The following is a 115,343-nucleotide window of genomic DNA, read 5'->3' as shown; positions in this document are numbered from 1 at the left end:
TGATCGTCGTCGCGGGCCGGGTAGCACTGCTGACACTGGAACATTTGCCGGTGCCGCTCCAGGCGCTGCAGCCATAGACCTTGCTCTGCGGCGCGTAGCCGCTCCGGCGAAATCCTTGCAGGCGCTCGGCATCGTCCCAGCGGTACTGATCCAGCACGACACTGCGCGAGACACCATTGGTCACCACGCCCATCACGCGGGTGATGTACATCATCCCCAGCTGGTTGACGTTCAGCGGCGGGGCGCTGGCCATCAGCGCATTGATCGTGTCCTGGCTGCTGTCGTTCAGATCCACCCCGCTGCGCGACAGGATGTTCGCGCCTTCGCGCGCGATATTGGTGATGATGATATTGGCTTGCAAAGCGCGCGCGCCGTCGATGGCGCACAGCAGCAGGACCACCAGCATTGGCAGCAGCAGGGCAAGCTCGACGGCGGCAACGCCACGCTGGCGTCGGCCCGGACGGATGGCAGCAAACGACATGGGCAGCATCAGAAATACTCGTTTCGCATGGTGGCGCCGACGGCGAAGCTGTTCTTGCCGCCGGTGAAGAATGTCGAGAGCAGCGGCGTTGTCACCGGCCAGGCGCAATCAAGCTGCAGCACCACCATTTCGCCTGCGCCGCCAAACATGGCGTTGCTGTAGCTGGTGCTCGCGTAGCTCTTGCCATTGACCGACACGATGCAGTTCGTACGTTCGTACATGCCAAGCGAGTTGTCGCGGATCTTCGCGATCACGCTCGCGTAGCGCTGCTGGGTGCTGGTCCCGCCGTCGTTTACGCGGCCGGTAATGGCAAAGCGCGCGCCTTCACGCACCGCATACTGCATGGTCAGCGTGGCGAAGAACATCATGCTCATTTCGATCATCCCCACGAGGACCAGCATGAGCACGGGCGCGATGATGGCCATCTCGACGAGTGTGGCGCCAGATTGACGCTGGGGTCTCTTAAACAACATATTCGGGCAACTGTGAGAGTGTGCGTTGGTCGTATGCGATAAACTGCAGGGATTCTACAGGGCAATAATCACCCTCTGTAACCGTTTTAGCGAGGAGTCAGCGCGTTTGTCGGCGCGCAACAACATGAGTTGGTACCCCGATATCCGTCGTTTGATCGTCGCCGCACTGCGCACGCCCGGCGCCGCCGCGCCATCGGCCGCGGCACCTGAAGCAGAAGCCTGGATGGTGTTCGGCATGCGCGTGCTGCTGTCGATCTCGGCACTGCTGACCCTGTACATCGGACCTGGTGGCGTCGTCGCATCCAGCCCGTGGACCTGGCTCGTATTCGCCGGCTACGTGCTGCACAGCCTGACACTGCTGGTGATCGCCAGCTACCGGGCCGGTTTCTGGCACGGCCCCAACATCTACTGGATCGACATCATCTGGTATGGGGTGATCGTTCTTGTTACCGGCGGGGGCGCCAGTCCGTTCTTCTCGTTCTTCCTGTTTGCGATCCTGGCCACGTCATTCCGCCACGGGTTCGATGCCGGCGCCAGGCTCACGCTGGGTGCGGTCGCCATCGTGACCCTGTCGGTGATGCTGGTACAGGGCTTCCAGTCGTTTCACATCCTGCTGCTGCGCGCCACGTTCATGCTCGCACTGGGCTACATGATCGCCTTCTGGGGTGGCCTGTCCGTTGACCAGCGCCGCCGGCTCGCGTTGCTGCGCGACGTCAGCCGCCTGTCCAACCCACGCTTCGGCGTGCAGCATACGCTCGATTCGCTGATGGACAAGATCCTGCGCTACTACGGCGCCAGCACCTGCACCTTGCTGATGCAAGATAGCCACCAGCGCTGGATCCTCAATACGGCCCATCATCCCCGGGCTGGCCGCGCGATCAGCCGCAGCCGGCCCGACGCCGCCGATGTGCAACCGCTGCTGGCCCTGGGGACGGGGGCGATCCTGTACCGCGGCCCCGGCGCCGGCTTGCTGCGCCTGCTGCTGGGCGGTGTGTGCGCGGTACGCCTGGCCACCGGGGAAAAAGAGTGGTGCAAGACGGACAGGGACGCCTGCAGCCACGTGGCCGACCTGCTCGATACCGACAGTTTCGTCAGTGCGTCGCTGCCGCTGCGCAAAGGCAGTGGGCGCATCTTCGTCACCGGAGCGCGCCTGCGCCGTAGTGATGCCACGTTCCTCAAGCACATCGTGCAGCAGGCGTTTCCGGTCATCGAAACCATCGACCTGCTCGACCGGCTGGCGTCCGAAGCGGCGTTTCGCGAACGCCAGACCATTGCGCGCGACCTGCACGACAGCACGATCCAGCCATATATCGGCCTGCGCCACGCGGTGGCCGCGATCCGCAACAGCGCCGGTGAAGACAGCGCGGTCGCACCTGAACTCGACCGCCTGCTGGCGATGTGCTCGGACGTGATCGGCGACATGCGCGACTTCGCCCAGCGTTTTCGCAGCGGGCGCCAGGAAGAACCCGAACTGCTGGTGGCGCTGCGGCGCCAGTTGCGCCAGGTGCAAACTTTCTACGGCCTGGACGTGATGCTCGAGGTGCAAGGCGAGGGCGTCGGCAATGACCGTATGGCAGCCGAGGTGTTCCAGATCGTCACCGAAGGCATCAGCAATATCTGCAAGCACACGCGGGCGCGCACGGCCGGCGTCGTGATCGAGGACGCCGCCGGCCAGCTGGCCATCGATATCTTCAACCCGGTGTCCGATGGCGCTCCCGCGCCCAAACCTTTCGTGCCGCGCTCGATCGCCGAGCGCGTGGCCGCAGTGGGCGGCACGCTCGACGTCGAGGCCGACGGGCGCCAGACGCTGCTGCGCGTCCGCATCCCGGTCTGACCCGCACCGACATAACGTAATGGAGAAACCATGACCATCCGCATCCTGCTCGTGGATGACCACAAGACCATGCTGTGGGGTCTCGAGCGCCTGATCCAGGCCGAAGGCCCGTCGTTCACACTGGTGGGCAGCGCCAGCGATGGCATGGAGGCGACCGCCCTGTGCGCTGCACTCCACCCGGACATCGTGCTGCTCGACCTCGACCTCAAAGGCAGCAGTTCCATCGACTTTCTGCCGGCGCTGGTGGCCAATGGCAGTACGCGCGTCGTGATCCTGAGCGCGAACCGCGACCAGGGCACGCTGGCCGCTGCCGTGAAAGCCGGTGCGCGCGGCGTGGTCAGCAAGGAAGCGCCAACCGAGGACGTGCTGCTGGCTGTGCGCAAGGTGCACGGGGGCGAGCTGTGGCTCGACCAGTCGCTGATGCAGGCGCTGCTGGGCCAACTGGTCGCGCCGGCGCCCAAGGCCGACCCGGAGGCCGAACGCATCGGCACACTGACGGCGCGCGAGCGTGACGTCATCGGCATGATCGTGCAGGGCAAGGGCGCCCTGAACAAGGAACTGGCCGAACGCGCGTTCATCTCGGAGCGCACGCTGCGCAACCATCTCACCACCATCTATCAGAAGCTGGACGTGGCCAACCGCCTCGAGTTGTACGTCTACGCCACCAGGCACGGCCTCTCCTGAGGCATCACCCTTTCTCTCCGTCGGAATGTGCCGCAGGGCGACCCAGGACAAATGTACCGGGTTGCCACGGCGCAACGTACCTTTCAAAAAGGTAGTTTTGACGGATGGCAACAAAGTCGGGGGTCCGTAAGATTCTACTCATGCGCTGCGTATCGTTACATGCGGTACGGCGGCAAGCGAACAGGAGCGAACGGTGCACGACAGCGAAGACAACCCGGAACAGCAGTATGAAAGCAGCAGCAATCCGGCCATGTCGTATGTCGTTCTCTCGGTTCTGCTCGCAGTCGTCTGCTTCATTGCGGCAATGGCTGCATGGACGAGCGCATAAAGCCAATCGACTCAGCCTTATAGACCCTTGAAAGGATCCACCATGAATTTCATTAAAAACCTGATCAAAGAAGAAGACGGCGTCACCGCCATCGAATACGCACTGATCGCGTCGCTGATCGCCGGCGTCATCATTGCAGCAGTTACCACGCTGGGTGGCAGTATCAGCACGATCTTCAAGGACCTGACCACACGCATCAAGACGCCAGCAGCGTAATTGAACAGAGCACGGCCCGCCTCAAGCGGTCCTCATCCGGCGCGGATTGTCCGACGCCGGATTTTTTTTACCCGGAGTATGTCCTTGACGATCTTGCCACTGATGATGCTTTGTTTGCTACTTGGCGCCGCCGTGTGGCATGACGTGAAGGCGCGCCGCATCCCGAATGCCGTCGTTTTCCCCGGTATGCTGGTGGCGTTCGTGCTGCACACCACGCTGCCGGCCGGGCCGGGCCTGTTCGGTACGCCGATGGGCGGCCTGGGGCTGTTGTCGTCATTGGGCGGCTTCGGGTTGGGACTGGCGATCCTGCTGCCGATGTACGCGCTGCGCCTGATGGGCGCCGGCGACGTCAAGCTGCTGGCCATGGTGGGCGCTTTTGTCGGCGCCGGCCAGATCATCACGGTCGGCCTGGTCACGCTGGTCGCGGGCGGCGTGCTCGCGCTGGCATTTGCGGCCTGGCAGGGCAGTCTGCGCCGCCTGGTCGCCAACACATACCACATGGCGCTGCACACGACGTTCTCGGCGCTGGCCGGCGTCATCGCCACGCCAACAGTACCACCGGAAGCAGCCAGTGGCCGCCTGCCATATGCGATCGCGATTGCGGTTGCCACCGTCGGCTGCGTGCTGTGGCTGCGCGTGCATGGGGAGCTGCCGCTGTGAGCCAGACCCTGCTGGCAAGCGCGAACGCCCCGGCCGATGCCAGGGCGCCGCGCACAGTCGACGAGACCGGCCTACCGTTCCTGTTCCTGGCCGAATTGCTGGGCAAGATTCTGTTCCAGCGCGGCCAACTGCGCCTGGCCGAACTGGCCGCGCACACCAAACTCAATGTCAGCGTCATCGATCCATTGATCGCGTTCCTGCGCAGCGAAAAACTGTGCGAAGTCGCGCGCATCGGCAACAGCGGCACCGACGCCGACCTGTGCTACATCCTCACCGAGGCCGGCCGCGCGCGTGCCCACGCCGCACTGGGCCGCAATGCCTACGCCGGTCCGGCGCCCGTCACGCTGGCCGCCTACGTGGCCCAGGTCGCGGCGCACAGCGTGGCCAATATGCAGGTAACGCGTGGCGCAATGGCCGCCACCTTCGATGGTGTCGTCGTCAACCCGGTCGTGCTCGACCAGATCGGCGCCGGCATGAATTCGGGCCGTGCGCTGTTCCTGCACGGCGCGGCCGGCAGCGGCAAGACCTATCTCGCAGAGCGCCTGCGCGACCTGCTGGTTGGCACGATCGCCGTGCCGCACGCGCTGATGGTCGATGGCGAAGTGATTCCGTTCTTCGACAACGTGCAGCACTGCGTGACCGAAGCGGCGGTGACGGAAGCGCCTGGCCTGGACCGCGGCAGCGCGCCAGACCTGCGCTGGATCCGCGGCGTGCGCCGTCCCGCCGCGCTGGCCGGCGGCGAACTGACGCTCGACATGCTCGACCTGCGGTTCGATCCGCACACCCGCCTGTACCAGGCGCCGCCGCACCTCAAGTCGAACAACGGCATCTTCATCATCGACGACCTGGGCCGTCAGCGCTGCACCCCGGAAGCCCTGATGAACCGCTGGATCGTGCCGATGGACCGCAATGTCGATTACCTGACGCTGCACACGGGCCACACATTCCAGGTGCCGTTCGACGTGATCATCGTGTTCTCGTCGAATTTCGTGCCGCAGCGCCTGTCGGATGGCGCCTTCCTGCGCCGCCTCGGCTACAAGATCGAAGTGCCGGCCGCGTCAACCGACGAATACGCGCGCCTGTTCCACCAGGCATGCGACAGCGTCGGCGTGGCGTTCGACGCCGCTTCGTTCGACTACCTGCTGGCCTGCCACCGCGAGCGCGGCGTGCCATTGCTGGCCTGCTACCCGCGCGACCTGATGCGCCAGCTGCGCGACCTGGCGCGCTACGAAGACCGCGCGCCGGAACTGTCGCGCCGCACCCTGGACTGGGCCTGGGATAACTATTTTGCCGCGGGCGCCCCAGGCCGGCCCGCATCACAAGAACGCCGCGAACGCGGCACGACGGAGTATGAGCATGCGTAATTCGAGAGCGATCCTGATCATCGGCGTGGCACTGCTGCTGGCGCTGGGCGCCGTGGTACTGGCAGCCAAGTGGATGGGCGAGCAGGGCCCGGCCGGCACCCGTGTGGTGGTGGCCGCAGCCGACATCGGGCAGGGCGCGCGCATCCTGCCGGCCAGCCTGCAACTGGCCGACTGGCCCGCCGGCGCGTTGCCGCCCGGCGCGATCACCGACATGAAGCTGCTCGAAGGGCGCATCGCCCGCGGCGACATCGCCCGCGGCGAGCCGGTACTCGAATCGAAACTGGCGCCGGCCGGCACGCTGGGCGGCCTGTCGGCGGTGGTGGCCAGCGGCAAGCGCGCCATGACGGTGCGCGTCAACGACGTCGTCGGCGTCGCCGGCTTTGCACTGCCAGGCAACTATGTCGACATCCTCGTCAACCTGGCCCCGAGCAACAGCGACCTGGCGCAGAACGCCGGCTCGATTTCGAAGATCGTACTCGAGCGCATCCTGGTGCTGGCCGTGGCGCAGGAATCGGCCGTCGACGACAGCAAGCCGCGTGTCGTCAATGCCGTCACGCTGGAGCTGACCCCGGATCAAGTCGAAAAGCTCGACCTGGCGCGCTCGATCGGCTCCCTGTCGCTGGTACTGCGCAACCAGGTCGAAGCGCAACCGGCCAATACCACCGGCGCCACGCGCGAATCGGTACTCGGCCTGCCGGCAGTGACGGCAAAGGCACCAGCGCCGGTGGTCGAGCCGGCGCCGCGCACCCCATCTCCTGCACCACGTCAGCCAAGCGCGCCGCGCGACGGTGTCCTGGTGATCCGCGGCCTGGACGCCGCTTCGCAAAGCTTTTGATTGAAGAATCCGTCATGACCACATTGACTCATAAAACCCTGCTGGCCTGCGCCGTTGCGTTGACGCTGGATGCCCATGCGGCCCCCGCCAGCAAGGCCGCCGCCGTCGACACGAGCGCCGCAGCGGCCGACTGCATCGACCTGCGCGGCGGTGCCAATGGGCGGCTCCAGGTGATGCGCGGCAAATCCGTTCTCAAGCGTTTCTGCACACCGGCCGGTGCGGTCATGGTGGGCGACCCGAAAGTGGCCAACGTCGTGGTCCCCGGCGCGAGCGAAGTCGTGATCGTCGCGCGCAGTGTCGGCAGCACCAACCTGATCGTGTCCGGCCGCGACAAACGCTCGACCGTGATCGACCTGGACGTGGCGATCGATACGTCGGCGCTGCGCGCGCAGTTCGACGCGCTGTTCCCGCTCGAGCGCGATATCCGCATCGGCGCCAGCGGCAACGCCGTGGTGTTGTCGGGGATGGTCAGCGATGTCGGCGTGGCCAGCGCTCTGGTGGATCTGGCCACGGCATTCCAGGAAAGCGCCGCGCCCGCCGCTGGCGGCCAGGCCGACAGCGGCGCCGGCAGCCCGTCGCCATTGTCCGTCGGCGCGCCTGCATCGGCACCAGCCGCGGGTTCTGGCGGCGCCGCGAAAGTCTTGAACATGCTGTCGATCGCCGCGCCCCAGCAGGTCATGCTGGAAGTGAAGATCGCCGAGATTTCGAAGTCGCTCGTCGACCAGCTGGGCGCCAAGGCAGGTTTTTCAAAGACCAACGGCAACTGGACCTATGCCGCCGTATCGAGCCTGCTCAGTGGCGGCGCCGGCGCCGTCAGCGCCGTGGGCACCGGCATCAAGGAACTCACCATCGACGGCGAAAAGCGCGACGGTCTGGTCAAGATCCTGGCCGAGCCGAACGTCATGGCCATCAGCGGGCAGGAGGCGAGTTTTCTTGCCGGCGGCAAGATCTTCATCCCGGTCGCGCAGAATTCGTCCGGCGGCGCGGGCCTGATCACGCTCGAGGAAAAAGAGTATGGCGTGGCGGTGAAATTCACGCCGACCGTGCTGGCGGGCGGGCGCATCAACCTGCGCGTGGCGCCGGAAGTGTCGGAACTCAATCGCGAAGGCATCGGCATCACCACGCCCGGTTCAAGCAACAGCGCGACCGCGATCCTGCCATCGTTTACGACGCGGCGCGCGGCAACCACGGTGCAGCTGCAGGATGGCCAGAGCTTCGCCATCGGTGGCCTGATCCGCAATAACGTGACTAGCACCATCAAGCGCTTCCCGTTCCTGGGCGACGTCCCGGTGCTCGGTACTTTGTTCCGCAGCAGCGACTTCCAGAATGACCGCACCGAACTGGTGTTCATCGTGACGCCGCGCCTGGCCAAGCCGATGCAGTCGCAGCCCGCATTGCCGACCGACGAATACGTGCAGCCGACCCGCGCCGAATTCCTGCTTGGCGGCCAGCTCGAAGGCCGCGCCGCCCCTGCCGCACAAGAGAAATGATCATGAAGACGACCATCACCGCCATCCTCGCGGCATCCTCGACGCTCCTGCTGGGCGGCTGCGCGACCCAAACCCCCGCCGGCACCGGTCACACCGTGCGGAGCATCATGGCCAGCCAGGTCATCGCGCCCCAGGCCACGCCGGCCGCACCGGGCAGCGATGCCCGCGCCGCGATCCTCGGCTACAAGAATTACCAGGGCTCGTTCGCCGCGCCCGCGCCGCAGGTCGAGATCACGCTGTTCGGCGGGAACAAGTAAGAGGCCATCATGAAAATTGCAGTCCTTTCGCGCGACGAGCGCCACCTGATCGAGCTGTCGCGCCAGTTGCGCGCGCGCCCGGGCAGCGACGAAGTCGACATGATCGCCGGCACCCCGGCGCGCCTGTCGACGATGAGCGACGACGCCATCCCCGACCTGCTGGTGGTCGACCAGCCGCGCGCCGACGAGGGTGACCTCGACCAGCTCGAGCGGCTCGGCCACCTGTTCCCGCGCATGGCGTTCATCGTGCTGTCGGGCGACCTGTCGCAGGACTTTTTGCTGCGCGCGATGCGCGCGGGCGTGCGCGAAGTGCTGCCGGCCACGCCCGGCGCCGCTGAACTGGCCAAGGCCGTCGACCACATCGCCGAGAAATTCGGCAGCCAGGGCGCGGCGCAGGGCAGGGTACTGGCCTTCATCTCGTGCAAGGGCGGCAGCGGCGCGACCTTCCTGGCCACGAACTTGGCGTATGCCTTGTCGGCCGGCGGCACCAAACGCGTGGCGATGATCGACATGAATCTGCAGTTCGGCGATGCGTCGCTGTTTGTTTCGGACAGCAAGCCGCTGGCCACGCTGTCGGATGTGGCGACCCAGATCCACCGGCTCGACCCGTCGTTTTTGTCGTCGAGCATGGTGGCTGTGACGCCGAACTTCAGCGTGCTGGCTGCACCGTCCGATCCGGCCCATGCCAGCGACGTCAAGCCCGAGCACATTGACGCGATCATCAAGCTGGCGCGCCGCCAGTACGATTTCATCGTGCTCGACGTCGCGCGCAGCCTGGATCCGGTGACGATCCGCGCGCTGGACCATGCTGACACCATCTACCCGGTGCTGCAAACGACGCTGCCGTACATTCGCGACGGCAAGCGCCTGCTCGACGTGTTCCGCAACCTCGAATACGGCAACGACAAGGTCGAAATCGTGGTGAACCGCCACGACAACAACAGCGACATCAAGCTCAAGGACCTCGAGCAGGCGTTCGACACGACGCACCTGCACACGATGCCGAACCACTACGACGCGGCGGCCAAATCGGTCAACCAGGGCGTGCCGATCACGCGCCTGGCGCCCGAGAGCCCGCTGAGCGCGGCCTTGATGACGATGGCGCGCAGCCAGACGGGCGAGGCGGCGCCGCAGGCGGCGGCCGGCGTGATGGCACGGCTGTTCAAGCGCCGCAGAACTGACGTATGACCCGTGAACTGGTCAAGGAGTCCAACGACATGAACATGATCCCTACCGCTTCGCTGCGCGAACGCCTCGGCAGCGCAGCACTTGGCAGCAGCACGACGCCAAACGCGCCCACGCGCGTGACTACGGGCGCTCCGGCGCCGCGCGCCGCCGCCGTGCGCGGCGGGCCGATCGACAACCGCGCGTATCACCAGCTCAAGGCCCGCATCCACGAAGCGCTGCTCGACCGCATCGACCTGGAAAGCATGCAGCGCCTGAACGGCGACCAGATCCGGCAAGAGCTGCGCCTGCTGGTCGAGCGCCTGCTCGAAGAAGAGATGGTCGTCATCAATGACGCCGAGCGCAAGATGCTCACGCGCGACATCCAGAACGAGATGCTGGGCTTTGGCCCGCTCGAGCCGCTGCTGGAAGACCCGACCGTCTCGGACATCCTGGTCAATACGCACAAGCAGGTCTACGTCGAACGGCGCGGCAAGCTTGAACTGACCGACGTGACCTTCACCGATGAAGCCCACCTGATGAAGATCATCGACAAGATCGTCTCGCGCGTGGGCCGCCGCATCGACGAATCGAGCCCGATGGTCGATGCGCGCCTGCCGGACGGCTCGCGCGTGAATGCGATCATCCCGCCGCTGGCGATCGATGGCGCCGTGATGTCGATCCGGCGCTTTTCGGCCGATCCGCTGCGCCTGGCCGACCTCGTGGCGTACGGCAGCATGACGGCCGACATGGCCGAAGTGCTGCAGGGCCTGGGCAAGGCCAAGGTCAATATCGTGATCTCGGGCGGCACGGGTTCGGGCAAGACGACGATGCTCAATGTGATCTCGGGCTTCATCAACCACAACGAGCGCATCGTGACGGTCGAAGACGCGGCCGAACTGCAACTGCAGCAGCCGCACGTGGTGCGCCTGGAAACGCGCCCTGCGAACATCGAAGGCAAGGGTGAAGTGACCCAGCGCGCGCTGGTCAAGAACGCGCTGCGCATGCGCCCCGACCGCATCATCCTGGGCGAGGTGCGCGGCGAAGAAGCGATGGACATGCTGGGCGCGATGAACACCGGCCACGAAGGCTCGATGGCGACCCTGCACGCCAACACGCCGCGCGAAGCGCTCACGCGCCTGGAAAACATGATCAGCATGGCGGCGCCAAACCTGCCGCCAAAGGCCATGCGCCAGCAGATCGCGTCGGCCGTGGGCGTCGTCGTGCAGGTCTCGCGCCTGACCGACGGCAAGCGCAAGGTGCTGTCGATCACGGAAGTGACGGGCATGGAGGGCGACGTCATCACGATGCAGGAGATCTTCACGTTCCGCCAGACCGGTGTAGCGGACGACGGCACGGTGCTGGGCCAATCCACCGCCACCGGCGTGCGGCCGCACTTTGCCGAGCGCCTGCGCACGTTCGGCGTGAACCTGGCGCCGCACATCTTCGAGCCGCGTTAGGACCCCTGGCATGGATACCACCTTCCTCCTGTTCATCCTGCTGCTGTTCGTCGCCGTCCTGCTGCTGGTATGGGGCGTGTACACGGCCTGGCAGGCGAACAACAACCCGGAAGCCGAGCGCATCGCGCGCCGGCTGCGCAGCGTGATCGGGCGCGAGACGCGCGAACTCGATGTCACCATCGTCAAGGAACGGCGCCTGTCCGACAATCCGGAGCTCGAGCCGCTGCTGGGGCGCCTTCCCGGCGTGTACCGGCTGGACCGCATGCTGCTGCAGGCAGGCAGTGCGCAGAAGGTGGCGTCGCTGCTGGCCGTGTGCGCAGCGTGTGCGTTCGGCGGCCTCGTGGCGGCGTTGCTGCTGCGCCTGCCGTTGCCGGGCCTCCTGGCCTGCATGCTCGTTGCCGGCTGGCTGCCGCTGCTGCGCCTGACGCGGGCGCGCGACGCGCGTATGGTGCGCTTCGAGCGCCAGCTGCCTGAGGCGCTCGACATGATGAGCCGCGCGATGCGCGCCGGCCATGCGTTTCCGACGGCGCTGAAACTGGTGGCCGACGAAGTGGCCGCGCCGCTGGGTGAAGAATTCAAGACCGCATTCGATGAAGTCAATTTCGGCGTCTCGATGGGCGACGCGCTGAACAACCTGGCGCAGCGCGTGCCGAGCATGGATCTGCAGTACTTCGTCGTGGCGGTGCTGATCCAGCGCGAGAGCGGCGGCAACCTGACCGAATTGCTGACGTCGATCTCCAGCATCATCCGCGATCGCCACAAGCTGGCAGGCCAGGTGCGCGTGTTGTCGGCCGAGGGCCGCATCTCCGCCTGGGTGCTGTGCCTGCTGCCGTTTGGCGCCGGCGGCATGATGGCGCTGGCCAATCCCGAGACGATGGGCGTGCTGGTGAACGACCCGGTCGGGCGCCAGCTGAGCGGCGCTGCGCTGGGGATGATGGGCTTTGGCTTGCTGGCGATCCGCAAGATCGTCCGCATCCGGATGTAACGACAGGACGACACGATGACGATGGCAAATATTCTCATGCTGGCAGCGATGTTCCTGCTGGTGTTCGGCATCGCGGTGATCGCCTTGCTGCTGCTGACGCGCGATCCCGTCAAGGCGCGCCTGGTGGCGCTGGACGAACGCGATGTGCCCAGGACCCGCCGCGGCGATGGCTGGCGCGAGCGCCTGGCAGATTTCGCCGAGCCGCTGGCCAGGCTGTCGGTGCCGGCCGACGGCTGGGAATCCTCACCCTTGCGGCTGCGCTTCATCAATGCCGGCTGGCGCGCGCCGTCAGCCCCCGGGCTGTACCACGCCGGTAAATCCGTGCTGACGCTCGGTCTGCCGCTGGTAACCTGGATCGCGCTGCCGCACCATGCCAACCGGCCACTGGCGCTGACCTTCCTGTTGCTCGTGGGCGCGGCCAGCATCGGCTACTACTTGCCGGACTTCCTCCTCAAGCGCCGCGTCGCCAATCGCCAGCGCGACATCTTCGAGGGCTTTCCCGACGCGCTCGACCTGATGACGGTCTGCGTCGAAGCAGGCCTGGCGATGGACGCGGCGCTGGCGCGCGTGGGCAGCGAGATCGGCCTGAAAAGCCCGGTGCTGGCCGACGAACTGCAACTGGTGACGCTGGAACTGCGCGCCGGCAGCGCCAAGGAAAAAGCGCTGCGCAACCTGGCGCTGCGCACCGGCGTGGAAGACGTCGATGCGCTCGTCAAGATGCTGATCCAGGCCGAGCGCTTTGGCACCAGCGTCGGCACCGCGCTGCGGGTGCAATCGGAACAACTGCGCACGCGGCGCCGGCAACTGGTGGAAGAAAAGGCGGCGCAGATTGCGACCAAGCTGTTGTTTCCATTGATCTTCTGCATTTTTCCGGCGTTGCTGGTCGTGCTGCTGGGACCGGCCGTCATCCAGATTTTCCGCGCGATGAGCCCGGTTGGGGGCAGCTGACGAAGTCTTCCAAAGCAGGATAGTGACGGATGGGCATATGCATGCCGAACCGACCATGTTTGAGGTTGAAAGTACATGCGCGGACTACGCGCTAATTCGTTACTATTGGCCGATGATGTTGGCCGTGTGCAACACATTCAACGAGTACATGTGCGATGATGTTTCTTTTGGGCATCCTTATCGCCGGTCGTTCCATCCACTCGCAGGGCGCCTACCTCTCTCACATCTCTCCGGATAATCGTTGATGAAAAACTTAAAAATAGGCACGCGCCTGGCGTTCAGCTATGCGGCCGTATTGCTCCTCATGGCAATCGTGATCGTCATTACCCTCGGTCGCATGGGTGACATGAACGATGCGACCGATCGCGTGGTCAATACCAGCATGAAGAACCAGCGTAACGTGGCCGAGTGGTCCAAGATCATTGAAGTTAATACCACGCTGATGGAAATGGCGTACCGCACCGTCGAGCCTGACCAGGTCAAGATCATCACCGACCGCATCGCAGCGGGATCCGTTCGCTCTTCCGCATTGCAGGATGAGATCAAGGCTGGCTTGCGGAACCCCAAGTCGCAGGCACAGTTCCAGGAGGTCGTGACCGCCCGGACGCCGTATCTGGACGCACGCAAGGCGCTGCTCGATGCCAAGGCCGCCGGAGACGCCGACGGTGCGCGGCTTATCTTCGAGACCCGGATGAAGCCGACCAGCCTTGCCTACCTTGAATCGATCGACAAGCTTGCGGTTGCGCAGCGCAAATCGGCGGAAAAATTCGTGGCCGATGCGGCCGATGCCTATGCGACGGCGCGCACGACGCTGATTGGCCTGGGCAGTCTGGCTATTGTGCTTGGCGTCATCTTCGGCATCTTCATCACCCGTTCGATCGTGCGGCCGATTCAGGATGCGGTGGACGTTGCCGACCGCGTGTCGTCGGGCGACCTGAGCAGCCAGTTCACCGTCACGACCCGCGATGAAACCGGCCAGTTGATGGCAGCACTGCAAAAGATGAACGACAACCTGCTCGGGATCGTCAGCCAGGTGCGCGCCGGCACCGAAACGATCGCCACCGCATCAGCAGAAATCGCCGCGGGCAACCTGGACCTGTCGCGCCGCACCGAACAACAGGCCGGCTCGCTGGAAGAAACGGCTTCGTCGATGGAAGAACTCACGTCCACCGTGCGCCAGAATGCCGATAACGCCCGCCGCGCCAACACGATGGCCTCCGAAGCCGCCAGCATTGCCGGGCAGGGCGGCGCCGTGATTGCGCAAGTGGTCGGCACGATGAGCGAAATCAATGCGTCGTCGCGCAAGATCGTCGACATCACCAGTGTCATCGACAGCATCGCGTTCCAGACCAATATCCTGGCCCTGAACGCCGCCGTGGAAGCGGCGCGTGCGGGTGAACAGGGCCGCGGCTTTGCCGTCGTTGCCAGCGAAGTGCGCAACCTGGCGCACCGCTCCGCGGCAGCGGCCAAGGAAATCAAGAGCCTGATCGACGACTCGGTGCAAAAGGTCGAAGCGGGCACCAGCCTGGTGGACAGCGCGGGCACCACGATGACCAATATCGTGCAGAGCATTTCCCTCGTGACCGGCATCATGAGCGAGATCTCGCATGCCAGCGACGAGCAGAGCGCGGGCATCGAGCAGGTCAACGCCGCCATCACCGAGATGGACCAGGCAACGCAACAGAACGCTGCGCTGGTCGAGCAGGCTGCCGCGGCCGCCGGCTCGATGCAGCAGCAGGCTGCGCATCTGGCCGACGTGGTCAGCGTGTTCAAGACCGGTGGCAGCACGCTCGCCGCCCACCCTGCACCTGCACCTGCACGCAGCCAGGAGGCGCCAGTTGGACGCCTTGCGTTGGCTGGCGCCTGAGACGGCCTGGACGCAGTGGAATGAAGGTGTCGGCATGACGCCGGCACCAGTTGGCTTCCTGTTGTCGATCAAATATTGAATGCCCGAGATAGTTGATTTGTGAATGACGACTATCATGGATCGCAATTTGATTTCTATCTGATAGAGCGCATACTAGCTTCATACCAGATCAAACACACAGGAAGAAAACCATGACCACCTTGTCCCTTCGCCCATCGTTCGCTGCCCAACTGGCCGCCGTGTTCAGCACCGCATTCGAGTTCGTGCGTGAAGTCAAGGCAGCGCCAACCGCCGCAACCCGCACCACCGGCAGCGCCGACGTCTGGGCGCTGTACCGCATGACCCGCGGCGCCGATGCCGTCTCGCCAGCTATTGCCCGTCGCCTGGCAGCGCACGCCAAGTCGAACTGATTCCCTGGTCGGGCGCTTGCCCAACCCATGTCCAACGCCCCGCACGATGCGGGGCGTTTGTCGTATACAGGCTGCCTGCACGTCAACCTCCCACATGCCCGGTAGTCGCTCTCCTACGTTGTGCAAATGTTGCAACCTCGATAATGTCGATTGAGACTTTGATAGCGGTGCTCTTTCCGCATTTGCACCATGAACAATCAGAACATGCCGCTCGACGGCGAATTTAGCGAGCTGGATAACGGGTGGCCTGCATCCTATGCATGGGCCATCGAACAAATGCCTTGCCCCGCATATTGCTGCTCCCCTGATGGCACGCTCGTGCACGCCAATGCTGCAGCAAAGCGGATATGGGGCGATGCCTGCCCGCAGCTGGAAGACATGCAGTGGGATGGATTCGAGACGCTTCGGTCCCTGGATGGCGCGTTGCTGGACAAGGCGGCAAGTCCGGCGGCGCAGGCAGCCGCCGGGGCATCGCCGTGTCCTACTGAACTGCTTGCCGTGTGCCGTGATGGCCAGCCACGTCGCATCGTCGTGCATGCCAAGCCGGTATTTCACGCGCATGGCACGGTCGTGGGCGCCTTGTGCTGCCTGACCGACATCAGCGAACAACGCCGGCTGCAGGAACGGGAGCGCGACGCTGCCCATGCCCGCGAAGAATTCCTGAGCATGCTCGCGCACGAACTGCGCAACCCGCTGGCGCCGATCATGAGTATCGCGGGCCTTTTGCAGCGTGCCAACAAGGACCCGGTGGTGGCAAAGATGGCCGGCGTCGTCCAGCGCCAAACCAGGCAGCTCGCGCGATTCATTGCCGATCTGCTGGACGCGTCACGTGTAGATTGTGTCCACGCGCTGCCGGTCGAGCCACGCAGTTGCACAAAGCATGAGATCGTGCACCTGTCGCTCGACGCGGTGGAAACACTGGTGCGCTCACGCAACCAGCGTTTGATTGTCGAAGTCGACAATCCCGACGCCGAATTGCGCTGCGATCCGGAGCGGGTGGCGCAGGCACTGGGTAACGTGCTGTGCAATGCCAGCGCTTTCACGCCGGACGGCGAGGAAATCTGCCTGCGGGTCTATATCGAGGGCAACGTGCTGCGCGCCGAGGTCATCGACTGTGGCGCAGGCATCGCGGCGGAAGACTTGCAGCACATTTTCGAGCCGTTCGAGCGCCGTGCGCTGGCGCCAGGCCGCGCGCCCGTCGGTGCGGGCCTGGGCTTGACGATTGCCAAGGGCGTGTGCGAAGCCCATGGCGGATCGATTTTCGTGCGCAGCGCAGGGCCGGGGAGGGGCACCACCGTGTCGATGGCCTTGCCGGTTGCCGTCTGCGCTGCCTGACATTCTGGCCGGGGATATTCCCCGGCTTGAGTGGCGTCAAATGTGGTCAGGTCAGACCTGGCCGCCGGCGCGGCGCGCGCGGTGCCGTTCCAGCAGCCAGGCCACGATGCCAGGCACCAGCGACAGCACGATGATGCCCATGATGACGGCAGTCAGGTTGTCGTTGACCCACTTGATATTGCCAAAAATGTAGCCGGCGACCGTCAGCGACACGACCCACAAGGTCCCGCCAGCAACGTTGTACGCGAGGAAGGTGGCATAGCGCATGCTGCCGAGCGCCGCCACGAACGGTGCGAGCGTACGGACAATCGGCACATAACGGGCCAGCACGATGGTCTTGGGGCCATGGCGCTCGAAGAAACGCTCGGTGTGCGCGATGTGCTCGGCCTTGATCAGGCGGAACCGGTAGCCGCGCTTCACACGTTCACGAAACGCACTGCCAATGGCAAAGTTGAGGATATCGCCGGTCACCGCAGCGACGATCAGCAGCGGGATCAGCATTTCCAGTGACAGCATGCCTTTGGCAGCCAGCGCGCCGGTGACGAACAGCAGCGAGTCGCCGGGCAGGAACGGCATCACGACCACGCCCGTCTCGACGAAGATCACGGCAAACAGCAGTACGTAGACGAGCAACTGGTATTCGGCGGCCAGTACGGCGAGGTGGCGGTCCAGGTGAAGGAACCAGTCGAGCAGGGTAGTCAGCATGGGATTTCTCTGTGAATCAGGTTGCGGCAGGACCCCGGCGGGCGTCATGCCGGCCGGGGCAAAGCGCGTATCTTACCTTTACTGTTGCCTTCGCTGTTACTCTTCCTGGAACTCGTCCGCGCGGCAGAACAGATCCCACGCTGCAATGAACAGGGCGGCAATCACCGGCCCGATCACGAAACCGTTCAGGCCGAACAGCGCCATGCCGCCCAATGTGGAGAGCAGGATCACGTAGTCGGGCAGCTTGGTGTCCTTGCCGACCAGGATCGGGCGCAGGATATTGTCGACCAGACCGATGACCAGAACGCCATACGCGGCCAGCACCACGCCCTGCCAGATCGCGCCCGTCACCAGGAAATAGATCGCCACCGGCCCCCAGACCAGTGCCGCGCCGATGGCCGGCAGCAGCGACAGGAACGCCATCACCACGCCCCACAGCAGCGGGCCGGACACGTCCAGCATCCAGAAGATCAGGCCGCCCAATGCGCCTTGGGCAATCGCCACGAGCACATTGCCTTTGACCGTGGCACGAATGACCGTCGTGAAGTTCTGGAACAGGCGGCTCTTGTATTCGACGCTCAGTGGCACGGCGCGCTGGATGCGCGCTGCCAGGATGCGGCCGTCGCGCAGCAGGAAGAACAGCAGGTACAGCATGATCGTCATGCTGACGACGAAGTCGAGCGTGTTGCGCCCGATATTGAGTGCATAGGTGGCCGCTGCCTGGCTGATCTGCGCGGCAAATTCGGTGATCTTGGTCTGCAGCGAGGCCAGGTTGGTCAATTCGAAGCGTTCGAGAATCGAAATAGCCCAGTTCGGCAAAGCGCGCATCACGACCTCGAAGTAGTGGGCGAAATCGATCTGCCCGCTGCTGACCATCGTATAAATACCGGCGACCTGATCGACCAGCGACGCCGTGATCATGGCCAGCGGCAGCAGCACCATCAACACGATGACCAGCAGCGAGAGCAGGGCGGCGACGGTCGGCTTGCCCTTGGTTGCCCGCAGCAATTTCGATTGCAACGGCGCGAAAATGATGGCGAACACGACGCCCCAGAACACGGCGCCGGAGTACGGCAGCAGAATCCAGAGAAAAGCGATGGTGACGATCGTCAGCAGGAGCAGAAAGGAATTCTGCGGAAGGGTAAATTGCTTCATTGGCTGCGTTTGCGAAAAGGTTAATGTTTCTGGATGATAAACCATGACGTGCAAAGCGCCCGGTGCGTTCGTGTAATGACGCGGGCCGGTGTGCCACGTATGCAACTTGCATGCTGCATAAGACCGGTGTGGCTTAATGACTACAAAGTCAGTTCAATCGTGCGGGTTGGCAAACTAACATCTTGCGATAATTAATTGTTGCCGCGTCGAGACACAGTCTGGCGGGCACTTCTATCAATTGATTATCCGGAGAACGTATGTCCCGTCCTGCCCCACGCACTGCTGCCCCGTCCGTCCACACCCCCCTCGTCCGCGCAATCAAGGGCGCCATTCTGCTGGGCGCCGCCGCAGCAGGCATGGCGCAGGCACAGCAGTCGCCAGCGCTCGACCGCGTCAGCGTCTCGGCCGGCGCGTTCTACGCCGAGCCTGAAATCCACCTGGGCGGCGACACCCGCTATGGCCGTATCGACACCCCGGACGAAGAAATCGATGACGTCACGCTGCCACGCGTGAAAGCCGAAGTCCTGATCGGCGACAGCCACGGTATTTCGTTCGATTACTTCCGCTTCGACGAAGGCTATGGCGCCGACCTGAACGGCGACACCGTGTATGAAGGCCGTCCGGTCAGCGGTTCGATCCGCGCCGACGCCAACCTGCGCATCGAACTGGCGCGCCTGTCGTACAAAATGTGGTTCGGCAAGGAAAAGAACGTCTTCGGCGTTGGCCTGGGCGCGGCCCACCTGCGCGCCAAGATTTCCGGTTCGGCCACGGCCAACGTCAGCGCGAGCGCGCCAGTGGAAAACTACTCGTGGAGCGGTTCGGCGTCGGCCAGCGAAAGCGTCTGGGCCCCGACCGTCGAACTGGCATGGCGCCATGCCCTGAACGACCAGGTCCGTTTCTACGCGGAAGCCTCGGGTGTGAAGAAGAACGGCGGCAACGTCGAAGGCCATATCTATAACGGCGCAGTCGGCGTCGAATACTTCCCGCACAAGAATATTGGCCTGGTGCTGGACTACGGCATCCAGAAAATCGACCTGCACCGCAATGGCGAGCGCACCGCCGACATCGACCTCAAGCTGACCGGCCCATCGGCCTACGTCAAGGTCCGCTTCTGATCGGGGCTGCGTTCACGTTGGAACTGCACGTTCAGTTGCTCTCGGTCATAATACCTGGTGTGAAAGCACTGGTGTAAGGGGAGTGGGTGAAAACGGATCAACTGGTCGCGTGTCATGACTGTGGCAGCCTGTATCACTGGCGGCCACTGGCCGCCTGCGAGCGTGCCAGCTGCCACCGCTGCCAGCACGAGTTGTACCGCTGGCATAAGGGCAGCCCGGCGCGCCAGGCCGAGGTCCTCGCTGCGCTGACGCTGGGCGCCGTGTTTGTGTTTTTGCTGGCGCAGTGGTTCCCCATCGTCACGCTCGAGATGGGTGGCATGCTGTCGGGCGCCACGCTGTACCAGGCAGTGGCCGTGTTGTGGGGGGCGGGCGACCAGGTCATCGCGGCCATGGTCTTCTTTTGCGCCATCATCTTTCCCGGCATCGAGCTCGGTTCCCTGTTTTATGTGGCGCTCGGCCTGACCCGGGGCGTGCGCGTTCCCGGTTTTAACCTCGTGCTGCGCACCGTGCAGGGCGCACGCCACTGGGCAATGACCGAGGTGCTGATGATCGGCATCCTGATCACCGTGATCAAGATGACCAGCCTGGCCCGCGTGGAGCCGCATCCTGCGCTGTTTGCCTTTGGCGTGCTCACGATCCTGTGCGCGCTCGTCATGCGCTATGAACCGAAAGCGCTGTGGGCGCTGGCCGACCGGCTGGCGCCGCTGCGCAAATCCGACCCCGCACGCCAGACCACCACGATTGCCGAAGCCGATTCGGTGCTGGTCTCGTGCAGCGCTTGCGGCCTCGTGAATCACACCTGCCCGTCGCGCGACGGCACTGATCGCTGCGCCCGCTGCAGCGCCGCGCTGCATCGCCGGATTCCCAACAGTGTCGGCTGGACCTGGGCCATGCTCGTGGCCGCCACGCTGCTCTATATTCCTGCCAATATGCTGCCCGTGATGTACACCCGCTCGATCGGCGGCACGGAAGGCGACACGATCATGAGCGGCGTCGTGCTGTTCTGGAACACCGGGTCGAAGGGCCTGGCCATCATCATTTTCATTGCCAGCATCGTGGTGCCGGTCTCGAAGCTTGCCGCCCTCGCATGGCTGAATGCCACCGCCCAGGCGCGCTCGCGCACGGCGCCGATGGCGCGCACGCGCGCGTATCGCGCCATTGAATTCGTCGGCCGCTGGTCGATGCTGGATATTTTCGTGGTTGCCCTGACCGTCGCGCTGGTGCGCTTCGATGCGCTGGTGGTGATCACGGCCGGACCGGGCGCGATCGCGTTTGGCTGCGTGGTGATCGTGACGATGGTCGCGTCCCACCAGTTCGACCCGCGCCTGATCTGGGACCCTATTGAATCGAACGGAGAACCCCATGTCTGAACCGGACAGCGCGCACGCACCTGCCAACCCGCCGACCCCGCCGGAACCACCCGTGGGGCCATCGGCGCCACTGGCCGCTTCACCCGCCGTCGACCGCCCCAGCCGCTGGCTGCCATCGCTGATCTGGATGATTCCCGTGCTCGCGGCGCTGATCGGCGCCTGGCAGGTGGTCAGCTGGGTCACCAACAAAGGGTCCACCGTCTACGTGTATTTCTCCAGCGGCGAAGGACTCGAGGCGGGCCAGACCAAGGTCAAGTACAAGGACGTCGACATCGGCCGCGTCGTCTCGGTCACGCTGGGCGAGGACGGCAACCGCGTCGTTGCCAAGATCGAGATGGCCAAGGAGGCCGACCGCTTCACCGCCATCGATTCGCGCTTCTGGGTCGTGCGGCCGCAGATTGGCGCCAGCGGCGTCTCGGGCCTGGGCACGCTGCTGTCCGGTCCCTACATCGGCGCGGCGCCCGGCGTGAAGGAAGACACGACCAACAGTTTCACCGGCCTGGAAACGGCGCCGCCGATTCCGATCGGCTTGAAGGGCCGCGAATACAAGCTGCATGCCGAGACGCTCGGCTCGGTGGCGCCCGGTTCGCCCGTGTATTTCAAGCGCGTGCGCGTGGGCCAGGTGGCGTCGGTGGCGCTGGACAAGGCCGGGCAGGGCATCGATATGTCGGTGTTCGTCGAACAACCCTACATCGGCCTCGTCGGTCCGGACACGCGCTGGTGGCACGCCAGCGGCGTCGACCTGCGGCTCGATGCGAGCGGCCTGAAACTCAATACCCAATCGCTGGCGGCGCTGGCCACCGGCGGTATCGCTTTTGAATCGGCCGATGGCCGCAAGCCGGTGGCCCCCGCGCCGGTCGGCACGCGCTTCCTGCTGTCCGAAGACCGCAGCGCTGCGCTGCGCCCGCCCGACGGGCCGGCAGTCACGGCCATGCTGTACTTCGACCAGTCGCTGCGCGGGCTGTCGCCGGGCGCCGTCGTCGATTTCCGCGGCGTGGCGCTGGGTGAGGTGCGCGCCGTGGGCATCGAGTTCGATCGCGAACGCCAGAAGTTCACGATGCCGATCACGGTCGACCTGTACCCGGGCCGCCTGGGCAAAGGCTTCATGGCGGCGATGGAACGCCAAGACGGCGGCCAGCGCGCGCTGACCGCGATGGTGGGCCGCGGCCTGCGCGCGCAGCTGCGCAATGGCAATTTGCTGACGGGCCAGCTGTATATCGCGCTGGACTTCTTCCCCAATGCACGCAAGGCCACGATTGCCGAACAGGGCGAGTTCCTGGTGTTGCCGACGGTGCCTGGCCAGCTCGATGAGCTGCAAAGCCAGATCTCGCGCATTGCGGGCAAACTCGACAAGATTCCATTCGACGAGATCGGTGTAAACCTGAACCGCACGCTGGTGCAGGCCAATGCGACGCTGGCACGGATCGATGGCAAGGTGCTGCCCGAGATGCAGCAGACGCTCAATGCCGCCAAGGCCACCTTCGCCAGCGCCGAAAGCGTACTGGCGCAGGATGCGCCGCTGCAGTCCGACCTGCGCAAGGCGCTGCAGTCGGTGACCGACACGATGGCCAAGATCGACGCACTGGCCGATTACCTCGAACGCAATCCGCAGTCGCTCATTCGCGGCAAACCTCAGGAGAAAAAAGAATGACGCTGTTTATCCAGGCGCGCCGCGCATTGACCGGCGCGGTGCTGGCGGTCCCGCTGCTGCTGGCCGGCTGCTCCAGCACGCCGACCGACCAGTTCTATACGCTCAGCGGCGGCGCCGCCACGGTCGTGCCGCCGGCGGCGGCCAGCGCACCGCTGTTCTTCGAGATGCGGCCCGTCACGATTCCCGCGCAGGTACGCCGTCCGCAAATGATGGTGGCGGGCGAGGCCGGCAAGATCGAGCTGATGGAGCACCATCGCTGGGCCGGTCCGCTGGCCGATGAAATCACCACCGGGCTGTCACTGGGGATCGCGGCCAATCTGGGTGGTGTGGACGTGTACCGCAACCCGGCGCCGGCCGGCAGCACGCTGTATCGCATCGGCGCGAACATCCAGCGTTTCGAATCGAAGGAGGGCGGCTACGCCCTGATCGACGCGGTCTGGAACGTGCGCAAGGTCGATGGCGGCTCGGTGCAGACCTGCCGCAGCGTGTTCCAGGAAAACGTGGGGCCGGGCTACGAGGCACTGGTGGCCGGGCACCGCGCCGCGCTGGCCAAGCTCGCTGCGGCGATCTCGGCCGGCGTGCGCAGCCAGGTTGCCGGCGGCACGCTGGCCTGCGTGAACAACCCATAGCGCAACAGCGGGCACGCCCGCGTCACGCATCTCCTGCTGGCTTACTTTTTCGGTGTCAGCATCAGGAGCTTGCCGCGCGGACCGTCCTCCAGCAGCCATACTGCGCCGTCCGGCCCGGTGCGAACGGCGCGGATGCGTTCGCCCATGTCCCAATGGTCGACCTTCTTCGCGTTCTCGCCGTCGAGGGCGATGCGGTCCAGCGACTTGCCCGACAGGCCAGTGATGAAGAGGGAACTTTTCCACTTGGGGAACAGGTCCGCATCGTAGTAGGCGAGGCCGCCTGGTGAAATGGCCGGATCCCAGGACACTTTCGGGGCTTCGAAGCCGTCGCCAGGCTTGTGGTCGGGAATGTCCCGGCCGTCATAGTGGCTGCCATTCGATGCTTTCGGCCAGCCGTAGTTGAGGCCTGGCTTGATCAGGTTGACCTCGTCGCCATGGCGCGGTCCCATCTCCATTTCCCACAAGCGCCCCTGCCGGTCGAAGGCCACGCCCAGCAGATTGCGGTGGCCATACGACCAGACGGCTGCATGGAAGCCCTTCGCCGCGAGCGGGTTGCCAGCAGCTGGCGTGCCGTCGAGGTTCAGGCGCAGCACCTTGCCGAGCGTCGACTTCGGGTCTTGCGCCGGGTCGAACAGCTGGCGGTCGCCACTAGTAAAGAACAGGTACTTGCCATCCGGCGAGAAGCCGATACGGCCCGAATAATGCCCGCCAGTCGATGCATCCTGGCCGCGGAAAATGACCTTCGTATTCTTGAGTACGCCGGCTGCCTGATCCAGTGCGGCGGTGGCGAGCATGACCCTGGTGTCGGCGCCGCTACCCGCTTCGGAGTAGCTAAAGTAGAGCGTCTTGCTGGCCGCGAAGTCGGGGGCGGGCACGATGTCCATGAGCGCGCCCTGGCCCTTGCTGCTGACGGTGGGTGTGCCGGACACGGTCCGCTTTGTGCCGGTTGCAGGGTCGAACAGGATCATCGTCCCTTCCTTCTGCGTCACCAGCACCTTGCCGTCAGGCAGAAATGCCATGGCCCATGGGTTGTTGAATGTGCCGACCGGCTTGACTTCGAAAGGCAGGCCGCCGGTCGCTGTTGCGCTGGCCTGCGCGTTTGCGGCCGTCGGGGCGGCGAACGCGAGCAGGGTGAGCGAGAAAGTGGTGGCAAGGCCGAGCATGCTTGAATTCATGTTTTCCGGATCTCCATTCGGGGATTGATGCCAGGTTGTCGTGGCGGTGCGCACCCGTCGCCCATGCGCGTGAAACCTGCGCCGGCGCCGTGGTGCAACGGCGCGACAGGAAGTGTAGAGCAAAACGCTCATTGCAGACGCTGCGCTGGTAACCATGTTCGCTGTGGCAGTTAAAGGTATCTTTGTCACTCCTTTGAACGAGGTTGTTTCACTTATGAATGTACACTCACGAGTCCTCTTGTACCGCGCATCAGCAATGAGCACAAACAGATTGGCACATTCCCTTTTGACCGGCTTCCGTCAAACCTTCTTTTTCCGCCCTCGTAAACTGGTATCCTGCGCTCGACAGCCACACACCGCCCAATGCAGTCACTGAATTCATGTCAAACGCCAACCTGCAAAGCATTGCTGATTACGTCATGCCGTCTTTTCCGGCACGCGCCTCCGATCTCGGATTCCTTTTTGGCACTCGTCACGGTGTGCCGGAATTTTGCGAGGCGGCACATGAGCTCTGGCGGAACGGCATGTTTAGCCGCCTCTTGATTTCTGGTGGACGCACCAGATCAATGCCTTTGGCAGAGGCAGAGGTAATCGGTGAGCGACTAATCGCTCTCGGGATACCGGAAAATATCCTCATACTGGAAACTGAAGCAGTCAACACCGGAGAGAACGTACGGTTTGGTCGAGCCAAGGTAGCTGAGGTGATGGACGTTGCTGCGATTCAAAGTATCGTTGTAATTGGAAAAATATGCTCGACCCGGCGCTACTTGATGACTCTGCAGAGGCATTGGCCGGGTTTGAGCTTATCTGTCTGCCCAATTAATTATTTTGGTATTCCGGCTGAACGCTGGCACGAGAATGAGGAGTTTCACGCCCGCGTAATTGGCGAATTTAAAAAAATTCCTCTTTATTTAGAAAAAGGTTTTCTTGAAGAGATAAACGGGTGCCTGGTAAACCCGCTGTCGGCTATCGACTGAAGAAGCCTGGGCCGGTTGCGGCCCTTCAACACAGTTGCGTTCAGCGCCACAACGGTGCCGGCTGGAAATGGTCGACATCTTGTACGATTGGTAACCTTGCCAGGTTTTAAGGGATGATTTTCTTTTGTCTCAGCTGGTGCAGTGCTGTTTGAATCCAGCGCTCATTATCCGATGGCTCGAGGAAGCCTGCGCGACGGATTTTTCCCATATCGGAAATGACGTCGAATTCGCAATTGAAAATAAAGTCACCGAACCCCCAGCTGACCAGCTTCTGGAACGCGGGCCCCTGCAGGGCATGGCGCGTGACCAGTTTTTCCCATTCGCCTGCAAGCGACGGCATCTGTCGCGCCAGCGACATCGGTTGCGGCGCTGACACTTCCATACCGAAGTTGTCAGCCACGTGCTGCCAGATGCGTTCCCAGCGAAATGGTTCCCCAACGAGATTGAACGCCTCATTGCGCGCCGCTGGCGCCAGCGCCGCCCACAGGCTTGCACGCGCCAGCCAGCTTGCATCCGTGACTTGTGCCAGTACATCACGATAGGTCACCGATGTGCCTGGAAAGCGTAGCGGCAAGCTGCGTGCCTGGCTCAGGGCGGCATACACCGCCATCGTGACGGTGATATTCATCGGATTGCCGGCCGTACTGCCAACGACCACGTCCGGGCGCAATATGGACCAGTCGAAGCCATCGCGTTCAGCGCGGCTACATAGCAAGTCTTCCTGGGCATAATAGAAATTAGGGCCAAGATAGCGCGGGTCGTTTTCGTAAAATGGCGCGTGAACCTTGCCAAGGTGGACCCCGTACACCTTGGCACCCTGGTAGAGCACTACCCGCTGTAGTGGTGCGCCTGCTGCCTTGAGGCCATCGAGAAGATTTTCCAGCATAGCCAGGTTGACGACTTCCTCTCGACCCAGGTCAGGCTGAGGCGCCAGTGCGGCATAGAATACATGAGTCGTGTCACTGGCATCACGCAGGGCCGCAGCAGTGGCGGCGGCGTCGTGCAAATCGGCATCGATCGTCGCGACACCCTGTACTTCGGTGCGTCGCAAGGCCCGCGCCGCCCAGTCAGGATGGGCAGCTAATGTTTCTACCAGTGCATTGCCGATAATTCCGCTCGCGCCGACAACCAAAGCGACATTTCCATAATTCATGCTTCATTCCTTATGTGCTGATCACGCTCTGATATGGATTGGGGTTTGCCAGTGATAGCCGCACATATCCATCGTGATCTGTCATTGCTATCACATCTCTGGATGTTTTTTATTTTACCAGCATGCCAAAACGCCAGTGTTCGATACGCCGGTTGTTTACTGGCTTCAGCGTCGATGGTGGCTCGCGGACGTTCCATTCCAAATATCACCGCAAGCTGACAAAGTTTTGTAAGGACAATCTTACATACGTACTGCAGCACTTCTGATAGGTTTTATCGGCTTTGGTTCGCATAATGTTCTAAATGGATTCACTAGGTTCGCTCATGTAGCAACTCAATAAAGGACTTATGTGATGGCCAAAGAATTAGACGATTTCGCCATCGTTACGCACGGGGGTGCAGGCGAGCCGCTGGAATTCGCGGACGGTTGCGAGGCCGCTGCCAGGCGCGGCCGCGAGTGCATGCTCGAAACCGGCGACGCTCTTGTGGCGGCGATTGCTGCGGTAGTCGTCCTCGAAGAAGACGAACGCTTCAACGCAGGCACCGGTGCTGTGCTGTGCGTGGACGGCACCACCATCGAGATGGACGCGTCCGTCATGGATACACGCGGTCGTCTTGCTGCCATTGCCGGCGTGCGTGACGTGCGCAATCCTGTCTTGCTGGCACGCGCGGTAGCTGACACGCCGCACGTTTTCCTGATTGGTGAAGGCGCTGACCGTTTAGCCCGCGCGCTAGGACACGAGAGAGCGCAGCCGATTCGCAACAGTCAGTACGAGAAGCACGCCAGGCTCCTGAGCCAACTTGCTGGTTCCGAGCTAGTGATGCCAGGCATTGAGAACCGGATGTTTGAGCAATTCTGGAACTACAAGACGCCTTTGGTGCTGCCGTCTAGCCAATCGCACGATACCGTGGGCGCAGTGGTACGTGGTCCCGATGGGCACTTCGCCGTCGCCGGGTCGACCGGCGGCTCGGCCCCTTCGCTCCTTGGCCGCGTTGGCGACACGGCCCTTGTCGGTAGCGGCTTTTATGCGGGGCCCTTGGGTGCAATAGCTGCCACTGGGGTGGGTGAGCACATCATACGTCACATGCTTGCACGCACGGTTTACGGCTGGATCGAGCAGGGCATGCCACTGCAGGACGCCCTTCAGCGTGGTATTGACTTGATCGATAAGGGTGTTGATACAGGTTTAATCGCAGTAACCAAAACGGAAGCGGCATCCTGCAGCAATACGCATATGCCAGTTGGGAAAATCTGCAATACAAAAGATTCGTAGTGCAACCAGAATTCAGCGGCTAATCCCCGGTCTTTATAGCACGCTGAAACAGAAGTTAACTGGCAAGGGCCGAGATCAGGAAAGCGGGGACGGGTGACACGGCGTGCGTCGCTCGTTGACGTCTTTGAGGGCAATTGCCAGCGCGATGCGGCGAACGACCCGTTCAATGAATCGAAGCCGGTGCCAGGCAGCGCGTAGCCGTCGTAGCAATCGCGTTCGGTGCGCACGTCCGTGTCAAGGCGCAGGCGCTCGTTTGCCTCCCCTGGCGATCTCCTGAACGAGTCAGCCGGCCACGACTTCCAGCCTGGAGACGGCCTGGGAAGCCATCATGCGCTCGAGCAGATCGGACAGCGCCATTGGCCGGCAGAACAGGTAGCCTTGCATGCAGGGGCCGCCATGCTCGGTCAGGAAATGCGCCTGTTCGGCGGTTTCGATACCTTCGGCAACGACGCGCAGCTTCAGATGGTCCGCCATGGCGAGGATCGATTGCACGATCGCTGTGCCATTGATGTCATGCGGCATATCGCGCATAAAACTCTTGTCGATTTTAAGCTCATACAGCGGCATGCGCCGCAGATACGCCAGGTTCGAGTAACCGGTGCCGAAATCATCGATTGAAAAGCGAATGCCGAACTGGGCCAGTTCGTCCATGCGCGCAATCGTCAGGTCCAGGTCATCGACCAGCAGGCCTTCGGTCACTTCGAAAATCAGCTGCTGTGGCGGCACACCAGAGGCGCCGATGATCGCCTTGACTTGTGACACGAACTCCGGCTCGCGGAACTGGCGCGGGCTGATGTTGATCGACAGTGGCAGTGCGTGGCCCACCCGGTCGAGCTCGCACCAGGTCAGACAGGCCTGGCGCAACACCCAGGCGCCGAGCGCCACGATCTGACCGGATGCTTCGGCCACCGGGATGAACACGTCCGGGGCTACCTGCGCACCGTCCGCCCGGCGCCAGCGCAGCAGGGCCTCGGCCCCGATGGGCGTGCCATCATGGTCCACCTGTAGTTGCAAATGTAATGCCAGCTCATCATTGACGATGGCATTGGCGAGGTCGCGCTCAAGGATCAACTTGTTCTCGGCTTCGGCCAGCATGCCCGGCTCGAACAGCGCCACGCCATTGCGGCCGCAGTCCTTGGCGTGATACATCGCCGTGTCCGCTTCGCGCAGCAGATCCGGCACCGTATGGCCTGGCCTCGTTGGCAGGGCGATACCAATGCTGCCAGTGAGTTGATACAACTGCCCGTCGATGAGGACGCCTTCGGTCATGGCCTCGCGTACCCTGCCGGCAAGCGCCAGCGCGGCATTAGTCGTGCTCTTGGCCCCGCAGTCCAGATGTTCGGCAAGCACGACGAATTCGTCACCGCCAAGGCGCGCCACTGTATCCTTGGGATGCACGGCACGCGACAGGCATGCGGCGATATGGCGCAGAACGGCATCGCCGGTCGCATGGCCGCGGGCGTCATTGACATGCTTGAAGTTGTCCAGGTCGATGTAGAGTACCGCGCCCATGTTGTCGCCCGCATGCGTACGCGCCACCATCAGGTCAAGCCGTTCCATCAGCAGCCGCCGGTTCGGTAAACCGGTCAGCACGTCGAAGAATGCCAGCTGGTGGATCGCTTCGGCCGAGCGGCGCCGTTCGGTGATGTCCCGTCCCACGGCGACCCAGTGGGTGACCTCCCGGCTTTGATTGGCGAACGGCACCATCTCCACTTCGATCCAGCACGGTTCGCCGAACTTGGTGTAGTGGAGGAGTTCAGCCGCGACCGGCTCCTGCCGGGCCATTGCCAGCGCGATCTTGTCGACGACCGCCGCTTCCGAATCGCGACCGTGCAGTATGCGCATGCTGCGCCCGATGATTTCATCAGAACGGTAACCACTGCGGCGCTCGAACGCTGCGTTGGCAAAAATGACAGGGTGTTTCGGGCTTCCCTCGGGGGCCACCCTGGCGATCAACACCATATCGTTCAGTCCGGCCAGTGCGGCGGAGGTCAGGCGCAAATCGTCGTTCGAGGCGCTCAAGGCAGCCTGCCGTTCGGCCAGGGCTTCGGCCACGAAGCGCTGGCCGTCCAGCGATGCGGACAATCCCTTCAATAACTTGCCGCATGTGAGTGTGATGAATGCGCCGACGCAGGCATAGTTCAATGTAAAGATCGCAACGGTGCCGAACGAATTGGCATCGGCGTTGTCTATCGGAAAGTGGCTGTAGCCTGTAAGGCCAAGCACCATCATGGATCCCGCACCAAGTGCCACCATGACCAGCCCTGCGCGCACGCCCAATAGAATGACCGCCATCACCGGTGCCGCCAGCAGATATAACAAGCCCAGGGTTCCGACCGTCATCATCGTGCATACCGCCGCGCTGAACAGCATGACCAGGTAATTAAGAACACGCCACTTGTAGTCGAGCGTTTTGATGCGGCAGATGACAAGTATCCAGGCCAATGCGGCTGCATCCATCAATGCAACGACTGGCACGCCACGGTAGACGGCCAGCCCCGCGCTGGGCACCACGCCGATGATCGCCAGTACGCGCAAGGTCGACATCAGGGAGGCAAAAATACGGACGCGCCATTGGGCGATATCGGCGAGATCGGTCATGAAGAAGTGAGAATCAAAGAAATTGTTCTTTGATCATCTTTATTGTGCAAGGGAAATATTTTATCACTTTACGCTAAGTTGAACCTGACGCTGCCAGTTGTCGTGCGCTGGAGACACCCCGGTGTTTAAGGAGACCGTATGGTCGCGCAGAGCACGACGATCAGCTACAAACCTGGTATCCGTTGTTTTGGGGCAACTATAATTTTTTATGTGCACCGCATGAGGCTATGCCCAGAATTCTTGCTTACACTGACGTCTGTACTGACTCGGCAATGTGGTCATCACGCCAGTCTGCCTGGCACTGATCGGACTGTGACCCTGTCAAGAATACACAGGGTCGACCCTCTGCATTCCATGCACTGGAACATGCGTGCCCATCGAACCGTTGACATTAACCAGCAGAACCCCTTCGAGGCAAAAAATGAACGCATTCAAGAACTTAAGAATCGGCACGCAACTGATGCTGGGATTTGGCCTGATCACTGCTCTGATGTTGTTACTTGGTTCGTTGGCCATCGTCGGCCTGATGTCGATTCACACTGCCACGCAGAAGCTGCACCGCGTCAATGAGGAGCACCTCAAACCGCTATACATCGCGCGCGAAGCACTGGCGCAGACCGGGCTGGCAGCGCGCAATGCCTATGTCTTCACCAGCGAGACGCAGGCGAGGAACGAGCTCGACCTGGTCGATCAGCAAAAGAAGGTGTATCTGGGCGCACTCGAGGGCATGACGCCGGCATTTGCCGGCGATACCCAATTCGACAAGGTGCGCACAGGATTGCTGGCGATGGCCGCTGCACTGGAAAAGCCACGCAAGTTTCGCGAGGCAGGCCAGATGGAGGCGTTCGGGAAATTCCTGGTCGAAGAGTGCAGCCCGCTGCGCCAGCAGATCGTGAAGGACATCGCGGTATTGGTCGCCAGTGCCGAGCGGGAGCTGGCAAACGCTGACGCGTCCGCCGAACAGGCTGAAGCTGCCGCCCGTAAATGGGTGATCGGGCTGACCCTGACCGCGTTCGTGTTCAGCGTCGTGATATCGACCGCCATCAAACGCCTGCTGCTCAAACAGCTGGGTGGCGAGCCTGCTTATACTGCGCAGATTGCCAACCTGATCGCCTCGGGGGACCTCGCCACGAATGTGGATGTTCGCAGCGGTGACAATACGAGCCTGCTGTTTTCGGTGAAAACCATGCGCGACAGCCTCGCGTCCATTGTCGGCAAGGTGCGCCATGGAACCGATGCGATTGCCAGTGCCTCGTCGGAAATCGCTCAGGGCAGCGGCGATCTGGCCGCACGCACCGAGGTGCAGGCGTCTTCGCTGGAACGCATCGCATCTGCCATGGAAGAGCTGACCACGACCGTCCAGCAAAACGCGAACAATGCACGGCAGGCCAACACGTTCGCGCAGTCGGCGTCCTCGGTCTCGCAGGAAGGCGGCGCGGTCATGCTTCAGGTGACGGATACGATGGCGTCGATCAATGCGTCATCGAAGCGCATCGTCGACATCATTTCGGTCATCGACGGCATCGCGTTCCAGACGAATATCCTGGCGCTCAATGCAGCGGTAGAAGCAGCCCGGGCAGGCGAACAGGGGCGCGGGTTTGCCGTCGTGGCCAGTGAAGTGCGCAACCTGGCGCAGCGTTCGGCAAGCGCTGCCAAGGAAATCAAGGTGTTGATCGAAGACTCGGTGGGCAAGGTGGACACGGGCTCCGAGCTCGTGCAGCGCGCAGGCAGCACCATGCAGACCCTGATGGAAAGCGTGCAGCGCGTGACCGAAATCATGGGCGACATTTCGATTGCCAGCGCCGAGCAGAGTGTCGGCCTGGGCGAAGTGAGCAACGCAATCGGCGAAATGGATGGCATGACCCAGCAGAACACCGCGCTCGTTGAAGAAGCCTCGGCCGCCTCGCAGGAACTGCAGGCGCAGGCATCGGGGCTGGCCAGCCTGGTGGGCCAGTTCCGGCTTTCCAGCGCCGGTAGCGACACGAGCCGGCAAGAGCAGCCCGCGCGTGCTGCTGCGCCGCTGCGTCTTGCCGCTGTCGCCTGAACATGGCATCAAGGCGCGGCCGTGAAACGACCGGCCGCACCCGGCTTGTTCATTACGGGATCAGACGTTCTGCGCGCAGGCGTGCAAACAGGTCAAAGAACGATGCATCGGTTGCCTGGTACGCCGTGAAGCCAAGGCGGCGGCTGTTGCTCATGTCGGTCATGACTTCGAGCGGCCGGCCAAGATCAAGGTCGGTATGCCATGCCGAGGCCAGGCGATCGAGATCGGCTTCCACCAGGCCGTGGCGCGCTGCAATGTCGCGCCACAGCGGCGCATCGTTTGCCATGGCCGCTTCGAGCGGCTGCACCGTGCCATTGAAACCGGCCGCCTCGACGCCGAAGAACGCGGCCAGTTTTGGCCACAACCAGCTCCAGCGGAACACATCGCCATTGACGATATTGAAGGCTTCGTTGCGCGAGGCGTCGGTGTCGGCGGCCCAGACCAGCTGCTTGGCCAGCATGCGGGCATCGGTCACATCGGACATGCCATTCCACTGCGCTGCTGAACCAGGGAACTGGAACGGGCGGCCCGTCTCCTTGCAGATCGTTGCATACACGGCCAGCGTGGTGCCCAGGTTCATCGCATTGCCAACCGCCAGGCCGATGACGGTGTGCGGACGGTGGATGGTCCAGGTGAAGCGGTCGCGCTCGGCAGCAGCATAGACTTCGTCTTCCTGCGCGTAATAGAAATTCTCGAGCGGCAGGCGCGGCTGCGATTCGCGCAGCGGCGTGTCGGGCAGCGTCCCCGAACTGGCGTACGCTTCGAACGGCCCCAGGTAATGCTTCAGGCCCGTGACCAGGGCGACATGGCGCACGCTCTTGTGCGACGACAGCGCGTCCAGCAGGTTGCGCACGAGCGCGGCGTTGACGCGGATGTTTTCGGCTTCGGTATCCTGGCGCATCCAGGTCGTGATGAAGACGTGGGTCGGGGCAACATCCTTCAGTGCAGCGCCGAGCGCGGCAGGGTCGAGCAGGTCGGCGGCGATGTGGCGCACCTGCGGCAGGTCGCGCGGTGCGCGGCGCGACAGGCCGATGACGTCCCAGCCTTGCGCCAGCAGTTCACGGGCAGCGTGGTTGCCGCCAATACCGGTAACACCAACGACGAGTGCAGTTCGTTTCATGTGTGACTCCTGATTTGACAATTGTCGTCCATTTTACTGCGCACGATTGATGTGCGTGCTGGCGGGCTGCGCTGGAATCGGTACAGTTAAATTCCTTTCCATTCAGAAATCAATCAACCATGACGACGAATCGTGGGCGCCTGCTTCGCAGGCTCGGCTGTGTCGCTGCGCTGGCCGTACTGGCCGGTTGTGCATCTACGACTGCGACCAAGGTCGGGACGGCAGCGGCCACGCCGCTTGCTGACCTGAACGTTACGAGAGAGGATGTTCCCGACGTGCTGCTTGCAGCGCTGAAGAATCCCTACCAGCTTCCAGCCAGCCAGAACTGCGTGGCGCTCTCGCTGGAAATCCGCGCGCTCGACGAGGTACTCGGTGCGGACCTCGACACGGCCGTGTCGCCAACCGATACCTCGCTGATGCGCCGCGCTTCGTCGCTGGCCCAGGACCAGGCGGTGGGCGCGCTGCAGCGCACGGCCGAAGGCCTGATCCCGTTTCGCGGCTGGGTGCGCAAGCTGAGCGGCGCCGAGCGCCATTCGAAGCACGTCTCGGCCTGCATCGCGGCGGGCTCGGTGCGGCGCGCGTTCCTGAAGGGGTTCGCCGCCGCGCAAAACTGTGCCTGGAGCGATGCGGCCGGGGCCGTAGCGACGCGCTGACCAGATGGACCCATGAAAAACGGGGCGCTGCATGGCTGCAGCGCCCCGTTGCTGTTTACTGCCTCACATGATCAGAAGCGGTAGCGCAGCGTCAGCGATGTGTTGCGCGGTGCGCCATACGTGAACTGGTTATAGGCGGCGAACATCGCGAAGGTTTTCCTGTCGGTTGCATTGTTGACGTTCAGCTGGGCCGACAACTGCTTGTTGAATTCGTAGCGCGCCATCAGGTTGACCAGCGCGTACGATGCCTGTTCCATGCGGCCGTCGATTCCCGGAGCCACGGTGCCGTCGATCGTGTAGGTGCTGCCTTCCCAATTCACGCCGCCGCCGACGGTCAGCTTGTTCCACTGGCCCGGCAGGCGATAGCTGGCAAACGCGCGCAGCGTCTTGCGTGGGTAGATCGAGTTGAAGTCGACGCCGGTCGCATCCTTGGCGCGGAAGATCGCGTAGCCGACGCTGGCGTTCAGGCCCGAGACGATTTCGCCCGACACGTCCAGCTCGATCCCCTTGCTGGTGGCGCCCTGGGCGGCGCGATAGTAATCTTCTTCGAGCAGCGGCCCGGACGCCCCATCGCGGTCGATGCGGCCTGCGGTCTGGCCCAGGTTGTCCTGCCTCAGGTGGAACACGGCCAGCGAGGCGTTCACGCGGCGGTCGAAGAATTCGCCCTTGATGCCGGCTTCGTTCGCCTTGCCCTCGATCGGGTCGAGCATATTGCCCGCGAAGTCCTTCAGGTTTTGCGGTTCGAAAATGCTGGTGTGGCTGGCGTACAGCGAGTAAGTGTCGTTCAGGTCGAACACGAGGCCGGCGTAGGGCGTGATCTCGTTGTCGTAATTGAGCGAGTAGGTCGGCGTATACAGGCCGCCCCCTTCTTTTTCATACTTGGTCACACGTGCGCCAACGACGGCTTTCAGGCGGTCGGTCAAGGTAAAGCGCGCCATGCCGTACAGGCCTTGCTGCGTGGTTTCGCTGCCTTCGTAGAACGCCTGCGGGCTGAACGTCGGCATGGGGTACGACGCCGGATTCCAGTTGTTGATGTCGGCCACGACCGGATCCGTCCCATCGTACCTCGCCGCGCGGCTGTTCGAATTGAAGTCGGTCTTTGCATGCAGGTAGCCGAAGGCGGCTTCGTGCTGACGCTCGCCCAGCGTGAACTTGCCGCTCGTATGCACGCCGAAGTCTTTCTGTTTGGTCTGGATCACGTACGAACCCGTGAAGGCGTTGAGGCCGAAGCCCGTCACGCGATCCGGCACGCCCGACAGGTACAGCAGGTGCGAGTCGCCGTCGCGGGTGGCGTCGGTGTAGGTCAGGCGCAGCTTCCAGCCGTTGGCGAAGCGGTGCTCGTAGTCGGCAAAGAAGTTGTCGTACTGGTTTTCGTAGCCGGCCCACGGGGCGGCGGTCGTTTTTGAGCGGTCCCAGTCGATGACCGAGCCATCGCTGTAGCGGTACGGCAGGCCGCCCCACATCGAGCCGCGCGGGCTCATTTTCTGGCGCGAGAAGCCGGTCGAGAAGGTGCCGTCGCGGCCGATGTCGGCTTCGACGGTGGCGTAGATGGTGCGATCCCTGTTTTCCAGGTACTGCACCCAGCTGTCGCCGGCGCTGTACTCGGCCACGGCGCGGCCACGGATGCTGCCCGACGCGCTCAAAGGCGTCGAGACATCGGCCATGATGCGGCGCTTGTCCCAACGGCCGACGGTGGCCTCGATCGTGCCGTCCAGCTTCTTGCTGAAGGCGCGCTTGCGCACCAGGTTCAGCGCGGCCGATGGCGTGCCGGCGCCGGTCATCAGGCCGGTCGCGCCGCGCACGACTTCGACGCGGTCGTACAGGGCCAGGCTGCCCAGCACTTCGCCGGCGCTCCAGGCAGCGTCCCAGGTGGTCGGGATGTTGTCGATCTGCAGATTGGTCACTTCGAAACCACGGGCCGTGAAGCTTGCGCGGTGGGTTTCGTACTGGTTCACCGAGACGCCGGTAACGTTGTTAGCAACGTCGGTGATGGTGAGCAGGCCCTGGTCTTCGATGCGCTGCTGGGTGATGACCGATACCGATTGCGGCGTGTCGCGCAGCGACATGTCCAGTGGCGTGGCGGTGCGGGTGCGGCCGATCGTGTACGAGCCGACAGCGTCGCCCAGCTTCTGCGCCTGCACCTGCACTTGCGGCATCGACGTGGTGCCCGCGTCGGTGGACTGGGCCTGGGCAACGAACGGAAGCGCGAGGCTCACGCACAGCGTCAGTGTTTTCACGTGAAGACGCCCGGTAGGGCAGACCAGCTTATCCATCTTTTTATCCTGTTGTTCGTGGTTGGTGCACGGGACCGGTACCCGGTGTTGGTGGACGGGTATGGTCAAATCGCCAAAAGACGATAATGATAACCATTCTCATCTAGGGGTGTCAACTTGTTAATGAGAAATATAATGAGTTCGCCCGGCATGGCGCCGGGCGATTGTTCATCAGTTGAAGAATGGTGGGTGACCGCGCGAGCTATCGTGTCAATGCGCGGGGACATGAGGCGTCCTTCCCGGCGGCGGGAAGAAATGAGGGTCACATGCGATAGGCTGGCCGGCCGTGACAGCGGCCATGCTGGTTCAAGCCACCGCGCGCTTGTTCGCCTCGGTCACCGTCCAGTAATAGATAGTGCGACCGTCGACCTCGACCGTTTTTTCGGCAGGCCATTCGGATCCCATATCGAAGGCATGCGAGACCACGCGCGTGCCGACCTTCAGTTGCTTCCACAATTGCGGGCGCAGTTTCGCGTTGATGTTGGGCAGCAGGTACAGCGTTACGACAGTGGCGGTCGAGAAATCCGTCTTGAACAGGTCGCCGACCCGGAATCTGGCGCGGTCGGACACCCCCGCCTTTTTCGCGTTGTCGGTCGCCTCGGCGATGCGGACTGGATCGATGTCGATGCCGGTCCCGCGGGCACCCCGCGCCTTTGCGGCGGTCACGACGATGCGTCCATCGCCGCAGCCAAGGTCGAACAGCGTGTCGTTCTTGCCGACCCTGGCCAGGTCGAGCATCTTGTCGACGACTTGCTGCGGCGTCGGCACATACGGGACATCGAGGCGCGGCATGGCGGCCGTGATCTGGCCCAGTGCGCGCCCGAACGGCAGCAGCGTCAAGCCGGTGGCAGCAGCGGCGGACAGCAGGATCGTACGACGGCGAGGGTGCGGGGTCATCGGATCATCTCCTTCGGTCAGGTGGGGTGGTCAGGTAGCCGGACGATCGTGTCGCGAACGCAGCACGAGCAGCAGCAGGGCGCCGCAGGCCAGCACCGCGACGCCGATCCAGGCCGCATTCAGGCCGCCGAGCGACTGGCTGTAGACGTAAGACAGGCTCGACCAGAGCATGTAGGCACAACTGGCGCAGAACAGCAGCGGCAGCACCGGATACAGCGGGACCCTGAACGGGCGCGGCATCTGCGGCTCGCGCCGGCGCAGCACGAACAGCGACAGGCCGGTGAGCAGGAAGAACAGCCAGAACACGGGCGCCGTGAATTCAACCATGGCCTTGAACCCGCTGCCCAGTGCAGCGCCCAGCCCGACCAGCGCCAGCGCGGCGATGCATTGCACTGCCATGGCCACGGTCGGCGTGCCACGTTCGTGATCCCAGGTCGCCAGGGACCCGAGCTTGTTCCAGTCCAGACCGACGGCATAACTGGTGCGGGCACCAACGATCATCGTGGCGTTGATCGAGGTGAGGGCCGAGACCGCGACGAGCACCGCCATGATTTTCTCGCCGGGCGCACCGAACACGGTCTTCATGACGTCGGCCGCCACGGCCTCGGATGCGGCCATGCCCTCCATGCCCAGCACCCTCCAGTAAGCCCACGTCACCAGCAGGTACAGGACGGTGATGACCACGATGCCCAGCGTCAGCGCGAGCACCATATGGCGCGGGCCGCCGCGCAGTTCGGCGCTGATGTAGGCAGCTTCGTTCCAGCCGCCGTAGGTCAGCAGCACGAACACCATTGCCATGCCGAGCGCCGCGACTTCCGGCGCTGCAGCAGAAGCAGCGGCAGCGCTGCGCGCCGGCGCCGGATCGGCAAACAGGGCGGCGGCGCCGACGATCACGAGCAGGCCCAGAACCTCGGTGATGGTCAAGAGGGTCTGGGCGCCGGCGCCAGTGCGGATGCCACGCAGGTTCAGCAGCGACAAGCCGGTGATGACCGCCACCGCATACGCCGTGCTGCCCCAGTCGCCGGGCAGGACCGTGAGGGGCACCGCCTGCTGCATGTAGTCGCCGAACACGAAGGCGAGCAGGGCGATCGAGCCGGTCGTGATGACGGAGAAGCGGGCCCAGCCAAACAGAAAGGCGACCGGGCGGCCGAACGCGCGCTGCAGGTAGTGGTAGTCGCCGCCGGCATGCGGATAGGTCGTCGTCAGCTCGGCATAGCAGAGCGCACCGATCAGCGACAGGGCGCCGCCGAGCACCCACAGCGTAAACATCTGCGTGGCGCCGCCGCTGAGACTGGCGACCAGCGATGGCGCCTTGAAAATGCCGGCGCCGATGACCACGCCGACGATGACGGCCACTGCCTCGCGCAGGCCGATGGTCGGCCGGGGACGGGTGTCGGCACGTGATGAAACAACGCATTCAGCTTCGATGGCATCCATGGCGGATATGTCAGGAAGTTGCCGGGCGACTCAGGGAGGGCCTTGGGTGGTTGGTCGTATCCAGTGCTGCCGACACGCGGCTGCGCACCCGCTGTTCATCAAATAATAGTAGACGGCGACTGGACAGCGGCGCGCGATTGCCAAGCGGAACGTGGCGCGCCAACCTGGATGGACTTGTCTGACGGGGATGAGGGCAACAAGGGATCAGCGGCGCAGGCTGCGCCGCTGATCGCGGCTCAAGCGTTCGACGCGGGCGCGCCGAGCCAGTCGAAGATGGTGGGCCACAGCGTCGCATGCGCGTTGCGCCCGGCGAGCACCCCAACGTGCTGCAGATTCACGCCGATGTCGCCATGGTATTGCAGCACCTGCTTGCGCACGCTCGAGGTCGCCTCGTGGAATGGCACCATCGCGGCAGGCGGAATCACCTTGCTGCGAAAATCGACGACGCTGATCAATGGCGAGCGCAGGTCGGCCGGGCCAATCGTGCGGCCGTTGATGACGAGCCGGCCGCCCATGAAGTCATCGTTGCGGTAGAGCGATTCGACGATGTCGACGAACAGCTTGCCGGGCAGGGGAAATTCGTCATGGCTCCAGCGCTCGACCTGCATGTGGGTGGCCAGCGCCTTTCGATCGAACAGCGACAGCCAGCGGTCGGTCGCGCGCTCCCAGCCGAAGGCCTGCGGCTCGGCCATCGCGCTCATCAGGTTGAGGAAGGCGCCCGGTACGTGACGGAAGGTGTCGGCGATCTGGCGCGCATCGGGCGTGGCCTTGACCAGCGGCGCAAAGCACGAGGCGCCGTGCCCGAAGCGCAGCGGCGATTCGAGCAGCACGGTGGCCGTCACGTGCCCGGGATGCATGGCGCTGTAGATCGCGGCGAGGATGCCGCCGAGCGAGTGGCCGACTAACGTCAGGCTGGCCTCTCCGCTATCGGCCTGGATGGCGCGCTGGCAGCTCGACAGCATGCGATCGCCATAGTCGGCCAGGCCGACGGCCGGGTCGCCATCGGGCATCGGCAGCCACTCGGCCAGGTAGACGCGGTAGCCGCGCTCCTGCCAGCGCTGCACGACGCTGATGTCGGGCGCCAGATCCCAGATGTAGGCGCGCTTGATCGGCGCGGGCACCAGCAGGACCGCCGGCCCGCCGGCGGCGGCAGGTTCATAGCGGCGCAGTTGCAGGCCCGTCTCGGCCAGGATGACCGAAAACGGCGTTTCCTGCGGGCCGTGCCCGGCCTGCTCGAGTTGCCGGCCGCGTTCCTGGCGGCTGCGGTCCATATTTCTGAGGGCTTGTACCTGCTGCGGCCCCAGGGTAGTCCAGTTGCTGGCGTACATGGCGATCCCATCGAAGTGGCGACCATGGCACTTTACCTGCTCTGGCGATCTGCGCCAATCAAGGCGTGCAGGAATCGCCATGGGGTTTGCGCTCGCTACCACCCGCGCCGCGACGGCAATGGCCATGCCGACATTGCGGCGTAAGCCCTACAGGTACTTGACCCAGGCCTTGCCGCTCTCGCGCTTGTAGCGCCCAAAACGCTGCGTTGGCCAGTACAGCAGCGCCGCCAGCAAGACCGAGCCGAGCCATACCTGCCAGACATGCCCGACATCGACGCGCGGCACGTCCAGCACGAACGCGGCCACGCGCTGCGCTGCCAGCAGCAGATACAGGTGCGCGATATAGAAGAACAGCGGCGCGCCGCCGAACACGGCCGCAACCCGTACCCAGCCGGCGTCGATGCGCTCGATCCAGGCCAGCACCAGCAGGCCCACGCCGAGCGTGAGCAGCAGGAAGTCCAGCGAGGGCGGGTACTTCGTGAAATTGAGCCATGACATCGCGCTGCGCAGCAGCGTCTCGTGCGGCGCCCACGGCAGCGGCTCGCCATACACGTTCCAGGTGCGCAGCAGCGCGAGCAGCAGCAGGCCGGCCACGCCGGCCAGCATCAGCCAGCGCCGACGCTGCGCGGCGGGCATGCCGCGCGCATACAGCGGGCCGCAGGCGTAACCGAGCAGGATCACACCGATCCACGCCAGCAGCGGATAGCTGATGCGCACCCGCACCGGATCGTCCATCAGGTTGCCGCGCTGCTCGAGAATCGTCCAGGCGCTGGCAGCCCACGTATCCGGCGCGAACGCCACGCCGGCCAGTGCATTGTGGCCGGCCACGATCGTCGCGCCGATGGCCGCCAGCAGCATCAGGGGCAGGCGGTGCAGCAGGGCCAGCGCCAGCATCGACAGGCCGATCGCCCACATCACCTGCAGATACACGGTGTGCGGTGTGAAGGTGCCGGTCCAGGCGAAGTTGATGACAACGATTTCGAGCAGGATCAAGAAGGCGCCGCGTTTGGCCAGAAACCCCGTCGCGCTGCGCGGACCACTTGCCGGATTGGCGTACAGCCAGGCCGACAGGCCCGTCAGGAACACGAACATCGGCGCGCAGAAGTGCGCGGCCAGGCGCGAAAAGAACAGGGCCGGGTCGGTGCTCGCGACATCCATCGGGTCGTTGACCTGGTGCTGCAGGTAGAAGGTTTCGCGGACGTGATCGAGCGTCATGATCAGCATGACGAGACCGCGCACGACATCGATCGAGGCGATACGCGGACTGGGCGGGTTGACTGGGAGGCTGTGCACGGCGGTGTTCATGCAGTTACAAAGCCCGGCATTCTACCCTGCGCCGCGCCCGGCATGTCTCGCCTCTGGCATACTCGGGCCATCTTCCACGACGAAACGGCAGGGTGTTGAACGATGAAACCGAGCATTCTCGTATTGGGCAGCGTCTGGTCGGACGACGTGCGCGAACAGGTAGCGCAAGCCTTCGACTGTCACTTCATGAAAGCCATCCCGCAGGCGGGCGACGCCGCGTTCGACGCGATCGCCGGCAATATCCGCGGCGTGCTCACCACCGGCACGGTCGGCGTCACGCCAGCACTGGTGGCGCAGTTGCCGCGTCTTGAAATCGTGACGGTCCACGGCGTGGGCGTCGATGCCGTGCCGCTGTCGCTGCTGGCCGACAAGGGCGTCCACGTGACCAACACGCCCGACGTGCTGACCGACGATGTGGCCGATTTCGCGGTGTTGCTGCTGCTGTCGACGGTGCGCCGCCTCCCGGTGCTCGATCGCTACGTGCGCGCCGGCGACTGGCTGGCCAAGGCGCCGCTGGGGCACGTGCAGGCGCGCGCACTCAAGGGCAAGGTCGCCGGCATCGTCGGGTTCGGGCGCATCGGCCAGGCCGTGGCCGCGCGCCTGCAGGGCTTCGGGCTGCAGATCCGTTACTACCAGCGCAGCCCCGGTCCGGCGCCGGCGCAGCGCAGCGCATCGCTCCTCGCACTGGCGCACGAGAGCGACATGCTCGTGCTGTGCATGCCGGGCGGCGCCGACACGCAAGGCATGATCGACGGGGAAATCATCGAGGCACTGGGCCCGGAAGGCACCTTGATCAACATCGCGCGCGGCACCGTGGTCGACGAAGCGGCGCTGGTGGCAGCGCTGCAGGACGGCCGGCTGGGCGCCGCGGGCCTGGACGTGTTCGGGAACGAACCGCAGGTGCCGGAGGCGCTGCTGGCTCTGGACAATGTCGTGCTTACGCCGCACGTGGGCAGTTTCACGGTCGAAGCGCGGCGCGCGATGGGGGCGCTAGCGGTGGCCAATCTGCGGGCGCACTTTGATGGCGAGCCGCTGCCAACGCCGGTGGACTGAGGTCGCTATTCAAGGGCGGTGATGGGGCGCGATTGCTGTATCATCCCCGTCCTGCAAACGAAAGTCACACATGCTCATCATCACCATCAAGCAGGGCAAGGAAAAAGCCCTGCTCGCCGGCGACCCGTGGATCTACCTGTCGGCCGTCGAAAAAGTCGACGGCAAGGGCCACGAACGCAACAAGCCGGGCATCACTGCCATCGTCCAAACGTCGACGCGCCAGTTCATCGGCCGCGCCGCCTACAACGCCAAGTCGCAGATCGTCGGGCGCATGTGGTCGTTGCGCGAAGACGAGCCGGTCGATCATGCAATGATCAAGCGCCGCGTGCAGGCGGCGATCGACAAGCGCGCCACGACGCTGCGCACTGCCGATCCGCAGGCGCTGATTGCGTTGATCGATGGTGAAAAGGATGGCCTGCCAGGCCTGCAGGTGCACCAATATGGTGGCGCCGACGGCTATCTGATCTGCCAGTTCAACGCCGCCGGTGTCGACATGTGGAAGGTGCCGGTCGTGCAGGCGCTATTGAAGGCCACCGGTTGCCGCAACGTCTATGAGCGCAGCGACCCGCTCGTGCGCCAGGGCGAAGGGCTGTTGAACACACCGGGCGCACTGGCCGGCGACGAGCCGCCCGACCGCCTGATGGTACGCGATGGCAAACGCCTGGTGCCGATGGATATCGCCACCGGCTTCACCTATCCGCGCTGAGCGGTCGCCCCGTCAGTCCAGGCGCTCGTGATGGTCGGCCACGCCGCGCTTCCAGTAGGCCGATACCTTGGCGGCCTGGCGTGGCATGCCCGTGTCGACCAGGACCTGGCGCACACGCGCCATCAGCGCCGCTTCGCCGCCGCCCCAGGCCAGCCCGGCGCCCGGCTGCAACGGCAAATCCTTCAGCACCTGCAACAGCGCGTCGTCGCTGTCGACCCAGTGGATGCGCGCATCGGCGCGGATCGCAAACGTGCGGCGGTCTGCTGCATCCACCAGCAGCACCGCGACGACGCGCGCGCCTGCCGGCAATTCTTCGAGCCGGCGCGTCACGGCCGGCAGCGCGCTGTCGTCGCCGATCAGCAGGTGCCAGTCCATCGCCAGCGGCAGGATCATCGAGCCGCGCGGCCCGCCGATGATCGCGCTTTGACCGATGGTTGCATTGCGCGCCCATTCGGCCGCACCACCATGGCCGTGCAATGCAAATTCGATGTCGATCTCGCGGGCGTCGCGGTCGAACCTGCGTGGCGTGTAATCGCGCCGCACCGGCTCGCCATTGGTATCGTTGAACATGAACTTGACGTGGTCGTCGAACGACAGCGACGTGAAGTCGGCCAGCGCCTCGCCCTGGAACGTGATACTGGCAAAGCCGGGGCTGACGCGGTTGATGCGCGCCACGGTGACCTCACGCAATTTCAGGTCGTGGCGCACGCGTTCGATCGTGGGGATGTCGGTTTCACTCATGCTACACTCCATCAATTAGTTGATAACGTCCACCATTATGCAAAAAGAAGTTGATAGAGTCAACCAAAAAGGCGGCGAAGATCCGCTCGAGGTCATGCACGCGATCGTGCACCTGTACCGTTCGCAGCAGATGCGCGGGCTGCGCAACGGCATACAGGCCGGCTCGCACGAACTGGCGCACATGGAAATCAAGGTGCTGCGGTTTTTCGGCCGTCATCCCGGCGCGACGCAGAGCGATCTGGTCACGCATTCGGGCCGCGACAAGGCGCAGGTTGCGCGCCTGATCAAGGGCTTGCGCGATGCGGGGATGCTCGATGCGACAGCCGACGAAGCCGATCGGCGCAGTACCCGGCTGACACTGAGCAGTGCAGGGCAGGCGGTGTGTGAGGAACTGCACCGGCAAAGCGGCGCATTGGGAAAGATTGCCCTGGCAGGGCTGAACACGGAGGAGCAGGCCCGCTTGATGGCGTTGCTGGCGCGCGTGCGCGCCAACCTGGAAACCGGCGCGGCCTGAGGCCGCGCCGGCAGGTCGGTCGGGTCGCTTACTCGACCCAGCCAAACCCGTCGCGCGCCAGCAGCGCGAACGATTCCGGCGGCCCCCACGAGCCGGCCGCATACGCATGCGGCTTTTCGCCAAGGGTCTCCCAGCCATTGATGATCGGCTCGACCCATTCCCACGCTGCTTCGAGTTCATCGCGGCGCATGAAGTGCGTCAGGCGACCGCGCACCACGTCGATCAACAGACGCTCGTAGGCTTCGGCGCGGCGCTGCGCGAATGCCGACTGCAGATCGAGGTTCAGCGCGACCTGCTGCATCAGCATGCCGCTGCCTGGCTGCTTGGCGAAGATCTGCAGCTTGATCGCTTCTTCGGGCTGCAGCTCGATGACGAGGCGATTGGCCACGCCGCCTGGCGTTTCAGGGAACAGCGGGAACGGCGGATTGGCGAACTCGATGACGATCTTCGACGAGCGGCGCGCCATGCGCTTGCCGGTGCGCAGATAGAACGGCACCTTCGACCAGCGCCAGGTATCGATGTGGGCACGCAGCGCGACGAAGGTCTCGGTGTGGCTGTCGGCCGGCACGTTGCTTTCTTCGTGATAGCCCTTGGCTTCCTGGTTGCCACTGACGCCACGCGAATACTGGCCACGCACGGTGTCGCGCGCGATATCGGCCAACCCCATGCGGCGCAGCGAGCGCAGCACCTTGAGCTTTTCGTCGCGCACGGCGTCGGGCGAGAGCGAGGTTGGCGGCTCCATCGCCACGATGCACAGCAGTTGCATCAGGTGGTTCTGCACCATGTCGCGCATCGCGCCGGCGCTGTCGTAGAAGCCTGCGCGGCTGCCCACGCCGACTTCTTCGGCCACTGTGATCTGCACGCTGGCGATGTTCGGCGCGCGCCACAGGGGTTCCAGGATCGAGTTCCCGAAGCGCAGCACCATCAGGTTCTGCACGGTCTCCTTGCCCAGGTAGTGGTCGATGCGGTAGATCTGGGACTCGGCGAAATGCTTGCCGACCGCCTCGTTGATCTCGACGGCCGAGGCCAGGTCGCGGCCCAGCGGTTTCTCGAGCACGACGCGTGCATTGGCGTCGACCAGGCCGGTGGCGGCCAGCTTGTCGCAGATCATCGTGAACAGCGATGGCGCCGTGGCGAGATAGAACACGCGCTGGGCACCATCGCGCGAGACGTCGCGCAGTGTGTCGAAGACCGGCGCCTCAGCGACGTCGACCTTCACGTAGACCAGCAGGTCCAGGAAGCCGGCCCAGCTTTTCTCGTTGAAGTTGTCGCCGCTGATGAACGAGCGCGAATGCTCTTCGATGAAGGCGAGATAGGCCGCGCGGTCATAGTCCTGGCGGCCGGTCGACAGGATGCGGGTCGATGCAGGCAGGTTGCCGTGCAGGTAGGCCATGTACAGGGCGGGCAGCAGCTTGCGCATGGCAAGGTCGCCCATCCCGCCGAAGATGGTCATGTCGAGGGGGAGGCCGTTATCAATCTCGGTCGAGGTGCTCATGGGTCTTTCGCTGGCAGGTTGGAGAAAATCGCGTGCGTCGCGGGCCGTAGATTGTAGCGTACCTGAGACCAGGAGATGCCCGGGGCGCCGCTACGGCATGCTGGACGCGTTCAACGTACGCGCGGCATGCCACGGTGCGACGTCGATTTGAACGCGTGGGCGGGAAACCCGCCCACGCTACGGTTCGATACATGAAAAGGCCCGCGCCGAAGGTCGATTCACCGGTAGGGTGGGCGGCTACGCCGCCCACGCGTTCAACGTAAGGTGGCGTGCAACGGTGCGACGTTGATTTGAACGGTTGAATGCATAAAAAAAGCCCGCGCAAGCGCGGGCCCAAGGACGCGAGGACGCGTTCGGTCAGAACTTGTAACGCAGCCCGAACAGATATTCGCGGCCCGTGACGTTGTTGACGACGACGCTGTTGCGCGCCCGGCTGATGAACTGGTCGCTTTCTTCGTTGGTCAGGTTGACGCCTTCAAGCGTGAACTCGAGCTTGTCGTTGACCTTGTACGAGAACGACAGGTCGACGTTGAGGGTTTCGTTCTTGCCTTCGACGTCGTTGTTGTTCTGGCCCGGCACGCGGGTCACGAAGCCCGAGCGCTGGGCGGCCGAGACGCGTGCACTGAACTTGCCATCGTCATAGAACAGCGTGGCGTTCCATGCTTTCGGCGACAGATTCAGCAGGTCGTCCGTGATGCGCGCGTCGCTGGTCGGCGAAACCAGGTATTCGATCTTCGACGAGACCCGGGTGTAGTTCAGCAGCGTGCCGAAGTTCTTGCCCCAGCCGGGCAGGAACGTGAACGGCTGCTGGTAGTTGATCTCGAAGCCTTTGAGCTTACCGCCGTCGGTGTTGACCGGGGTGGTCAGCGCAAACACTTCTTCACCCGTGAAGTTCGCCGGCAGCAGCGACAGCGGCAGGCCCGAATCGCGGAACGCCACGTTGGTGCGCAGGCTCTGGATGTAGGTGTCGATGTTCTTCTGGAACAGGCCCACGCCCACGAATGCCTTGTTCTTGAAGTAGTACTCGAAGCTCGTGTCGAAGGTCTTGGCGCGGAACGGCTTGAGGAACGGGTTGCCGGTGTTGATCGACAGATTGCCGGTGGTGGCGATGCTGCCACCCGGCGACAGGAAACCCAGTTGCGGGCGCGTCATGACCTTGGCGGCGCCGACGCGCACGATGAATTCGTCGGTGATGTTCGCAGCCAGGTTGAACGATGGCAGCGTGTCCTTGTAATCATGATCGACCGTGACGGCGGTGCCACCGCCGGCAGCCTGGTAGCCGGTCGTCGACAGGTCGGTCTTCACGTGGCGCACGCCGACGTTGCCGCGCACCGGGATATTCCACAGGTCGTAGCGGAATTCGCCCATCAGGTACAGGCCATCGCTTTTCTCGGTGACCGAGCGGTTGTTCCCGCGCGCATTGCCGTTCTCGATCGACGAGAGCCGGAAGTCGCCCGGGCCGCCGGCAGGGCCGCTCTTGATGCAGTTGCAGTAGATGTCATATGCAGCGGCGATCGCCTGCAGATTCGGCACGACCCAGCCGGTCGCGTTCCCCGCTGGCAGACCCAGGTTGCTGCCAAAGCCGGTCAGGTTGTTCGTCAGTCCGCTGGCGCCTGCTGGCGGCGCGAAGATCGTGTCGTTCTGGTTCACGCGGCGGAATTCGTAGGTGTCCGAGCTGTACTTCTTGCTGTTGACGCCGCCCTTGATCGTGAAGATGTCATTGGCTTCCCACGCCAGGTCGAACTGGCCGACGTTGTTGACGTTGTCGGTGCCTTGCGGGCGGGTACGGATCTCACTGGTGGTCGTGTTGGCGACCGTCGATGGCTGCGTGCCGCTGGCCACCTGCGGCACGCCGACCAGGCCAAGGCGGTTGCCCATCGGGTCGAATGGATAGCCGATGACCGGGCGGCGGTCGTCGTTGCGGAAGTCAAGCGTGTAGCCGTCGACGTTCAGCGCGTCGAGCGTGACCGTGGTCTGTACCGGATTGCGGAACTTCGAATTGGCGCGGCCATAGCGGGCGCTCATGCTCAGCGTGTCGGTGAGCTTGTGCTCGAGCGTCAGCGTCGGCTGCGTGAAGGTGGTCTTGAGTTCATCGAAGCGCTGCTCGGAGCGGATGTCGACGCCGTTGTACTTGCCGTACAGCAGAGCGCCGCTCGGCGCGTATTCGGCCTGCACCACGCTCATTTGCGGCTTGCCGCCCTGGCTGGCGCTGCGGCTGAACGAGGTCGCTTCCAGGAAGTCTTCCTGGCGCGTGGCGTCGAGCTTCGAGTACAGCATGTCGAAGGTGAGCAGGGTGCCGCGCTGCGGGCGCCATTGCACCGATGCGGTCAGGCCCAGGCGATCCTGGTCGTGGGTCAGGCGGCCATAACGTGGCAGGCGCGGATGGAAGTTGTTCGGGTTGCTGGCGGCGGCATAGGCGGCCTGGTTCTCCGGGGTGTTCGGCAGGCGCGCAACACCCTGCGCGGCCGGGCCGCAGGTGGTCGCGGTGGAATTGGTGGGGTTGGCGGCGGCGCCTTGCGGTGCGCACCAGCCGCCCGACGACGGGCCGTTATCCCAGCGCACGGTGCTGAAGCCGTCTTCCAGTACGCGGCGTTTCGAGAACGCGCCCGAGACCAGCACGCCGACCTTGCGGTCGAAGAACGTGTCCGAAATCATGAAGGCCGCGCGCGGATCGGTCTTCTCGGAGCCGTCGTTGTACTTGCCCTTGAGGGCGACCGTGGCATTGAAGCCTTTCAGGTCGAACGGGCGCAGCGTCTGCAGGTCGACGGTAGCGCCGAGCGAGCCTTCGTCGACGTCGGCCGACGAGCTCTTGCGCACCGTCAGGGCGCTGAACAGTTCAGAAGCAAACACGTTGAAGTCGAACCCGCGGCCACGGTTGGTGCCGCCCGAGCTGTCGGTGCCGCCCGTGGTGGCCAGGCCCTCGATACCATTGATGCGCACACGCGTAAAATCCTGGCCCAGACCGCGCACCGTGATCGAACGGCCTTCGCCGGCATCGCGGTCAATCACGACGCCCGGCACCCGCTGCAGCGACTCGGCCAGGTTCGTGTCGGGGAATTTGCCCATGTCTTCCGACTTGATGACGTCGACGATGCCGTTTTCCTGGCGCTTGGCGTTCAGGGCACTTTCGAGCGAGGCGCGCAGGCCCGTGACGACCACCGTTTGCGCTGCGCCTGTGCCCGTCGGTGACGCGGTCACTTCCTGCGCGAACGCGGGGCCCAGCGACATGGCGGATACCGAGGCCGTGCCGAGCAGGCACAAGGTGAGTTTGCGCAGCGATGCGCGGTGCGGGTGTTGGTTCATGCTGTCTCCATGCGTTTTTATCGGGGCGGACGCTGACGGGTCCACCGGCGCTGCATTTAATTATCTGGTCAGGCCAGTTTTTTGATTCTATGACACAACTTGTGCTTTTGGTCAGGCCAATTAAAAAATATTTTCATTTGGCCTGACCTGTTGCGAGTCAGGTCTTCTTGTTCAGAACCTGCTTGTAGCGCTTGACGCCGATGGTGACGTTGTCCAGCGTGATGTCCACGGCGTTGTGCACGAACCACGGTTGGGCGGTGTTGACGGGCGTACCGAAGTCCGAATCGCTGATGCGCACACGCGCGATTGGCGGTATCGCGGTGCCCGGCTTGCCATTGAAGCTCGAGGCCACGGGGCCGAGCAGCACGAACGCCTGGTAGCACGAGAATTGCCCCTTGCCCGTATCGACGTTCTTCGTGCGGACGTTGCGGATGTCGATGTCCGACACCTGCGGCGGGCGATTGCGCATCGTGTCGTCGCCCGGCACGTAATCGCAATCGATGGTGATGATGGCGCCGGCGCCAGAGGCGACCGGCTGCTTGATGTCGCGCGCGCCGGCCAGCGGCTTGTACAGGCCGGGTTCAAGCGCCACGCCATTGGGCAGCGTCACGTCGCGCACGTACAGGTGGCGCAGGAATCCGCCACGGTTCATGTTCGTCTTGAGCCGGATCGCCGTGTTCAGCGGATCGTCCTTCCAGTGCGTGTTACGAAAATCGAGCTGCTGCGCGTAGACGTGCTCGATCCCGCCGGCCATCTCGCTGCCGAGTGTGACGCCGCCATGGCCGCTGTTCATCACACAATTCTGGATGACGATATTGCGCGTCGGGCCATGCTGCGTATCGCTGTTCTTGCCGGCCTTGATCGCGATGCAGTCGTCGCCATTGTTGAACTGGCACGCGTCGACCAGCACGCCATCGCAGGCTTCCGGATCGAACCCGTCGCTGTTCGGGCCCAGGCTTTCCATGTTCACGCGGCGGATCAGCAGGTCCCGGCAATTGACCGGGTGGTGCAGCCAGAACGGCGCCGCATTCACCTGGTAACCCTGCAGCAGCACCTTGCTGCAGCCAATCAGCTCGATCATGCAGGGACGCAGAAAGTGGCCATGCCCGAACACGCGCCGTTCGACCGGCACGCCGGCCTCGGACAGCGCCGGCAGGTAGCGCGAGTCGGTCTGCCAGCGGTTTCCCTCGCCCTGGATGCTCGCCTGCAGCCCCGCGTCGATGCCAGGAACGGCGCGGTCGAGCGGTGCGTTGGCCGGGTTGGCGGCGACCTCGGTGCGCGTGCGTTTCGGTTCCCCCGGCTTGCTGCGGCCTTTCCAGTCCCACCAGCATTCGGCTTGCTGCGCGAAGCCCGGCTCGAACGGCACGCCGCCCTGGCCATTGAGGATGCTGGTCCAGTCCTCGCCGGTGAGGGCGATATTCTGCTGGTCGATCGCGTACACCATCGGCGAATAGTTCAGGCAATCGTTGCCCTGCCAGCGCGACAGCACCAGCTTGCCGTTGGCGCCGCAGTCGTGCGCGCCGTGGCGCGCGTAGTGAGCCGGATTGGCCGAAAAGTGCACCCGTGCGCCGGCAGCCAGGTGGACGTGCACGTTCGAACGCAGCACGATCGGTCCGGCGCAGTACCAGTCGCCTTTCGGAATCACGACGCGGCCGCCGCCCTTGGCGTGGCAGGCAGCGATGGCCGCTGCGATCGCCGGATAGCTGTCGGGCGACCCGGGCGCCGGCGTGTCAAGCACGCCATCGACGAGCGAAGCAACCTGGCCCCGCACCTGCACCATCGATGCCGGCTTGGCGCCATAGGTGGTGACGTCGAAGTCTTCCTTGCGAAACACCAGTGGCGTGGCGAAGCGGGCGATGATGTCGTTGGCGCGCCGCCACGGGTCAGGTGGTGTGGCAGCTTTACGGGCAGTGGCGGCGGGGGCAGCAGCGGTGACGCCGGAGAACAGCAGTGAGGCTGCCGGCACGGTGCGCAGCAGTGCGCGGCGTGTAGGTTGAAATGGCATGGTCAGTTTCCTTTGGTCGGTGCGATGGTCACGCGCACCGGGCTGGCGTCGCGTGCGGCGACGGCGGCCGCCTCGCGTTGCCACAGTTCGCGGCTGGTGATCTCGCCGGCGCGGCGCCAGGCGCCGCCGGCGTAGTAGCGCAGTGGCGTGCCCGGCGTGGCCTTGGCCACGATCAGCTCATTGAGCGCGTCCTGGGCGAAGCCTTCGGCCGCCGGCAGCACGACGGCCGTGCCGAAGGCGTCGTTGGTGTCTTGCTCGATCCACTGCAGCAGCACCTTGCCGTCGCGGGTGGTGGCGATTTTTGGGGACTGGCCCTTGTCGGCCGGCGTCTTGTTCAGACCCACGGCCACCGTCAGCGGGCCGTCGCCGCTGGCGGTAAAGGTGCTGTCGATGCGGTCGAACCATTGGCCGGCGTCGACCGTGAAGCGTTTGACTTCGCTGACCTGGCGCCCGTTCGCATCCCACGGTGCGTAGTGCAGTTCGAACACGGTGCGGATCGGGCCGTTGGCCAGGATCTTGAAGGTTGCGTAGTTCACGCCCGGGTACAAGGCCTCGCCGCTCCAGACGCCAATGCCACCGGCGCCGCGCGACTTGCCGACGTTGTACATGTCCATGCCTTCGCCCTGGTCCTTGTGATAGTGGTCGTGCCCCTTGTTGTACCAGCGGTCGACAATCGGATAATTGACGCGCTTGAACCAGATATCCAGGCCGCTCGTCACCAGGACTTCCTTGACGACACCGGGAGGCGCCGGCGCTGCCAGCGCCGGCCCGTAGGTGCGGTGGGCGATCTTGTCGTTCTCCCATGCGAAGTCGTCCAGCCGCTCGGGCACCTGGCGCGCGAAGGTCTTGACCGGGAACGGCGGCGCCACGCCGTCGATGCGCTCGATGGTAAAGCCCGCGCTTTTCTCGCCAGCCGCAAAGCTGTGCTGGAACAGCAGTTCTCCGTAAGCGACGCCTTCGTTCTTCGGGTCCTTTGCCTGCGGCGCGATATTCGTCACCTGGTGTGGCAGCACACGGCCACGCGCATCCTTCACCGCGATTTTCTGCACCATCGCGCCGGGCAGGGCAGCGTTGACATCCTTCCACGGGATCGAGATGGTTTCGGAAGGGCGGGCGATCGCCAGGTCCTGCTGGATGGTCACGCGGATGCCGTCCGCATGGGCGTGCGCCAGCGGCGCGGCCAAGATGGCGGCGAGTACGAGTCGGTTCATGATGTCACTCCAGGGTCAGTGGTGTTCGCGGTAGTCGGTCTGCCCACCCTTGGGCATGTAGTGGTAGGTACGCACCTTGTGCTGCACCTCGAACGCGGGGTTCGTCACCAGGCGGATGATCTCGGCGCCGGCCAGCAGCATCGGGCCATAGCCGTGCAGCGCATCCACGCTGGTCGGGCGGTTGTAGTAATAGACCATGTCGCCGGCCAGCGTCGTGCCAACGCACGTGCCTTCGACCTGGCCCAGCGCCGTGATGCGGGTCGACAGCGCATTCCAGCCGGTTTGCGCGATCGAGCCGTAGGTCGTCGGGCTGACCCAGCCCTCGTTGACGGCATGCGCGATCACATACGTGAAGATGGCGCTGGCGGACGTCTCGAGATACGAGTCGTTGCGGTCGATCATCTGGTGCCACAGGCCGCTGCCGCTTTGCAGTTCGGCGATGCCCTTGAGCGATGCGCGCAGCTGCGCGAGCACTTTCGGGTAGCCAGGATGGTCTTTCGGCAGCACATCGAGCAGGTCGGACATCGCCAGCACCGCCCAGCCATTGGCGCGTGCCCAGTAGAAGCGCGGTGCATCCGGGTGGTTCGCGTGCCAGCCGTGCGTGTACAGGCCAAGCTGCGGATTGAACATGCGGCTCGACATGCCCATCACGTTAGCGACTGCATCGTCGAAGTAGGCACGCTCGCCCGTCAGGCGGCCCATCTCGGCCAGCGCCGGGATACTCATGTACATGTCGTCGGCCCACAGCGAGACTTCCTGCGGGCGCTTGCGGGCCATCGTGCCGTCGTCCAGCCGGAACTGGCGCTTGGCGACCCAGTCGCTGCAGGTGTCGATCATGGACTTGAGATCCGGCCCGACCTTGGCGGCGCGCGCGCGCATCAGGGCCGCGCACATCGAGCCGGCGTCGTCGAGCGAGCGCGGATCGAGAAAGCGCGAGAAGCTGTTGGCACGTTCAAGCTTGAACTGCTGTTCCTGCGCGCGGAAATACGGTAGCGTCTCGGCAAAGAAAGCGAAGTGGCGCCTGGTCATCGCGGTAAAGCCCGGATCCTTGGTAACCTGGGCCGCCTTGAGCAGGCCCGAATGCACCACGCCCATCTCGTACACCTGGATGCCGTAGTCGCCGGCGCTCTTTTCGAAGATCGCGTCCGCACTCGGTTTTTTCAGGTCCGTGATCGGCTGGCCGGTGCGCTTGCTGACGATGCGGGTTGGCGTCGCGCGGTCCATGAAGGCACGGATGGCCTGCAGCTGGGCGGTGACCTCGGCCACCACCGGCTTTTTATAGGGGATCGGGTAGCTGCCTTCGCCAGCGTCGCCCAGGTTCGTGTTGTCGGTATTGCGATATTGACCCTGGGACAGCGCGGGTGAGGATACCAATGCGCAGCCCAGCAGGGCGGCAACGAAGTGCAGTTTCATTTGTCTCCAATCGGCATCGTGATATTCACTGTTGTATTACCTGTGTTCCGGAAGTGCAGGTAACGCTCTTTTGGTCGGCTCATTCTAATTTGGTCTGACCAAAATCGCAAGCTGGACTAGCCACTTTTCGATGTTGTATGGCATACTTTCCCCGAACAAGTTCGCGGCAGAATTTAATAGAACACATGAGGAGACGGGCATGACCCAAGCAGTACAGAAAGTCGGCAAACCATTCAAACGCATCCTGCTGACCGGCGCCGCTGGCGGCCTGGGCAAGGTGCTGCGCGATCGCATCAAGCCGTGGGCCGACGTGGTGCGGCTGTCGGATGTCGTCGATATGGGCGACGCCCGTGAAGGCGAAGAAATCGTCCAGTGCGACCTGGCCGACAAGGACGCGGTGATCAAGCTGCTCGAGGGGGTGGATGCGGTGCTGCACTTTGGGGGCGTGTCCACCGAAAAGCCGTTCGAGCCGATCATGCAGGCCAATATCCTGGGCGTGGCCAACCTGTACGAGGCGCTGCACAAGGCCGGCACCAAGCGCGTGATCTTCGCCAGCTCGAACCACGCCATTGGCTACCACCGCACGACGGAAGTGCTCGATGCGAATTCGCCGACGCGCCCGGACAGCTACTACGGTCTGTCGAAGGTGTTCGGCGAGCAGATGTCGCGCTATTACTATGACCGCTTCGGCATCGAGACCGTCTGCGTGCGGATCGGCTCGAGCTTCCCGGAGCCGGCCAACAAACGCATGATGAGTACCTATCTGTCGTATGACGACCTGACCGAACTGTTGCGCTGCGCGCTGTTCGCGCCGCGCGTGGGCCACACGATCGTCTACGGCATGTCGGACAACGACAGCGTCTGGTGGGACAACCGCCTGGTCGCGCACCTGGGCTTCAAGCCGAAGGACAGTTCGCGCACGTTCGCGCACCTGTTCCCGGATTCGGCCGAGTTCCCGGCGCCGGACGACGTGACGACGATCTACCAGGGCGGGAAATTCCTGCTCGACGGCCCGCAATACTGATGCCGGCGGCGCGCCCCATGCTGCAACTTCTCGTCCTGCGCAATCACAGTCTGGCGGCCGTCATCGTGCCGCAGATCGGCGGCGGCCTCGCGCGCCTGGACTGGTTGCGCGGCGCGCAACCGGTACCGCTGCTGCGCGGCTTGCCGCCCGACTTTATGGGCGTGCCGCAACCCGGCCAGCTGGCCTGCTTCCCGCTGGTGCCGTGGTCGAACCGGATCGCGCCAGCCGGCTTCGAATACGATGGCCAACGTTATGTGCCGACGCCGAACCGCCCGGGCGAGAAGGTCGCCATTCATGGCGATGGCTGGCAGCAGGCGTGGGATGTGCAGTCGCTGACGTTCGATTCGATCCTGCTGCGCCTGACGCGCCACGCGTTTGCGCCGCTCGCGTATGACGCCACGCTGCGCTACACGCTCGATGGGGACGCGCTGATCGTCGAACTCACGGTGCGCAATGCGGGCACCGTGGCGCTGCCATTCGGCCTTGGCCTGCACCCGTGGCTGCCCGATCCGGGCGGGGCGCAGCTGCAGGCGCGGGCCGATGCAGTCTGGTTGTCGGGCCCCGACAAGCTGCCGTCGAGCCGGCGCGCTGTGCCGCCTGCATGGGACTACCGCACGTTCGCGCCGCTGCCGAAGGAGGCCGTCGACAACGCCTTCGCCGGCTGGGACGGCGTGGCGCGTGTGCGCTGGCCGGGACGGGGCGTGGGTCTGTCCATCGAGGCGGCGATGGATTACTTCATCCTGTATGCGCCACCGGGCCGCGATTTCTTCTGCTTCGAGCCGGTCGATCATCCGATCAATGCCCACAATATGCCGGGCTATCCTGGCTTGACCGTCCTGGCGCCTGGCGCCAGTGTGAGCCGCTCGGTGATCTTCCGGGGCGAGTCGTTGTGACGCGCTGACTGCTGGCGATTGGGCTGCTGTTGCCGGTCGCCGGCGCCGCAACAGCGCTACCGTCCGGCGGGACAACGCCAGGAGCACGTACCGCAACATCGTGTTCGGCTATTTCGACATCCGGATTGCCAGCAGCATGGCGCCGGGCGCGGTCCGGGTGCGCGAGGACGTCGTCTACGCGGGCCGGGGCGAATTTTCGCGGGCGCTCGGGCTGCATTCTCCAGTGCCGCACAATCGACCGGCGCTACGGGTCGTGATGGTGCATGACGGCGTTTGTGGCCATGCGGCGGTCACGGTCAGCGATCGTGTGTCGCGCCAGGCGCGCTCGCTGGCAGCACTTGATGATGTCAAAGTGCGATTTCAGTGGTTGCGCGAGCATCCCGATGTTCATGGCATTCACTTGGCCGGATCGCTATCGCGGGCGGGCAGGTTGCAACGCTGGCCTGCATGGCGGGCAACGGCGCCGTGCAGGCAGTGATCAATATCGACCGCTGTCGGAATTCACGAGCGAGGAGACGCGGCGCCATGAGGAATATCTCGCGTAGAGACCGTCTGCCGCCTGCGCCTGGTTTGGCGGATGCTAAACCCGGCAGGCGGCGCCCCGGCATCATGCTTCGCCGATCAACCATGGGAGCAGGGCGAGTCTCCCGGTGTTTGTGCCGAGACGGTGGCGTTGTCCAGCACGCCGCATTCATTCTGGCTGTTCGGTCCGTGGTTGGCGGCGACAGTCGACGCGATGGCCGATTTTCTCGGGCGCATGGTTTGTGGGTCGCCTGACGAGTAATGTTGTACGCACCTGTGCAGTGTGTACAACGGTTGCTGGTCGGAGCGCAACTGATATGGACGAGCAATCAAGTCAAGCACAAAAACAATTATGTTTGACAAGTAATGTTGAGGCAGACATGCTCTGGGCAACTTCCGCTTTCGGCCCAGGCTGTGTAAAAACTTAGAAGCAGGCCTTGGCGGGAGAACTGTACCCGCCGATGCACGTGGTGCGGCGCTTTAAGGTACTCAGGGTGCAGTGCCGCGTTTTTGGGGGTACTGACCGGATCAGCAAGGTAATCGCTCCAAACACGCGCTGCAGGGTCGATAAAAAGGCATACGCCCTGATCGCCTCCATCATGCCGGCGACCCCCAGCAGCGACATTAACCGTTTGACGTTATAGGCGAGCACGTGCAGGCTCATTTCGGTCTTCACGCGCTCCAGTCCTTTTGTGAGGAAGTGCGTGGCCCCCATCCAGGACTTGATGGTCCCGAATGGATGCTCGACCGAGCAACGCCGGATCCGCATGGCATCCGGGCTCCGTTCAAGCTGCTCCTGCATGTTGTCGAGCACGTCCTGATGCTCCCAGCGCGTCACCCGGCGCTGCTGGCTAGGCGTGCACCTGTCCTTGAGCGGGCAGGTCTTGCAGTTCGAGCTCCAATATCGGTTGAGCGTCATGCCTTTTTCAACGCCGGCGAAACGCCAGATCAGTGCCTGACCCGCCGGGCAACGGTACTCGTTCTTCTCCCGGTCATAGACGAAGTCTGCCTTGTCGAATCTACCGTCGGACTTGGCGTTGGATGTCTTGGTTGCAGGCACCAGCACGGCAATGCCGGCTTGCTTGCACGCCAAAATTTCCTCGCCCTTGAAGTAGCCGCGATCAGCGATTGCGGTCAGCGACTCTGTCCCGATTGCAGTGCGAGCCTTCTTTGCCATTCCCGACAGCTGATCGCGGTCGTTGCCAATGTTGGTTACCTCGTGTTCGACGATCAAATGGTGCTTGGCGTCGACTGCGGTTTGCACGTTGTAGCCGACGATTCCTGAGCCCCGCGTCATCATGGAGCGGGCATCTGGATCGGTCAACGAGATCTGCGTTTCGCCAGTCGCCTCCAGCCTCGCTTCGATTTCCTTAAGCGCTGCCATCTGCGACTTCATCGCTTCGATCTTGTCATTTAGTCGAGCGCTGCGCGCTTGCTTTACCGCCGGCTCCTGCCTGTCAGCCGTGTCCAGTTCCGCCAGATAGCGGCCGATATTGGCCTCGATTTCTTCCATCCGGCGCTTGAGCTTGGCTTGGGTAAAGTTGCGGTCGCTGCTGTTGACTGCCTTGAACTTGCTGCCATCGATCGCCACAACTGCATCCGAGAACAGGTCCAGCTGCTGGCACAGCACAACAAACTGCCGGCACACATTGCGGATCGCCTTGCCATTATCTTTACGGAAATTCGAGATCGTTTTGAAGTCCGGCGTCAAGCGGTGCGTCAACCACATCAGCTCGACATTACGCTGCGCTTCGCGCTCGAGCCGACGGCTCGATTGGATGCGGTTGAGGTAGCCGTAAATGTAGAGCTTGAGAAGCACGGCGGGATGGTAAGCCGGCCGGCCCGTCTTTGCTGGTTGCACCCGCGTGAAGCCCAGGAGGCCAAGGTCAAGTTCGTCCACGAATACATCGACCACCCGCACTGGATTATCTTCGGCCACGTAGTCGTCCAAGAGTTCAGGCAACAGCGTGCCTTGGCCACGATCCTCGCCTTCAATAAAGCGCTTCATTTTGCATCCGTCTTGATGAGATACTGGCTTAACGTTTACCGAGCGACGTCCGTTTACACGACGCTACGTTTTTACACAGCCCTGGGTCGGAAGCAGACGGTGCGGCCTTTGTCGGTGGCGTTACATCGTTGTTAGGTCATGGACGCAGCGAGTCGCAGCTATTTCGATATCCCTACAGGTCAGTTGCAGCTGTTTGGGGGGAATTCGTCGCAGCGATTAGCAAAATCTGGTGCGCGCAGCCCGGTGACGCAGTACCTTTCGTCGCATCTGTTTCAGAAAGTCACAGGTACACTTTCGTATATAGATTGGCGTATCGAACGTAAGCAAATGACGCTGTTCCAACGAGCGCACAGCAACTGGCCACCCTTCACGGGTAGCTTTTCTTGATCCTCTCGAATAGCTCACGCAATTGGCGATATAGAAAAGCATGGCTACCTTGCCGCCCTGCTGGATCGGATTCGAATATGTGATGTTCGCTTCATGGCCCTTGCTGGTGCTGGTGGCGCCACCCTTGACGCCCAGGTCGAGCTGCCCGGCGGCGCCGCGCCAGCTGGCTTCCAGTCCTAGAAGGCGACGAGCGGGAGAGGCGTAACGCGGGTGCCTTCACCGGCGTAGACCGAATCCGGGACGGCAGCACCGACGCCAAGGCCCCAGCGCGGCGCCTGCTGCGCGCTGTCGCTGATGAAGGCTGTAAGGAAAGTAGCGAAGGTAACGTGGAAGATCCGTGATTTCATTGGGCGGCCTGTACGTTGGTCAATGCGCCACCCATTGTCGCGATGCGATTTCGCCCTTTTGTCGTAGTCCCTTTGTCGTTAGAGCCCGGTTTGCCAAGGCGATCTTGTATCCAGGCGTAACAAAATGCATATATTGCATCTCGCGCGAATTGTTCGCTTACTGCGCGCATCAGTACGGCAACGCCCGGATGTGCGACATGCCGCACGCCGACGGGCCATTGACCGGGGCGTTTCGTTACAAGTGCTTACGCATGCGCTGTTCGGACCAGGGCCGCCGCGATGTATCTTTTCGCTACGCAATTCATTGGGAACTGCGAACCAGACCAAGGAACAAGACCATGAACAAACTCCTGATCGCGCTCGCGGTCGGCTTGACCGCCATCACCTCCGCCCAAGCCCAGACCACGACCAATGGGCTCGGCCCCGACTGGGCCTCGCGCACCTACCTGGGCGTGGCAGTGGCGGGTGCCGAGAACCGCGCCGCAGATGACGACTGGAAGGCCGGCGGCAAGGTATTCGCAGGCTATAACGTCGACCAGAACTGGGCCCTGGAAGCCGGCTATACCCGCTTCGGCAACGAAGATGTCAATGTCCTCTCGACGTCAGGTTTCGGGCAGGGAGAAGTCAAGAGTTCCAGCAGCTATGTCGCTGCCAAGTATGCGGTGCCGCTGAACGAGCGCCTTTCGGCCTATGGCAAGCTGGGCGTGGCCCGTAACGAGCGCAAGGTCAACCTGCCGTCCAACGGCGCCAGCTATTCGGACAACGACAATGGCGTGTACGGCGCCGTCGGCCTGCAGTATGCGCTGGGCCAGAACCTGTCGCTGGTCGGCGAATATGAACGCTATGGCAAGCAGCCGGAGATCGGCGCCAAGGCCGACGTGGTGTCGGTCGGCCTGAAGGTCGGCTTCTAACAGGCCGAACCCCGCGCGGGTCAGCCGCTCGCTCAAGCGCGCGGCGTATTGCGTCCGCCCATCATGGTCGACAGCTCGACCTGGCCGGTGTGCCAGGCGAGTACCAGGTTCTGTTCGATCGTATCCAGGCTATCCAGCTGGTCATCGGCGAAGCCGCGCACGCCATATGCCCGGTTGCGGCCGTGCGACTTGGCCATGTAGAGCGCCATGTCGACCAGGTTCACCACGCGTTCCCACGTCAGGTGCTGCTTGCCGACCGCCAGCGGGAAGGGCGCATAGCCGATCGAGACATGGACGCTCAGGGCCATGCGTAAGCGTTCAGCCGCCCACCTTCACAGCCGAATCAAGCTAGCTCAGAGTCCGCAAATGGCAGCAGCGAATCGATCTTGCTGTTTCGGCAGGTCGGGAGTTTGTCGAAGGTGTTGGCTAGCCAGCGGGCTGGATCCAGTCCATTGAGCTTGGCCATCGCAAACAGGCTCTGGATGGCTGCGGCGCGGCGGCCAGCACGCTCCGAGTCGGCAAACAGCCAGTTTTTCTTGCCGATGGCGATTGGACGGATCGCGTTCTAGACTGAATTGTTGTCTATCGGGAGAGTGCCGGCGCTGGCGTAGCGCTGCAGAGCCGGCCAGCGCTTGAGGGCATGCTCGATGTCCTTGCCCATGCCGCTGCCGACGGCGACGCTGCCCGTCGTGACAGTCCGCGACCTTTTCGCCTTAGTGACCTGATATGCTCAGCTGAATGGCCGGGTTCGGCCAAAAGCGGACGAGATAACTGTGAAGGCAGTTAGATGCGCTACCTACTTGTCGATGGGATGTTATCTGGAATAGGTGTTCGCGACGCCACATGTGGCGGGTATGTCGATCTTGCCGAGTTAGGGGTATTGCCGAATGTCGTGCAGCTGATCACTGGTTGGTTAGCCCGTTACGAGACAGCACACTACCAGCAGTTTGACGATCCACGAGAGGTCCAAGCCCTTGATGAGATCGGGCTAGAGTTATGCGGCCGTCTCGCCCAGGAACTTCCGGGAAACAAGATCGGATACTTTTCTGCTGCTCGTATGGAAAAGCTGAAGTTCGCTAGGGTAGGTACCTGCCTGTCATTACAGTCAGTGGTTTTTCAAGCCAGGCGATCTGCTAAGCTGACGTGAACGGCCGGGTTCGGCCAGGAGCGGACGAAAGACAACCTTCAGGAATCCATGGGTTACCAACTCGTTTTACAGTTCAGAGGTCACGACTGTCTCGACTTCAATGCAGTGGGCAGCCTTGAGGACGAGTTATAGCAAATCGTTGAGCCAACAGTCGAGGTGGATGGACACGACATGGGCGGCGGGGACATGAACATCTTCATTCTTACTGCTGATCCAGTCGCAACCTTTGAGCGACTTAAGCCGCTACTTTCCGCTGCATCCCTGCTGAACAAAGTCAGCGTCGCTGATCGAGAACTAGGTTCCGATGACTTCACGTTTCTCTGGTCCACAAGCTCAACAGGCGCTTTGGTAGTTGCTTAGTCCTCTTTGGGTAGGGTGCGGTCCTTCGTGACAGTCCTCGATTTTTTAGGCTTGGCGACCTGATATGCTGAGCTCAACGGCCCGGTTCGGCTAACAGCAGACGCAGTAACTTGGAGACTCAATGGGAATTTTTTCGAACTCGAAAGACGCGGGCGGCCCGCCGCGGTACCCGAAAAAGTTAAGCTCCGGGTTTTCTGGAGCGCTACGGACGTTTAGCTTCTGGATTGCAAACGGAACTGTAGGGCTTCCCCTGCTTGAAGGGATAGACTACCGCCCGGAGCTGTTCGCGTCGCCTAGTGTGATGGAACAGGCTTATGCCATCTTTGCTAACGTTATTGAGCTGTCTAACGATGGGACACCAACAAACGAGAAACATGCTGAGCACCGAGCAGCGCAATACATACGCAGCTACTGCGATTCGACATACGTAGTCGAGCCACCTTTCGAAAATTGGGAGGTCGAACTGTTCTGATAAGGCAGTAGGGTGCGACAGAGTCCAAGCGTTGCAGCGGTCCTCTTCGGGTCGGTTCCTACCTCTCACGGCCAACGCTGGATTTTCAAGCTGGCAACCTGCTATGCTGCCCTAAATGGCCCGGTTCGGCCAGAAGCGGTCGTTTGAACTCGGTTCAGAACTCTTTAACTATGCGCACTCTCGTCCTTACCTGCGACCTCGATAAAGTCAGGATTGTTGATGAACCGACGTACACTTTTGGTTCCGTAGACAATGCCCGACGCTACAGATATGAGATACCTCTCGTGTCCGAGGAAAGGCCAACCTCGATTCATGGGGTCTTACTCAATGATGAGCCGATTGTTGTCTTTGGCGCCGGAGGCGGGTGCAGCACCGTGCACGAGCATTCTGGATTGGTACTGGACTCGAAGCTATATTTAGCGGTCGGCGATCGCATAGTCTGCTTCGTCCCGCTCGACCAGCGCCTTGCTTGGTCCTTACAGGTCGACTCTGCAACCTGCTTCGGCATCTACTACAACCCATGCCGGCACGCACTGGTTTCTCACGGTGAGTTGGAGATTACTCGAATTGATGAGGCTGGAGAAATCCTCTGGTCTAGTTCTGGTGCAGATATTTTTTTTGGAGGGTTCCGGCTAGAAGTTGAGTACATCTCTGCGGTCGACTTTGACGGCAGGGAATACCGCTTCAGCTATGAAATGGGATTATTAGTGTAAACGACCGCTGTGGGTCGATACCGGCCTATCGCGGCGACCGCTGAATTGCCGATCTGGGAGCCTGCTATGCTGAAACGAATAGCCGGATTCGGACAGAAGCAGACCGTTAAAAGGCAAGGATGACCTACCCTGGAAAAATCGTATTGGTGTCTGCGTCTGGATACAGGCCGGAGCGAGACAATGCATTTTTGCGTGACCTGCTTGCAGCTCGCATTGCGCTATTCTGTGCGGTTGGCGTCGACGCGGAGAAGTGGGAAGACGCTCTCGATTGGACGGGTATCGAAGAAGGCGAACTTGGCAGACACGTTATCGTCACGACATCGCATAAAGACGAATCTCTTGCCGAAGTTGTCGCATTCGCCGAGGGCTTCGAAACGCAAGTGCCTCATCCTGTCCAAGTCGTTTATCGCTAACCCGCCACCTTCAATAAAGAGCCGCTCCGGGTCGTATTGCACCTGTCGCGCCAGCAGCGGACCGGTCCTGCAGCAGCACGCAGAGCAGTCCCGGCGACCCGGTTCAGCCATCGGCAATCACGAGTTATCGCACAAAACTGGTGTGCATTCGCTAGCAGTTATTCTTGCGCTGTAAGGTCACGACGGCCTGACTGCCCGCACTGGCCATCAGCTGCCCAGTGCCGCATGCCGCCAAGCCTGCGCCCTTACGCCAACTCGCTGCGATCGCGACCGGCCGCCTTTGCGCGGTAGAGGGCAGTATCAGCGCGCGCCATCAGGGCTTCCAGGCTCTCGTCTGGGGTCTGTTGGCTGGCGATGCCGATGCTGACCGTGTAGTCTGGCACGTCGCCGCGCGCCGCAAACAGCGACGCCTGGATGCGTTGCGCCATCGCCTTCGCCCGCTCGGGCGTGGTTCCCGATAGCAGCACGATGAATTCCTCACCGCCGAAGCGCGCCACGTGGTCGATCTCGCGCAGGGCCGAGATGGTGGTGCGCGCCGCGTGCACCAGTACCTGGTCACCGACTGCGTGACCGTGCTGGTCGTTGATGGCCTTGAAGTAGTCGAGGTCGATGCTCAGTAGGGAGAATGGCGCGCCGTGGCGTTTCATGCGCGCGGCCTCGCGGCGGTAGGCGGCGGCGAAACCGCGTCGGTTCAGCACCCCGGTCAGCGGGTCCGTGCAGGAACGGTGCTCCATCACGACCTGCAGGCGCCGGGTGGCGACGGTCATGAAACCGACTGCCATCATCAGCGTCATGAAGTTGGTGCTCAACAGAAAAATGCCCTGTACCGCGCTGTTGCTGGCGTTGCTGGTGCCAACCGCGCCATTGAGCGCCGCGGCCAACCTCAATAGCAGCACCAGTGACTGCACCAGCAACAGGGAGCCGAAGAACCAGCTGGAGAAGTGGCGTTCACCATGGCGCACCAGCAGCACCAGTTGCGCCGCGTAGAACGACAGCGTCAACAATGAAAAAACCGCTACCCGCAACGCGTAGTCCTGGATGATCACATACCAGCCGACCAGACAGACCATGCCGGCCACCCACGTCAGCGCCAGCCACCACCAGCCTGGCTTGCGGCCATAGAATAACTGGGTGCCAATCAGCATCAGCCCGGCGGCGCCCAGCATGGTGCTATTGGCCACGAACAGCAACAGCCCTTCCGGGATCAGTGGGGCCGCGCAGAATAGCACCCCGCTGGCCGTCAGCGACAACATGCCGAGCGCCTGATGGCCCAATCCCCGCACTTCGGCAGGGAAGCTACGGTACGCGGAAAACAACACGACGGTCATCGCCGCCGCCATCATGGTCGACGTGAGAATGACGGTGGCAGGATCGAGCAGTGGCACAGTGGTAAATCGGGAGAGGTGGTGATCCGCGAGGATACCAGCAACCTCTACCGTGCCGTAAGGACAGTCGCTTTTCCGGTCGTTTCTCCACAACACTGCTGGTTTTGCCCCTGTGTATAGGGCGCTCACTACCGCCACGCCGGTTCAGTGCAACTAAATTGCAATTGCTGATGGGTTGCTGTCGCAATCGGCTCCCATCACGTAGAATGCGCCGGTCAACCGCCATTCGCCGCGCATGCCACGCTCCATTCTTCATTGCCTGCTATCGCTGTTATTGCTCGTCTCGCAGCAGATGGCGCTGGCGCACGGGCTGTCGCACTGGCATAGCGCGCAACAACGCCAGGTTGTGCAGCAGGCGGGCGGCCAGCCGGACGCACCCGCGCTGCAGGAATTCTGCGCCGAATGCGCGGCCGGCGCCCAACTGGATGTTGCGCTGCCGCTGCCGCAATATATTGGCCATCTACCGCAAGCGGCTATGGCCGGCCCACTGGCGCTGGGCCCCGAATGCGCGCGCGTGCAGCCGGTACGCGCGTGCCTCCCACGCGGCCCCCCTCGGGCGAACTGATTCGATCCGCAGTCATCGATGCATTGCCGCGGCGCCGCCGTGGCAGTGCCGTTCGCACCCATTTTGCTCGAGGTTATATTCATGAATATTCAACGTACGCTGCTCGCCAGCGCCATCCTGCTCGCCTGGAATCTGCCCGCCCACGCCCAATCGGCACTCGGGGGCGACACCCCGCAGGTGATCGTCACCGCGTCGCCGTTCCGTAACGGCGAAAACGACCAGATCCTGACCCCGGCGAAAGTACTCGCCGGGGACGAATTGCGCGACAAGGCGGGCAGTTCGCTCGGCGAGACGCTGTCGCAGGAGCTGGGCGTGTCCGCCTCGGCCTTCGGCGCCGGCGCATCACGTCCCATCATTCGCGGCCTGGAAGGATCGCGCATAAAAATGCTGGAAAACGGCATGTCCGTGTCCGACGTGTCGGGCTTGTCGAACGATCACGCGGTATCGGCCGAAGGCGCAGTCGCGCGCCAGATCGAAATCCTGCGCGGCCCGGCTGCCTTGCTGTACGGCTCTGGCGCGATCGGTGGCCTGGTCAACATCGTCAACGAGCGCATTCCGACCCACCTCGAAGCCACGCCGACCGGCCAGGTCGAAACCCGCTACAGCACCGGTGACAACGGCAAGAATGTGTCTGGCACCGCGGACGCTGCCAGCGGCAAGATCGCCCTGCACGTCGACGGCAACTGGCGCGATACCGACGACTACCGTATCCCGGATCGCCGGGTCCTGCAGGACCCCGACTCGGCGATGCGCCGCCTGCCGCACTCGGACACGCGTGAAAAGAACCTTGGCGCCGGTGCCTCGTGGGTCGACGACTGGGGCTACGCCGGCGTGTCGGCGTCGCACCTGAGCAACCTGTACGGTATTCCGAGCGACGAAGGTTCGCGCATCGACCAGAAGCAGGATCGCTACGACTTCGACAGCATGCTCAGGCAGCCGTTGCGCGGCGTCGAATCGCTGCGTTTCAAGGCTGGCTATACCGACTACGAGCACGCCGAGCTGGGCGAGGACGGTCCCGAGGTGATCTTCAATAACCGCTCGCTGGAAACGCGGCTGGAACTCACGCACGAGGCCATTGCCGGTCTGCGCGGCACGGTGGGCGCCCAGACCGAGAATACGCACTTCTCGGCACTTAGCGCTGAAGGTGGGCCGGACACGGTGCCCCTGACGCACTCGAAGACGACGGCCTTGTTCATGGTGGAAGAGGGCAATGCCGGCCCGCTGCGCCTGAGCGCCGGCGCTCGCTACGAAAACGTCAAGCGCGAACCGGTGAGCGGCAGGCAGCGCACCTTCGACCTCGGTTCCGGTTCGATCGGCGCGGCCTGGCCGTTCATGCCGGGCTACAGCGTCGGAGCGACGCTGTCCTATGCGCAGCGTGCACCTGCAATCGAAGAGCTGTACTCGGCCGGGCCGCACGACGCGACCGCCACGTTCGACATCGGCAATCCTGACTTCGACAAGGAAACCTCGCGCAATATCGAACTGACGCTGCAAAAGAACACAGGCCTGGTGCGCTGGAAAACCAACCTGTTCCGCAACAACATCGACAACTACATTTTCGGACGCATTGGCAGCGATCTGGTCGACGAGGAAGGCAATCCGGGTGATGAATTGCGCACCCGGACCTTCGAGCAGCGTCGTGCCCGCATTCACGGTGCGGAAGCCGAGCTGACCTACAACCAGACCGGCGCCGGCTGGTCGGGCCGGCTGTTCGGCGATATGTCGCGCGGCGAACTCGGCGATGGTGGGGGCAACCTGCCGCTGCAGCCGGCGGACCGCATTGGCGCCAGCGTCGGTTACCGCGAGGGCGCGTGGCGTGGCGGCCTTTCACTGGTGCATGCGCGCGGCCAGGATCGCCTCGCCGCCAACGAACTGCAGGACACGCCGGCCTACAACCAGCTTGACGCCAACTTGTCTTACACGCAGCGCGTGCAGGGCGTCGACCTGACCTGGTTCGCACTGGCGAAAAATCTGCTGAATGACGATATCCGCTTGTCCACTTCGGTGCTCAAGGATATCGCGCCGCTTCCTGGCAGGCGTCTCGTGGTGGGGGTCAGAACGAAGTTCTGACAGACTGTCAGTACACGGCGGTGCCGGCCGCGCGCGATCCGTCGCGGTCCGGCGCCACGGTCGTTCGACCGCTACAGGCCGCCCCGACTGGCGGCCTGCACGCCAGGGACATGCATTGCGGCTAATGCGGGCGGCACATAATCGGGGGCACCCACCGGGTGCAACGGTTGAAGTAAGAGGATTGCAATAATGCGTTAGAAGTTCACAACAAAATCACACATATCGAACAAGAAAAGTGACTTTCTGTGAATTTTCATTGCTGCAACAGTTTCCTCATGGATACAATTGCTTCAGCAAATGCGATGCGGCGCAGGCCATGTCGCCGTTTTTGCATTCAATAATCTACTTCACTGCAATCCCCAGGAATTTATGAAAACACGTAACATCGTGGTGGCACTCGCTTTGCCATTCGCCGTCGCATCTGCCTTCGCCCAGGACAGTAACGCTGTTCGTATCAGCGGTTTCGGCACCGGTGCCCTCACGTTCTCCGACACCGACCAGGCCGAGTTCGCACGTTCGAACCAGTCGTCGGGTGTCAAGAAGGATCCGCGCACCGGCGTCGATTCGAATCTCGGCCTGCAGGCCGACTACACCGTCAACTCGTGGTTGTCGGTCACCGGCCAGGGCCTGGTGCGCAAGGACGGCGAAGACAGCTTCGGCGCCGAACTGTCGTGGGCCTTCGTCAAGGCCAAGCTGTCGGACAACCTGAGCGTGCGCGTTGGCCGCATGGCCATGCCAGCGTTCATGATCTCGGAATACCGCAACGTCGGCTATGCCAACACCTTCCTGCGTCCACCGCAGGAACTGTATTCGCAGATGCCAATCAATAACATCGACGGCGCCGACGTCACCTGGCAACAGCAGTATGGCGACACGACCGTCACGGCGCTGGCTGCCTATGGCCGCAGCGACTTCAAGACCTCGGGTGGCCCTACCGCCGAATCCCGCGACCAGTACGCGCTGAACCTGACGGCCGAACATGGCCCGTTCATCGTGCGCGTGGGCCGTAGCGGCACCAAGCTGTCGTCGGAAAGCGCGCAACTGGACGCCGCCGTGATCACGTTCAAGAACACTGCTGCCGCGTTCAATGTCCCGCAAGTGGCGGACATGGGCGAGCTGCTCAACACCAAGGACCGCAAGTACACGTTCACGTCGGCTGGCCTGTCCATGGACTGGAACAATATCGTCGTGCTGACCGAATACGCCAAGCGCAAGATGCCGGATTCGTTCCTGGGTTCGTCCAAGTCGTTTTACGTGATGGGCGGTTACCGCTTCGGGAAATTCCTGCCGTACTACACCCGCGCCAAGATCATGTCGAAGGGTGTGACCAACACCATTCCTGCGAACTGCCCAGCAGGTGCCTCGTTCGCATGCGCGCCAACGCTGGCGGCGCTGTCGGGCCTGATGAACACGCTGACCACGGCCATTGATGGCACGAGCCAGACCACCGACAGCATCGGTGTGCGCTGGGACTTCACGACCTCGGCCGCGCTGAAGGTCCAGGTCGATCGCATCAAGCCACAAGGCAACGGCCAGTTCATCAACGTCCAGCCTGGCTTCAAGGGCCCGGTGACCGTCGGCGCCGTCGCGCTTGACTTCGTGTTCTAAGGATTTACCAATGAATCAATTGTTCAAAGCAAGCATGGCCCTGAGCGTCCTGTTGCTCGCGCTGCCAGCCGCTGCTGAAGTCGTCGTCGTCGTCAATGCGAAAGCCGCCGAATCGTCGCTGACCAAGGACCAGGTGTCCCAGTTCTTCCTGGGTAAATCGACCGCCATGACTCCGGTCGACCAGGCAGAAAACGCGCCGGCGCGCGCCGAGTTCTACAAGAAGGTCACGGACAAGGATCCGTCGCAGATCAAGGCCCTGTGGTCGAAGCTGGTCTTTACCGGCAAGGCCACGATGCCGAAGGAAGTCGGCGACAACGCCGGCGTCAAGAAAGCCGTTGCAGCCGACCCGAAAGCGATCGGCTATATCGACAAGAGCGCGGTCGACGCGTCGGTCAAAGTGGTCTATTCCGGTTCCTGATCATTTATCGGTACCCCGCCGCGCGTGCGGCGGGTTTTGACTTCAGGAGCAGGCAGCATGAGTATCAAACGCAGGATCTGGGCACTGCCGATCATCTCGGCCATCATTTTTACCCTCGGGGTTGCCGTCAGTGCCGGCATCGCCAACAAGGCGCTCACGTCGATCCACACGACTGAAAGCGTGGATTACCCGGCGCTCGACATCAGCAAGGAACTGGCGGGCGACATCGAGTCGGTCACCAACGGACTGCGCGACGCCGTCAGCGAAGGCGACAAGGCGCGCCTGACGCAGGTTGGCGAACAGGCCAACAAGGTGCGGGCCAAGCTGGCCAGCTTCCGCAAGATCGACGGGATGGGGCCAACGGGCGAGCGCCTCAGCAAAGAATTCGAACAGTATTACGCACCAGCCGTTTCGGCGGCCAGGATCATGCTCGAGATGGAGCAGGGTGATCCGCAGGCGGTCGTGACGCGCATGCAGTCGACGCTCGCGACACTCAATACCGACGTCGCCAAGGTCAATGAACAAGCGCAGCAGCAATTCAAGACCGGCATCACGCGCAGCGAAACCAGCGTGACGAATGTTCTGACGGTCACCATCCTCACCGGCCTGATCGTGATTGCCGTGCTGATCGCGGTGTCCTGGTTCATGGTGCGCACGATCTGGCAGCAACTGGGCGGTGAACCCGAATATGCGCGCGATATCGCCCGCATGGTCGCCGACGGCAACCTGTCGATGGCCATCCGCATCGAGCCGGGCGACAACAGCAGCCTGCTGGCTGCGCTGTCCGACATGCGCGATCGCCTGGCCAATATGGTCGCCGGCATCAAGACGTCGGCCGATACGATCGCATCAGCCAGTGGCGATATCGCCAGCGGCAACGCCGACCTGGCCAGCCGCACCGAGTTGCAGGCCGGTCGTCTGGAAAACACGACGCGTGCGATGGAAGCCTTGACCGACACCGTGCGTACCAATGCCGCCAACGCCAACCAGGCGAAAGACCTGGCGGTCTCGGCCAGCGACATCGCCACGCGCGGTGGCGAGGTGGTGGGCAATGTGGTGTTGACGATGAGCGCCATTAATACGTCGGCTACCAAGATCGTCGAGATCATTTCGGTGATCGATGGCATCGCGTTCCAGACCAATATCCTGGCGCTGAACGCGGCCGTCGAGGCGGCGCGTGCAGGCGAGCAGGGCCGCGGCTTTGCCGTCGTGGCGTCCGAAGTGCGCAACCTGGCCCAGCGCAGCGCCACCGCCGCCAAGGAAATCAAGGAACTGATTGGCGACTCGGTCTCCAAGGTCGACGCCGGCAGCGCGCTGGTGGACCAGGCCGGTACCACGATGGAACAGATCGTGGCCGCGGTGCGCCGCGTGCAGACGATCATGGGCGATATCAGCGACGCCGGTCAGCGCCAGAGCGAAGGCATCGAGCAGATCGGCCTGGCAATCAGCGACATGGACCAGATGACGCAGCAGAACTCGGCCCTGGTCGAGGAAGCGTCGGCAGCGGCCACATCGCTGACGGACCAGACCGCGCAACTGTCGGAAGCATTGGCGGTGTTCAAGCTGGACACGTCCACGCCAATATCGATCAGCGGCGGCCGCCCGGCTCCGTTAACGCTGGCGCATCACTGACGCTGACAACGCTGGAGACGCTGCCGCTTGCAGCGTCTCTTGCACCTGATTCGTCGCCAGGCGAATACAGTCCCGGTCGTAGCAACAGACCACACCCCCATCAATTTGCATGAGTCCCGGCCGGCTTGCACGATCGCGGCACAGGTCGCCCGGGCACTCGTCGCCGCTCACCCCTTGATTCCTTTATTGTGCCGTTTTGGTCAGGCCATTCTTATTTGGTCCGGCCAAAATAGAGATGTGGACTAGCCGCATTGGAGCGTTTTATGGCATACTAAAAACGATCCTCCCAACTTCAGCCGACAGGCAGACACGAAACATGAACCACGACGTTCCGCGCACGATCCGCATGCAGCCAGGCGACAATGTTGCCATCGTCGTCAACGATGGTGGCCTGGCCGCCGGCAGCGTGCTGCCCGACGGGCTGGTGCTGCTCGAAGGCGTTCCCCAGGGCCACAAGGTCGCGCTGAGCGACCTGGTCGACGGCGAGCCGGTGATCCGCTATGGCGTGACGATCGGCTACGCGAGCGGTCCGATCGCTCGCGGCAGCTGGGTCTCCGAGCGCATACTGCGCATGCCGGCGGCGCGCTCGCTCGACGACCTGCCGGTAGGCACCCACGCCGTCGCTGCCGGCCCGCTGCTCGATGGGTACACGTTCGAGGGCTACCGTAACAAGGATGGCTCGGTCGGCACCCGCAACCTGCTGGCCATCACCAGTACCGTGCAGTGCGTCTCGGGCGTGATCGAGTACGCCGTGCGGCGCATCCGGGACGAACTGCTGCCGCGCTACCCGAACGTCGAAGACGTGGTCTCGCTCGAGCACGTGTATGGCTGCGGGGTGGCGATCGACGCGCCCGGCGCGGATATTCCGATCCGGACCATCCGCAACCTGTCGAAGAACCCGAATTTCGGCGACAGCGTGATGGTGGTGAGCCTGGGCTGCGAAAAGTTGCCACCGGCGCGCCTGTTCCCCGCCGGCTCGATCCCGATCGGCAATGGCGCGCCGTCCGTGGTCACGCTGCAGGACCAGCAGCATGTGGGCTTCATGTCGATGATCGACGCGCTGATGGTCACCGCCGAACGGCACTTGCAGGAACTGAACGCACGCCGTCGCGAAACCTGTCCCGCGTCCGACCTGGTGGTGGGCGTCCAGTGCGGCGGCAGCGATGCGTTTTCGGGCGTGACGGCCAATCCGGCCGTGGGCTACGCCACCGATCTGCTGGTGCGCGCCGGCGGCACCGTGATGTTTTCCGAAGTGACCGAGGTGCGTGACGGCATCGACCAACTGACCGCACGCGCCGCGACGCCGGAAGTAGCGGCGGCGATGGTGCGCGAGATGCAGTGGTACGACGATTACCTGGTGCGCGGCAGTGTCGATCGCAGCGCCAACACCACCCCCGGCAACAAGAAGGGCGGTTTGTCGAACATCGTCGAAAAGGCGATGGGCTCGATCGTCAAGTCAGGCAGCACGGCGATTACCGGTGTGCTCTCGCCGGGCGACAAGCTGACGCAGAAGGGCCTGATCTACGCAGCAACCCCGGCCAGCGACTTCATCTGCGGCACGCTGCAAATGGCCGCCGGGATGAACGTCCACATCTTCACCACCGGGCGCGGCACCCCGTACGGCCTGGCCGCGGTCCCGGTCATCAAGGTTGCCACCCGCACCGAGCTGGCGCGCCGCTGGCATGACCTGATGGACCTGGACGCCGGCACGATCGCCAGCGGCGAAGCGAGCATCGAGGACGTCGGCTGGCAATTGTTCCGGCTGATCCTGGACGTGGCGAGCGGCCGCAAGACCTGGGCCGAGCACTGGAAGCTGCATAACTCGCTGGCGCTGTTCAACCCCGCACCCGTGACCTGACCCATGGCCGCGGCTGCAAAGGGCGCAGCGTGCAAACGCATCGTGCTGGCCTGCCTTGCGCTGAACACGCTCGCGGTCATGGTGCCGGCAGCGGCGCAGGCACGCTACGACGCCCAAACCACCTATAACAAGCTGGTACGCGACTACCCGTTCATCCGCATCGCCAGCGCCGACGCGCCGGCGCCGGTGCAGGTGCGCAAGGACATCGTGTACGCGAAACGGGGCGCACTGACCCTGGCACTGGATCTGTACCTGCCGGCAGCGGGCGACGCCCCGGCGCCGCTGGTGGTACTGGTGCATGGCGGTGGCTGGGCCAGCGGCGAGCGTTCGAACATGGCGCCGCTGGCAGCGCGCCTGGCTGCGCGCGGTTACGCGGCGGCCACCGTCAGCTACCGGCTGTCGGGCCAGGCGCGCTATCCGGCAGCGATCGATGACGTGAAGGACGCGCTGGACTGGCTGCGGGCGCAGGCGCCCGGACTTGGCCTGGACCCGGCGCGCGTCGCCATCGCGGGCGGGTCGGCCGGCGGCCAGATCGCCGCGCTGGTGGGCATGACCCGGCCGGACGCGGTGCGCGCCGTGATCAATATCGATGGCCTGTCCGATTTCACATCCGAACTGGCGCTGCGCTTTGAAGACGACCCGGCCAAGCGCCCGTCGGCAGCAGGCGCCTGGTTCGGCGGGCGCTATGCCGAGCAGCCCACACTCTGGCGCGACGCGTCGCCGCTGACTCATGCCGGCAAGGACAGCCCGCCGGTGCAATTCATCGTCGGCGCCGCGCCGCGCTTTTCGAGCGGACGCGAAGCGCTGGCGGCCACGCTGGCCAGCCACGGCATCCCGACCGATACCGTGGCGCTGGACGGGGCGCCGCATTCCTTCTGGCTGTTCGATCCCTGGCTGGCGCCGACCGTCGATGCGATGGACCGCTTCCTGGGCAAGACGCTCGGACCAGTGCCCGCACGCGCGCCGTGGTCGCCGGATCTCGGCAACGGCCGCTACCGCAATCCGATCCTGCATGCCGATTATTCCGACCCCGATGCAATCCGCGTCGGCGAGCGCTACTACATGGTGTCATCGAGCTTTGCCAACGCACCGGGCCTGCCGCTGCTCGCGTCAAGCGACATGGTGAACTGGGAGCTGGTCGGTCACGCGCTGCCACAACTCACTCCACCGGCTGCGTTCGCTGCACCCCAGCCCGGCAAGGGCGTGTGGGCGCCCAGCCTGCGCCACCACGACGGGCGCTTCTGGATTTTTTATCCCGATCCGGATCACGGCATCTATGTCACCACGGCAACCGAGTTTGCCGGCCCGTGGAGCGCGCCCCACCTGCTGTTGCCGGGCAAGGGCATCATCGACCCGGCCCCGCTGTGGGATGACGATGGCCAGGCCTGGCTGATCCACGCGTGGGCCAAGAGCCGCGCAGGCATCAACAACGTGCTCACGCTGCGCCGCATGGCGCCTGACGGGCGTAGTCTGCTGGACGAAGGCCGGGTGATCGTCGATGGCAACCGCCTGCCGGGCTACCGGACCCTGGAAGGGCCCAAGCTGTACAAGCGCAATGGCTGGTATTACGTGTTCGCGCCGGCCGGCGGGGTCGAGCATGGCTGGCAATCGGTGTTTCGTTCGCGTCGTATTGAGGGGCCCTACGAAGACCGGATCGTCATGGCGCAGGGCGCAACGGGCATTAACGGCCCGCACCAGGGCGCCTGGGTCACGACGCCGCAGGGCGGGGACTGGTTCTTTCACTTTCAGGACCTGCGCGCTTATGGCCGCGTGGTGCATCTGCAGCCGCTGCGCTGGAACGATGACTGGCCGCTGATCGGTGAACCGTCCGCCACGCCGGGCGTGGGCCAGCCGGTCATCGAGTATGCCAAGCCGGTGCCGGGCGTGTTTGCCCGCCGCGAGCCGGCGACAAGCGATGAATTCGATGGGGCGGTACTGGGCCGCCAGTGGCAATGGGCGGCCAACCTGCAACCCGGCTGGTACGCGCTCAATGCCCGTCCCGGCACTTTGCGCCTGTTCGCGCAGCCAGCGGCGCCGCTGCGCACGCTGGCGTCGGTGCTGACGCAAAAATTCCCGGCGCCGGCCTTTGGCGTGACGGCCAGTGTGGAACTGCGTGCGGGGCGCGACGGCGATCAGATTGGGCTTGGCGTTCTGGGACTGACAAGCCAGTGGTTCGGGGTGCGCCGGGTTGACGGCAAACCACGCATGGTGATGGCGCGCTGCGAGGGGGCGGGCGAGTGCATCGACACGCTGGGGCCGGCGCTGGCCGGCTACAAGGTGCTGCTGCGCGCGCACGTGACGCATGGCGCGCGCGTGGCGTTCTCGTATAGCCAGGATGGAACTGTGTTCACGCCGCTGGGCGAGCCGTTCGATGCTGCGATGGGGCGCTGGGTCGGCGCGCAGGTCGGCCTTTTTGCGACTGGCGCGCCGGGCGCTTGGGCGGACATCGACTACGTGAGCGTTACACCTTGAGGGGTGTGCAACAGTCGGCCTTCAACCCGCTGCGTTCATGTGACTGTAAAAGTCAGCCTTCGTAAGTGAGAATGTACGTTATGTGCGTTACCCAGACTCGATTCGGTTCCTGCACGTTAAATTAGCACTGTAGATGGTTTGGCGCCACCAGCGAGTGGGCCCTGTCGCGTTTGTATCTCTGATTGGCGTAGCCGGTTTGCGAGCGAATTCCGGCCGACCTCATGAGACGATGGAAACGATTGTTACCACAATTTTAATCGAGCCCGCGCAGATCGCCGCCAACCTCGCGGCAGCCGTAAACTAGCGCTTTCGAGCCACTACTCCTTAATGGGAACCATAAGGCGCTTGTCTTACATAGCGCGCTTGCTTTTGGGGTTTCGGCGCTTGGCATAGAAGCCGCTTAGGTGCATCTCGAGCACTTTTCGTAGCTGGCGCACCGGGAATTGTTCCTGTAACTGGGCAATTAATGTGTATCTTGCTGGGACGAGTTGGCAGAGTACGCCGCTGTCCTTTTTCAAGATGTCACGCTTTTCCTTGACGCGCTTGTGCTCGACTTTTTGGCGCCGCGTCGTCGGACTGGGCATTGACAATCTTGCACTCTGCCTCTGGTGCGCCATAGCGCTTCGTCCAGGCATACAGACTGCTGATGCTTGTCCTAAGCCGTGCCGCTACTTCGCTCGCCAGGTGACCGCGCTTGGCCACCTGCTGCTGCAATCTTGAATTCTTATGTGTACCGCTTTCCACCCATACCTTTTCCTCGTGCCAATATCATGGCTCAGGAGTTTCTACGATAGTCGTGGCGATTCAGTTACGTCCTACTAGTAGGCAGCCCAGCAAGAGCAATGTCGATGGCGACGGGTCGTGGAGTAAACGCTTAGCTGGCTCCGCCGATTTCATCGAATATGTGTCCCCGTGAGCGCCGAGACGACATTCATCAAGCCTTCCTTTCATTAGCCTATGCTCTCATCTGTTGAGCGTAGGTCGAGAGATTTTGTTAGGCGTTCCAAAGCATCCATTAAGTGGACTTTGCCATCGAACAAGGCAAGCAAGGTTCCGAGGGATGGATCCTCATGTATTGCCAGTCGAGGGAGTGCGGCGGGAACGGTAGCATCCGAAGCTTGTACGGCAGGCCCAGTTCATCGAGCGTCCATGAAGGCTGAGTGGGTCGGTTTGATATTCCCAGACATCCTAAAGTAGCGTGGCACCCGTTTTAGATGGGCGAGTTCGCTAGCAGTTTCACTTGGACGGACTACTTTATACGGCTTGGGCCATAAGTGGTCGCTGTTAGGCTATAGGCAGGCGCCGATGGCTTCGCTCTTGCGACAGTTGCTATCGCAGGTACGTAAAACATGATGCCGATCTTTTTATCGAGATCACAATGCGAACTGTTTCATCTTTACAAATACTTGAATGTACCTGACAATTGTGGAGCTGCACCGATACATATCGCAACACGGCCAGACACTTCTAAGGACAGAAAAGAAATTTTATTTGGGAAATATTTTAGTAATAAGTACGATATTTTACTAGCATCGAGGTTCATGCTAATTAGATAGATCAGCGACAGTGAAAGCTGGGGAGCGGGCTACGTTCAGGAGAGGCACAAAGCGATTGCCAACCTCGCGCTCTCTGATTGGTCTTACTTCGATAGCTTCGAAAAGCTACCAGATTTAACTCTAATTAGTCCCTCACTCGCTCCTGCGGTACAGGGCCGAATCATTACGAATTCCTCCATTTGAAAGGTTCATAATAAGAGTTTATCTCGTTTGGCTGTAGCGATTGATGTGGTCAAAAAGGCCATAATTACATTAAGTGAGCTGATATTAAATGACATCTACTGAAGTGAAGCGGGTTGAGCCGGTTCGAGGCAAGTTCCACGTAATCACTGGAGCAAACGGGACAGGAAAGACCCGATATCTATCTAGTCTTTCCTCGAAAATCTTGTCGGAACTCGATAGGGGAGTAGGAGAGTATTCAAGAATGCTCTGTCTGTCCGGAACTGTTTATGACAAATTTCCTAGGGTAAAAATCGAGGAACGCGTAAATGACAGATACATATATCTCGGAAACAAAACGAACAACAATATGTTTTCAGAGATTTCACCTTTTCGAAATTTGTCGACCCATCTGCTTTCCGATAGGGCGGATAATCATAAGCGTTCGGCTCTAGCACAACGAATCCTTAGGACTATTGGCTTCGAAAACACTCTGAAGCTAAAGTTTCGTCGCGCTAGAAATACAATGGATGCCTCGTTAGCACCTGCTGGATTGGAACTGAAAATTTCGTTGGGAGATAACCATCGTATCGGCGACGTCGAAAACCTGCGAAGAGAGCAGATCGAAGATGCGAAGATTCACTTAAGCGGTATTGTGGTTACAAAGGGGGGTACTCCTTATGAATTAGAGGAGCTAAGTTCAGGTGAGCGACTGTACCTATTAGTAGTGCTTGGAATTTGTTTTTGTACAGAAGATAACTCGTTAATTCTTTTTGATGAGCCTGAAAATTCTCTTCATCCAAAATGGCAGACAAAGTTAATTCAAGATATTAATTTCGTTGTGCGGGAAGTGTCCGATAATTCCACTGTTGTTATAGCCACACATTCACCGTTAATAGTCTCAAGCGCTCCGAATATTGATTCCTTTATAAGAAATCTTCCGACGCAGGATTGTTGGCTAGATTTTGAGTTCTTTGGCCGCAATAGTGATGCAATTCTGGAATCGCAATTCGGTTTGTTGTCGCCGCGCTCATTGACGGTGATGAATAGCGTGCAAAATTGTCTTGGCGCACTAACTACGGTTCAGTCTGATCCGCAGACTTTTCTAAACGCTGTTAGCGTATTGGGCAGTTTGGAAATTAACTTCGAGGCAGAAGATCCGCTTTATACAACTGTCAAAGAGATCTTTGCGATTCGAAGGGCTATGCAATGACTCTAGGGCCGGCATCGCTAAAACCGTTACATCGGCTGATCTTAAAGCGAGGCATCAAAAAGCAAGATCGAATTTTGTTCTTGGACGGAAAATTGCAATGGAAGGACAAAAACTTCAAAATCGTACGTGATAATATTCGTGTGTCGCTTCGGACGCAACAAAATGAGCGTTGTGTTTTTTGTCGCCGGATTGTCTTGATTGAGCGAAAAAATAGTGCTGAGGATATTGAGCATTTTTTAGACAAATCAAAACCGCATTATAGAAAGTGGGCGTTTTCGCCGGTGAATCTAGCTATTGCATGTAGTCCGTGCAATTTAGTGAAGTCTATCAGAGATATGGGTGATGCGAACGTTGTCGGAGCGATAGCGTACACATCAGGAATGGGGCAGTTTCAATGGCTTCACCCGTACTTTGATGATTACCACAAAAATATTGAGGTTAAACGAGGATGGATCTACGAGGTAAGATCAAGTGCACCAAATCCTGTCGGTGCAAAAAATTTAATTCAAGATCTTCAACTAGACAAAATTGAAACTATTGAAGCACGAGCTACTAAAATTAGGAATCATATATATCGGCTAACTGTTCTCACTGGAAAAATGGCATCAAGGGGGAATATCGGCATGGTGATCAAACTTATTGCAATTTCTAGAAAATTTCAAGATGATACCTGGGCGGATTATTAATTTGAAAAGCTGAATTCGCCTTAGGGCCAAAGGTGGCATGGTGCGAATGAGAACAGTGCTGGTGTTCGGCTTATGGATATGAATGATCCCTACATCTGCTCGGTGAACTGGCGCAGTCGACGCTCATATATGAAAGATGCGTCAGGTGATCGGAAAAGCCAAGCGATGCTCGTCGGCTTACTGAAGAGCGTTAAAAATTGCTCTCACAAGGTCTGCCGAAATAGTTAAGTGATGCCGGAAACTTGCGTCCTGCAAAACATTCGTTGTACCCGTGATGCCTAAGGTGCGAATGTCGATGCAGTCGAGAAAACTTTCTCTGAAAAAGATGTTCCTGGCGGATGAGAGAGGGCGGGCGCTGAAAAAAGTGATTTATGAACGCAGTCATTTCGATGTCGCAATGTGTTTCTTTTAGTACAAAAAAACGATCTCCTAGGACAACAGCTCGCAAAAATTTACTACTGTTTCGAGGATGTCGGAGTAGTATTTACGCATCACTTATCGGAGGGCGAGATGACCACGGCAATCTCTAATCGAATCCCCTGCAAGGTAGGGCTAACCTATGGGAACGAAGGTATCGATGTCACCGTCTTGCAAAGTTTTCTGCAACGATTCGGATATCTTCGTATCTCCGGAATGCGAGAGGAGTTCATATCCGCTCGCTTCCTAGCAAAGGCTCCACTATGTGAGGTGGGCAAATTTGATGATGCGACTAAGGTTGCGTTGTCCCGCTACCAAGAGTACGGCGGTCTGCCCGTCACGGGTGTTCTAGATAACGCCACGATCAACGATATGGGGAGGCCACGGTGCGGGTTCCCGGATTTGTCATCATCAGCGCGTGCAGAATATGTTCTTCAAGGGAATCGCTGGAGAAAGACTAACTTGACCTTCGGCTTTTCTGAGTTTTCGCCAGACCTAGATCCAAGCCAAGCACGCAGCGGCGTGACAGCAGCGCTCTCACTATGGTCCAATGTAACGTCGCTTACATTTTCTGAGGTTCCGATAAGCTCAAATCCCGATTTTGTTATACGTTTCGTAGAAGGTGATCATGGCGATGGCTCTCCATTCGATCAAGTAGGAAACGTGTTGGCACACGCATTCTATCCCCCGCCTAACGGCGGGTCCTTGGCTGGAGATGCCCACTTCGATGAAGCAGAGTTGTGGACGATAAGCCTTCCTCCTCCAAGAAACGCGACCGACTTCGTAACAGTAGCAGCACATGAGTTCGGTCACTCGCTTGGTCTTGCTCACTCCCTCATTCCTCAAGCGCTGATGTTTCGTTCGTACTCAGGACCTCATCGTTACCTCCACCAAGACGATATCAATGGAATTAGAGCGATCTACCCTTGGGGATGGGGCCATGTATATAGACAAGATGATCCTGGAAGTGGGATAGGAGGATTCGATCTTGGTTCTCCGGCAGATCAGTTCTTTGCGTTTGATTTCGAGAAATCTGGGAAGTTGGATCACCTAATTTTTTACCGTCCTGGCTCAGGAGCGATTTTTATCCTGAAAAACACTGGCGGCACTTTCATTCCCGTGTTTTCACAAATAGACCCAGGAAATGGAATTGGCGGCTTCGATCTCCGTTCTCCATTGGATCGGGCATTTGCTTTTGACTATACCGGAAGTGGAAAAGTTGACCACCTGGTCTTCTACAGACCAGGAAGCGGGGCTATCTTCGTCTTACAAAATTCAGGCGGCGTATTCACGTCCGTTTATCAACAGATTGATCCGGGCAGTGGAATTGGAGGCTTCGACCTGGGATCGCCCTTTGATCACGGCTTTGCGTTCGACTATGATGGGACCGGGAAATTAGACCACCTAGTATTTTATCGCCCAGGCAGTGGCGCGATCTTCATAATTAAAAACTCTGCCGGTGTGTTCACGCCGGTGTATTCGCAGATCGATCCCGGAGCAGGAATTGGGGGCTTTGATCTTGGTTCGCCACACGACCGCGCCTTTGCGTTTGACTATATGAGTACGGGAAGGCTGGATCATTTAGTAATGTACCGGCCAGGTCGGGGCGCGATCTTTGTCCTGCGAAATATAGGTGGAGTGTTTTCTCCGGTCTACCAACAGGCCGATCCAGGCAATGGCATTGGCGGCTATGACCTTGGATCACGCATGGACAAGGGCTTCGCTTTCGACTATGAAGGGAGCGGGAAAATGGACCATCTCGTATTCTATCGGCCCGGCAGTGGTGCGATCTTGATCATAAAGAACAGCGCGGGCACTTTCACTCCGGTTTATAGCCAAATTGATCCTGGCTCTGGGATCGGTGACTACGACCTTAGGTCGTGGGCGGACCTCGGAAGCGCACTCGATTTCACGAGTAGCGGGTCCCAAAATCATTTACTCTTCTACCGACCTGGAAAGGGAGCAATTTTTATTTTGCGGCGGGAGGAGTGATACTTCATGAGTTCCCAGATTCACATCTATGCAATGAAATCTAACGTAGGGGAGGTGACTAAACGGTAGTGGAAAGCAACTGGTTAAGCCTCGGCCTGCCCTTATCCGGCCCGCAAGAAACCAGGACGCAATCATGGCCGTTGAATCAAGACGTACGGCATGGACCAGAGTACTAGGCGTATTTGCGGTCGGACGGCCGCTTGGGACGGCTGGAAGGGCGTTTCGAAAGTAAAAGCTTCCTACCAACGATGCAGTGTGTCGCCTCCGCCAGCACGCGTACACCCGCCGTTCCCGCACAAGCCGGAAACAGCGGACGTCACTGACCATCAAAACGTGTAATCAGCCCGCACCGTAAACGCCCGACCAATCGGCTTGGCGATGTTCTGGGCGAACACCACACGCGAGGACAGGCGCTGGTTCGACAGCGGTGGATCGGTGTCGAACAGGTTGTTTACGCCAGCGCCGATCTTGAGCTGCTTCGACACTTTGTACGTCGTCGACAGGTTATACACCCGGTACGGCTCGATCACGTTGTAGAACGGCTGCCCCGGCTGCTGGGTCGGCAGCGCATTGGTATCTTCGTAGCTCGAGCTGTACTGCTGCGTGAGCTGGGCGAAGAACGGACCGTACTGCCAGTTCACGCGTGCCTGGTGCTTCCACTTGAAGATGTAGGTATTGGCCGAGGTCGAGCCGGTCGAGAGCGCGCCGATGCGCCCGACGCTGTCGACCCAGGGGCTGGCGGCATCGTTCTGGCCTTCGTAGCGGTCTGTGTAGGTGCCGTCCATCGAGAAGCCGAAGCGTCCCCAGCGCGCCGTCGGCAGCATGTAGTTCAGGCTCAGGTCGATGCCCTGGGTCTTGAGCCCGCCCATGTTCAGGCGCGTCTTGGTGATGTACTGCAGCGTGCCGTCCGGATTGCGCACGAACAGGTCCTGATAACGGTCCAGGTTATCGAAGATCGAGTCTTCGTTGATCTGGGCGATCGTGCGCTTCATGTCGATCTTCCAGAAGTCGATCGTGGCAACGAAGTTCTTGACCGGTTCGATCACGAAGCCGACCGTGTAGGTCTTCGATTTCTCCGGTTCCAGGTCCGGGTTGGCGCCGACGAGCGTGGTCAGGCGCGTGTTGCAGACGCGCTCGGCGTCCAGGCCCAGGCCGGCAAAGCGCGGGTCGGTGGTCAGGGTACCGGAACCGGCCACGTTCGGGGTCGGGCCAGGGCACAGCAGCGGATCGTCCCAGCTCGACGTCGATGGGGTCAACGTACGCGGTACGCCGTACAGCTCCGGCAGGGTCGGCGCGCGGAAGCCCGTGCTGACCGTGCCGCGCACCATCAGTGCCTTGATCGGCTGGTAGCGGAAGCTGGCCTTCGGGTTGAAGGTCGAGCCGAAGTCGCTGAAGTGGTCACCGCGCACGGCGAAGTTCAGGTTCAGGTCCTTCGTCACGGGGGCGTCGAGTTCGGCATACAGACCGGCCACGCGGCGCTGGCCGCTCGGGTTGTTGCCGGGAGAGCCGCTGACGCGCCAGACCACCTCGTTGCCGATCATCGGCACGTTCTCGGCATACGTTTCACGATGCCAGTCGCCGCCGATGGCAATCCCGAGGTCGCCGCCGGGCAGGGCCATCAGCGTGCGGCTCAGGTTGAAGTCGGCGCCGTAGTAGCGTACGTCGGCCTGGCGAAACAGCTGGCCGTCGGCCGAGATGTCCTCGAGGTAGGCGCGGCCCGCTTCATCCTGCGCGCCGAACGGGTTGAGGATGCCGTTGGCCACGCCGGCATATACGGCCGGGGTGCGCACGAAGTTTTCCTTGAAGCCGGAGTCGCGGTGGCTATAGCCGTACGAGCCGCCGACGCGGTAGTCCCAGCCCTTGAACTCGCCTTCGTCGGCAATTACCAGGCGGTGGTTGGTCTGCACGTCATGCAGCTTGGCCGCGCCCAGTTCATCCAGGCTCCAGGTCAGGGCCAGGTCTTCGCCGTTCAGGCCGGCCACGGCCGGCACGCCGCCGCGACCGCCCGGGTAATACGGGCTGGCCCTGGTGATCATCAGGGGCCGGCGCGACGCGGTGAGGCGGTCGTAGTCGGTGTTGTTGCCGAACGGCTGGGGCGGGCTGATCGCGTCGATGTACGAACGCGACAGATTCAGCTCCACGGTCAGCATCTTGCCGTCGCCGTGCGCCAGGCTGCCCCTGGTAAACAAGGTCACTTGCTGGTTTTCCGGCAGCAATTCCGGGTAGATGCCCGGGTCGGTGATGCAGGTACGTGCGCCATTGGCTGCGGTACGTGTGGATGGCACCGTGGTCTGGGCCAGGCCCGGAGCCACGCAACCGGCGGCGAAGTACGGGTTGCCGGTGATGTTGGCCGGGCGCCCGTTGCGGTAGATGGTGAAGTTGGCGGGCGACGCCGAGCCGCCCGAGGTGTTGGCCGTGAACGGCGTGCCGCCCAGCGACGCGAGTTTATCGGCGTCCCAGATCTGTGGCCGGTCGCGCTGCAGCAGCGAGCTGCGGCGCTGGGCGCTGAACGCGGTGTAGACGTTCCAGCCATCGGTCGCGATATCGCCCTTGCCGGCGAGGATCGTCACGCGCTTCTGTTCGCCGCCGCCGGACTGCTCCGGCTGCACCGTGCTGGCGTGGATCGTCACCTCCTGCACCGTGCGCTTGGTGATGAAGTTGACGACGCCGGCGATCGCGTCGGTGCCGTACAGGGCCGATGCGCCATCGCGCAACACTTCGACGCGCTCGATGGCGGCCATCGGGATGACATCGACGTTGACCGAGCTCGCGCCCAGCGCTTCATTGGCCAGGCGGCGGCCGTTGAGCAGCACCAGCGTGCGGTTGGTGTTCAGGCCGCGCATATTGATCATGGTGCCGCCGCCACCACCGCCAACCGGTTCATTGGTGGCGGCGACGGTCAGGGCCACAGCCACTTCCGACATCGTGGTCAGGCCCTGGTTGACCAGTTCCTCGGCCTTGTAGGTGGTCAGGGGCAGGGCGTTTTCGGTCGCCAGGCGCTTGATGGATGAGCCCGTCACTTCGACGCGCTGAGGCTGCGCTTCCTGCGCTGCCGCGCCGTTGGCGAGGGTCATGGCGGCGAATGCGACGGCCGAGAGCAGAAAGCCCGGGAATGGGGTTGTACGGTTGATCTTCACTAAGTGTCTCCTGCCTGTCATCGTGAGAGTGCGTCCGGATGTGTCTCGGGATCGCGTGCATGTCGGGCGGTTCGTGATTTCTGTGAATCGTGCGCAACCGGCGACTGGTATGTTCAATTTTACTTTGGTAAGACCACTTTAGGCAATCTGGACGTGCCGAAATATGTTCTGGTCTATACAGATGTTGTCTTATTGATGTCGGATGACGCAGAAGGCGGCAGGGCGCAGGGGCGGGGAAGGGCAGGCGTCGGGCAGCGCTGGCCCGTGAAGCGGGCGCTGGTGCGCGGCCCGCTGTCGTGACGAGGCTGGTCAGCCGCGCGAGAAGGTGCGCGTGACGCGGTCGAGGTGGGCGCGCATCGCCTGGCGTGCGCCGGCGACATCGTGCGATGCGATGGCGGCGAAGATATTGCGGTGGTCGATCAATGTTTGCTGGCGCAGTTCTTCGGTCTGGAAGTGCTCCTTGAGCTTGTGCCACAGCGAGCCGCGCTGGCTCCACAGGTATTCGATCACGCCGACCATGGCGCTGTTGCCAGTGGCGCGCGCGATGGCCAGGTGAAAATTGCGGTCGGCCATTTCATTGGCGCTGCGGTCCTCGTGGTGCTGTTCCATCTCTTCGACAGCGAGCAGGATGGCGTCGATGGCCGAATCATTGGCGTGCTTCGCCGCCAGCGCGGCGACTTCGACCTCGATCATGCGGCGCGCAGCCAGCACTTCGAACGGGCCTGGCCCGGCCGTCGGCACTACCGCCTGCGGCGCTGCCTGTTCGCTGACATACACACCGGAGCCGCCACGCACCTCGACCTTGCCGCCCAGTTCGAGCGCGATCAGGCCTTCGCGCAGCGACGTGCGGCTGACCCCGAGCTTGGCCGCCAGCTCGCGCTCGGCCGGCAGGCGCTCGCCACCGCGGATGTTCTCGGCACGGATCAGTTCTTCGATCCTGGCCGCCACGACCCGGTACAGCCGCGGCTCGGTGGTGCCTGGTTCATTCGGCGCTGGAGTAATCTTCATCGGTCGGTTCGTCCTGGATAATTGGCAGCTCTGCCAAAACTAGCGAATCTTAGTTTGGCCGGCCTGATGTGGCAAGGGCGCGCGGCAAATAGTTATCGTGGCAGCCAAGCCGCTCATGGCTGCGGGTCCCAGCCGCTCCCGGCAAAGACAGCGGCGCGGGTGCGGTAGCGCGCTGCCTGCGGGGCGTCCAGCACCGCGCCGCCGTAGTGGCGCGGCTGGCCGTCCGGCGCGCGGTTGCCGTATTCGCGCCAGCCGCCCTGCAGCGGATTGGGCGCCGGACGGCGCAGCCAGCCGTCGGCCGCGATGTGCGGGCCGATGGTGCACTCGATGAAGGCGACGTGGTCCCAGGTGTTCGCCGTGCCCGGCGAGCGCGCCAGGTAGGCGCTGCCATCCGGGGGCAGGTTGCCCGCCGGCCCGGGACCGCGGGTCAGGCGCGAGCGCAGGAAGACGAAGCCCGGCTCGTTCGCGCCGATGGTGCGCGCCTGGACGATGTAGCCGCCGCTGTCGGGATTCGCGCTGTCGCCGACCGTGCGGATTTCGCTGTCCTCAAACAGCGTGGCACGGTTGTTCCCCCAGATGAAGTCGACATTGCCCTCGACCAGCGATTTGTAGATCCACGCGTAGCCCTTCAGTTGCAGCGTGTCCTGTTCGCTCGAAAAATGCGCATTGCGCACCGACAGGCGCCCGTCCGGGCTGTTGAAGAACAGCGTCTCGGCCTGCGGCGAATGGCCATCGCTGCGTAGTGTGGTGTTGTGCAGGGCGATGTCGCGGAGTTCGAGCAGGTCGCTGTCCTGGGCCAGGAACAGCGCGCGCCCGCCTAGCAGTCCCGGCTCCTGCGGCGCCTGGCCGCTGCCGGAGCCGGGATTGAGCGTGTCGCTGTTGGTGGCGCGGACAATCGTCGCTTCGCGGCTGGCGCCGCGTAGCGTCAGCCGGTCCTTGTCGCGCAGGTACAGCAGTTCGGGATAGACGCCGTCGCGCACATTGACCGTCAACGGCAGGGCGCGGGGCAGGCTCATCGCGTAGTCGAGCGCGCCCTGTACGGTGCGGAAGTGGGCGCGGCCGGTGGCGGCCACCGTGATGCTGTCGCCTACCGGGCGGTGCGGCGTCGTGCGAAACGCCCAGCGCGCGCCGGCAAAGTCCGCGCCGCGCACCAGGCGTGCTTCGGCCGTCGCGACATACTCGGTGTCGTACTGGAGCGCTTGCGGCAACTTGGCGCGCAACTGGCCATCGACCAGCCGCAGCCGATGCTCGCGCACCAGACGCTGGCGCGGCGCCGGGCCGATCCTGCTTACCGTCTCGCCGGGCCGGATCACGCCGACCAGCGCGCCATCGCGCTTGCGCCAGATCCGGATGCTGCCTTCGCCGCTCAGTTGCGCGCCGGGCGCCAGCGCCAGACGGAGCAGCGTGTCGGGCGGTACGCCTCGCGCGCCGCGGGCCGGGTCGAGGCCAACGCTGGCCGGCGCGCCGGTCGGTTCAGCAAAGCGCGGGCCGACGGCCACGGCCAGATTCGCCTGCGCCCACGGGTCGCTCGCGCTGGTCAGTGCAACCGTGGTCTGGCCGGGCGCCAGCGGCGTGATCCGCAGCGCACCATCGACCACGGCAGCCGTCGCGATGCGCGCATCGGCCACCACGGCAACCAGGTCGGCCGCGCCGCCGATGCCGACCGTCTCGGCCGGATCGCCGGCCTGCAGCGCGATCCGGTTGTCGGCGGCCTGCGGGGTGACGCGCGCCGGCACCGTACCTTCCGGCCCGGTGCGCACGTCGAGCACCGTATGCGCCCCTGCTCCCCAGTCGAGCGGCAGGGTTGCCGGCAACGGCGTTTCCAGCGCACTCGTGACGCGCTCGCCATCGATCAGCGCAAACAGGACGCCGCCCTCAGATGTCAGGCCGACGGTGAGCGGCGTGCGGGATGCCACGAAGGCTGGCGCAAGACGGCGCCGCACCTGCTTGAGGCGCTCCACCTTGCCGCTGCGCGACGCCAGCAGTTCGACCTGCAGGGTTTTTCCTTCGTCGGCCAGTTGCACGCTCACGCCCTGCCAGTCATCATTCGCCTGACGCCGCGCGCGCAGCACGAATGGGACACCCGGCGCCAGCGACAGGCGCGCTTCGGCAATGCCGTCTGCGCCCTTGGCCGGCCGCGGGCCGGCGTTGGTGCGCACGTGTTCGGGCACCAGCTGCGCCGGCAGCGCCGTGTGGGCATAGGGCAGTGGTGGCATCGCAGGCCCGCCAAACGGACAGGCGCCAAGCGGCTGGCCATTGAGCAGCGAGCCGCTGTCGGCAAACACGCCATGGCTTGACCCCGGGTCGCGCACCAGGTCCGCGCAGCCCCGGGCACCTGTCACATCGAAGGCATTGGCGTCCGAGCGCACCAGTGCCTGGTGCCCCACGCCGATGCTGTAGCTGTGACGGTAGACGGCTCGCTTGCGCTCGCCCACATAATAGTTATTGAAAAGGTGCACCTGGCCGTAGCGTACGCGCGGCGCGCGCTCGGCGACGTGTTCGAACAGATTGCCCTTGAGCGTGATGCGCAGCCGGTCCGTATCGCCGGTGGCGCGGTCGCTGGCGCCGATCAGCATGTTCTTTTCGTGCCCCGCGAAATGGTTGTAGGTGACGCTGACCAGGTCCGCGCCCTGCGAGATATCCAGTGCCCCGTCGTGGCACTGCTTGATCTTGCCATTCTCGACTGGTGCCCGGTCGTCCGTGTCGGGTGCATCGGTGAAGCTGTTATGGTCGATCCAGACATGGCGCGCGGCCCGCACCGTGATGCCGTCGTAATCCGAATTCCAGTTGCCTTGCGGGCCGTCGTGCGGGTCCCATTCCGGCCGGATGTCGCATGGATTGCGGATCGCCAGGTGACGCACGATCACCTGTTCGACCCCGTCGATCGTCAAGCTGGCGTTGATAAAGCCGGCACCGGGCGTCACGCCCAGTAGCGTGGTATTGGAAGGAATGGTCACCGCGCTGCGCCGCGCCTGGTCGGCGCTGTCGGTGAACTGCCGGCCTTCGGTCATGTCGATGGTTGCCGCCACCCGTACGATACGCGAAGGCGCAGATGCCTTAAGCGCCGCGACCAGTTCGGCGCGGTTGCGCACCGTGTACACGTGGGCGGGCAGCGCCAGTGCGCCGCCGCGCGTGCCGCCTTCTTGCGCGGCCCAGCCGTCGGCCGGTGCGTGCTGGCGCTCGGCGCTTCCCGGTGTCACGGTCTGCGCGTGGACGGGCTGCAGCGCCAATGCGAGTGCGACCGCCGCCAGCGCGGCGATCATTGCGCGCCCCCGGCGCCGTCGGCAGTCATCAGATCGTCAGCCAGCTGCGGCACCTTGCGTACGATCTCGCGGGCCACGATGTCCGCAAAGCGCCGGGCGCCCAACGGTCCCACGTGCGTGCGGTCGAAGTTCTCGCCAACGCGCGCCAGTTTGTCGGCCTCGTCCGGTCCCATGGCCTGCACGGCGGCCAGCGACAGCGCGTTCAGTTCGATCAGCGGCGTGGTCGTGGCCGCGGCAATGTTGCGCACGGTGGCCGCCCATGGCGCCAGGTCATCCTGCACATAGCCTCCCTTGAAGCTGCGCCTCGTGAGTGGCGTGACCAGCACCGGTACCGCACCCAGTGCGCGCGCCTCAATGACGTAGCGCTGCATATTGGCGGGGAATTCGGTCACGTAGTCCGTCGAGCGACCGGGCTTGCCCGGCTGGTCGTTGTGGCCGAACTGGATCAGCACGAAGGTGCGCCGGTAGCCGCCAGCGCGCAGCAGGCCGGTCACCTCGTCCCAGCGGCCCTCGGCCCGGAAGCTGCCCGAACTGCGCCCGCCACGCGCCAGGTTCAGGCAGGCCGTCTCGGGCGTGAACCGTTCGCACAGCGCGTCGCCGTAGCCGGTGGTGCTGGCCATCGTGGAGTCGCCCACCAGGATCACGCGGTCGTGGACGGGTGGCGTGGCCGTGGCGGCGCCGCCCAGGAACCATAACGGCAGGCATAGCAGGGTCAGGGCAGAAGGGCGGATGTTGGCCACGGTGTCTCCATAATCTTATGATCATCCGATTCTAGGTTGGTCGGACCAATTTTGCAACGTGGCTATACCGCAAAAGTTGCCCAAGTCTTGTTGAGTTATAAGATGTCGTACAACTGAATCGTCGCGTATAATCTGGGCCATCCCATTCAACGCGATTTCCCATCATGACGCTCCCGCAACGCAAGCACCGCAGTCTGTCCCAGGGAGTGGTCGAGCAAATCAGCGACACGATCCGGCAGGGCGCGCTCAAGCCGGGTGATAAATTGCCCACGGAGTCGTCGTTGATGGCCCAGCACGGGGTGAGTCGCACCGTGGTACGTGAAGCGATCACCCATCTTCAGGCAGCTGGCCTTGTCCAGACCCGCCACGGCATCGGTACCTTTGTGATCGAGCGCGCGCAGGCGGGGCTGGGCCTGGAGTCCGAGAATATCGTGACGCTGCGCGATGTGCTGGCCGTGCTGGAGTTGCGCATCGGCGTCGAGACCGAGACGGCGGGCCTGGCGGCCAGCCGTCGCAGCCAGGAGCAGGCAGACGAGCTGGCCGCCGCGCTGCGCGAGATGCAGCAGGCGATGGCCGAGGGCAGGCCGGCGGTCGAGGCGGATAAACGCTTCCATCTGCTGATTGCGCAATCGACCGGCAACCGGTATTTCGTCGATATCCTGACCCGCCTGGGCAATGCCTTCATCCCGCGCGCACGGCTCAACACGCCCGTGCTCGACCAGGACAAGCCCGCCGGTTTCCTCGAGCGCGTCAGCCGCGAACACGACGATATCTACCGCGCCATCGAGCGACGCGACCCGGAAGCCGCGCGCGCGGCGATGCGTACCCATCTGTCCAACAGCCGCGAACGCCTGGTGGAGGCGCAGCGCCGCCTGGAAAGCACGATGAACTGAATTCCCGCATTTTCTGCTTGCGGATGACCGCAGTCAGTTGTACGATGACTTACAACCTGCTCGATGGCAGGTATTTCGTCCAACAACCAGATAGCGGAGACAGCACGATGCAACCAAACGAACTCAAGCAAGTCCTTTCCCACGGCTTGCTGTCGTTCCCGATCACCGATTTCGATGCGCAGGGTGATTTCGATCCGAAAGGCTATGCCGCGCGCCTGGAGTGGCTCGCCCCGTTCGGCGCCACTGCGCTGTTCGCTGCCGGCGGCACCGGTGAGTACTTCTCGCTGCACGGCGAAGAATACGGCCAGATCATCAAGACGGCGGTTGACACTTGCGCCGGCGTCGTGCCGATCCTGGCCGGTTGCGGCGGTCCGACCCGCACCGCCATCGCGCATGCGCAGGAAGCCGAGCGCCAGGGCGCCAAAGGCCTGCTGCTGCTGCCGCACTACCTGACCGAAGCCAGCCAGGACGGCCTGGTCGCCCACGTCGAAGCGGTGTGCCGCTCGGTGAAGATCGGCGTCGTGGTCTACAACCGCGCGAACTGCCGCCTGACCCCCGATTCGCTGGAAAAGCTGGCCGATCGCTGCCCGAACCTGATCGGCTTCAAGGACGGTAACGGCGACATCGAACTGATGGTCTCGATCTGGCGCCGCATGGGTGACCGTTTCAGCTACCTGGGCGGCCTGCCAACCGCCGAGATCTACGCCGGCGCCTACAAGGCGCTGGGCACCCCGGTGTATTCGTCGGCCGTGTTCAACTTCGTGCCGCAACTGGCGATGGACTTCTATCACGCCACCGTTGCTGACGATTTCGCCACTACCAACCGCCTGATCGACGATTTCTTCCTGCCGTACCTGGAGATCCGCAACCGCAAGGCCGGCTACGCCGTCAGCATCGTCAAGGCCGGCGCGCGCCTGGTGGGCCATGGTGCAGGCCCGGTGCGTCCGCCGCTGACCGACCTGACGGCCGAAGAAGACGCGATGCTGCTGGCCCTGCTCAAGAAGAATGGGGTGGTCTGATCATGGCGATTCTCGGTGAAATGATCATTGGCGCGCACAGCGTGCGCGGCGCCGGCACGGAAGTCTTCGGCTTCAACCCGGCCACGCGCGAAGACCTGCAGCCGGGTTTTGGCCAGGCCACGGGTGACGACGTCGAGCGCGCCTGTGAGCTGGCCAGCGAAGCGTTCGACCCGTACCGCGCGCTGCCGCTTGAGCAGCGCGCCGCGTTCCTCGAGATGGTGGCCGAAGAAATTCTGGCGATCGGTCCCGAGCTGATCGAGCGCGCGCAGCTCGAGACCGGCCTGCCGCAGGCACGCCTGGAAGGTGAGCGCATGCGCACCGTGACCCAGCTGCGCCTGTTTGCCAAGGTCGTGCGCGACGGGTACTTCATGGATGCGACCATCGACAGCGCCTTGCCTGAGCGCGCGCCGCCGCGGCCCGATCTGCGCCTGCGCAAGATCGGCCTCGGTCCGGTCGTCGTGTTCGGCGCCAGTAATTTCCCGCTCGCGTTCTCGGTCGCGGGCGGCGACACGGCGTCGGCCCTGGCCGCCGGTTGCCCGGTCGTGGTCAAGGCGCACGGCGCCCACCCTGGCACGTCGGAGCTGGTCGGGCGCGCCGTGCAGCGCGCGGTCAAGGCGAGCGGCCTGCCGGAAGGCGTGTTCTCGATGCTGTTCGGTGACGGCCGCACGGTTGGCCAGCAACTGGTCTCGCACCCAGCGATCAAGGCCGTGGGCTTTACCGGTTCGCGCCAGGGTGGCCTGGCGCTGCTGCGCAACGCCGCCGCGCGCCCCGAACCGATTCCCGTGTACGCCGAGATGAGCAGCGTAAATCCCGTGTTCCTGCTGCCGGCGGCAGTGCAGGCCGGTGGCGCCGCACTGGCGCAGGGCTTTGTCGATTCGCTGACGCTGGGCGTCGGCCAGTTCTGCACGAACCCGGGCCTGGTGTTTGCCCTGGCCGGCGCCGAGCTTGATGCCTTCGTCGCCGCGAGCGCGCAGGCGCTGGGCGCCAAGGGCGCCGGCACGATGCTCACCGCCGGCATCCACGACGCCTACACGAAGGGCGTGACCGCGTTCAACGCCGTCGACGGCCTGCAACTGGTTGCGCAAGGCACGACCGAAGGCAACGGCTGCGCTGCACAGGCTGCGCTGTACGTGTGCGACGCCGCCACGTATATGGGCAACCCGGCACTGGAAGATGAAGTGTTCGGTCCATGCGCGGTGCTGGTGCGCTTTACCGACGCCGCCCAGCTGTTGCAGGCAGCCGAGCACCTGCACGGTCAACTGACCGTCACGGTCCATGCACGCGAAGGTGACCTCGACCTGGCGGCCAGGCTGCTGCCGATCGTCGAGCGCAAGGCGGGCCGGGTGCTGTTCAACGGCTTCCCGACCGGCGTCGAAGTGGCGCATGCGATGGTGCACGGCGGCCCGTTCCCGGCCACCAGCGACAGCCGCACGACATCGGTTGGCGCCAGCGCGATCGACCGCTTCCTGCGGCCGGTCTGCTACCAGAACGTGCCGGGCAGCCTGCTGCCGGAGGCGCTGCGTGACGACAATCCGCTGGGCCTTGCGCGCCTGCAGGATGGCACGTTGCAAGTGGGCGGGGAGAAGTAACACACGACGCTTGAACGCAGTACCAGCCGGAGGAGACGCCGGCTGTCACCCAACTTGAAAAGAACTGATCACCATGAATCAGCAAGTCATCGACGTAACACCGGCGCAGTCGGTGGTGGGCAGGTATCGCTGGACGATCTGCGCGCTGCTGTTCTTCGCCACCACTATCAATTACCTGGACCGCCAGGTCCTGAGCCTGCTCGCACCGGTCCTCACCGAGCAGTTCAACTGGACCAATACCGACTACGCCAACATCACGGCGACCTTCCAGTTCGTCTATGCGATCTCGATGCTGTTCGCCGGCCGCGTGATCGACCGCATGGGCACCAAGCGCGCCTATGTACTGGCCATCGTCATCTGGTCGCTGGGCGCCATTGGCCATGCCTACGCGATCGGTATCGGCGAAGCGGTCAACACGGTCTTTACCAGCATTGGCCTGGCCGTCGTGCCGGTGTCGGTGGCCGGCTTCATGATCGGCCGCGCGGTACTGGCGATCGGTGAAGCCGGTAACTTCCCGGCCGCGATCAAGGCAACTGCCGAATACTTCCCGAAACGCGAGCGCTCGTTCGCCACCGGCATCTTCAATTCGGGCGCCAATGTCGGCGCGATCCTGGCGCCACTGACCGTGCCGCTGATCGCTGCGCACTGGGGCTGGCAGGCGGCGTTCATCGTCATCGGCGGCATCGGCTTCCTGTGGATGGGCCTGTGGATCTGGCTGTACGATGCGCCGGAACAGCAGCCGCGCCTGAAGGCGGCCGAACTGGCCTACATCAACAGCGACGCCGGTGTCACGGTGGCGCCCACCGGCACGCCAGTCAAAGGCTCGTGGTTCAAGCTGCTGGGCTACCGCCAGACCTGGGCCTTCGCCTTCGGCAAATTCATGACCGACGGCGTCTGGTGGTTCTTCCTGTTCTGGCTGCCAAAATACATGTCGGCGCAATACGGCATGTCGGCCACCGACATGATTATCCCGCTCGCGGTCCTGTACAGCATGACGATGGTGGGCAGTATCGGCGGCGGCTGGCTGCCGACCTGGTTCCTGAACCGGGGCGCCGACATCTATCATGGCCGCATGAAGGCCATGCTCGTCATCGCCCTGTGCCCGCTGGTCGTACTGCTGGCGCAACCACTTGGCTACCTGGGCTTCTGGGTCCCGGTGATCCTGATCGGCATCGGCGCCTCGGCGCACCAGGCCTGGTCGGCGAACCTATTCACCACCGTCTCGGACATGTTCCCGAAACACAGCGTCGGTTCGGTGGTCGGCATCGGCGGCATGGCCGGTGGCCTGGGCGGCGTGCTGCTCACCAAGCTCGGTGGCTGGCTGTTCGACCATTACGGCGCACTGGGCCAGCTGCAGACCGGGTATATGATCATGTTCTCGATCTGCGCCGTGGCCTACCTGGTGGCGTGGACGGTCATGAAAATGCTGGTGCCGCAGCACCGTGAAATCAAGGGGTTGTAATCGATGGTTGCTGACGTTGAACACATCGCGGGCGTGCACTGCGCCACGGGTGAAAGCCCGCTGTGGCACGCGGGGCAGGCTGCCTGGTACTGGGTCGACATCCCTGCGCGCCGCATCTGGCGCAGGGACCATGCCAGCGGTGCGCTGATGCACTGGACGGCGCCCGAGATGGTGGCCTGCATTGCGGCGAGCAGCGACGGTAGTTTGATCGCCGGGATGGAGACGGGTGTGTTCCGTCTTGCGCTGGAAGCCGAGGGCGCGCTGGATGCCTCCCGGCTGGCTGCGCCGGCGGCGGCCGAACTGGGCGAGGGCATGCGTTTCAACGACGGGCGCTGCGACCGCCAGGGCCGGTTCTGGAGCGGCACCATGTTCATGGACATGGGCGCTGCGCGCCCGGTCGGCGGGCTGTATCGCTACAGCGCCGCCGGGGGACTGCATGGGCCGGTGGTGCGCAATCTGCTGACGCAGAACGGCCTGGCCTGGTCGCCCGATGGCCGCACGATGTACCTGTCGGATTCGCATCCGCAGCGGCGCCTCGTGTGGGCCTACGATTACGATATCGATGCCGGGCTACCGCACAATGAACGTGTGTTTCTGGACCTGACCGGGCAACCGGGCCGGCCGGACGGTGCGGCGGTCGATGCCGACGGTTGTTACTGGAGCTGTGCCAACGATGGCGGCGTGGTGCAGCGCTTCACGCCGCAAGGCAAGCTCGATCGGGAAGTCGTGCTTCCGATGGCCAAGCCGTCGATGTGCGCGTTTGGTGGGCCTGATCTTGATTTGCTGCTCGTGACCTCGATCGATCCGGCGGGGGCGGGCAATGCTGGCGGTGATGCTGGGTCAGTTGTCATCCTGCGGCCGGGTGTAACGGGCATCGCAGAGACGCCGTTCGCCGTTTGAACGGCCGGATGCGACCAGCATCGTGGAGCTGATGCTGCCAGGTCAGCCGCCGTAGGGTGGACGGCTATGCCGTCCACGCGTTCAAATTCATCTGATGATCGTTGAACGCGTGGACGGGGAACCCGTCCACCCTACGATGACGCAGACCAGGCGCACAGGGACGTGATGATCGCGGCGATCAGAACGCCGCAATGCCGGTCTGCGCGCGGCCAAGAATCAGCGCATGGATGTCATGCGTGCCCTCATAGGTATTGACTACCTCCAGATTGACCATGTGGCGGATGATGCCAAACTCATCCGAAATGCCATTCCCACCCAGCATATCGCGCGCCACGCGGGCGATGTCGAGCGACTTGCCGCACGAGTTGCGTTTCATGATCGATGTGATTTCCGGCGCTGCCGTGCCTTCATCCTTCATGCGGCCCAGGCGCAGGCAGCCCTGCAGGCCGAGCGTGATCTCGGTCTGCATGTCGGCCAGCTTCTTTTGCACCAGCTGGTTTGCCGCGAGCGGCTTGCCGAACTGCTGGCGGTCCATCGTGTACTGACGCGCCGTGTGCCAGCAATCTTCCGCCGCGCCCAGCGCGCCCCAGGCGATGCCGTAACGGGCCGAGTTCAGGCAGGTGAACGGGCCTTTCAGGCCGCGCACGTCCGGGAACGCGTTTTCTTCCGGGCAGAACACATTGTCCATGACGATTTCGCCGGTGACCGACGCGCGCAGGCCGAACTTGCCGTGGATCGCCGGGGCCGACAAACCCTTCCAGCCTTTTTCCAGCACGAAGCCGCGGATCGCGCCTTCGTCGTCCTTGGCCCACACGACGAACACGTCGGCCACGGGCGAATTGGTGATCCACATCTTGGCGCCGGACAGGCTGTAGCCGCCTTCGACCTTGCGCGCGCGCGAAATCATCGAGCCGGGATCCGAGCCATGGTTTGGCTCGGTCAAGCCGAAGCAGCCGATCCATTCGCCGGTGGCCAGCTTCGGCAGGTATTTCTGCTTGGTCGCTTCGTTCCCGAATTCGAAGATCGGCACCATGACCAGCGAAGACTGCACGCTCATCATCGAGCGGTAGCCCGAATCGACGCGCTCGACTTCACGCGCGATCAGGCCGTAGGCGACGTAGTTCAGCGCCGGACCACCGTATTGTTCGGGAATGGTCGGACCGAGCAGGCCCAGTTCGCCCATCTCGCGGAAGATGGAGACATCCATCGACTCGTTACGGAATGCTTCGAGTACGCGCGGACGCAGCTTGTCCTGGCAATAGGCAGCGCTGGCGTCGCGCACCATGCGCTCTTCGTCCGTCAGCTGGCCGTTGATCAGCAGCGGGTCATCCCAGTGGAAAGCGGCTTTGGTTGTCATGTTGGTCTCTTTTATAAAATGGTCGTTACATATTCGGATAGTTCGGGCCGCCGCCGCTTTCGGGCGTCACCCAGACGATGTTCTGGGTCGGGTCCTTGATGTCGCAGGTCTTGCAGTGCACGCAGTTCTGGGCATTGATCTGCAGGCGGTCGCCACCGTCTTCGCGCTTGACGTACTCGTACACCCCGGCCGGACAGTAACGCTGCTCAGGCCCGGCGTACTTGGCCAGGTTGACGTCGACCGGCACGCTCGGATTTTTGAGCGTCAGGTGGATCGGCTCGTCTTCGCGGTGATTGGTGTTCGAGATGAACACCGACGACAGCTTGTCGAAGGTCAGCTTGCCATCCGGCTTTGGATAGACGATCGGCTTGAAGTGCGCCGCCGGCTTCAGGCATTCGTGGTCGGCGTGCTTGTGGTGGAGCGTCCAGGGCGCCTTGCCGCGGAACACAATCTGGTCGATGCCCGTCATGATCGTGCCCAGCACCAGGCCCTTGCTCATCCACGGCTTGAAGTTGCGTGCCACGTGCAGCTCTTCATGCAGCCACGATTTTTCGAACGCAGCAGGGAAGCTGATGAGCTCGTCGCTCGTGCGGCCTTCGCCCAGCGCGGCAAACGCCGCCTCGGCTGCCAGCATGCCGGTCTTGATCGCAGTGTGGCTGCCCTTGATGCGGCTGGTGTTCAAAAAACCTGCATCGCAGCCGATCAGCGCGCCGCCCGGGAATACGGTCTTGGGCAAGGATTGCAGGCCGCCGGCGGTAATGGAGCGTGCGCCGTACGAGATGCGCTTGCCGCCTTCGAAGAAGCCGCGAATCGCCGGGTGCGTTTTATAGCGCTGGAATTCTTCGTATGGCGACAGATACGGATTCTGGTACGACAGGCCGACGACATAGCCGACCGCGACCTGGTTGTTTTCCAGGTGGTACAGGAACGAGCCACCATACGTGTCGTTCGGCAGTGGCCAGCCGGCCGTGTGGATCACCAGGCCCGGCTGGTGCTTGGCCGGATCGATTTCCCACAACTCCTTGATGCCGATGCCGTAGGTCTGCGGGTCCTTGCCTTTGTTCAGCTCATACTTGGCCATCAGCTGGCGGCCCAGGTGGCCGCGCGACCCTTCGGCGAAGAACGTGTACTTCGCATGCAGCTCCATGCCGAGCTGGAATTCCGGCCCCGGCTCGCCATCGCGTTTCATCCCCATATTGCCGGTGGCGACGCCCTTGACCGAGCCGTCTTCGTTGTACAGGATCTCAGCGGCCGGGAAGCCGGGGAAGATTTCCACGCCCAGCGCTTCGGCTTGCTGGCCCAGCCAGCGCACCACATTGGCCAGCGAGATCACGTAGTTGCCATGATTGGCCAGTGCTGGCGGGATGGCAAACGCCGGCGTGGCGTACGACTTAGTTTCGCTCAGGAACAAGACGCGGTCTTCGGTCACGGCGGTATTGAGCGGCGCGCCTTTTTCTTTCCAGTCGGGGATCAGTTCGTTGATCGCGCGCGGATCCATTACCGCGCCGGACAGGATGTGCGCGCCCAGCTCGCCGCCTTTTTCCAGCACGCAGACCGTGACTTCCTGGCCTTTATCAAAGGCCAGCTGTTTCAGGCGGATCGCCGCCGAGAGCCCGGCCGGGCCGCCGCCGACCACGACGACGTCGTATTCCATCGCTTCGCGCGGGCCGTATTGTTCAGTCAGATTCATGCCGTGGCCCCCGTGTCGCGTGCAAAATACAACCCGTGCAGATGCTCAAGGCTCACTTCGCTCGCCGCCTGCGACAGCACCACCTTACCGCTCTGCATCAGGTAGACGTGGTCAGCCACGCCCACCGCGCGGTGGGTGTTCTGCTCGACCAGGATCATCGTGCGGCCGTCCTCCTTGAGACGCTTCAGGATCGCAAACAGCTCATTGACCATCACAGGCGCCAGGCCCAGCGATGGCTCATCGATGATCAGGACCTTCGGGTCGCTCATCAGGCCGCGCGCCATGGCCAGCATCTGCGCCTCGCCGCCCGACAGCGAACCGGCCATCTGGCTGCGACGCTCGCGCAGGCGCGGGAACATCTCGAACGAGCGCTCGAGATTGCGCGCGGCGTGGGCGCGGTGCTGCGGCGCAAACGCGCCCATCATTAGGTTTTCTTCGACCGTCATGTCGCGAAACACCATGCGGCCTTCGGGAATCATCGCCATCGAAACCTTGTGCATGTCCCAGGTCGGCGTGCCGTTGAGCGGCTTGCCGTCGAGCGTGATCGTGCCTTGCGACACGGGGATCAAGCCCATCATGGCGCGCAGCAGCGTGGTCTTGCCGGCGCCGTTCTGGCCGATGATCGTGGTCAGCTTGCCCGGTGCGATGCTGAGCGACAAATCCCACAGCACATTGATCGCGCCATAACCGGCGCGCACGTTCTGGATCTCAAGCATGGTCGACCTCGCCTCCGGTATAGCTCTTGATGACGGCCGGGTTGTTGAAGACCTCAGCCGGTGTGCCTTCGGCGATCATGCCGCCGAAGTTCAGCACCGCCACCCGCTGGCAGAGATTGCTGATGGTTTCAATGTCGTGCTCGATGATCAGGATGCCGACCGAGAATTTGGCGTGCAGGTCCTTGAGCATGTTCATGAAGTTGCGCTTGCCGCTCGTTTCCAGACCGGCCAGCACTTCGTCGAGAAGCAGCAGTTTCGGATTGGTCGAGAGCGCCTTGGCCACTTCGAGCGCCTTCAGTTCGGTCAGCGCCAGGCCGCTCGATGCGTCACGCCCGGCCTTGGCGGCCAGGTTGGTGAAGTCCAGGATCTCGTCGATGCGGCGCTTGTCGACCGAGCCGGTGCCAAAGCGCTGCGCCACCTCCAGGTTCTGGCGCACGGTCAGCTCGTGCATTGGCTGCGGGATCTGGAAGGTACGCCCGATGCCCATGCGCGCACGCTGGTACATCGGCGCCTTGAGCACGTCGGCGCCATTGAACAGGATGCGGCCCGTGGTCGGGCGCACCAGCCCCGAAATCGCATTGAACAGCGTGGTCTTGCCGGCGCCGTTAGCGCCGACCAGGCCTACCAGGTCCCCCGTGCCGACCGCCAGCGTGACATCGTTGACCGCCGTGAGGCCGCCGAAGCGGACGGTGACGTTTTCAAGTTGCAGCATGTTTTTTCCTTAGCGCCCTGCGGATCATGCCCAGCAGGCCATCCGGGCTGGCAATGATCATCACGACCAGCACCACGCCGAGAACCAACTGGTGTCCGGTGGGCATGAAGTTCTTGATGAATAACTGGTCGACCAGATACACCACGACGGCGCCGATCAGGGGACCCGTAATGGTACGGTAGCCGCCGAAGATCGCCGCGACGATCGGGATCGTCACCCATACCGCACTGAAGGCGTAGTCCGGTTCGAGGAAGTTGATGTAGTGCGCATTGAAGGCGCCCACGGCGCCGGACATGAAGGCCGACACCAGCAGCATCAGGCCCTTGAGCAGCGTGTTGTTCACGCCCACCACGCGCGTGGCATCCTCGCTGTCGTGCATGGCGCGCAGCGCCAGGCCGTGCGGGCTGCGGCGGATGACGTCATAGGCCCAGGCAAACAGCAATACCATCGTCAGGATCACGAGGTAATTGCCGGTGTGGCTGCCGAAATTGTAGTCGAACACGGTCGGCAGGGCCGGGATCCTGGCAATGCCGCCAGCGCCGTTCGTGACTGACGTCCATTCGGTAGCAACGATGCGGAAGATGTGCGCGTACGCCAGGATTGCGAGCGCAAAGTAGGGACCGCGCAGGCGCAGCACCGGCAGCATCAGGACCGCCGACAGCACCGCACCGACGCCGCCAAGCACCAGGCCGAAGAAGACCGGCACGTTGTACTGCATCGTCAGCACGGCCGACGTATAGGCGCCCACGCCAAAGAACGCCGCATGGCCGAAGCTGACCATGCCGCCCAGGTTGCCCAGCAGCGCCCACGACAGCGCAACGCCGCCGATGATCAGCGAGGCGATGACCAGGCTCATCACATAGCTGTTGCCGCCCAGCGCGAATGGCACCACGAGGTACGTCGCCACCAGCGTGGCGATCAGGAGTTTGTTGAGTTTCATCCGCGCCTCCGTGCCACACCAAACAGGCCATTGGGCATCACGAACAGCACCAGCAGGAACAGGCCCATGCCGGCCAGCTCTTGCAGCGCCGAACTGGCCAGCGTGATCGTCAGCGATTCGGCCACCCCCAGCAGGATTGCGCCGATCAGCACGCCGGGGATCGAGCCAAGGCCCGCCAGCACGGTGATGATGAAGGCTTTCACGGTCAGGACGCTGCCATAGCCCGGGGTCACAACGCCGTAGCTGAACAGGGCGACACCGGCGAAGGCGGCCAGGATGCCGGCGACGATGAACGACACCAGCTCCGTGCGGCCAGGGTTAATCCCCATCAGCTTGGCCGCGTCGCGGTTGCTCGATACGGCGCGTACGGCGCGGCCATACCAGCTGCGCGACAGCCACCACCACAGCGCCACGATCAGCACGAGGCTCACGCCGAAGAACAGCACTTCGCTGCGCATGCTGTAGAGCTTGCCGACGATGAAGGCTTCCTGCATCCAGGTCGAGCTCGTGGTGCGCACGTCGGCGCTCCAGATCATCAGGACCAGGTTGGTGAGGATCACGCCGACGCCGAAGGTCAGCGTCAGTGAATTGATTTCGCGGTGCACCGTCACCCGGCTGACCAGGAAATACAGCAGGCTCGAGGTGATGGTCACGATGATCACGGCGGCGGGAATCGCGGCCAGCGGATTCCAGCCGAGTTGCGATTCGACCGTGTAGGCGATGTACGCCGCCAGCAATACCAGTTCACCGTGCGCCAGGTTGATCACGTTCATGGCGCCAAACACGAGCGCCAGTCCCAGTGCAATCAGGGCGTAGGAGCCGCCCTGCAATAACCCGGAATACACGGCTTGTAGAATCAAGTCCGTCATTTCTGCATCCAATCGATTAATCACGCGGGCAGGGGGATCCTGCCCGTCTCGCTCATGCGCTCACAGCATTACCAGGGCAGGCCCGGATACACCGGCTTGGCGGTGGCCGATTCTTTCGGCCACACCAGTTCAACCTTCTTGCCCTGATGCTGGCCCATGCGCTGCGTGAAGTTCGGGTTGTCGCCCCTGGCATCGAACTGCACCCGGCCGATCAGGGTCTGGCGATCGGTCTTGCGCATTTCTTCGATCACGCCGCCTTTTTTCAGCGTGCCCTTGTCGGCCGCGCGCGCGATCGCTTCGAACAGCAGCATCGACTGGACGTAGCCGAACTGGCCCAGGTAATCCGGGTCCTTGTTCAGCAGCGCCTTGTAGCCATCGGCAAAGCGCTTGCCTTCTTCGGTCGAGAACTGCACCGGGAATGGCAGCACGGCGGTGCCGTACACGTTTGGCATCAGGTCCGGGAAATCGGCCGCCATCTTCGGCGTTGCCAGCGACCACACGCCGGCCACGCCCTTGATGCTAGGCTTGAGCACCCGCGCCGCGCGCAGGATGCCGACGTAGTCGTTTTCGTAGCCGACCATGACGACGAATTCGGAACGGTCGCGCAGTTTCACCTTGTTGATGATCGGCTTGAAGTCGGTGATCAGCGGGTCGAACGCGTGCGTGACGACTTTGACGCCCTTGGCTTTCAGCGTTTTCTCGACGTCCGCGGCCAGGCCGTGGGTCGCATCCTTGGTCGAATAGATGATCGACACCGACTTGACACTCAGGTCGGTGAGCAGGCCGACGAGGGCTTTCTGGTAACCCTGCGTGTTATTGATGCGGAAGAAATTCTTGCGCCCGGCATTGACCAGGCCATCGTCGACACCGCCCGATGTTACGTAGGCCAGCCCCAGTTTGCCGGCGGCGTCCGACGCGGGCGAGATATTGTTGGACGCGTAGCCGCCCGTGATGGCGACCACGTTCTGGCTGGCCAGTTTTTCCACTGCCGCCACGGCCTTGGCCGGCGCCGACTCGTCGTCGACGGTAATCAGTTTGATGGTGTGCTTGCCGTTGGTCTTGTTGAAGACCTCGGCCGCAACGCGGATGCCTTCCTGGGTGCCCAGGCCGACGCGGGCCAGTGGTCCGGTCAGCGGAATCTGCACGCCGACCAGAAACTCGTCGGCACTGGCCAGGTTGATGCTGCCGACGGTACCAAGCGCCAGGATGGCGAGGACGATCTTGTTTGCCTTCATCATGTCTCCGTTATTTTTTAGTGAATCGATGGATAGTAAAAAACGACGGCAAGCCGGGGGCCTCACCGCGCACAGCGGCGTCGCTCCTTGATTGCCGGTACCAGGGCACCGCTAGCCGATATGCCGGCCCATGCTGATTTCCACGTTGCGCACCAGTTGTACCAGGCGCGGACCGAGGTCCTCGACCAGTTTTTCGTAGGGCAGCAAAAAGGCCGGGCCGCCGCAGTTGAATGCCATCGTCCGGGCGATGTCCTGGTCAAGCAGCGGCACGCCCACTGCGCTGATGTTCGCGTCCCACAGGCCGGACGACAGGACGAAGCCGCGGTCCTGGTAATCCTTGAACCCCTGTTCGATATCGGTTTTGATCTTGGGCCAGTTGGTGTCGGCCGTCAGGCGGATATGGTCCATCAAAAAATCGCGATCGGTTTGCGGCAGCCCGCACAGATACGCCTTGCCCATGGCGGTGGTGGCCAGCGGGATGCGCGAACCGGCATCGCGCCGCAGCGTGACCGCAGCGCTGCCGCGGCAGGCCTCGACATACACCATGTGCAGCCGGTCGCGAATGCCGATCGCCACGCTGCACTGGGCGTATTCGGCCAGCTCCTGCATCGCCGGCCGGGCCAGTTTGCGTACGTCGAGGTTGGCGAGCAGTGTGTAGCCGAGCGCCAGCACCGGGGCGCCGAGCTGGTAACGGCCCTGGTCGGCCGAATACGTGAGGTAGCCGAGTTTGGTCAGCGTGTAGGTCAGGCGTGAAATCGTCGGCTTGGGCATGCCGGTGCGCTTGGCCATCTCGCTATTGGTGAGGTATGCCTCGCCAGGACGGAAGCAGCGCAGGATTTCCAGGCCACGCGCCAGGGCCGTGACGAACTGGCGGTCCTTGCTGTTGTCTTCATCGGGTGCGTCGTCCTGCGGCGCTTGTGGTAACCCTTCCGGTAGCGCTTGCGCGGTGGCAGGTGTCGCCAGCAAAGGGTCTTCCAGTGACTGGATCGAGTCCATTCTTGTCTCCTATGCCCTGCATCTCCGGCTGGGCTTGAGTCGGATATTCACATACCGAAAACGAGGGTGTCAACAGTTTTTGTGAAATGTTCGTTCGCAGAGCGAAACACCTAGTATGGGTAATTACGCTAAATCGATGCATTTCGCACAGCGAATCACCAGATCCTCCGGTTTTTCCCGCAAAAGCGGCACCGCGAAGTCGTTTACATTTTCGCGAAAAATCGGTTATCGTTGATCGCAACAAGAAATGCAAAACACGGTTTCGCATAGCGAACCGATGTAGCATCCGACACAAAATCAAGGAGACAGCTCATGCACACCGGCGCAACTGGCCCGGTCGCTCGTGCCATGCACGGCGACATTCTCGTCGTCACCATCGACAATCCTCCCGTCAATGCACTTGGCGTCGACGTCCGGCGCGGCCTGGCCGCGGCGGTCGACGCAGCCGGGGCCGACGCTGCGGTCAAGGCCGTGCTGATCGTCGGCAGCGGCAAGACCTTCATCGGCGGCGCCGATATCCGCGAGTTCGGCAAGCCGCCAATGACGCCGTTCCTGCCCGACGTTTGCAACGGTATCGAAGCCTGCAGCAAGCCAGTGATCGCCGTCATCCACGGCGCTGCGCTCGGTGGCGGACTCGAGATCGCGCTGGCGGCCCATTACCGCCTGGCGCTGCCAGCAGCAAAACTGGGCTTGCCCGAAGTGGCGCTTGGTCTGCTGCCGGGCGCCGGCGGCACCCAGCGCACGCCGCGCCTGATCGGCGCCGCCGCAGCGCTCGACCTGATGCTGAGCGGCCGCCACGTGGGCGCGGCCGAAGCGGCAAAACTGGGCCTGGTCGACCGGGTGGTGGATGGCGCCGATCCGCTCACAGCAGGTCTGGCGTATGCGCAGGAGCTGGTCCAGGGCGGGGCGCCGGTGCGGCGCACCCGTGACGCCACGCAGCTCGCCGACACGGCAGCCCAGCGCGCCGCGATCGACAGCGCACGCGCCGAGACGGCCAAAAAATCACGCGGTCTGTTCTCGCCCCTGAAAATCGTCGACGCAGTGCAGGGCGCGCTCGAGCTGCCGTTTGAGGAAGGCCAGGCGCTCGAGCGCAAGCTGTTCCTCGAATGCCTCGACAGTCCGCAGCGCGCCGGCCTGGTACATGCGTTCTTCGCTGAACGTGAAACGGCCAGGGCGCCGGAGACGCGCAGTGCCAAGCCACGTCCGATCGAGCGCATCGGCGTCGTCGGCGGCGGCACCATGGGCGCCGGCATCGCCGTTGCCGTCCTCGATGCCGGCTTGCCGGTCACGATGATCGAGCGCGACGACGAGGCGCTGGCGCGTGGCCGCAAGCATGTCGAGAAGGTATATGACGGCCTGATCGCCAAGGGCCGCATCACGCCGGACGCGAAAGACGCCACCATGGCGCGCTTCAATGGCAGTACGTCGTACGACGCGCTGGCCCAGGCCGATCTGGTGATCGAAGCGGTGTTCGAGGACATGGCCGTGAAACACGCCGTGTTTGCCGAACTCGATCGCGTCTGCAAACCCGGCGCGGTGCTGGCCACCAATACGTCGTACCTCGACATCGACGAGATCGCGGCGGCCATCTCGCGCCCGCAGGATGTCGTCGGCCTGCATTTCTTCTCGCCGGCGAACATCATGAAGCTGCTCGAGATCGTCGTGCCGGCCAAGGTGTCCGACGACGTGGTCGCCACCGCCTTCGACCTGGCAAAGAAGCTGCGCAAAGTGCCGGTGCGCGCCGGCGTGTGCGACGGTTTCATCGGCAACCGCATCCTCGCCGTCTACGGCCAGGCCGCGCACGCAATGATGGAAGACGGCGCCTCGCCCTACCAGATCGACAAGGCGCTGCGTGACTTCGGCTACCCGATGGGCCCATTCCAGGTGTCCGACCTGGCCGGTGGCGACATCGGCTGGGCCACCCGCAAGCGGCGCGCCCCCACGCGTGACCCCCGCGCGCGCTACGTGCAGATTGCCGACCGCCTGTGCGAACGGGGCTGGTTCGGCCAGAAAACGGGGCGCGGCTACTATCTGTATCCGGACGGCGCCCGCGTCGGCACGCCGGACCCGGAAGTCGAGGCCATCATCGATGCGGAACGGGCACGCGCAGAGAAATCACCGCGCAGCTTCAGCGACGACGAGATCGTGCGCCGTTACCTGGCTGCGATGATCAACGAGGGCGCCAATGTCGTGCACCAGAAGATCGCCCTGCGGCCACTCGATGTGGACGTGACGTTCGTGCACGGCTACGGCTTCCCGCGCTACCGCGGTGGCCCGATGCACTATGCCGACACGGTCGGCCTGCCGACGATCCTGGCTGACATCCGCGAGTTTGCCAGGGAAGATCCGCTGTTCTGGCAGCCGTCGCCGCTGCTGGTCGAGCTGGTCGACAAAGGCGCCAGTTTCGCCAGCCTGAATCAATCTGCATAGACCCCATCGTCATCAATTTGTCAGGAGACTCGCCATGCGCGAAGCTGTCATCGTTTCAACCGCCCGCACCCCGCTGACCAAGGCGCACCGCGGCGAATTCAATATCACCCCCGGCGCCCAATTGGCCGCGTTTGCCGTGCGCGCCGCCGTCGAGCGCGCCGGCATCGATCCGGCCATGATCGAGGACGCGATTCTCGGCTGCGGCTACCCGGAAGGCACCACCGGCCGCAACGTCGCGCGCCAGAGCGTGATCCGCGCCGGCCTGCCGATCACGATCGCTGGCACCACCGTCAACCGCTTCTGCGCCTCTGGCCTGCAGGCGATCGCCATCGGCGCCGGCCGCATCATCGTCGATGGCGCACCTGCCATCATCGCCGGCGGCGTGGAGAGCATCTCGCACATCCGCAGCCGCGACAGCGGCGATTCGGGCATCGACCCGTGGATCCTGGAACACAAGCCGGATCTGTATCTGCCGATGATCGACACCGCTGACATCGTCGCTGCGCGCTACAACATCAGCCGCGAAGCGCAGGACCGTTTCTCGTTCGAGTCCCAGCGCAAGACCGAGGCGGCGCAACTGGCCGGCCGCTACAGCGAGGAAATCGTGGCCTGCACCACGACCATGGCCGTCACCGACAAGGAGACGAAGGAAGTCAGCCACCGTGAAGTCACGATTGCCGAAGACACCTGCAACCGACGCGGCACGACTTATGAAGGCCTTGCCAAGCTGGCGCCGGTCATGGGCGACGGCAAATTCGTCACTGCCGGCAATGCGTCGCAGCTGTCCGATGGTGCGTCGGCCTGCGTGATGATGGAAGCGAAAGAAGCCGAGCGCCTCGGCTTGACCCCGCTGGGCGCCTTCCGTGGCATGGCGGTGGCTGGCTGCGAGCCGGATGAAATGGGCATCGGCCCCGTGTTCGCGGTGCCCAAGCTCTTGAAGCGCTTCGGCCTGACGGTCGACGACATCGACCTGTGGGAACTGAATGAAGCGTTTGCCTCGCAGGCGATCTACTGCCAGCAGCAACTCGGCATCCCCGACGAGCGCCTGAACGTGGACGGTGGCGCGATTTCGATCGGCCATCCGTTTGGCATGACGGGCGCGCGCCTGGCCGGCCACATTCTGATTGAAGGCCGGCGCCGCGGCGCGAAGTACGCCGTGGTCACGATGTGCATCGCCGGCGGCATGGGCGCTGCGGGCCTGTTCGAGATTTTCTAAAGGATCATCATGGATTTACATTTCACCCCTGAGCAAGAGCGCTTTCGCGACGAGGTACGGGCATTTCTGGCCGAGAAGCTGCCGCAGGACCTGTCGGACAAGGTCGCCAATGGCAAGCACCTGTCGAAGGCCGACATGGAGCGCTGGCACGCGATCCTGAATGAGCGCGGCTGGCTGGCAAATCACTGGCCGGAAGCATACGGCGGCCCGGGCTGGGACGCCATTGAAAAATTCATCTTCGAGACCGAGTGCGCGCTGGCCAATACGCCGCGCATCGTGCCGTTCGGCGTGAACATGCTGGGCCCGGTCCTCATCAAGTACGGCAATCAGGCGCAGAAGGACTACTGGCTCCCGCGCATCCTGGATGGGTCGGACTGGTGGTGCCAGGGGTATTCGGAGCCGGGCGCGGGTTCCGACCTGGCGGCGGTCAAGTGCAGCGCCGTGCGCGGTGTGGACGCAGAAGGCGAGCATTACATCGTCAATGGCCAGAAGACCTGGACCACGCTCGGCCAGCACGCCAACATGATCTTCTGCCTGGTACGCACCGATGCGGGCGCCAAGAAGCAGGAGGGGATCAGCTTTCTGCTGATCGACATGGGGTCACCGGGCGTGGACGTGCGCCCCATCACGCTGCTCGATGGCGAGCGCGAAGTCAACGAGGTGTTCTTCACCGATGTGCGGGTGCCGGTGCAGAACCTGGTTGGCGAAGAACATCGCGGCTGGACCTGCGCCAAATACCTGCTCACCTATGAGCGCACGAACATCGCCGGCGTCGGCTTCTCGATGGCGGCGCTGGCGCGCTTGAAGCGTATCGCACAGGAGCAGACACGCGGCGGCAAGCCGCTGGCGGACGATCCGGGCTTTGCGCGCCGCCTGGCGCTTGTCGAGATCGACCTGGAAAACATGAAGACCACCAATCTGCGCGTGATCGCGGCGGTGGCTGGTGGCGGCGTGCCGGGCGCGGAGAGCTCGATGCTCAAGATTCGCGGCACCGAGATCCGCCAGGAGATCAATGCGCTGACGCGGCGCGCGATGGGCGTGTATGCGCGCCCGTTCACGCAGGACATGCTCGCTGCGGCCAATGATGGCCCGGGCTTCGGGCCAGATTTTGCGGCCGCCGCCTCGGCGCAGTACTTCAACAACCGCAAGCTGTCGATCTTCGGCGGCTCCAACGAGATCCAGAAAAACATCATCTCCAAGATGATCCTCGGACTGTAAGGGCAAGCGACATGAACTTCGAACATACAGAAGAACGGCGCATGCTGGCCGATAGCCTGAACCGCTTCATCGCCCAGCAATATCACATTGAAGCGCGGCACAAGATCGCCGCCTCGCCAGAAGGCTTTTCCAGCGCCATGTGGCAGCAGTTCGCCGAACTGGGTGTGGTGGGGATGCTGCTGCGCGAAGAAGACGGCGGCTTCGGCGGGGCCGGTTTTGACATCGCGGTCGTGTTCGAGGCGCTGGGCCGTGGCCTGGTGCTCGAGCCGCTGCTGGGCAGCGCCGTGCTGGCGGCCGAAGCCATCGCGGCAGCCGGCAGCGATGCGCAGAAAGAAGTGTTGGCCAGCATTGCCGATGCGTCAGTCATCGCCGCGTTTGCCCACGACGAACCGGGCGCGCATTACGAACTGGCGCGCGTGGCGACAACTGCGCGCCGCGACGACGATGGCTGGGTGATCGACGGCGCCAAGGCCGTGGTGGCCAACGCCGAACACGCGCAGTGGATCGTCGTGTCGGCGCGCACCTCTAGCGCGGTCGATGACGAAACGGGGATTTCGCTGTTCCTGGTTCCTGGCGACGCGGCCGGCCTGTCGATGGTGGGCTCGCCGACGATGGACGGCGGCCGCGTGGCCGAGCTGACCTTCAGCGGCGTGCGGGTCGGCGCCGACGCGCTGCTCGGTGAGCCGGGTCACGGTTTTGCGGCGATCGAGCGCGCTGTCGGACGCGGCGTGCTGGCGCTGTGCGCGGAGGCGCTGGGCGCCATGGAAGCGGCCAAGGAAGCGACCCTCGACTACCTGCGCACGCGCAAGCAGTTCGGCGTCGTGATCGGCAGCTTCCAGGCGCTGCAGCATCGCATGGCCGACCTGCTGCTCGAGATCGAGCAGGCCCGTTCGGCGGTGATCAATGCCGCGTCTGCCCTGGACGCCGATCGCATCACGCGTGAGCGCAGCCTGTCGGCCGCCAAGGCCAGCATCGGCCGTATCGGCACGCTGGTGGCGGAAGAATGCATCCAGCTGCACGGCGGTATCGGCATGACGTGGGAGCTGCCGCTGGCGCACTACGCCAAGCGCCTGGTGATGATCGACCATCAGCTGGGCGACGAAGACCATCACCTGGCGCGCTATATTGACCTCGGACGCCAGGCCAGCGAGACCGCAGCCGCATGACCGCCCCTGGCCTCGTGATGCGCACCGATGGCGCGGTGCGCATTCTCGTCAACAGCAACCCGGCGGCGAAGAATGCGATCACCCCGGCGCTGTACGACGCGCTGCCGGCCGCGCTCGAACAGGCGGCGCAGGACCCGGCCATCGGCGCCATCGTGCTGGTTGGCGACGGCGACTTTTTCTGCGCCGGTGGCGACTTGCGCCAGCTGGCCACGCGCCGCGCGCTGGCGCCGGACGAGCGGCGCGCCAAGATCGAGCGTTTGCACGATCTGGTACGCGCGCTGCGCGCCTGCCCGAAGCCGGTGATTGCCGCGGTCGAGGGCGGGGCGGCCGGCGCCGGCCTGTCCCTGGCGCTGGCGTGCGATATGGTGGTCGCGGCCGACGATGCTTTCTTTTCGATGGCGTATGTCAAGGTCGGCCTGAGTCCGGATGGCGGCGCGACGGCGTTTCTGGCGCGCTGCATGTCGCGCCAGTTGCTGACGGAGCTATGCCTGCTGGGCGAGCGCGTGCCGGCCGCGCGCCTCCATGCGCTGGGCGCGGTCAACCGCCTGGCCGCGCCGGGGCAGGCACTGGCCGAGGCGCTGGCGCTGGCTGCGCGCGTGGCCGCCGGACCAGCCAATGCCAATGGACGCATCAAGGTGCTGTGCGAGAATGCCGGGGCCGCAAGCCTGGCCGGGCAGCTCGACCTGGAGGCCGCGCTGATGGTGCAGTCGCAGGGCGACGACGAAGCGCAGGAAGGCATTGCCGCCTTCTTCGAGAAACGCGCGCCCGCTTTCGCGGAGCTGCGCAGTGCTGCAGCCGCGGGTCGGCGAGAAGAATGATGTTTGCCGGCTCCTTGTGGAGAGGCCGGGTATCTGGAGTGTTATGTTGACTGACAAATCTGCTTTGCCTCTTTCCGGCGTGCGCGTGCTGGACTTCTCCCGTGTGCTGGCCGGGCCGTGGTGCGCGATGGTGCTAGGCGACCTGGGCGCCGAAGTGATCAAGGTGGAGCATCCCGAGCGCGGCGACGACACGCGCGACTGGGGCATGCGCATCGGCGCTACCGAAACCGCGTACTTCAATAGCGTCAACCGCAACAAGCGTTCGGTGTGCCTCGACCTGAAAACACCTGAAGGCCAGACCATCGCGCGGGATCTGATCCGCAAGAGCGACATCGTGATCCAGAACTTCAAGTTCGGCGACATCGAGCGACTCGGCTTGGGCTACGACGCCCTGAAGGACGAGCAGCCGGGCCTGATCTACTGCTCGATCACCGGGTATGACCGCACCGGCCCGGAAGCCGCGCGGCCCGGCTACGACCTGGTGATCCAGGGCGAATCGGGCCTGATGGCGCTCAATGGCGAGCCGACCCAGCCGCCGTTGAAATTCGGCGTGGCCGCGGTCGACATGATGACCGGGATGTATGCGGCGCAGGGCGTGCTGGCGGCGCTGTACGAGCGCGAAAAGACGGGCAAGGGCCGCCACATCGGCATGGCATTGTTCGACTGCGGCCTGATGATCACCGCCTACTACGGCCTGGAAGCGCTGCTGCGCGGTAACGATCCGCCGCGTTACGGCAATGCGCATCCATCGATCATGCCGTATGGCGTGTATGAGGCAAAGGATGGTCCACTGGTCGTTGCGGTGGGCAATAACAGCCAGTTCATACGCTTTTGCAATGACGTGATCGAGCGGCCCGACATCGCGCTGGATGAGCGTTTCAAGACCAACCTGGCACGCACGCAGCATCGCGACGAACTGATGCCCGAAATCAAACGCGAACTGGCGCTGCGCACGCGCAGCGATCTGCTTGCGTGCATGAGCCGGGTGGGTATCCCGTGTGGCGAGGTCGCGGGGCTGCATGAGGCATTGACGTCGACCCGTGCGCAGCAGGGGGGGCTGGTCAAGGAGATGCCGCATCCTGAAGTGGGCAGCGTTTCTGTACTGGCCTCGCCCTATCGCTTTGACGGTGAACGTCTGCCGGTACGCAGCGCGCCGCCGTGCCTGGGCGAGGGGACGGACGACGTGCTGCATGAGTTGCTCGGCTTGTCGGCAGACACGCTGGCCAGCTTGCGGGAGCGCGGTGTGGTTTAACAACGTCAGTACGATCGTTGATGCTTGCCGGTTTTGCATGGCGAAATGAAGTGGATTAGAATGAAATTTGACCACCATTCTTATTCAGGGCCTTCCCATGCCAGTGAGCGACACCCTTCCCGATGATGTCCGGGCACCTGATACGGGCGATGCGGCCGATGCGCCGCGCGGCGCCGAAGAGCGCTACTTCATCACGGCGCTGGCGCGCGGCCTCGACGTCCTGGCCTGCTTTCGCTCCGCCGACAAGGGACTGAGCAACCAGCAGATCGCCGAGCGCTGCGGCTTGCCCAAGTCCACCGTCACCCGCATCACCTACACGCTGACCACGCTCGGCTACCTGGCACAGGAGCCGGGCGGGCGTTACACGCTCGGCAGCGCCACGCTGGGCCTGGGCAGCGCCATGCTGGCCCGGCTCGATATCCGCCAGCTGGCGCGCCCGATGATGCAGGAACTGGCCGAATTCTCCGGCACCACCGTGTCGATCGCGATGCGCGACCGGCTGTCGATGATCTACGTGGAGGTGTGCCGCAGCAGCGCGGCGCTGGCGCTGGCGCTGCAGGTCGGCTCGCGCATGCCGCTGGCGACATCGGCGATCGGCCGCGCCTACCTGGCCCGGGCCGCCGAGAATGAACGCAGGGATATCCTGAGCCGGTCGCTGGAGCTGGACGAAACCGCGTTCGAGGCGATGCGCACGGGTTTGGCCAAGGGCTTGAGCGACTACGCGACGTATGGCTGCACGACCTCGTTCGGGGACTGGCAGAAGGACGTCAACGGGATCGCGGTCGGCTTCATGCCGATCGGCGGCAGCCAGATCATGTCGATCAATTGCGGCGGCCCCTCGTCGAGTGTGTCGACCGCCTTCCTGCTCGATGAAGTGCGCCCGCGCCTGATCGAGGTCGCACGGCGCCTCGAGTCGTAATCAGGCGGCGCTCAGTACCCGGCCGCCAGCTGGTCGGGGTTCAAGGCGTTCATCACCGCAAACACGCCGCTGGCGCGCAGGATGCGGCGCGCGCCGACCTGCAGGAAGCAGTTGGCAAACGCCATCCGCTTGCCCATTTTCTGCACCTCGACGTGCGCTTCGACCCAGTCGCCGGGCCGGGCCGCGTCGATGAAATCGGTGCTCAGGTTGACGGTCACGAACGACTGGCGTCCTTCGCAATACAGCGTCAAGCCGAGACCGAGCGAGGAATCGGCCAGACTGGCCAGCATCCCGCCATGGGCGATGCCGCGCATATTGGTGTGCTTGTCCTCGATGCGCATCGCGAACACGATCTCGCTTCCACTTTTGCGGCAGTACAGCTCGCCCAGATTGGACATATATGGCCCCCCGCGCTTGAGGCGTTCAAAGCCGGGTGGCGCGGGGGGTACGTGGTCGTGTGTCGTCATCAGAACATATGCATGATGCCCATCGTGAACCGGTTGGCCGAGTCGCTGCCGACCGCCACGAAGTTCTGGGCCAGGTTGATCTGGTCAGCCTGGACGATGCTGTCGGTCGCAGCGTGCCCAACCGAGACGTAGCCCGTCGTGCGCTTGCTCATCAGGTAGCGGCCGATCAGGATGAATTGCTGTGCATCGTCCTTCAGGTCGCCCGAGCGCTTGACCTGGTAGGCCGCCGCCGTGACCAGGAAGGCCGGGGCTACCGGTACATCCGCGCCGACGCCGAGTACGGCGATCTTGCGGCCAGTGCTGCGCAGCTCGTTCCACGAATAGGTCGACTTGAGCGTCACCGCCGGGAAGGCGTACTTGACGCCATACGCGTGCGACGTGAGCAGATCGGTGTCGGTGATGTTCTTCATGCGCGCATAGGCGCCGGCAACGGCCAGCTTGCCGGTGTTGTACAGCAGCGCGCCGCCCTGGTAAGAACTTTTCTGCGCATTGCCCGCCTGCTCGCCGAAGGCGCGCATCAGGGCGAAACTCAGGCCCTTGAACACGGGCGACGTGTACTTGACCGAGTTGTTCTGGCGCAGGGCCGTGCCGCCATTGTTGGCGCCATACGGCGCATACACGGCGGCGTTGTTCATCGCCGAGAACAGCACGTTCGGGCTGCTGGACGCAAAGCCCAGGCCCAGCGGATCGGCCATGCCGACCGACATGATGCCGACGATATTCTGGCGGCCGATGTCGATGGCGCCGTACCTGGTGACGACGCCGACCGTGGCTTCGCGGTCGAACAGGCTGGTGCTGGACGGGGTGCCGAACGGGACGCCGGCGCCGCCCGTGTCATTGAGCAGCGTGCCTTCCAGGCCGAAGCGCGCCTTCATGCCGTCCCCCAGGTCTTCCTGGCCCTTGATGCCCCAGCGCGACACCTGCATCTGGCCGGTATCGACCCTGGTCACATCGCCTAGGGGGCCGTCGTTGGTCAGGCGGGTCAGGCCGGCATCGATGATGCCGTACAGGGTAATGGCCGATTGCGCGGACGCGGTCGGTACAGCTGACATGCAGGCGCACAGCGCTGCCATTGCGATGATGTGTTTCTTCACTCGGTCTGTCTCCATTATTGTGATGGTGCCGGCCGTGGCCGGCCATGACGATGGCCGACGTCCGATCCATGAAGCGGGTTTCTCTTTGCGGAACCAGATCTTCAATAATGAAACTGTAGGTTTTTCCGTTTAGCAGTGTCAACAGGTATTCGCGCGCCGGCGACGTCCGACCTCACTCAGAGGAGAAACGTGTCGAAATCGGCACACTGAGTTTTGAGAAGCGAACCAACCAGTTTGCTTGGCGGAATAGAGGTGCTCGGCGAGTTGACGGCGCCCAATGCAAACAAGCCGCGACACCGGTTGCCCGGGTCGCGGCTTGCGCATTACAGAACGACTGATCGAACTGATTCTTGCGAATTACTTCGACGCGTCCTGCATCTTTTCGCCAGCGCGCTCGACGCTACGGCCAGCAGCAGCGGTTGCGTCGCTGGTGGCTTCTTTAGCGGCAGCAGCTGCTTCGCGGCTTTCCTGACGCACTTCTGCGCCAGCAGCTTCGATACGTGCACCGGCACGGTCAGTAGCGGCGTCGATACGCTGACCGGCAGCGTCCAGATTGGCTTCAGCTTTGTCAGCTGCAACTTCCATCTTGTCGCCAGCGCGTTCAGCAGCAGCATCAGCAGCAGCGACGGCTTCTTTCGATTCCTGAGCGACGGTTGCGCCTGCGTTGTCGACGGCAGCGCCGGCTTCTTGTGCAGGGCCCATATTGTCGTTTTTGTTGCAACCGGCAAGCATCGCGACGCTCAGCATCAGGGCGGAAATGGTAATCGTGGTTTTCATGGGGTGCTCCTTAAAATTAAATGTTGTCGTTTAGCTTACACCAGCTGCTAATTCTTTGACTCACGCCCCGACCGCAATCGTGCGCGACAAACGTATTAAAACATTTCCAAAACACATCGGCTGTGCGGTAGATAACTTA

General features: G+C 63.1%; 95 protein-coding genes and 2 pseudogenes (1 of these 97 cut by a window edge). 57 read left to right on the top strand and 40 right to left on the bottom strand.

Annotated elements, in window-relative coordinates; genetic code table 11:
* Both AC56LV_RS06555 and AC56LV_RS06550 read right to left on the bottom strand, forming a co-directional pair.
* Positions 1-490: the 5' portion of a TadE/TadG family type IV pilus assembly protein gene (locus AC56LV_RS06555; protein WP_499556574.1), read on the bottom strand. The gene continues 143 nt to the left of window position 1, outside the view; the window shows 490 of its 633 coding nt (coding positions 1-490); the start codon lies at positions 488-490; its stop codon lies off the left edge, out of view.
* The gene (locus tag AC56LV_RS06550; RefSeq protein ID WP_499556573.1) at positions 490-954 is read right to left on the bottom strand and encodes a TadE/TadG family type IV pilus assembly protein; all 465 of its coding nucleotides are present in this window, start codon (positions 952-954) and stop codon (positions 490-492) included. Before AC56LV_RS06550 ends, AC56LV_RS06555 begins: the two co-directional genes overlap by 1 nt.
* A gap of 124 nt (positions 955-1,078) precedes the next feature.
* On the opposite strand from AC56LV_RS06550, the gene AC56LV_RS06545 reads away from it, so the two are divergent.
* The 16 genes from AC56LV_RS06545 to AC56LV_RS06470 all read left to right on the top strand — a co-directional run bounded on the left by AC56LV_RS06545 (position 1,079) and on the right by AC56LV_RS06470 (position 16,791).
* Complete coding sequence (locus AC56LV_RS06545; RefSeq protein ID WP_499556572.1) at positions 1,079-2,788, top strand: sensor histidine kinase; 1,710 nt, start codon at positions 1,079-1,081, stop codon at positions 2,786-2,788.
* A gap of 30 nt (positions 2,789-2,818) precedes the next feature.
* On the top strand, positions 2,819-3,472 hold the full coding sequence (locus tag AC56LV_RS06540) for a response regulator (RefSeq protein WP_499556571.1): 654 nt from the start codon (positions 2,819-2,821) through the stop codon (positions 3,470-3,472).
* Positions 3,473-3,665: 193 nt separating this feature from the next.
* Positions 3,666-3,800, top strand: a complete 135-nt coding sequence (locus AC56LV_RS06535; protein WP_258834374.1) for a hypothetical protein — start codon at positions 3,666-3,668, stop codon at positions 3,798-3,800.
* A gap of 42 nt (positions 3,801-3,842) precedes the next feature.
* On the top strand, positions 3,843-4,016 hold the full coding sequence (locus tag AC56LV_RS06530; RefSeq protein ID WP_499556570.1) for a Flp family type IVb pilin: 174 nt from the start codon (positions 3,843-3,845) through the stop codon (positions 4,014-4,016).
* An 84-nt stretch (positions 4,017-4,100) separates the two neighbouring features.
* Positions 4,101-4,676 carry an A24 family peptidase gene (locus AC56LV_RS06525; RefSeq protein WP_499556569.1) on the top strand — a complete coding sequence of 192 codons (576 nt, stop codon included), beginning with the start codon at positions 4,101-4,103 and terminating at the stop codon, positions 4,674-4,676.
* A complete protein-coding gene (locus AC56LV_RS06520; RefSeq protein WP_499556568.1) occupies positions 4,673-6,040 on the top strand; it encodes a DUF8689 domain-containing protein in 1,368 nt (455 codons plus the stop codon). Before AC56LV_RS06525 ends, AC56LV_RS06520 begins: the two co-directional genes overlap by 4 nt.
* A complete protein-coding gene (cpaB, locus tag AC56LV_RS06515; protein ID WP_499556567.1) occupies positions 6,033-6,875 on the top strand; it encodes a Flp pilus assembly protein CpaB in 843 nt (280 codons plus the stop codon). The genes AC56LV_RS06520 and cpaB overlap by 8 nt, the downstream gene beginning before the upstream one ends.
* A gap of 14 nt (positions 6,876-6,889) precedes the next feature.
* Positions 6,890-8,365 carry a type II and III secretion system protein family protein gene (locus tag AC56LV_RS06510; RefSeq protein WP_499556566.1) on the top strand — a complete coding sequence of 492 codons (1,476 nt, stop codon included), beginning with the start codon at positions 6,890-6,892 and terminating at the stop codon, positions 8,363-8,365.
* A 2-nt stretch (positions 8,366-8,367) separates the two neighbouring features.
* Positions 8,368-8,622, top strand: a complete 255-nt coding sequence (locus AC56LV_RS06505) for a hypothetical protein (protein ID WP_499556565.1) — start codon at positions 8,368-8,370, stop codon at positions 8,620-8,622.
* 9 nt (positions 8,623-8,631) lie between these two features.
* Positions 8,632-9,810 carry a CpaE/TadZ family protein gene (locus AC56LV_RS06500; protein WP_499556564.1) on the top strand — a complete coding sequence of 393 codons (1,179 nt, stop codon included), beginning with the start codon at positions 8,632-8,634 and terminating at the stop codon, positions 9,808-9,810.
* A 29-nt stretch (positions 9,811-9,839) separates the two neighbouring features.
* Positions 9,840-11,246 carry a TadA family conjugal transfer-associated ATPase gene (locus AC56LV_RS06495; protein ID WP_499556788.1) on the top strand — a complete coding sequence of 469 codons (1,407 nt, stop codon included), beginning with the start codon at positions 9,840-9,842 and terminating at the stop codon, positions 11,244-11,246.
* A gap of 10 nt (positions 11,247-11,256) precedes the next feature.
* Positions 11,257-12,231 (top strand): type II secretion system F family protein, encoded by a 975-nt coding sequence (locus tag AC56LV_RS06490; protein ID WP_499556563.1) that lies wholly within the window; start codon positions 11,257-11,259, stop codon positions 12,229-12,231.
* A 15-nt stretch (positions 12,232-12,246) separates the two neighbouring features.
* Positions 12,247-13,179, top strand: a complete 933-nt coding sequence (locus tag AC56LV_RS06485; RefSeq protein ID WP_499556562.1) for a type II secretion system F family protein — start codon at positions 12,247-12,249, stop codon at positions 13,177-13,179.
* 244 nt (positions 13,180-13,423) lie between these two features.
* Positions 13,424-15,046, top strand: coding sequence for a methyl-accepting chemotaxis protein (locus tag AC56LV_RS06480; protein ID WP_499556561.1), 1,623 nt, complete (start codon positions 13,424-13,426; stop codon positions 15,044-15,046).
* 191 nt (positions 15,047-15,237) lie between these two features.
* Positions 15,238-15,456 (top strand): hypothetical protein, encoded by a 219-nt coding sequence (locus AC56LV_RS06475; RefSeq protein WP_499556560.1) that lies wholly within the window; start codon positions 15,238-15,240, stop codon positions 15,454-15,456.
* Between the two features lie 189 nt (positions 15,457-15,645).
* Positions 15,646-16,791, top strand: a complete 1,146-nt coding sequence (locus tag AC56LV_RS06470) for a PAS domain-containing sensor histidine kinase (protein WP_499556559.1) — start codon at positions 15,646-15,648, stop codon at positions 16,789-16,791.
* 51 nt (positions 16,792-16,842) lie between these two features.
* Here the strand turns inward: AC56LV_RS06470 and AC56LV_RS06465 are convergent, their stop codons facing one another.
* On the bottom strand, positions 16,843-17,496 hold the full coding sequence (locus AC56LV_RS06465; protein WP_499556558.1) for a VTT domain-containing protein: 654 nt from the start codon (positions 17,494-17,496) through the stop codon (positions 16,843-16,845).
* 96 nt (positions 17,497-17,592) lie between these two features.
* Positions 17,593-18,651: an AI-2E family transporter gene (locus AC56LV_RS06460; protein WP_499556557.1), complete on the bottom strand. Its 1,059-nt coding sequence runs from the start codon at positions 18,649-18,651 to the stop codon at positions 17,593-17,595.
* A 257-nt stretch (positions 18,652-18,908) separates the two neighbouring features.
* Between AC56LV_RS06460 and AC56LV_RS06455 the strand changes: the two genes are divergently transcribed.
* The 4 genes from AC56LV_RS06455 to AC56LV_RS06440 all read left to right on the top strand — a co-directional run bounded on the left by AC56LV_RS06455 (position 18,909) and on the right by AC56LV_RS06440 (position 23,416).
* Positions 18,909-19,766 (top strand): hypothetical protein, encoded by an 858-nt coding sequence (locus AC56LV_RS06455; RefSeq protein WP_499556556.1) that lies wholly within the window; start codon positions 18,909-18,911, stop codon positions 19,764-19,766.
* A gap of 86 nt (positions 19,767-19,852) precedes the next feature.
* Positions 19,853-21,136 carry a paraquat-inducible protein A gene (locus AC56LV_RS06450; protein WP_499556555.1) on the top strand — a complete coding sequence of 428 codons (1,284 nt, stop codon included), beginning with the start codon at positions 19,853-19,855 and terminating at the stop codon, positions 21,134-21,136.
* A complete protein-coding gene (locus tag AC56LV_RS06445; protein ID WP_499556554.1) occupies positions 21,129-22,787 on the top strand; it encodes a PqiB family protein in 1,659 nt (552 codons plus the stop codon). The genes AC56LV_RS06450 and AC56LV_RS06445 overlap by 8 nt, the downstream gene beginning before the upstream one ends.
* Positions 22,784-23,416 (top strand): PqiC family protein, encoded by a 633-nt coding sequence (locus AC56LV_RS06440; protein WP_499556553.1) that lies wholly within the window; start codon positions 22,784-22,786, stop codon positions 23,414-23,416. Before AC56LV_RS06445 ends, AC56LV_RS06440 begins: the two co-directional genes overlap by 4 nt.
* Before the next feature lie 41 nt (positions 23,417-23,457).
* Here the strand turns inward: AC56LV_RS06440 and AC56LV_RS06435 are convergent, their stop codons facing one another.
* The gene (locus AC56LV_RS06435; protein WP_499556552.1) at positions 23,458-24,591 is read right to left on the bottom strand and encodes a PQQ-dependent sugar dehydrogenase; all 1,134 of its coding nucleotides are present in this window, start codon (positions 24,589-24,591) and stop codon (positions 23,458-23,460) included.
* 380 nt (positions 24,592-24,971) lie between these two features.
* On the opposite strand from AC56LV_RS06435, the gene AC56LV_RS06430 reads away from it, so the two are divergent.
* Entirely contained in the window at positions 24,972-25,568 is a 597-nt protein-coding gene (locus tag AC56LV_RS06430) for a YdcF family protein (RefSeq protein ID WP_499556551.1), read from the top strand.
* A 106-nt stretch (positions 25,569-25,674) separates the two neighbouring features.
* Here the strand turns inward: AC56LV_RS06430 and AC56LV_RS06425 are convergent, their stop codons facing one another.
* Positions 25,675-26,721 carry an SDR family oxidoreductase gene (locus AC56LV_RS06425; protein ID WP_499556550.1) on the bottom strand — a complete coding sequence of 349 codons (1,047 nt, stop codon included), beginning with the start codon at positions 26,719-26,721 and terminating at the stop codon, positions 25,675-25,677.
* Between the two features lie 352 nt (positions 26,722-27,073).
* On the opposite strand from AC56LV_RS06425, the gene AC56LV_RS06420 reads away from it, so the two are divergent.
* Positions 27,074-27,994, top strand: coding sequence for an isoaspartyl peptidase/L-asparaginase (locus AC56LV_RS06420; RefSeq protein WP_499556549.1), 921 nt, complete (start codon positions 27,074-27,076; stop codon positions 27,992-27,994).
* Between the two features lie 282 nt (positions 27,995-28,276).
* On the opposite strand, the gene AC56LV_RS06415 is transcribed toward AC56LV_RS06420, so the two are convergent.
* Positions 28,277-30,595 carry a putative bifunctional diguanylate cyclase/phosphodiesterase gene (locus tag AC56LV_RS06415; RefSeq protein WP_499556548.1) on the bottom strand — a complete coding sequence of 773 codons (2,319 nt, stop codon included), beginning with the start codon at positions 30,593-30,595 and terminating at the stop codon, positions 28,277-28,279.
* Positions 30,596-31,016: 421 nt separating this feature from the next.
* Here AC56LV_RS06415 and AC56LV_RS06410 point away from each other — a divergent pair, with 421 nt between their 5' ends.
* Complete coding sequence (locus AC56LV_RS06410; protein ID WP_499556547.1) at positions 31,017-32,639, top strand: methyl-accepting chemotaxis protein; 1,623 nt, start codon at positions 31,017-31,019, stop codon at positions 32,637-32,639.
* A gap of 52 nt (positions 32,640-32,691) precedes the next feature.
* Here AC56LV_RS06410 and AC56LV_RS06405 read toward each other — a convergent pair whose 3' ends face one another.
* Positions 32,692-33,759 carry an SDR family oxidoreductase gene (locus tag AC56LV_RS06405; protein WP_499556546.1) on the bottom strand — a complete coding sequence of 356 codons (1,068 nt, stop codon included), beginning with the start codon at positions 33,757-33,759 and terminating at the stop codon, positions 32,692-32,694.
* A 119-nt stretch (positions 33,760-33,878) separates the two neighbouring features.
* On the opposite strand from AC56LV_RS06405, the gene AC56LV_RS06400 reads away from it, so the two are divergent.
* On the top strand, positions 33,879-34,412 hold the full coding sequence (locus tag AC56LV_RS06400; RefSeq protein ID WP_499556545.1) for a hypothetical protein: 534 nt from the start codon (positions 33,879-33,881) through the stop codon (positions 34,410-34,412).
* A gap of 71 nt (positions 34,413-34,483) precedes the next feature.
* On the opposite strand, the gene AC56LV_RS06395 is transcribed toward AC56LV_RS06400, so the two are convergent.
* The 5 genes from AC56LV_RS06395 to AC56LV_RS06375 all read right to left on the bottom strand — a co-directional run bounded on the left by AC56LV_RS06395 (position 34,484) and on the right by AC56LV_RS06375 (position 41,640).
* Positions 34,484-36,685, bottom strand: a complete 2,202-nt coding sequence (locus tag AC56LV_RS06395; protein ID WP_499556544.1) for a TonB-dependent siderophore receptor — start codon at positions 36,683-36,685, stop codon at positions 34,484-34,486.
* 306 nt (positions 36,686-36,991) lie between these two features.
* Positions 36,992-37,582 (bottom strand): SAM-dependent methyltransferase, encoded by a 591-nt coding sequence (locus tag AC56LV_RS06390; protein ID WP_499556543.1) that lies wholly within the window; start codon positions 37,580-37,582, stop codon positions 36,992-36,994.
* A 30-nt stretch (positions 37,583-37,612) separates the two neighbouring features.
* Positions 37,613-39,019 carry an APC family permease gene (locus tag AC56LV_RS06385; protein ID WP_499556542.1) on the bottom strand — a complete coding sequence of 469 codons (1,407 nt, stop codon included), beginning with the start codon at positions 39,017-39,019 and terminating at the stop codon, positions 37,613-37,615.
* Between the two features lie 236 nt (positions 39,020-39,255).
* Entirely contained in the window at positions 39,256-40,347 is a 1,092-nt protein-coding gene (locus tag AC56LV_RS06380) for an alpha/beta fold hydrolase (RefSeq protein WP_499556541.1), read from the bottom strand.
* 147 nt (positions 40,348-40,494) lie between these two features.
* On the bottom strand, positions 40,495-41,640 hold the full coding sequence (locus AC56LV_RS06375) for an acetyltransferase domain-containing protein (protein ID WP_499556540.1): 1,146 nt from the start codon (positions 41,638-41,640) through the stop codon (positions 40,495-40,497).
* A 114-nt stretch (positions 41,641-41,754) separates the two neighbouring features.
* Here AC56LV_RS06375 and AC56LV_RS06370 point away from each other — a divergent pair, with 114 nt between their 5' ends.
* Positions 41,755-42,705, top strand: coding sequence for a 2-hydroxyacid dehydrogenase (locus AC56LV_RS06370; RefSeq protein ID WP_499556539.1), 951 nt, complete (start codon positions 41,755-41,757; stop codon positions 42,703-42,705).
* A gap of 70 nt (positions 42,706-42,775) precedes the next feature.
* Positions 42,776-43,411, top strand: a complete 636-nt coding sequence (locus AC56LV_RS06365; protein ID WP_499556538.1) for a class I SAM-dependent rRNA methyltransferase — start codon at positions 42,776-42,778, stop codon at positions 43,409-43,411.
* A gap of 12 nt (positions 43,412-43,423) precedes the next feature.
* Here AC56LV_RS06365 and AC56LV_RS06360 read toward each other — a convergent pair whose 3' ends face one another.
* Positions 43,424-44,152, bottom strand: a complete 729-nt coding sequence (locus AC56LV_RS06360; RefSeq protein ID WP_499556537.1) for a siderophore-interacting protein — start codon at positions 44,150-44,152, stop codon at positions 43,424-43,426.
* 19 nt (positions 44,153-44,171) lie between these two features.
* Between AC56LV_RS06360 and AC56LV_RS06355 the strand changes: the two genes are divergently transcribed.
* Positions 44,172-44,666, top strand: coding sequence for a MarR family winged helix-turn-helix transcriptional regulator (locus AC56LV_RS06355; RefSeq protein WP_499556536.1), 495 nt, complete (start codon positions 44,172-44,174; stop codon positions 44,664-44,666).
* 28 nt (positions 44,667-44,694) lie between these two features.
* Here the strand turns inward: AC56LV_RS06355 and zwf are convergent, their stop codons facing one another.
* From zwf to AC56LV_RS06330, 5 genes are all read right to left on the bottom strand, one after another.
* On the bottom strand, positions 44,695-46,161 hold the full coding sequence (gene zwf, locus AC56LV_RS06350; RefSeq protein ID WP_258834341.1) for a glucose-6-phosphate dehydrogenase: 1,467 nt from the start codon (positions 46,159-46,161) through the stop codon (positions 44,695-44,697).
* A gap of 357 nt (positions 46,162-46,518) precedes the next feature.
* The gene (locus AC56LV_RS06345) at positions 46,519-49,464 is read right to left on the bottom strand and encodes a TonB-dependent receptor (RefSeq protein ID WP_499556535.1); all 2,946 of its coding nucleotides are present in this window, start codon (positions 49,462-49,464) and stop codon (positions 46,519-46,521) included.
* 157 nt (positions 49,465-49,621) lie between these two features.
* Positions 49,622-51,469: a glycoside hydrolase family 28 protein gene (locus tag AC56LV_RS06340; RefSeq protein WP_499556534.1), complete on the bottom strand. Its 1,848-nt coding sequence runs from the start codon at positions 51,467-51,469 to the stop codon at positions 49,622-49,624.
* 2 nt (positions 51,470-51,471) lie between these two features.
* The gene (locus AC56LV_RS06335) at positions 51,472-52,680 is read right to left on the bottom strand and encodes a DUF4861 family protein (RefSeq protein ID WP_499556533.1); all 1,209 of its coding nucleotides are present in this window, start codon (positions 52,678-52,680) and stop codon (positions 51,472-51,474) included.
* Positions 52,681-52,695: 15 nt separating this feature from the next.
* Positions 52,696-54,093: a glycoside hydrolase family 88/105 protein gene (locus AC56LV_RS06330; protein WP_499556532.1), complete on the bottom strand. Its 1,398-nt coding sequence runs from the start codon at positions 54,091-54,093 to the stop codon at positions 52,696-52,698.
* Between the two features lie 199 nt (positions 54,094-54,292).
* Here AC56LV_RS06330 and AC56LV_RS06325 point away from each other — a divergent pair, with 199 nt between their 5' ends.
* The 3 genes from AC56LV_RS06325 to AC56LV_RS06315 all read left to right on the top strand — a co-directional run bounded on the left by AC56LV_RS06325 (position 54,293) and on the right by AC56LV_RS06315 (position 56,488).
* Positions 54,293-55,117, top strand: a complete 825-nt coding sequence (locus AC56LV_RS06325) for an NAD-dependent epimerase/dehydratase family protein (protein ID WP_499556531.1) — start codon at positions 54,293-54,295, stop codon at positions 55,115-55,117.
* A 17-nt stretch (positions 55,118-55,134) separates the two neighbouring features.
* Positions 55,135-56,010, top strand: a complete 876-nt coding sequence (locus tag AC56LV_RS06320) for an aldose 1-epimerase (RefSeq protein ID WP_499556530.1) — start codon at positions 55,135-55,137, stop codon at positions 56,008-56,010.
* 100 nt (positions 56,011-56,110) lie between these two features.
* Positions 56,111-56,488 carry a hypothetical protein gene (locus tag AC56LV_RS06315; RefSeq protein WP_499556529.1) on the top strand — a complete coding sequence of 126 codons (378 nt, stop codon included), beginning with the start codon at positions 56,111-56,113 and terminating at the stop codon, positions 56,486-56,488.
* A gap of 624 nt (positions 56,489-57,112) precedes the next feature.
* Here AC56LV_RS06315 and AC56LV_RS06310 read toward each other — a convergent pair.
* Both AC56LV_RS06310 and AC56LV_RS06305 read right to left on the bottom strand, forming a co-directional pair.
* Positions 57,113-58,540: pseudogene (locus AC56LV_RS06310) on the bottom strand (IS1182 family transposase); the annotation flags it as partial.
* Positions 58,541-59,103: 563 nt separating this feature from the next.
* Entirely contained in the window at positions 59,104-59,274 is a 171-nt protein-coding gene (locus AC56LV_RS06305) for a hypothetical protein (RefSeq protein WP_499556528.1), read from the bottom strand.
* A gap of 338 nt (positions 59,275-59,612) precedes the next feature.
* Between AC56LV_RS06305 and AC56LV_RS06300 the strand changes: the two genes are divergently transcribed.
* Positions 59,613-60,185 carry a porin family protein gene (locus AC56LV_RS06300; RefSeq protein WP_499556527.1) on the top strand — a complete coding sequence of 191 codons (573 nt, stop codon included), beginning with the start codon at positions 59,613-59,615 and terminating at the stop codon, positions 60,183-60,185.
* Positions 60,186-60,217: 32 nt separating this feature from the next.
* Here the strand turns inward: AC56LV_RS06300 and AC56LV_RS06295 are convergent, their stop codons facing one another.
* A complete protein-coding gene (locus AC56LV_RS06295; RefSeq protein ID WP_499556526.1) occupies positions 60,218-60,493 on the bottom strand; it encodes a hypothetical protein in 276 nt (91 codons plus the stop codon).
* Positions 60,494-60,528: 35 nt separating this feature from the next.
* Positions 60,529-60,867: pseudogene (locus AC56LV_RS06290) on the bottom strand (IS66 family transposase); the annotation flags it as partial.
* A gap of 105 nt (positions 60,868-60,972) precedes the next feature.
* Between AC56LV_RS06290 and AC56LV_RS06285 the strand changes: the two are divergent.
* From AC56LV_RS06285 to AC56LV_RS06270, 4 genes are all read left to right on the top strand, one after another.
* Complete coding sequence (locus AC56LV_RS06285) at positions 60,973-61,332, top strand: hypothetical protein (protein WP_499556525.1); 360 nt, start codon at positions 60,973-60,975, stop codon at positions 61,330-61,332.
* 481 nt (positions 61,333-61,813) lie between these two features.
* The gene (locus tag AC56LV_RS06280) at positions 61,814-62,164 is read left to right on the top strand and encodes a DUF7677 family protein (RefSeq protein WP_499556524.1); all 351 of its coding nucleotides are present in this window, start codon (positions 61,814-61,816) and stop codon (positions 62,162-62,164) included.
* Positions 62,165-62,334: 170 nt separating this feature from the next.
* Positions 62,335-62,877: a hypothetical protein gene (locus AC56LV_RS06275; protein ID WP_499556523.1), complete on the top strand. Its 543-nt coding sequence runs from the start codon at positions 62,335-62,337 to the stop codon at positions 62,875-62,877.
* A gap of 119 nt (positions 62,878-62,996) precedes the next feature.
* Positions 62,997-63,290: a DUF7684 family protein gene (locus AC56LV_RS06270; RefSeq protein WP_499556522.1), complete on the top strand. Its 294-nt coding sequence runs from the start codon at positions 62,997-62,999 to the stop codon at positions 63,288-63,290.
* Positions 63,291-63,535: 245 nt separating this feature from the next.
* Here AC56LV_RS06270 and AC56LV_RS06265 read toward each other — a convergent pair whose 3' ends face one another.
* Entirely contained in the window at positions 63,536-64,675 is a 1,140-nt protein-coding gene (locus AC56LV_RS06265) for a GGDEF domain-containing protein (RefSeq protein ID WP_499556521.1), read from the bottom strand.
* Positions 64,676-64,910: 235 nt separating this feature from the next.
* Between AC56LV_RS06265 and AC56LV_RS06260 the strand changes: the two genes are divergently transcribed.
* The 7 genes from AC56LV_RS06260 to AC56LV_RS06230 all read left to right on the top strand — a co-directional run bounded on the left by AC56LV_RS06260 (position 64,911) and on the right by AC56LV_RS06230 (position 75,298).
* Positions 64,911-65,240: a hypothetical protein gene (locus AC56LV_RS06260; RefSeq protein ID WP_499556520.1), complete on the top strand. Its 330-nt coding sequence runs from the start codon at positions 64,911-64,913 to the stop codon at positions 65,238-65,240.
* 81 nt (positions 65,241-65,321) lie between these two features.
* Positions 65,322-67,310, top strand: coding sequence for a TonB-dependent receptor (locus tag AC56LV_RS06255; protein ID WP_499556519.1), 1,989 nt, complete (start codon positions 65,322-65,324; stop codon positions 67,308-67,310).
* A gap of 369 nt (positions 67,311-67,679) precedes the next feature.
* Positions 67,680-68,918 carry a porin gene (locus AC56LV_RS06250; RefSeq protein ID WP_499556518.1) on the top strand — a complete coding sequence of 413 codons (1,239 nt, stop codon included), beginning with the start codon at positions 67,680-67,682 and terminating at the stop codon, positions 68,916-68,918.
* A gap of 10 nt (positions 68,919-68,928) precedes the next feature.
* Positions 68,929-69,336 carry a hypothetical protein gene (locus tag AC56LV_RS06245; protein WP_499556517.1) on the top strand — a complete coding sequence of 136 codons (408 nt, stop codon included), beginning with the start codon at positions 68,929-68,931 and terminating at the stop codon, positions 69,334-69,336.
* A gap of 57 nt (positions 69,337-69,393) precedes the next feature.
* On the top strand, positions 69,394-70,968 hold the full coding sequence (locus AC56LV_RS06240) for a methyl-accepting chemotaxis protein (protein ID WP_499556516.1): 1,575 nt from the start codon (positions 69,394-69,396) through the stop codon (positions 70,966-70,968).
* 316 nt (positions 70,969-71,284) lie between these two features.
* On the top strand, positions 71,285-72,826 hold the full coding sequence (gene garD / locus AC56LV_RS06235) for a galactarate dehydratase (protein WP_499556515.1): 1,542 nt from the start codon (positions 71,285-71,287) through the stop codon (positions 72,824-72,826).
* A gap of 3 nt (positions 72,827-72,829) precedes the next feature.
* Positions 72,830-75,298, top strand: a complete 2,469-nt coding sequence (locus AC56LV_RS06230; protein WP_499556514.1) for a family 43 glycosylhydrolase — start codon at positions 72,830-72,832, stop codon at positions 75,296-75,298.
* Between the two features lie 350 nt (positions 75,299-75,648).
* On the opposite strand, the gene AC56LV_RS06225 is transcribed toward AC56LV_RS06230, so the two are convergent.
* Entirely contained in the window at positions 75,649-75,882 is a 234-nt protein-coding gene (locus AC56LV_RS06225) for a hypothetical protein (protein WP_499556513.1), read from the bottom strand.
* Positions 75,883-77,125: 1,243 nt separating this feature from the next.
* Here AC56LV_RS06225 and AC56LV_RS06220 point away from each other — a divergent pair.
* The 3 genes from AC56LV_RS06220 (at position 77,126) to AC56LV_RS06210 (ending at position 81,321) form a co-directional block, all read left to right on the top strand.
* Positions 77,126-78,226 (top strand): AAA family ATPase, encoded by a 1,101-nt coding sequence (locus AC56LV_RS06220; RefSeq protein ID WP_499556512.1) that lies wholly within the window; start codon positions 77,126-77,128, stop codon positions 78,224-78,226.
* Positions 78,223-78,912 (top strand): HNH endonuclease family protein, encoded by a 690-nt coding sequence (locus AC56LV_RS06215; RefSeq protein ID WP_499556511.1) that lies wholly within the window; start codon positions 78,223-78,225, stop codon positions 78,910-78,912. The genes AC56LV_RS06220 and AC56LV_RS06215 overlap by 4 nt, the downstream gene beginning before the upstream one ends.
* Before the next feature lie 510 nt (positions 78,913-79,422).
* Positions 79,423-81,321, top strand: a complete 1,899-nt coding sequence (locus tag AC56LV_RS06210; protein WP_499556510.1) for a matrixin family metalloprotease — start codon at positions 79,423-79,425, stop codon at positions 81,319-81,321.
* Between the two features lie 326 nt (positions 81,322-81,647).
* Here the strand turns inward: AC56LV_RS06210 and AC56LV_RS06205 are convergent, their stop codons facing one another.
* From AC56LV_RS06205 to AC56LV_RS06190, 4 genes are all read right to left on the bottom strand, one after another.
* Positions 81,648-84,458 (bottom strand): TonB-dependent receptor plug domain-containing protein, encoded by a 2,811-nt coding sequence (locus AC56LV_RS06205; RefSeq protein ID WP_499556509.1) that lies wholly within the window; start codon positions 84,456-84,458, stop codon positions 81,648-81,650.
* Between the two features lie 309 nt (positions 84,459-84,767).
* Positions 84,768-85,466, bottom strand: a complete 699-nt coding sequence (locus tag AC56LV_RS06200; RefSeq protein ID WP_183552730.1) for a FadR/GntR family transcriptional regulator — start codon at positions 85,464-85,466, stop codon at positions 84,768-84,770.
* A 113-nt stretch (positions 85,467-85,579) separates the two neighbouring features.
* A complete protein-coding gene (locus tag AC56LV_RS06195) occupies positions 85,580-88,729 on the bottom strand; it encodes a pectinesterase family protein (RefSeq protein ID WP_499556508.1) in 3,150 nt (1,049 codons plus the stop codon).
* Positions 88,726-89,469, bottom strand: coding sequence for a rhamnogalacturonan acetylesterase (locus tag AC56LV_RS06190; protein WP_499556507.1), 744 nt, complete (start codon positions 89,467-89,469; stop codon positions 88,726-88,728). Before AC56LV_RS06190 ends, AC56LV_RS06195 begins: the two co-directional genes overlap by 4 nt.
* 164 nt (positions 89,470-89,633) lie before the next feature.
* On the opposite strand from AC56LV_RS06190, the gene AC56LV_RS06185 reads away from it, so the two are divergent.
* From AC56LV_RS06185 to AC56LV_RS06165, 5 genes are all read left to right on the top strand, one after another.
* Positions 89,634-90,362, top strand: coding sequence for a FadR/GntR family transcriptional regulator (locus tag AC56LV_RS06185; protein ID WP_499556506.1), 729 nt, complete (start codon positions 89,634-89,636; stop codon positions 90,360-90,362).
* Between the two features lie 107 nt (positions 90,363-90,469).
* Positions 90,470-91,381 carry a 5-dehydro-4-deoxyglucarate dehydratase gene (gene kdgD / locus AC56LV_RS06180; protein ID WP_482898907.1) on the top strand — a complete coding sequence of 304 codons (912 nt, stop codon included), beginning with the start codon at positions 90,470-90,472 and terminating at the stop codon, positions 91,379-91,381.
* 2 nt (positions 91,382-91,383) lie between these two features.
* Positions 91,384-92,970 (top strand): aldehyde dehydrogenase (NADP(+)), encoded by a 1,587-nt coding sequence (locus AC56LV_RS06175; RefSeq protein WP_499556505.1) that lies wholly within the window; start codon positions 91,384-91,386, stop codon positions 92,968-92,970.
* 73 nt (positions 92,971-93,043) lie between these two features.
* Positions 93,044-94,432 (top strand): MFS transporter, encoded by a 1,389-nt coding sequence (locus tag AC56LV_RS06170; RefSeq protein ID WP_499556504.1) that lies wholly within the window; start codon positions 93,044-93,046, stop codon positions 94,430-94,432.
* 3 nt (positions 94,433-94,435) lie between these two features.
* Positions 94,436-95,332 carry an SMP-30/gluconolactonase/LRE family protein gene (locus AC56LV_RS06165; RefSeq protein ID WP_499556503.1) on the top strand — a complete coding sequence of 299 codons (897 nt, stop codon included), beginning with the start codon at positions 94,436-94,438 and terminating at the stop codon, positions 95,330-95,332.
* Positions 95,333-95,510: 178 nt separating this feature from the next.
* Here AC56LV_RS06165 and AC56LV_RS06160 read toward each other — a convergent pair whose 3' ends face one another.
* The 8 genes from AC56LV_RS06160 to AC56LV_RS06125 all read right to left on the bottom strand — a co-directional run bounded on the left by AC56LV_RS06160 (position 95,511) and on the right by AC56LV_RS06125 (position 103,847).
* Positions 95,511-96,689, bottom strand: a complete 1,179-nt coding sequence (locus AC56LV_RS06160) for an acyl-CoA dehydrogenase (RefSeq protein WP_183552715.1) — start codon at positions 96,687-96,689, stop codon at positions 95,511-95,513.
* Between the two features lie 25 nt (positions 96,690-96,714).
* Positions 96,715-98,343, bottom strand: coding sequence for an electron transfer flavoprotein-ubiquinone oxidoreductase (locus AC56LV_RS06155; RefSeq protein WP_499556787.1), 1,629 nt, complete (start codon positions 98,341-98,343; stop codon positions 96,715-96,717).
* Between the two features lie 32 nt (positions 98,344-98,375).
* Positions 98,376-99,095 (bottom strand): ABC transporter ATP-binding protein, encoded by a 720-nt coding sequence (locus AC56LV_RS06150; RefSeq protein ID WP_499556502.1) that lies wholly within the window; start codon positions 99,093-99,095, stop codon positions 98,376-98,378.
* Positions 99,088-99,807, bottom strand: coding sequence for an ABC transporter ATP-binding protein (locus AC56LV_RS06145; RefSeq protein WP_183552713.1), 720 nt, complete (start codon positions 99,805-99,807; stop codon positions 99,088-99,090). The genes AC56LV_RS06150 and AC56LV_RS06145 overlap by 8 nt, the downstream gene beginning before the upstream one ends.
* Positions 99,794-100,747, bottom strand: coding sequence for a branched-chain amino acid ABC transporter permease (locus AC56LV_RS06140; protein ID WP_499556501.1), 954 nt, complete (start codon positions 100,745-100,747; stop codon positions 99,794-99,796). Before AC56LV_RS06140 ends, AC56LV_RS06145 begins: the two co-directional genes overlap by 14 nt.
* Positions 100,744-101,616, bottom strand: a complete 873-nt coding sequence (locus AC56LV_RS06135; RefSeq protein WP_499556500.1) for a branched-chain amino acid ABC transporter permease — start codon at positions 101,614-101,616, stop codon at positions 100,744-100,746. Before AC56LV_RS06135 ends, AC56LV_RS06140 begins: the two co-directional genes overlap by 4 nt.
* 68 nt (positions 101,617-101,684) lie before the next feature.
* Positions 101,685-102,854 carry an ABC transporter substrate-binding protein gene (locus AC56LV_RS06130; RefSeq protein WP_499556499.1) on the bottom strand — a complete coding sequence of 390 codons (1,170 nt, stop codon included), beginning with the start codon at positions 102,852-102,854 and terminating at the stop codon, positions 101,685-101,687.
* A 108-nt stretch (positions 102,855-102,962) separates the two neighbouring features.
* Entirely contained in the window at positions 102,963-103,847 is an 885-nt protein-coding gene (locus AC56LV_RS06125) for an IclR family transcriptional regulator (protein ID WP_499454017.1), read from the bottom strand.
* A gap of 312 nt (positions 103,848-104,159) precedes the next feature.
* Here AC56LV_RS06125 and AC56LV_RS06120 point away from each other — a divergent pair, with 312 nt between their 5' ends.
* From AC56LV_RS06120 to AC56LV_RS06090, 7 genes are all read left to right on the top strand, one after another.
* The gene (locus AC56LV_RS06120) at positions 104,160-106,277 is read left to right on the top strand and encodes a 3-hydroxyacyl-CoA dehydrogenase NAD-binding domain-containing protein (RefSeq protein ID WP_499556498.1); all 2,118 of its coding nucleotides are present in this window, start codon (positions 104,160-104,162) and stop codon (positions 106,275-106,277) included.
* 34 nt (positions 106,278-106,311) lie between these two features.
* Positions 106,312-107,493: an acetyl-CoA C-acyltransferase gene (locus AC56LV_RS06115; RefSeq protein WP_499556497.1), complete on the top strand. Its 1,182-nt coding sequence runs from the start codon at positions 106,312-106,314 to the stop codon at positions 107,491-107,493.
* A gap of 9 nt (positions 107,494-107,502) precedes the next feature.
* Positions 107,503-108,711, top strand: coding sequence for an acyl-CoA dehydrogenase family protein (locus AC56LV_RS06110; RefSeq protein WP_499556496.1), 1,209 nt, complete (start codon positions 107,503-107,505; stop codon positions 108,709-108,711).
* A gap of 11 nt (positions 108,712-108,722) precedes the next feature.
* On the top strand, positions 108,723-109,877 hold the full coding sequence (locus AC56LV_RS06105) for an acyl-CoA dehydrogenase family protein (protein ID WP_499556495.1): 1,155 nt from the start codon (positions 108,723-108,725) through the stop codon (positions 109,875-109,877).
* Positions 109,874-110,695, top strand: coding sequence for an oxepin-CoA hydrolase, alternative type (locus AC56LV_RS06100; RefSeq protein WP_499556494.1), 822 nt, complete (start codon positions 109,874-109,876; stop codon positions 110,693-110,695). The genes AC56LV_RS06105 and AC56LV_RS06100 overlap by 4 nt, the downstream gene beginning before the upstream one ends.
* Before the next feature lie 43 nt (positions 110,696-110,738).
* Positions 110,739-111,947 carry a CaiB/BaiF CoA transferase family protein gene (locus AC56LV_RS06095; protein ID WP_499556493.1) on the top strand — a complete coding sequence of 403 codons (1,209 nt, stop codon included), beginning with the start codon at positions 110,739-110,741 and terminating at the stop codon, positions 111,945-111,947.
* A 97-nt stretch (positions 111,948-112,044) separates the two neighbouring features.
* Positions 112,045-112,866 carry an IclR family transcriptional regulator gene (locus AC56LV_RS06090; protein ID WP_499556492.1) on the top strand — a complete coding sequence of 274 codons (822 nt, stop codon included), beginning with the start codon at positions 112,045-112,047 and terminating at the stop codon, positions 112,864-112,866.
* A gap of 11 nt (positions 112,867-112,877) precedes the next feature.
* On the opposite strand, the gene AC56LV_RS06085 is transcribed toward AC56LV_RS06090, so the two are convergent.
* From AC56LV_RS06085 to AC56LV_RS06075, 3 genes are all read right to left on the bottom strand, one after another.
* A complete protein-coding gene (locus AC56LV_RS06085) occupies positions 112,878-113,333 on the bottom strand; it encodes a PaaI family thioesterase (RefSeq protein ID WP_499556491.1) in 456 nt (151 codons plus the stop codon).
* Entirely contained in the window at positions 113,333-114,427 is a 1,095-nt protein-coding gene (locus AC56LV_RS06080; RefSeq protein ID WP_499556490.1) for a porin, read from the bottom strand. Before AC56LV_RS06080 ends, AC56LV_RS06085 begins: the two co-directional genes overlap by 1 nt.
* A gap of 357 nt (positions 114,428-114,784) precedes the next feature.
* Positions 114,785-115,204, bottom strand: coding sequence for a hypothetical protein (locus AC56LV_RS06075; protein WP_332531753.1), 420 nt, complete (start codon positions 115,202-115,204; stop codon positions 114,785-114,787).
* Positions 115,205-115,343 lie beyond the last annotated feature (139 nt).

The sequence above is a fragment of the Telluria sp. RB2R28 genome (genome assembly GCF_059685835.1).
The sequence above is the reverse complement of the archived record's forward strand: the minus strand, read 5'-3'. Positions and strand labels throughout refer to the sequence as shown.

Coding starts and splice junctions, on each gene's coding strand:
- AC56LV_RS06325 (WP_499556531.1), top strand. CDS start 54,293: ATGACCCAAGCAGTACAGAAAGTCGGCAAACCATTCAAACGCATCCTG.
- AC56LV_RS06455 (WP_499556556.1), top strand. CDS start 18,909: ATGTCCCGTCCTGCCCCACGCACTGCTGCCCCGTCCGTCCACACCCCC.
- AC56LV_RS06505 (WP_499556565.1), top strand. CDS start 8,368: ATGAAGACGACCATCACCGCCATCCTCGCGGCATCCTCGACGCTCCTG.
- AC56LV_RS06470 (WP_499556559.1), top strand. CDS start 15,646: ATGAACAATCAGAACATGCCGCTCGACGGCGAATTTAGCGAGCTGGAT.
- AC56LV_RS06405 (WP_499556546.1), bottom strand. CDS start 33,759: ATGAAACGAACTGCACTCGTCGTTGGTGTTACCGGTATTGGCGGCAAC.
- AC56LV_RS06345 (WP_499556535.1), bottom strand. CDS start 49,464: ATGAACCAACACCCGCACCGCGCATCGCTGCGCAAACTCACCTTGTGC.
- AC56LV_RS06460 (WP_499556557.1), bottom strand. CDS start 18,651: ATGAAGCAATTTACCCTTCCGCAGAATTCCTTTCTGCTCCTGCTGACG.
- AC56LV_RS06475 (WP_499556560.1), top strand. CDS start 15,238: ATGACCACCTTGTCCCTTCGCCCATCGTTCGCTGCCCAACTGGCCGCC.
- AC56LV_RS06435 (WP_499556552.1), bottom strand. CDS start 24,591: ATGAATTCAAGCATGCTCGGCCTTGCCACCACTTTCTCGCTCACCCTG.
- AC56LV_RS06300 (WP_499556527.1), top strand. CDS start 59,613: ATGAACAAACTCCTGATCGCGCTCGCGGTCGGCTTGACCGCCATCACC.
- AC56LV_RS06415 (WP_499556548.1), bottom strand. CDS start 30,595: ATGACCGATCTCGCCGATATCGCCCAATGGCGCGTCCGTATTTTTGCC.
- AC56LV_RS06165 (WP_499556503.1), top strand. CDS start 94,436: ATGGTTGCTGACGTTGAACACATCGCGGGCGTGCACTGCGCCACGGGT.
- AC56LV_RS06160 (WP_183552715.1), bottom strand. CDS start 96,689: ATGACAACCAAAGCCGCTTTCCACTGGGATGACCCGCTGCTGATCAAC.
- AC56LV_RS06150 (WP_499556502.1), bottom strand. CDS start 99,095: ATGCTTGAGATCCAGAACGTGCGCGCCGGTTATGGCGCGATCAATGTG.
- AC56LV_RS06225 (WP_499556513.1), bottom strand. CDS start 75,882: ATGCCCAGTCCGACGACGCGGCGCCAAAAAGTCGAGCACAAGCGCGTC.
- AC56LV_RS06250 (WP_499556518.1), top strand. CDS start 67,680: ATGAAAACACGTAACATCGTGGTGGCACTCGCTTTGCCATTCGCCGTC.
- AC56LV_RS06210 (WP_499556510.1), top strand. CDS start 79,423: ATGACCACGGCAATCTCTAATCGAATCCCCTGCAAGGTAGGGCTAACC.
- AC56LV_RS06145 (WP_183552713.1), bottom strand. CDS start 99,807: ATGCTGCAACTTGAAAACGTCACCGTCCGCTTCGGCGGCCTCACGGCG.
- AC56LV_RS06135 (WP_499556500.1), bottom strand. CDS start 101,616: ATGACGGACTTGATTCTACAAGCCGTGTATTCCGGGTTATTGCAGGGC.
- zwf (WP_258834341.1), bottom strand. CDS start 46,161: ATGAGCACCTCGACCGAGATTGATAACGGCCTCCCCCTCGACATGACC.
- AC56LV_RS06280 (WP_499556524.1), top strand. CDS start 61,814: ATGGGAATTTTTTCGAACTCGAAAGACGCGGGCGGCCCGCCGCGGTAC.
- AC56LV_RS06550 (WP_499556573.1), bottom strand. CDS start 954: ATGTTGTTTAAGAGACCCCAGCGTCAATCTGGCGCCACACTCGTCGAG.
- AC56LV_RS06285 (WP_499556525.1), top strand. CDS start 60,973: ATGCGCTACCTACTTGTCGATGGGATGTTATCTGGAATAGGTGTTCGC.
- AC56LV_RS06390 (WP_499556543.1), bottom strand. CDS start 37,582: ATGACCCCGCACCCTCGCCGTCGTACGATCCTGCTGTCCGCCGCTGCT.
- AC56LV_RS06195 (WP_499556508.1), bottom strand. CDS start 88,729: ATGATCGCCGCGCTGGCGGCGGTCGCACTCGCATTGGCGCTGCAGCCC.
- AC56LV_RS06370 (WP_499556539.1), top strand. CDS start 41,755: ATGAAACCGAGCATTCTCGTATTGGGCAGCGTCTGGTCGGACGACGTG.
- AC56LV_RS06410 (WP_499556547.1), top strand. CDS start 31,017: ATGAACGCATTCAAGAACTTAAGAATCGGCACGCAACTGATGCTGGGA.
- AC56LV_RS06110 (WP_499556496.1), top strand. CDS start 107,503: ATGGATTTACATTTCACCCCTGAGCAAGAGCGCTTTCGCGACGAGGTA.
- AC56LV_RS06365 (WP_499556538.1), top strand. CDS start 42,776: ATGCTCATCATCACCATCAAGCAGGGCAAGGAAAAAGCCCTGCTCGCC.
- AC56LV_RS06540 (WP_499556571.1), top strand. CDS start 2,819: ATGACCATCCGCATCCTGCTCGTGGATGACCACAAGACCATGCTGTGG.
- AC56LV_RS06385 (WP_499556542.1), bottom strand. CDS start 39,019: ATGGATGCCATCGAAGCTGAATGCGTTGTTTCATCACGTGCCGACACC.
- AC56LV_RS06380 (WP_499556541.1), bottom strand. CDS start 40,347: ATGTACGCCAGCAACTGGACTACCCTGGGGCCGCAGCAGGTACAAGCC.
- AC56LV_RS06425 (WP_499556550.1), bottom strand. CDS start 26,721: ATGAATTATGGAAATGTCGCTTTGGTTGTCGGCGCGAGCGGAATTATC.
- AC56LV_RS06395 (WP_499556544.1), bottom strand. CDS start 36,685: ATGGATAAGCTGGTCTGCCCTACCGGGCGTCTTCACGTGAAAACACTG.
- AC56LV_RS06495 (WP_499556788.1), top strand. CDS start 9,840: ATGAACATGATCCCTACCGCTTCGCTGCGCGAACGCCTCGGCAGCGCA.
- AC56LV_RS06170 (WP_499556504.1), top strand. CDS start 93,044: ATGAATCAGCAAGTCATCGACGTAACACCGGCGCAGTCGGTGGTGGGC.
- AC56LV_RS06305 (WP_499556528.1), bottom strand. CDS start 59,274: ATGAAATCACGGATCTTCCACGTTACCTTCGCTACTTTCCTTACAGCC.
- AC56LV_RS06125 (WP_499454017.1), bottom strand. CDS start 103,847: ATGGACTCGATCCAGTCACTGGAAGACCCTTTGCTGGCGACACCTGCC.
- AC56LV_RS06100 (WP_499556494.1), top strand. CDS start 109,874: ATGACCGCCCCTGGCCTCGTGATGCGCACCGATGGCGCGGTGCGCATT.
- AC56LV_RS06530 (WP_499556570.1), top strand. CDS start 3,843: ATGAATTTCATTAAAAACCTGATCAAAGAAGAAGACGGCGTCACCGCC.
- AC56LV_RS06400 (WP_499556545.1), top strand. CDS start 33,879: ATGACGACGAATCGTGGGCGCCTGCTTCGCAGGCTCGGCTGTGTCGCT.
- AC56LV_RS06545 (WP_499556572.1), top strand. CDS start 1,079: ATGAGTTGGTACCCCGATATCCGTCGTTTGATCGTCGCCGCACTGCGC.
- AC56LV_RS06115 (WP_499556497.1), top strand. CDS start 106,312: ATGCGCGAAGCTGTCATCGTTTCAACCGCCCGCACCCCGCTGACCAAG.
- AC56LV_RS06270 (WP_499556522.1), top strand. CDS start 62,997: ATGACCTACCCTGGAAAAATCGTATTGGTGTCTGCGTCTGGATACAGG.
- AC56LV_RS06335 (WP_499556533.1), bottom strand. CDS start 52,680: ATGAACCGACTCGTACTCGCCGCCATCTTGGCCGCGCCGCTGGCGCAC.
- AC56LV_RS06340 (WP_499556534.1), bottom strand. CDS start 51,469: ATGCCATTTCAACCTACACGCCGCGCACTGCTGCGCACCGTGCCGGCA.
- AC56LV_RS06360 (WP_499556537.1), bottom strand. CDS start 44,152: ATGAGTGAAACCGACATCCCCACGATCGAACGCGTGCGCCACGACCTG.
- AC56LV_RS06245 (WP_499556517.1), top strand. CDS start 68,929: ATGAATCAATTGTTCAAAGCAAGCATGGCCCTGAGCGTCCTGTTGCTC.
- AC56LV_RS06130 (WP_499556499.1), bottom strand. CDS start 102,854: ATGATGAAGGCAAACAAGATCGTCCTCGCCATCCTGGCGCTTGGTACC.
- garD (WP_499556515.1), top strand. CDS start 71,285: ATGAACCACGACGTTCCGCGCACGATCCGCATGCAGCCAGGCGACAAT.
- AC56LV_RS06320 (WP_499556530.1), top strand. CDS start 55,135: ATGCTGCAACTTCTCGTCCTGCGCAATCACAGTCTGGCGGCCGTCATC.
- AC56LV_RS06480 (WP_499556561.1), top strand. CDS start 13,424: ATGAAAAACTTAAAAATAGGCACGCGCCTGGCGTTCAGCTATGCGGCC.
- AC56LV_RS06220 (WP_499556512.1), top strand. CDS start 77,126: ATGACATCTACTGAAGTGAAGCGGGTTGAGCCGGTTCGAGGCAAGTTC.
- AC56LV_RS06465 (WP_499556558.1), bottom strand. CDS start 17,496: ATGCTGACTACCCTGCTCGACTGGTTCCTTCACCTGGACCGCCACCTC.
- AC56LV_RS06215 (WP_499556511.1), top strand. CDS start 78,223: ATGACTCTAGGGCCGGCATCGCTAAAACCGTTACATCGGCTGATCTTA.
- AC56LV_RS06275 (WP_499556523.1), top strand. CDS start 62,335: ATGCGCACTCTCGTCCTTACCTGCGACCTCGATAAAGTCAGGATTGTT.
- AC56LV_RS06155 (WP_499556787.1), bottom strand. CDS start 98,343: ATGGAATACGACGTCGTCGTGGTCGGCGGCGGCCCGGCCGGGCTCTCG.
- kdgD (WP_482898907.1), top strand. CDS start 90,470: ATGCAACCAAACGAACTCAAGCAAGTCCTTTCCCACGGCTTGCTGTCG.
- AC56LV_RS06420 (WP_499556549.1), top strand. CDS start 27,074: ATGGCCAAAGAATTAGACGATTTCGCCATCGTTACGCACGGGGGTGCA.
- cpaB (WP_499556567.1), top strand. CDS start 6,033: ATGCGTAATTCGAGAGCGATCCTGATCATCGGCGTGGCACTGCTGCTG.
- AC56LV_RS06105 (WP_499556495.1), top strand. CDS start 108,723: ATGAACTTCGAACATACAGAAGAACGGCGCATGCTGGCCGATAGCCTG.
- AC56LV_RS06500 (WP_499556564.1), top strand. CDS start 8,632: ATGAAAATTGCAGTCCTTTCGCGCGACGAGCGCCACCTGATCGAGCTG.
- AC56LV_RS06075 (WP_332531753.1), bottom strand. CDS start 115,204: ATGAAAACCACGATTACCATTTCCGCCCTGATGCTGAGCGTCGCGATG.
- AC56LV_RS06485 (WP_499556562.1), top strand. CDS start 12,247: ATGACGATGGCAAATATTCTCATGCTGGCAGCGATGTTCCTGCTGGTG.
- AC56LV_RS06330 (WP_499556532.1), bottom strand. CDS start 54,093: ATGAAACTGCACTTCGTTGCCGCCCTGCTGGGCTGCGCATTGGTATCC.
- AC56LV_RS06120 (WP_499556498.1), top strand. CDS start 104,160: ATGCACACCGGCGCAACTGGCCCGGTCGCTCGTGCCATGCACGGCGAC.
- AC56LV_RS06510 (WP_499556566.1), top strand. CDS start 6,890: ATGACCACATTGACTCATAAAACCCTGCTGGCCTGCGCCGTTGCGTTG.
- AC56LV_RS06490 (WP_499556563.1), top strand. CDS start 11,257: ATGGATACCACCTTCCTCCTGTTCATCCTGCTGCTGTTCGTCGCCGTC.
- AC56LV_RS06430 (WP_499556551.1), top strand. CDS start 24,972: ATGTCAAACGCCAACCTGCAAAGCATTGCTGATTACGTCATGCCGTCT.
- AC56LV_RS06240 (WP_499556516.1), top strand. CDS start 69,394: ATGAGTATCAAACGCAGGATCTGGGCACTGCCGATCATCTCGGCCATC.
- AC56LV_RS06295 (WP_499556526.1), bottom strand. CDS start 60,493: ATGGCCCTGAGCGTCCATGTCTCGATCGGCTATGCGCCCTTCCCGCTG.
- AC56LV_RS06200 (WP_183552730.1), bottom strand. CDS start 85,466: ATGAAGATTACTCCAGCGCCGAATGAACCAGGCACCACCGAGCCGCGG.
- AC56LV_RS06230 (WP_499556514.1), top strand. CDS start 72,830: ATGGCCGCGGCTGCAAAGGGCGCAGCGTGCAAACGCATCGTGCTGGCC.
- AC56LV_RS06255 (WP_499556519.1), top strand. CDS start 65,322: ATGAATATTCAACGTACGCTGCTCGCCAGCGCCATCCTGCTCGCCTGG.
- AC56LV_RS06445 (WP_499556554.1), top strand. CDS start 21,129: ATGTCTGAACCGGACAGCGCGCACGCACCTGCCAACCCGCCGACCCCG.
- AC56LV_RS06090 (WP_499556492.1), top strand. CDS start 112,045: ATGCCAGTGAGCGACACCCTTCCCGATGATGTCCGGGCACCTGATACG.
- AC56LV_RS06440 (WP_499556553.1), top strand. CDS start 22,784: ATGACGCTGTTTATCCAGGCGCGCCGCGCATTGACCGGCGCGGTGCTG.
- AC56LV_RS06175 (WP_499556505.1), top strand. CDS start 91,384: ATGGCGATTCTCGGTGAAATGATCATTGGCGCGCACAGCGTGCGCGGC.
- AC56LV_RS06085 (WP_499556491.1), bottom strand. CDS start 113,333: ATGACGACACACGACCACGTACCCCCCGCGCCACCCGGCTTTGAACGC.
- AC56LV_RS06260 (WP_499556520.1), top strand. CDS start 64,911: ATGCCACGCTCCATTCTTCATTGCCTGCTATCGCTGTTATTGCTCGTC.
- AC56LV_RS06185 (WP_499556506.1), top strand. CDS start 89,634: ATGACGCTCCCGCAACGCAAGCACCGCAGTCTGTCCCAGGGAGTGGTC.
- AC56LV_RS06140 (WP_499556501.1), bottom strand. CDS start 100,747: ATGAAACTCAACAAACTCCTGATCGCCACGCTGGTGGCGACGTACCTC.
- AC56LV_RS06095 (WP_499556493.1), top strand. CDS start 110,739: ATGTTGACTGACAAATCTGCTTTGCCTCTTTCCGGCGTGCGCGTGCTG.